119 protein-coding genes, 20 tRNA genes, 4 rRNA genes, 3 pseudogenes and 2 other annotated features (2 of these 148 only partly in view) are annotated in these 115000 nt (G+C 39.6%); of the genes and pseudogenes, 136 read left to right on the top strand and 10 right to left on the bottom strand.

The annotated features are described in order from the left end of the window. The 68 genes from ACXAE4_RS00935 to ACXAE4_RS00600 all read left to right on the top strand — a co-directional run. A protein-coding gene (locus tag ACXAE4_RS00935; RefSeq protein ID WP_013054897.1) for a protein arginine kinase crosses the window boundary here: on the top strand, positions 1 to 824 show its 3' portion. It extends 250 nt beyond the left edge of the window; only the last 824 of its 1074 coding nucleotides appear in the window; the start codon falls outside the window, past its left edge; the stop codon is at positions 822 to 824. 20 nt (positions 825 to 844) lie between these two features. Continuing rightward, a complete protein-coding gene (clpC, locus tag ACXAE4_RS00930; RefSeq protein WP_014462041.1) occupies positions 845 to 3286 on the top strand; it encodes an ATP-dependent protease ATP-binding subunit ClpC in 2442 nt (813 codons plus the stop codon). 123 nt (positions 3287 to 3409) lie between these two features. Then, on the top strand, positions 3410 to 4786 hold the full coding sequence (radA, locus tag ACXAE4_RS00925) for a DNA repair protein RadA (protein ID WP_475235264.1): 1377 nt from the start codon (positions 3410 to 3412) through the stop codon (positions 4784 to 4786). A gap of 3 nt (positions 4787 to 4789) precedes the next feature. Then, positions 4790 to 5869, top strand: a complete 1080-nt coding sequence (disA, locus tag ACXAE4_RS00920; RefSeq protein ID WP_013054900.1) for a DNA integrity scanning diadenylate cyclase DisA — start codon at positions 4790 to 4792, stop codon at positions 5867 to 5869. Positions 5870 to 6016: 147 nt separating this feature from the next. Then, entirely contained in the window at positions 6017 to 7114 is a 1098-nt protein-coding gene (locus ACXAE4_RS00915; protein WP_014462040.1) for a PIN/TRAM domain-containing protein, read from the top strand. Positions 7115 to 7139: 25 nt separating this feature from the next. Continuing rightward, positions 7140 to 7841, top strand: a complete 702-nt coding sequence (ispD, locus tag ACXAE4_RS00910; protein ID WP_098113321.1) for a 2-C-methyl-D-erythritol 4-phosphate cytidylyltransferase — start codon at positions 7140 to 7142, stop codon at positions 7839 to 7841. Then, positions 7838 to 8317 carry a 2-C-methyl-D-erythritol 2,4-cyclodiphosphate synthase gene (gene ispF / locus ACXAE4_RS00905; protein ID WP_013054903.1) on the top strand — a complete coding sequence of 160 codons (480 nt, stop codon included), beginning with the start codon at positions 7838 to 7840 and terminating at the stop codon, positions 8315 to 8317. Before ispD ends, ispF begins: the two co-directional genes overlap by 4 nt. A 105-nt stretch (positions 8318 to 8422) precedes the next feature. Next, positions 8423 to 9880, top strand: coding sequence for a glutamate--tRNA ligase (gene gltX, locus ACXAE4_RS00900; protein ID WP_028412658.1), 1458 nt, complete (start codon positions 8423 to 8425; stop codon positions 9878 to 9880). Positions 9881 to 9919: 39 nt separating this feature from the next. Continuing rightward, positions 9920 to 10143 (top strand) — a binding site (T-box leader). Between the two features lie 72 nt (positions 10144 to 10215). Continuing rightward, on the top strand, positions 10216 to 10872 hold the full coding sequence (gene cysE / locus ACXAE4_RS00895; protein WP_025753192.1) for a serine O-acetyltransferase: 657 nt from the start codon (positions 10216 to 10218) through the stop codon (positions 10870 to 10872). Next, entirely contained in the window at positions 10862 to 12259 is a 1398-nt protein-coding gene (gene cysS, locus ACXAE4_RS00890; RefSeq protein ID WP_033580789.1) for a cysteine--tRNA ligase, read from the top strand. Before cysE ends, cysS begins: the two co-directional genes overlap by 11 nt. A 7-nt stretch (positions 12260 to 12266) precedes the next feature. Beyond that, positions 12267 to 12692, top strand: coding sequence for a Mini-ribonuclease 3 (locus ACXAE4_RS00885; RefSeq protein WP_013054907.1), 426 nt, complete (start codon positions 12267 to 12269; stop codon positions 12690 to 12692). Continuing rightward, positions 12682 to 13425: a 23S rRNA (guanosine(2251)-2'-O)-methyltransferase RlmB gene (gene rlmB / locus ACXAE4_RS00880; protein WP_014462034.1), complete on the top strand. Its 744-nt coding sequence runs from the start codon at positions 12682 to 12684 to the stop codon at positions 13423 to 13425. The genes ACXAE4_RS00885 and rlmB overlap by 11 nt, the downstream gene beginning before the upstream one ends. Positions 13426 to 13427: 2 nt before the next feature. Then, the gene (locus tag ACXAE4_RS00875) at positions 13428 to 13937 is read left to right on the top strand and encodes an NYN domain-containing protein (protein ID WP_013081364.1); all 510 of its coding nucleotides are present in this window, start codon (positions 13428 to 13430) and stop codon (positions 13935 to 13937) included. A 68-nt stretch (positions 13938 to 14005) separates the two neighbouring features. Further along, a complete protein-coding gene (sigH, locus tag ACXAE4_RS00870) occupies positions 14006 to 14656 on the top strand; it encodes an RNA polymerase sporulation sigma factor SigH (protein ID WP_028412660.1) in 651 nt (216 codons plus the stop codon). A gap of 81 nt (positions 14657 to 14737) precedes the next feature. Then, the gene (gene rpmG, locus ACXAE4_RS00865; RefSeq protein ID WP_013081365.1) at positions 14738 to 14887 is read left to right on the top strand and encodes a 50S ribosomal protein L33; all 150 of its coding nucleotides are present in this window, start codon (positions 14738 to 14740) and stop codon (positions 14885 to 14887) included. A 53-nt stretch (positions 14888 to 14940) separates the two neighbouring features. Continuing rightward, the gene (gene secE, locus ACXAE4_RS00860) at positions 14941 to 15120 is read left to right on the top strand and encodes a preprotein translocase subunit SecE (RefSeq protein ID WP_013054912.1); all 180 of its coding nucleotides are present in this window, start codon (positions 14941 to 14943) and stop codon (positions 15118 to 15120) included. A 195-nt stretch (positions 15121 to 15315) separates the two neighbouring features. Then, the gene (gene nusG / locus ACXAE4_RS00855; protein WP_014462032.1) at positions 15316 to 15849 is read left to right on the top strand and encodes a transcription termination/antitermination protein NusG; all 534 of its coding nucleotides are present in this window, start codon (positions 15316 to 15318) and stop codon (positions 15847 to 15849) included. Between the two features lie 165 nt (positions 15850 to 16014). Continuing rightward, on the top strand, positions 16015 to 16440 hold the full coding sequence (gene rplK, locus ACXAE4_RS00850) for a 50S ribosomal protein L11 (RefSeq protein WP_013054914.1): 426 nt from the start codon (positions 16015 to 16017) through the stop codon (positions 16438 to 16440). A gap of 110 nt (positions 16441 to 16550) precedes the next feature. Beyond that, positions 16551 to 17246 carry a 50S ribosomal protein L1 gene (gene rplA, locus ACXAE4_RS00845; RefSeq protein ID WP_475235253.1) on the top strand — a complete coding sequence of 232 codons (696 nt, stop codon included), beginning with the start codon at positions 16551 to 16553 and terminating at the stop codon, positions 17244 to 17246. Between the two features lie 65 nt (positions 17247 to 17311). Beyond that, positions 17312 to 17455, top strand: a sequence feature (ribosomal protein L10 leader region). Between the two features lie 40 nt (positions 17456 to 17495). Beyond that, positions 17496 to 17996, top strand: coding sequence for a 50S ribosomal protein L10 (gene rplJ, locus ACXAE4_RS00840; protein ID WP_475235250.1), 501 nt, complete (start codon positions 17496 to 17498; stop codon positions 17994 to 17996). Positions 17997 to 18040: 44 nt separating this feature from the next. Continuing rightward, positions 18041 to 18403: a 50S ribosomal protein L7/L12 gene (gene rplL, locus ACXAE4_RS00835; RefSeq protein ID WP_013054917.1), complete on the top strand. Its 363-nt coding sequence runs from the start codon at positions 18041 to 18043 to the stop codon at positions 18401 to 18403. Between the two features lie 112 nt (positions 18404 to 18515). Beyond that, entirely contained in the window at positions 18516 to 19118 is a 603-nt protein-coding gene (locus ACXAE4_RS00830; protein WP_034263652.1) for a class I SAM-dependent methyltransferase, read from the top strand. Positions 19119 to 19363: 245 nt separating this feature from the next. Beyond that, positions 19364 to 22927 carry a DNA-directed RNA polymerase subunit beta gene (rpoB, locus tag ACXAE4_RS00825; RefSeq protein ID WP_028412662.1) on the top strand — a complete coding sequence of 1188 codons (3564 nt, stop codon included), beginning with the start codon at positions 19364 to 19366 and terminating at the stop codon, positions 22925 to 22927. Between the two features lie 62 nt (positions 22928 to 22989). Further along, the gene (rpoC, locus tag ACXAE4_RS00820) at positions 22990 to 26583 is read left to right on the top strand and encodes a DNA-directed RNA polymerase subunit beta' (protein ID WP_013081369.1); all 3594 of its coding nucleotides are present in this window, start codon (positions 22990 to 22992) and stop codon (positions 26581 to 26583) included. A gap of 131 nt (positions 26584 to 26714) precedes the next feature. Further along, complete coding sequence (locus ACXAE4_RS00815) at positions 26715 to 26963, top strand: 50S ribosomal protein L7ae-like protein (RefSeq protein ID WP_013054921.1); 249 nt, start codon at positions 26715 to 26717, stop codon at positions 26961 to 26963. 99 nt (positions 26964 to 27062) lie between these two features. Next, complete coding sequence (gene rpsL / locus ACXAE4_RS00810) at positions 27063 to 27485, top strand: 30S ribosomal protein S12 (protein WP_013054922.1); 423 nt, start codon at positions 27063 to 27065, stop codon at positions 27483 to 27485. A gap of 50 nt (positions 27486 to 27535) precedes the next feature. Next, on the top strand, positions 27536 to 28006 hold the full coding sequence (gene rpsG / locus ACXAE4_RS00805) for a 30S ribosomal protein S7 (protein ID WP_013054923.1): 471 nt from the start codon (positions 27536 to 27538) through the stop codon (positions 28004 to 28006). Positions 28007 to 28063: 57 nt separating this feature from the next. Continuing rightward, on the top strand, positions 28064 to 30142 hold the full coding sequence (gene fusA, locus ACXAE4_RS00800) for an elongation factor G (RefSeq protein ID WP_028412663.1): 2079 nt from the start codon (positions 28064 to 28066) through the stop codon (positions 30140 to 30142). A 116-nt stretch (positions 30143 to 30258) separates the two neighbouring features. Further along, positions 30259 to 31449 carry an elongation factor Tu gene (gene tuf / locus ACXAE4_RS00795; RefSeq protein ID WP_013081371.1) on the top strand — a complete coding sequence of 397 codons (1191 nt, stop codon included), beginning with the start codon at positions 30259 to 30261 and terminating at the stop codon, positions 31447 to 31449. 315 nt (positions 31450 to 31764) lie between these two features. Beyond that, positions 31765 to 32073: a 30S ribosomal protein S10 gene (gene rpsJ, locus ACXAE4_RS00790; RefSeq protein ID WP_013054926.1), complete on the top strand. Its 309-nt coding sequence runs from the start codon at positions 31765 to 31767 to the stop codon at positions 32071 to 32073. Positions 32074 to 32114: 41 nt separating this feature from the next. Further along, entirely contained in the window at positions 32115 to 32744 is a 630-nt protein-coding gene (gene rplC / locus ACXAE4_RS00785) for a 50S ribosomal protein L3 (RefSeq protein ID WP_013054927.1), read from the top strand. Positions 32745 to 32772: 28 nt separating this feature from the next. Beyond that, positions 32773 to 33396 carry a 50S ribosomal protein L4 gene (gene rplD / locus ACXAE4_RS00780; protein ID WP_013081372.1) on the top strand — a complete coding sequence of 208 codons (624 nt, stop codon included), beginning with the start codon at positions 32773 to 32775 and terminating at the stop codon, positions 33394 to 33396. Next, the gene (gene rplW / locus ACXAE4_RS00775) at positions 33396 to 33683 is read left to right on the top strand and encodes a 50S ribosomal protein L23 (RefSeq protein WP_028412664.1); all 288 of its coding nucleotides are present in this window, start codon (positions 33396 to 33398) and stop codon (positions 33681 to 33683) included. The genes rplD and rplW overlap by 1 nt, the downstream gene beginning before the upstream one ends. A gap of 27 nt (positions 33684 to 33710) precedes the next feature. Continuing rightward, positions 33711 to 34541: a 50S ribosomal protein L2 gene (gene rplB / locus ACXAE4_RS00770; protein ID WP_013081374.1), complete on the top strand. Its 831-nt coding sequence runs from the start codon at positions 33711 to 33713 to the stop codon at positions 34539 to 34541. A gap of 57 nt (positions 34542 to 34598) precedes the next feature. Further along, positions 34599 to 34877, top strand: coding sequence for a 30S ribosomal protein S19 (gene rpsS / locus ACXAE4_RS00765; protein ID WP_013054931.1), 279 nt, complete (start codon positions 34599 to 34601; stop codon positions 34875 to 34877). 19 nt (positions 34878 to 34896) lie between these two features. Beyond that, the gene (gene rplV, locus ACXAE4_RS00760; RefSeq protein WP_013054932.1) at positions 34897 to 35238 is read left to right on the top strand and encodes a 50S ribosomal protein L22; all 342 of its coding nucleotides are present in this window, start codon (positions 34897 to 34899) and stop codon (positions 35236 to 35238) included. A 3-nt stretch (positions 35239 to 35241) separates the two neighbouring features. Further along, on the top strand, positions 35242 to 35898 hold the full coding sequence (gene rpsC / locus ACXAE4_RS00755) for a 30S ribosomal protein S3 (RefSeq protein ID WP_013054933.1): 657 nt from the start codon (positions 35242 to 35244) through the stop codon (positions 35896 to 35898). A gap of 2 nt (positions 35899 to 35900) precedes the next feature. Next, entirely contained in the window at positions 35901 to 36335 is a 435-nt protein-coding gene (rplP, locus tag ACXAE4_RS00750) for a 50S ribosomal protein L16 (protein WP_013054934.1), read from the top strand. Continuing rightward, a complete protein-coding gene (gene rpmC / locus ACXAE4_RS00745; protein ID WP_013054935.1) occupies positions 36325 to 36525 on the top strand; it encodes a 50S ribosomal protein L29 in 201 nt (66 codons plus the stop codon). Before rplP ends, rpmC begins: the two co-directional genes overlap by 11 nt. Positions 36526 to 36550: 25 nt before the next feature. Then, on the top strand, positions 36551 to 36814 hold the full coding sequence (rpsQ, locus tag ACXAE4_RS00740; protein ID WP_013054936.1) for a 30S ribosomal protein S17: 264 nt from the start codon (positions 36551 to 36553) through the stop codon (positions 36812 to 36814). A 51-nt stretch (positions 36815 to 36865) separates the two neighbouring features. Continuing rightward, positions 36866 to 37234 carry a 50S ribosomal protein L14 gene (gene rplN, locus ACXAE4_RS00735; protein WP_013054937.1) on the top strand — a complete coding sequence of 123 codons (369 nt, stop codon included), beginning with the start codon at positions 36866 to 36868 and terminating at the stop codon, positions 37232 to 37234. A gap of 49 nt (positions 37235 to 37283) precedes the next feature. Continuing rightward, positions 37284 to 37595 (top strand): 50S ribosomal protein L24, encoded by a 312-nt coding sequence (gene rplX, locus ACXAE4_RS00730; RefSeq protein WP_013054938.1) that lies wholly within the window; start codon positions 37284 to 37286, stop codon positions 37593 to 37595. A 31-nt stretch (positions 37596 to 37626) separates the two neighbouring features. Next, positions 37627 to 38166 carry a 50S ribosomal protein L5 gene (rplE, locus tag ACXAE4_RS00725; RefSeq protein WP_013054939.1) on the top strand — a complete coding sequence of 180 codons (540 nt, stop codon included), beginning with the start codon at positions 37627 to 37629 and terminating at the stop codon, positions 38164 to 38166. A 33-nt stretch (positions 38167 to 38199) separates the two neighbouring features. Next, complete coding sequence (locus ACXAE4_RS00720; protein WP_013054940.1) at positions 38200 to 38385, top strand: type Z 30S ribosomal protein S14; 186 nt, start codon at positions 38200 to 38202, stop codon at positions 38383 to 38385. Positions 38386 to 38415: 30 nt separating this feature from the next. Next, the gene (gene rpsH / locus ACXAE4_RS00715; RefSeq protein WP_013054941.1) at positions 38416 to 38814 is read left to right on the top strand and encodes a 30S ribosomal protein S8; all 399 of its coding nucleotides are present in this window, start codon (positions 38416 to 38418) and stop codon (positions 38812 to 38814) included. A gap of 30 nt (positions 38815 to 38844) precedes the next feature. Beyond that, positions 38845 to 39384, top strand: coding sequence for a 50S ribosomal protein L6 (rplF, locus tag ACXAE4_RS00710; RefSeq protein WP_013054942.1), 540 nt, complete (start codon positions 38845 to 38847; stop codon positions 39382 to 39384). Positions 39385 to 39416: 32 nt separating this feature from the next. Further along, positions 39417 to 39779: a 50S ribosomal protein L18 gene (gene rplR / locus ACXAE4_RS00705; RefSeq protein WP_013054943.1), complete on the top strand. Its 363-nt coding sequence runs from the start codon at positions 39417 to 39419 to the stop codon at positions 39777 to 39779. Positions 39780 to 39799: 20 nt separating this feature from the next. Further along, positions 39800 to 40300, top strand: coding sequence for a 30S ribosomal protein S5 (gene rpsE, locus ACXAE4_RS00700; protein ID WP_013054944.1), 501 nt, complete (start codon positions 39800 to 39802; stop codon positions 40298 to 40300). Between the two features lie 14 nt (positions 40301 to 40314). Further along, entirely contained in the window at positions 40315 to 40497 is a 183-nt protein-coding gene (rpmD, locus tag ACXAE4_RS00695; protein ID WP_013054945.1) for a 50S ribosomal protein L30, read from the top strand. Positions 40498 to 40530: 33 nt separating this feature from the next. Further along, the gene (gene rplO / locus ACXAE4_RS00690) at positions 40531 to 40971 is read left to right on the top strand and encodes a 50S ribosomal protein L15 (protein ID WP_013054946.1); all 441 of its coding nucleotides are present in this window, start codon (positions 40531 to 40533) and stop codon (positions 40969 to 40971) included. Next, positions 40971 to 42263 (top strand): preprotein translocase subunit SecY, encoded by a 1293-nt coding sequence (gene secY / locus ACXAE4_RS00685; protein ID WP_013054947.1) that lies wholly within the window; start codon positions 40971 to 40973, stop codon positions 42261 to 42263. Before rplO ends, secY begins: the two co-directional genes overlap by 1 nt. 66 nt (positions 42264 to 42329) lie before the next feature. Then, positions 42330 to 42983 carry an adenylate kinase gene (locus ACXAE4_RS00680; protein ID WP_013054948.1) on the top strand — a complete coding sequence of 218 codons (654 nt, stop codon included), beginning with the start codon at positions 42330 to 42332 and terminating at the stop codon, positions 42981 to 42983. Beyond that, positions 42980 to 43726 (top strand): type I methionyl aminopeptidase, encoded by a 747-nt coding sequence (gene map / locus ACXAE4_RS00675; protein WP_028412665.1) that lies wholly within the window; start codon positions 42980 to 42982, stop codon positions 43724 to 43726. The genes ACXAE4_RS00680 and map overlap by 4 nt, the downstream gene beginning before the upstream one ends. Before the next feature lie 235 nt (positions 43727 to 43961). Further along, positions 43962 to 44180 carry a translation initiation factor IF-1 gene (gene infA, locus ACXAE4_RS00670; RefSeq protein WP_010285101.1) on the top strand — a complete coding sequence of 73 codons (219 nt, stop codon included), beginning with the start codon at positions 43962 to 43964 and terminating at the stop codon, positions 44178 to 44180. A gap of 37 nt (positions 44181 to 44217) precedes the next feature. Continuing rightward, a complete protein-coding gene (gene rpmJ, locus ACXAE4_RS00665) occupies positions 44218 to 44331 on the top strand; it encodes a 50S ribosomal protein L36 (protein ID WP_003156543.1) in 114 nt (37 codons plus the stop codon). Positions 44332 to 44355: 24 nt separating this feature from the next. Further along, on the top strand, positions 44356 to 44721 hold the full coding sequence (gene rpsM / locus ACXAE4_RS00660; RefSeq protein WP_475235231.1) for a 30S ribosomal protein S13: 366 nt from the start codon (positions 44356 to 44358) through the stop codon (positions 44719 to 44721). Between the two features lie 23 nt (positions 44722 to 44744). After that, positions 44745 to 45134, top strand: coding sequence for a 30S ribosomal protein S11 (rpsK, locus tag ACXAE4_RS00655; RefSeq protein ID WP_028412666.1), 390 nt, complete (start codon positions 44745 to 44747; stop codon positions 45132 to 45134). 180 nt (positions 45135 to 45314) lie between these two features. After that, complete coding sequence (locus ACXAE4_RS00650) at positions 45315 to 46259, top strand: DNA-directed RNA polymerase subunit alpha (protein ID WP_013054952.1); 945 nt, start codon at positions 45315 to 45317, stop codon at positions 46257 to 46259. 44 nt (positions 46260 to 46303) lie between these two features. After that, entirely contained in the window at positions 46304 to 46666 is a 363-nt protein-coding gene (rplQ, locus tag ACXAE4_RS00645; RefSeq protein ID WP_013054953.1) for a 50S ribosomal protein L17, read from the top strand. A gap of 138 nt (positions 46667 to 46804) precedes the next feature. Then, positions 46805 to 47644, top strand: coding sequence for an energy-coupling factor ABC transporter ATP-binding protein (locus tag ACXAE4_RS00640; protein ID WP_013054954.1), 840 nt, complete (start codon positions 46805 to 46807; stop codon positions 47642 to 47644). Then, a complete protein-coding gene (locus tag ACXAE4_RS00635) occupies positions 47620 to 48489 on the top strand; it encodes an energy-coupling factor ABC transporter ATP-binding protein (protein WP_154990936.1) in 870 nt (289 codons plus the stop codon). The genes ACXAE4_RS00640 and ACXAE4_RS00635 overlap by 25 nt, the downstream gene beginning before the upstream one ends. Then, the gene (locus tag ACXAE4_RS00630) at positions 48486 to 49283 is read left to right on the top strand and encodes an energy-coupling factor transporter transmembrane component T family protein (RefSeq protein ID WP_028412724.1); all 798 of its coding nucleotides are present in this window, start codon (positions 48486 to 48488) and stop codon (positions 49281 to 49283) included. The genes ACXAE4_RS00635 and ACXAE4_RS00630 overlap by 4 nt, the downstream gene beginning before the upstream one ends. 18 nt (positions 49284 to 49301) lie before the next feature. Then, positions 49302 to 50042 carry a tRNA pseudouridine(38-40) synthase TruA gene (gene truA, locus ACXAE4_RS00625; RefSeq protein WP_013054957.1) on the top strand — a complete coding sequence of 247 codons (741 nt, stop codon included), beginning with the start codon at positions 49302 to 49304 and terminating at the stop codon, positions 50040 to 50042. A 156-nt stretch (positions 50043 to 50198) separates the two neighbouring features. Then, entirely contained in the window at positions 50199 to 50636 is a 438-nt protein-coding gene (gene rplM / locus ACXAE4_RS00620; RefSeq protein WP_013054958.1) for a 50S ribosomal protein L13, read from the top strand. Positions 50637 to 50658: 22 nt separating this feature from the next. Next, a complete protein-coding gene (rpsI, locus tag ACXAE4_RS00615) occupies positions 50659 to 51051 on the top strand; it encodes a 30S ribosomal protein S9 (RefSeq protein WP_013054959.1) in 393 nt (130 codons plus the stop codon). A 111-nt stretch (positions 51052 to 51162) separates the two neighbouring features. Further along, positions 51163 to 51585: a DUF2521 family protein gene (locus ACXAE4_RS00610; RefSeq protein ID WP_028412723.1), complete on the top strand. Its 423-nt coding sequence runs from the start codon at positions 51163 to 51165 to the stop codon at positions 51583 to 51585. A 70-nt stretch (positions 51586 to 51655) separates the two neighbouring features. After that, the gene (gene cwlD, locus ACXAE4_RS00605) at positions 51656 to 52363 is read left to right on the top strand and encodes an N-acetylmuramoyl-L-alanine amidase CwlD (RefSeq protein WP_014462005.1); all 708 of its coding nucleotides are present in this window, start codon (positions 51656 to 51658) and stop codon (positions 52361 to 52363) included. Positions 52364 to 52453: 90 nt separating this feature from the next. After that, on the top strand, positions 52454 to 53527 hold the full coding sequence (locus tag ACXAE4_RS00600; RefSeq protein ID WP_014462004.1) for an Mrp/NBP35 family ATP-binding protein: 1074 nt from the start codon (positions 52454 to 52456) through the stop codon (positions 53525 to 53527). A gap of 38 nt (positions 53528 to 53565) precedes the next feature. Here ACXAE4_RS00600 and ACXAE4_RS00595 read toward each other — a convergent pair whose 3' ends face one another. Both ACXAE4_RS00595 and gerD read right to left on the bottom strand, forming a co-directional pair. After that, on the bottom strand, positions 53566 to 54474 hold the full coding sequence (locus ACXAE4_RS00595; RefSeq protein WP_154990935.1) for a LysR family transcriptional regulator: 909 nt from the start codon (positions 54472 to 54474) through the stop codon (positions 53566 to 53568). 187 nt (positions 54475 to 54661) lie between these two features. Beyond that, a complete protein-coding gene (gene gerD, locus ACXAE4_RS00590; RefSeq protein ID WP_028412722.1) occupies positions 54662 to 55291 on the bottom strand; it encodes a spore germination lipoprotein GerD in 630 nt (209 codons plus the stop codon). Positions 55292 to 55436: 145 nt separating this feature from the next. Here gerD and ACXAE4_RS00585 point away from each other — a divergent pair, with 145 nt between their 5' ends. Continuing rightward, a complete protein-coding gene (locus ACXAE4_RS00585) occupies positions 55437 to 56057 on the top strand; it encodes a KinB-signaling pathway activation protein (protein ID WP_028412721.1) in 621 nt (206 codons plus the stop codon). Between the two features lie 44 nt (positions 56058 to 56101). Here ACXAE4_RS00585 and pdaB read toward each other — a convergent pair whose 3' ends face one another. Beyond that, entirely contained in the window at positions 56102 to 56866 is a 765-nt protein-coding gene (gene pdaB, locus ACXAE4_RS00580; RefSeq protein ID WP_028412720.1) for a polysaccharide deacetylase family sporulation protein PdaB, read from the bottom strand. Between the two features lie 590 nt (positions 56867 to 57456). Here pdaB and ACXAE4_RS00575 point away from each other — a divergent pair. From ACXAE4_RS00575 to rocF, 13 genes are all read left to right on the top strand, one after another. Continuing rightward, positions 57457 to 59008 (top strand): 16S ribosomal RNA (locus ACXAE4_RS00575). Positions 59009 to 59233: 225 nt separating this feature from the next. Next, positions 59234 to 62169, top strand: a 23S ribosomal RNA gene (locus ACXAE4_RS00570). Between the two features lie 109 nt (positions 62170 to 62278). After that, positions 62279 to 62394 (top strand): 5S ribosomal RNA (rrf, locus tag ACXAE4_RS00565). Together the 16S, 23S and 5S rRNA genes with 9 tRNA genes alongside form the textbook arrangement of a ribosomal RNA operon. A 9-nt stretch (positions 62395 to 62403) precedes the next feature. After that, a tRNA-Asn gene (locus ACXAE4_RS00560) sits at positions 62404 to 62478 on the top strand. 3 nt (positions 62479 to 62481) lie between these two features. After that, positions 62482 to 62556, top strand: a tRNA-Glu gene (locus ACXAE4_RS00555). A 23-nt stretch (positions 62557 to 62579) separates the two neighbouring features. Further along, positions 62580 to 62655 (top strand) — tRNA-Val (locus tag ACXAE4_RS00550). 4 nt (positions 62656 to 62659) lie between these two features. Continuing rightward, a tRNA-Thr gene (locus ACXAE4_RS00545) sits at positions 62660 to 62735 on the top strand. Between the two features lie 8 nt (positions 62736 to 62743). Then, a tRNA-Tyr gene (locus ACXAE4_RS00540) sits at positions 62744 to 62827 on the top strand. Between the two features lie 7 nt (positions 62828 to 62834). Further along, positions 62835 to 62909, top strand: a tRNA-Gln gene (locus ACXAE4_RS00535). Positions 62910 to 62913: 4 nt separating this feature from the next. Further along, positions 62914 to 62986: transfer RNA gene (locus tag ACXAE4_RS00530), tRNA-Lys, on the top strand. Positions 62987 to 62995: 9 nt separating this feature from the next. Continuing rightward, a tRNA-Gly gene (locus ACXAE4_RS00525) sits at positions 62996 to 63070 on the top strand. A 23-nt stretch (positions 63071 to 63093) separates the two neighbouring features. Beyond that, positions 63094 to 63169, top strand: a tRNA-Ala gene (locus ACXAE4_RS00520). Between the two features lie 163 nt (positions 63170 to 63332). Beyond that, on the top strand, positions 63333 to 64232 hold the full coding sequence (gene rocF / locus ACXAE4_RS00515) for an arginase (RefSeq protein WP_028411907.1): 900 nt from the start codon (positions 63333 to 63335) through the stop codon (positions 64230 to 64232). 82 nt (positions 64233 to 64314) lie between these two features. Here the strand turns inward: rocF and ACXAE4_RS00510 are convergent, their stop codons facing one another. Continuing rightward, entirely contained in the window at positions 64315 to 64485 is a 171-nt protein-coding gene (locus ACXAE4_RS00510) for an aspartyl-phosphate phosphatase Spo0E family protein (RefSeq protein WP_223260213.1), read from the bottom strand. A gap of 155 nt (positions 64486 to 64640) precedes the next feature. Between ACXAE4_RS00510 and sigW the strand changes: the two genes are divergently transcribed. From sigW to ACXAE4_RS00450, 12 genes are all read left to right on the top strand, one after another. Then, positions 64641 to 65204 (top strand): RNA polymerase sigma factor SigW, encoded by a 564-nt coding sequence (gene sigW, locus ACXAE4_RS00505; protein ID WP_013054969.1) that lies wholly within the window; start codon positions 64641 to 64643, stop codon positions 65202 to 65204. Between the two features lie 14 nt (positions 65205 to 65218). Next, on the top strand, positions 65219 to 65824 hold the full coding sequence (locus ACXAE4_RS00500; RefSeq protein WP_013081391.1) for an anti-sigma factor family protein: 606 nt from the start codon (positions 65219 to 65221) through the stop codon (positions 65822 to 65824). A gap of 191 nt (positions 65825 to 66015) precedes the next feature. Beyond that, on the top strand, positions 66016 to 66837 hold the full coding sequence (gene cdaA / locus ACXAE4_RS00495; protein ID WP_013054971.1) for a diadenylate cyclase CdaA: 822 nt from the start codon (positions 66016 to 66018) through the stop codon (positions 66835 to 66837). After that, a complete protein-coding gene (locus tag ACXAE4_RS00490; RefSeq protein ID WP_154990938.1) occupies positions 66830 to 68386 on the top strand; it encodes a CdaR family protein in 1557 nt (518 codons plus the stop codon). The genes cdaA and ACXAE4_RS00490 overlap by 8 nt, the downstream gene beginning before the upstream one ends. 28 nt (positions 68387 to 68414) lie before the next feature. Continuing rightward, positions 68415 to 69761 (top strand): phosphoglucosamine mutase, encoded by a 1347-nt coding sequence (glmM, locus tag ACXAE4_RS00485; protein WP_028411905.1) that lies wholly within the window; start codon positions 68415 to 68417, stop codon positions 69759 to 69761. A gap of 430 nt (positions 69762 to 70191) precedes the next feature. After that, positions 70192 to 71994 (top strand): glutamine--fructose-6-phosphate transaminase (isomerizing), encoded by a 1803-nt coding sequence (gene glmS / locus ACXAE4_RS00480; protein ID WP_014461996.1) that lies wholly within the window; start codon positions 70192 to 70194, stop codon positions 71992 to 71994. A gap of 860 nt (positions 71995 to 72854) precedes the next feature. Beyond that, on the top strand, positions 72855 to 73571 hold the full coding sequence (locus ACXAE4_RS00475) for a YebC/PmpR family DNA-binding transcriptional regulator (protein WP_013054976.1): 717 nt from the start codon (positions 72855 to 72857) through the stop codon (positions 73569 to 73571). A 158-nt stretch (positions 73572 to 73729) separates the two neighbouring features. Beyond that, positions 73730 to 75271: an SH3 domain-containing protein gene (locus ACXAE4_RS00470; RefSeq protein WP_289578642.1), complete on the top strand. Its 1542-nt coding sequence runs from the start codon at positions 73730 to 73732 to the stop codon at positions 75269 to 75271. Between the two features lie 160 nt (positions 75272 to 75431). Then, positions 75432 to 77324 (top strand): PTS mannitol transporter subunit IICBA, encoded by a 1893-nt coding sequence (locus tag ACXAE4_RS00465; RefSeq protein ID WP_028411903.1) that lies wholly within the window; start codon positions 75432 to 75434, stop codon positions 77322 to 77324. A 60-nt stretch (positions 77325 to 77384) separates the two neighbouring features. Next, entirely contained in the window at positions 77385 to 79475 is a 2091-nt protein-coding gene (locus ACXAE4_RS00460; RefSeq protein WP_033580794.1) for a BglG family transcription antiterminator, read from the top strand. A 5-nt stretch (positions 79476 to 79480) separates the two neighbouring features. Next, entirely contained in the window at positions 79481 to 80623 is a 1143-nt protein-coding gene (locus tag ACXAE4_RS00455; protein ID WP_289578643.1) for a mannitol-1-phosphate 5-dehydrogenase, read from the top strand. An 89-nt stretch (positions 80624 to 80712) separates the two neighbouring features. Next, entirely contained in the window at positions 80713 to 81222 is a 510-nt protein-coding gene (locus tag ACXAE4_RS00450) for a VOC family protein (protein WP_475235218.1), read from the top strand. 11 nt (positions 81223 to 81233) lie between these two features. Here ACXAE4_RS00450 and ACXAE4_RS00445 read toward each other — a convergent pair whose 3' ends face one another. Then, positions 81234 to 81770 (bottom strand): L,D-transpeptidase, encoded by a 537-nt coding sequence (locus ACXAE4_RS00445; RefSeq protein WP_098113861.1) that lies wholly within the window; start codon positions 81768 to 81770, stop codon positions 81234 to 81236. Positions 81771 to 82051: 281 nt separating this feature from the next. Between ACXAE4_RS00445 and mscL the strand changes: the two genes are divergently transcribed. From mscL to ACXAE4_RS00395, 10 genes and pseudogenes are all read left to right on the top strand, one after another. Continuing rightward, positions 82052 to 82447, top strand: a complete 396-nt coding sequence (gene mscL / locus ACXAE4_RS00440) for a large conductance mechanosensitive channel protein MscL (RefSeq protein ID WP_028411898.1) — start codon at positions 82052 to 82054, stop codon at positions 82445 to 82447. Between the two features lie 195 nt (positions 82448 to 82642). Continuing rightward, complete coding sequence (locus tag ACXAE4_RS00435; RefSeq protein ID WP_098113860.1) at positions 82643 to 84712, top strand: LTA synthase family protein; 2070 nt, start codon at positions 82643 to 82645, stop codon at positions 84710 to 84712. Positions 84713 to 84907: 195 nt separating this feature from the next. After that, positions 84908 to 85450, top strand: a complete 543-nt coding sequence (locus tag ACXAE4_RS00430; RefSeq protein WP_028411896.1) for a helix-turn-helix domain-containing protein — start codon at positions 84908 to 84910, stop codon at positions 85448 to 85450. Positions 85451 to 85470: 20 nt separating this feature from the next. Then, positions 85471 to 86580 carry an ABC transporter ATP-binding protein gene (locus tag ACXAE4_RS00425; RefSeq protein ID WP_028411895.1) on the top strand — a complete coding sequence of 370 codons (1110 nt, stop codon included), beginning with the start codon at positions 85471 to 85473 and terminating at the stop codon, positions 86578 to 86580. Then, the gene (locus tag ACXAE4_RS00420) at positions 86570 to 87370 is read left to right on the top strand and encodes an ABC transporter permease (RefSeq protein WP_028411894.1); all 801 of its coding nucleotides are present in this window, start codon (positions 86570 to 86572) and stop codon (positions 87368 to 87370) included. Before ACXAE4_RS00425 ends, ACXAE4_RS00420 begins: the two co-directional genes overlap by 11 nt. A gap of 1 nt (position 87371) precedes the next feature. Further along, positions 87372 to 88178, top strand: a complete 807-nt coding sequence (locus tag ACXAE4_RS00415) for an ABC transporter permease (protein ID WP_028411893.1) — start codon at positions 87372 to 87374, stop codon at positions 88176 to 88178. Continuing rightward, positions 88175 to 89248 (top strand): ABC transporter substrate-binding protein, encoded by a 1074-nt coding sequence (locus ACXAE4_RS00410; RefSeq protein WP_028411892.1) that lies wholly within the window; start codon positions 88175 to 88177, stop codon positions 89246 to 89248. Before ACXAE4_RS00415 ends, ACXAE4_RS00410 begins: the two co-directional genes overlap by 4 nt. Positions 89249 to 89466: 218 nt before the next feature. Next, the gene (locus ACXAE4_RS00405) at positions 89467 to 90579 is read left to right on the top strand and encodes an acyltransferase (protein ID WP_028411891.1); all 1113 of its coding nucleotides are present in this window, start codon (positions 89467 to 89469) and stop codon (positions 90577 to 90579) included. A 145-nt stretch (positions 90580 to 90724) separates the two neighbouring features. After that, positions 90725 to 91401 (top strand): annotated as a pseudogene (locus tag ACXAE4_RS00400) (response regulator transcription factor). Next, positions 91394 to 92629, top strand: a complete 1236-nt coding sequence (locus tag ACXAE4_RS00395) for a sensor histidine kinase (RefSeq protein ID WP_289578645.1) — start codon at positions 91394 to 91396, stop codon at positions 92627 to 92629. The pseudogene ACXAE4_RS00400 and the gene ACXAE4_RS00395 overlap by 8 nt, the downstream one beginning before the upstream one ends. A gap of 16 nt (positions 92630 to 92645) precedes the next feature. Here ACXAE4_RS00395 and ACXAE4_RS00390 read toward each other — a convergent pair whose 3' ends face one another. The 3 genes from ACXAE4_RS00390 to ACXAE4_RS00380 are packed head-to-tail and all read right to left on the bottom strand — an operon-like array spanning position 92646 to position 94973. Continuing rightward, complete coding sequence (locus tag ACXAE4_RS00390; protein ID WP_289578646.1) at positions 92646 to 93536, bottom strand: RnfABCDGE type electron transport complex subunit D; 891 nt, start codon at positions 93534 to 93536, stop codon at positions 92646 to 92648. Then, positions 93517 to 94446 (bottom strand): FAD:protein FMN transferase, encoded by a 930-nt coding sequence (locus tag ACXAE4_RS00385; RefSeq protein WP_228123024.1) that lies wholly within the window; start codon positions 94444 to 94446, stop codon positions 93517 to 93519. Before ACXAE4_RS00385 ends, ACXAE4_RS00390 begins: the two co-directional genes overlap by 20 nt. A 14-nt stretch (positions 94447 to 94460) precedes the next feature. Further along, positions 94461 to 94973, bottom strand: coding sequence for an FMN-binding protein (locus ACXAE4_RS00380; protein ID WP_033580799.1), 513 nt, complete (start codon positions 94971 to 94973; stop codon positions 94461 to 94463). Between the two features lie 293 nt (positions 94974 to 95266). On the opposite strand from ACXAE4_RS00380, the pseudogene ACXAE4_RS00375 reads away from it, so the two are divergent. The 4 genes and pseudogenes from ACXAE4_RS00375 (at position 95267) to uvsE (ending at position 100605) form a co-directional block, all read left to right on the top strand. After that, positions 95267 to 96350, top strand: a pseudogene (locus tag ACXAE4_RS00375) (D-alanine--D-alanine ligase). Between the two features lie 97 nt (positions 96351 to 96447). Further along, positions 96448 to 97830 (top strand): UDP-N-acetylmuramoyl-tripeptide--D-alanyl-D-alanine ligase, encoded by a 1383-nt coding sequence (locus ACXAE4_RS00370; protein ID WP_033580800.1) that lies wholly within the window; start codon positions 96448 to 96450, stop codon positions 97828 to 97830. A gap of 196 nt (positions 97831 to 98026) precedes the next feature. Then, positions 98027 to 99538: a degradosome RNA helicase CshA gene (gene cshA, locus ACXAE4_RS00365; protein ID WP_028411884.1), complete on the top strand. Its 1512-nt coding sequence runs from the start codon at positions 98027 to 98029 to the stop codon at positions 99536 to 99538. A 95-nt stretch (positions 99539 to 99633) separates the two neighbouring features. Continuing rightward, complete coding sequence (gene uvsE, locus ACXAE4_RS00360; RefSeq protein ID WP_033580801.1) at positions 99634 to 100605, top strand: UV DNA damage repair endonuclease UvsE; 972 nt, start codon at positions 99634 to 99636, stop codon at positions 100603 to 100605. Between the two features lie 8 nt (positions 100606 to 100613). Here the strand turns inward: uvsE and ACXAE4_RS00355 are convergent, their stop codons facing one another. Next, a complete protein-coding gene (locus ACXAE4_RS00355) occupies positions 100614 to 101216 on the bottom strand; it encodes a rhomboid family intramembrane serine protease (protein ID WP_028411882.1) in 603 nt (200 codons plus the stop codon). A gap of 64 nt (positions 101217 to 101280) precedes the next feature. On the opposite strand from ACXAE4_RS00355, the gene acpS reads away from it, so the two are divergent. The 15 genes and pseudogenes from acpS to ACXAE4_RS00280 all read left to right on the top strand — a co-directional run bounded on the left by acpS (position 101281) and on the right by ACXAE4_RS00280 (position 112183). Then, entirely contained in the window at positions 101281 to 101646 is a 366-nt protein-coding gene (acpS, locus tag ACXAE4_RS00350; protein ID WP_289578955.1) for a holo-ACP synthase, read from the top strand. 58 nt (positions 101647 to 101704) lie between these two features. Next, positions 101705 to 102763: a LolA family protein gene (locus ACXAE4_RS00345; RefSeq protein WP_033580802.1), complete on the top strand. Its 1059-nt coding sequence runs from the start codon at positions 101705 to 101707 to the stop codon at positions 102761 to 102763. Positions 102764 to 102876: 113 nt separating this feature from the next. Further along, positions 102877 to 104067 (top strand): alanine racemase, encoded by a 1191-nt coding sequence (alr, locus tag ACXAE4_RS00340; protein ID WP_289578648.1) that lies wholly within the window; start codon positions 102877 to 102879, stop codon positions 104065 to 104067. A gap of 200 nt (positions 104068 to 104267) precedes the next feature. Continuing rightward, positions 104268 to 104549, top strand: coding sequence for a CopG family ribbon-helix-helix protein (locus ACXAE4_RS00335; protein ID WP_013055003.1), 282 nt, complete (start codon positions 104268 to 104270; stop codon positions 104547 to 104549). 4 nt (positions 104550 to 104553) lie between these two features. Then, complete coding sequence (gene ndoA, locus ACXAE4_RS00330; protein WP_013055004.1) at positions 104554 to 104904, top strand: type II toxin-antitoxin system endoribonuclease NdoA; 351 nt, start codon at positions 104554 to 104556, stop codon at positions 104902 to 104904. A gap of 157 nt (positions 104905 to 105061) precedes the next feature. Next, complete coding sequence (locus tag ACXAE4_RS00325; RefSeq protein ID WP_013055005.1) at positions 105062 to 105898, top strand: RsbT co-antagonist protein RsbRA; 837 nt, start codon at positions 105062 to 105064, stop codon at positions 105896 to 105898. A 2-nt stretch (positions 105899 to 105900) separates the two neighbouring features. Further along, entirely contained in the window at positions 105901 to 106257 is a 357-nt protein-coding gene (locus ACXAE4_RS00320; RefSeq protein ID WP_013055006.1) for an STAS domain-containing protein, read from the top strand. A 3-nt stretch (positions 106258 to 106260) separates the two neighbouring features. Then, complete coding sequence (locus ACXAE4_RS00315) at positions 106261 to 106662, top strand: anti-sigma regulatory factor (RefSeq protein ID WP_013055007.1); 402 nt, start codon at positions 106261 to 106263, stop codon at positions 106660 to 106662. A 13-nt stretch (positions 106663 to 106675) separates the two neighbouring features. Next, positions 106676 to 107686, top strand: coding sequence for a PP2C family protein-serine/threonine phosphatase (locus ACXAE4_RS00310; protein ID WP_013055008.1), 1011 nt, complete (start codon positions 106676 to 106678; stop codon positions 107684 to 107686). 59 nt (positions 107687 to 107745) lie between these two features. Beyond that, positions 107746 to 108078 carry an anti-sigma factor antagonist gene (locus ACXAE4_RS00305; protein WP_013055009.1) on the top strand — a complete coding sequence of 111 codons (333 nt, stop codon included), beginning with the start codon at positions 107746 to 107748 and terminating at the stop codon, positions 108076 to 108078. After that, the gene (gene rsbW / locus ACXAE4_RS00300; protein WP_025753516.1) at positions 108075 to 108560 is read left to right on the top strand and encodes an anti-sigma B factor RsbW; all 486 of its coding nucleotides are present in this window, start codon (positions 108075 to 108077) and stop codon (positions 108558 to 108560) included. The genes ACXAE4_RS00305 and rsbW overlap by 4 nt, the downstream gene beginning before the upstream one ends. Next, positions 108526 to 109320, top strand: coding sequence for an RNA polymerase sigma factor SigB (sigB, locus tag ACXAE4_RS00295; protein WP_013055011.1), 795 nt, complete (start codon positions 108526 to 108528; stop codon positions 109318 to 109320). Before rsbW ends, sigB begins: the two co-directional genes overlap by 35 nt. After that, entirely contained in the window at positions 109320 to 109925 is a 606-nt protein-coding gene (locus tag ACXAE4_RS00290; protein WP_033580804.1) for a PP2C family serine/threonine-protein phosphatase, read from the top strand. The genes sigB and ACXAE4_RS00290 overlap by 1 nt, the downstream gene beginning before the upstream one ends. Positions 109926 to 110009: 84 nt before the next feature. Next, positions 110010 to 110869, top strand: a pseudogene (locus ACXAE4_RS00285) (Tex-like N-terminal domain-containing protein); the annotation flags it as partial. A gap of 108 nt (positions 110870 to 110977) precedes the next feature. Continuing rightward, positions 110978 to 112183 (top strand): helix-hairpin-helix domain-containing protein, encoded by a 1206-nt coding sequence (locus ACXAE4_RS00280; RefSeq protein WP_475237304.1) that lies wholly within the window; start codon positions 110978 to 110980, stop codon positions 112181 to 112183. Positions 112184 to 112240: 57 nt separating this feature from the next. Here the strand turns inward: ACXAE4_RS00280 and cmpA are convergent, their stop codons facing one another. Then, positions 112241 to 112357, bottom strand: a complete 117-nt coding sequence (gene cmpA / locus ACXAE4_RS00275) for a cortex morphogenetic protein CmpA (RefSeq protein ID WP_013055014.1) — start codon at positions 112355 to 112357, stop codon at positions 112241 to 112243. A gap of 109 nt (positions 112358 to 112466) precedes the next feature. On the opposite strand from cmpA, the gene ACXAE4_RS00270 reads away from it, so the two are divergent. The 13 genes from ACXAE4_RS00270 to ACXAE4_RS00210 form a co-directional block, all read left to right on the top strand. Continuing rightward, positions 112467 to 112916, top strand: coding sequence for a SprT family protein (locus tag ACXAE4_RS00270; RefSeq protein ID WP_028411875.1), 450 nt, complete (start codon positions 112467 to 112469; stop codon positions 112914 to 112916). A 134-nt stretch (positions 112917 to 113050) separates the two neighbouring features. After that, a tRNA-Asn gene (locus tag ACXAE4_RS00265) sits at positions 113051 to 113125 on the top strand. A gap of 3 nt (positions 113126 to 113128) precedes the next feature. Then, positions 113129 to 113219, top strand: a tRNA-Ser gene (locus ACXAE4_RS00260). A 9-nt stretch (positions 113220 to 113228) separates the two neighbouring features. After that, positions 113229 to 113303, top strand: a tRNA-Glu gene (locus ACXAE4_RS00255). 24 nt (positions 113304 to 113327) lie between these two features. After that, positions 113328 to 113403: transfer RNA gene (locus ACXAE4_RS00250), tRNA-Val, on the top strand. 28 nt (positions 113404 to 113431) lie between these two features. Continuing rightward, positions 113432 to 113507, top strand: a tRNA-Asp gene (locus ACXAE4_RS00245). Positions 113508 to 113518: 11 nt separating this feature from the next. Further along, positions 113519 to 113593 (top strand) — tRNA-Gln (locus ACXAE4_RS00240). A gap of 4 nt (positions 113594 to 113597) precedes the next feature. Beyond that, positions 113598 to 113670, top strand: a tRNA-Lys gene (locus ACXAE4_RS00235). A 12-nt stretch (positions 113671 to 113682) separates the two neighbouring features. Further along, a tRNA-Leu gene (locus tag ACXAE4_RS00230) sits at positions 113683 to 113765 on the top strand. 22 nt (positions 113766 to 113787) lie between these two features. After that, positions 113788 to 113873: transfer RNA gene (locus tag ACXAE4_RS00225), tRNA-Leu, on the top strand. A 90-nt stretch (positions 113874 to 113963) separates the two neighbouring features. After that, positions 113964 to 114040 (top strand) — tRNA-Arg (locus tag ACXAE4_RS00220). 4 nt (positions 114041 to 114044) lie between these two features. Further along, positions 114045 to 114118, top strand: a tRNA-Gly gene (locus ACXAE4_RS00215). An 82-nt stretch (positions 114119 to 114200) separates the two neighbouring features. After that, positions 114201 to 115000 (top strand): 16S ribosomal RNA (locus tag ACXAE4_RS00210) (it continues 752 nt past the right edge of the window).

Raw genomic sequence — 115000 nt, 5'->3', positions numbered from 1 at the left:
AAAAGCAAGTGTTGGTTGAAAAACATCTTATCAGTCCTAACTTGGCTGAAGGAGACAACAACGGAGCTTGTTTTTTATCAGAAAAAGAAGATTTGAGTATTATGGTTAATGAAGAAGATCATTTACGCATACAATGTTTATTTCCAGGCCTTCAATTATCTGAAGCTTTAAGCACAGCGAATAAAGTAGATAATTGGATTGAGAAATACGTAGATTATGCGTTTGATGAAAATAGAGGGTATTTAACCAGCTGTCCCACAAATGTGGGTACTGGGCTACGTGCATCTGTGATGATGCATCTGCCGGCTTTAGTGATGACCCGTCAAATTCATCGTATTATTCCCGCTATTAACCAGCTTGGCTTAGTGGTGAGAGGAATTTATGGAGAAGGTAGCGAAGCTTTAGGGAATATCTTTCAAATTTCTAATCAGATAACCTTAGGGAAATCTGAAGAAGATATTGTGGCAGATTTAAATAGTGTCGTACAGCAGTTAATTACACAAGAGCACTCTGCAAGAGACGCACTGTTTAAAACATCTCATGTAGAGTTAGAAGATCGAGTGTATCGTTCATATGGAGTATTGGCCAATAGCCGTATTATTGAGTCCAAAGAAGCTTCACAATGTTTATCAGATGTTCGATTAGGAATCGATTTAGGGTATATAAAAGGACTGAGTCAAAATATATTGAATGAACTTATCATTATGACGCAGCCAGGCTTTTTACAAAAGTATTCGGGAGGGCCCCTAAAGCCTCAGGAACGTGACATTAAAAGAGCCACCTTAATTCGAGAACGTCTCACTATAAATAAAAACACAAATTAAACGTGGAGGGTGACGATTATATGATGTTTGGTAGATTTACAGAGCGCGCACAAAAAGTATTAGCTTTAGCACAGGAAGAAGCACTACGCCTAGGTCACAACAACATTGGAACGGAGCACATTTTATTAGGTATCGTTCGTGAAGGTGAAGGAATTGCAGCAAAAGCTCTTTCTGCTCTAGGCCTAAGCACTGAAAAAATTCAAAAAGAAGTGGAAGCATTAATTGGCAGAGGCCAAGAATTAACGCAGACCATTCATTATACACCTCGAGCGAAAAAAGTCATTGAACTTTCAATGGATGAAGCCCGAAAGCTTGGTCATTCTTACGTAGGAACAGAACATATCTTACTAGGCTTAATTCGTGAAGGTGAAGGCGTTGCAGCACGCGTTTTAAATAATCTAGGTGTCAGCCTAAATAAAGCTCGTCAGCAAGTACTTCATTTATTAGGTAGCAATGAAGCTGCTTCAAGCCATCAAGGCGGAGGTTCTTCAAATGCCAATACACCTACGCTAGACAGCTTAGCACGCGATTTAACAGTTGTAGCGCGCGAAGGAAGCTTAGACCCTGTTATCGGACGTGGGAAAGAAATTCAGCGTGTTATTGAAGTGTTAAGCAGACGTACAAAAAACAATCCTGTATTAATTGGGGAGCCAGGTGTCGGTAAAACGGCAATCGCTGAAGGTTTGGCTCAGCAAATCGTCAACAATGAAGTTCCAGAAATTTTACGTGACAAACGCGTTATGACTTTGGATATGGGAACGGTCGTGGCTGGTACAAAATATCGCGGAGAATTTGAAGATCGCCTGAAGAAAGTAATGGATGAAATTCGTCAAGCAGGTAATATCATTCTCTTTATCGATGAGTTACACACATTAATTGGCGCTGGTGGTGCAGAAGGTGCTATCGATGCTTCTAATATTTTAAAACCGTCTCTTGCTCGTGGAGAACTTCAGTGTATCGGTGCTACGACTTTAGATGAATACAGAAAATATATTGAAAAAGATGCAGCGTTAGAGCGTCGCTTCCAGCCAATTCAAGTGGATGAACCAACGTTGGAAGAGTCTATTCAAATCTTAAAAGGGCTTCGTGACCGTTATGAAGCGCATCACCGAGTATCTATTTCTGATGAGGCAATCGAGCAAGCGGTGAAACTATCAGATCGCTACATTTCAGATCGTTTCTTACCGGATAAAGCAATCGATTTAATTGATGAAGCTGGTTCAAAAGTGCGTTTACGTTCATTTACAACGCCGCCAAATTTAAAGGAATTAGAGCAAAAATTAGAATCAGTACGCAATGAAAAAGATGCGTCTGTTCAAAGTCAAGAATTTGAAAAAGCAGCATCTTTACGCGATACAGAACAACGCCTACGCGAAGAATTAGAAGACACAAAGAAAATTTGGAAAGAGCAGCAAGGTAAAGAAAACTCAGCTGTAACCGTAGAAGATATTGCGATGGTGGTATCTAGCTGGACGGGTGTACCGGTCTCTAAACTGGCACAGGAAGAGACAGAAAGACTGCTAAACATGGAAGAGATTCTTCATTCTCGTGTAATTGGGCAAGAAGAAGCGGTAAAAGCAGTTGCAAAAGCTGTGCGCCGTGCTAGAGCAGGCTTGAAAGATCCAAAACGCCCAATTGGTTCATTCATTTTCTTAGGACCAACAGGGGTTGGTAAAACAGAGCTTGCACGCGCATTAGCGGAGTCAATCTTTGGCGACGAAGACGCAATGATTCGTATCGATATGTCTGAGTACATGGAGAAACATTCTACTTCACGCTTAGTAGGTTCACCTCCAGGATATGTTGGATACGAAGAAGGCGGCCAGTTAACGGAAAAAGTAAGAAGAAAACCTTACTCAGTTGTTCTTTTAGACGAAATTGAAAAAGCACATCCGGATGTATTTAACATTTTATTACAAGTGTTAGAAGATGGACGCTTAACAGATTCAAAAGGCCGTACAGTTGATTTCCGTAATACGATTTTAATTATGACATCAAACGTAGGTGCGGACACATTAAAACGAAGCAAGCACTTAGGGTTCACAGTAGAAGCAGAAGGCCAAGACTACAAAGATATGAAAGGAAAAGTAATGGCGGAAATGAAGCGCGCATTCCGTCCGGAGTTCCTAAACCGTATCGATGAAATTATCGTCTTCCATTCATTGGAGAAACCTCACTTAGCTGAAATCGTTAAATTAATGGCGGATCAGTTAACAAAACGCTTAAAAGAGCAAGAAATTGATCTCGAATTAACAAAAGAAGCAATTGATAAGATTGCAGAGGAAGGTTTTGACCCAGAATACGGCGCTCGTCCACTTCGTAGAGCAATTCAAAAACATATTGAAGACCGTTTATCTGAAGAGCTGCTAAAAGGGGTTGTTCAAAAAGGTCAGAAAGTGACGCTAGATGTAGACAAAGGAGAATTTGTTGTTAAATCCTCCGCTCCAAGCAGCATCAGCTAAATTTACTCAAACCAAGACGAGGCATACGAAAAAACACGTATGCCTCCCTTTTTATTTTAGCTTAGGAAATAGTGTACAATAGAGATAGAAATCGATTGAATGAACGGAGAGATTGATAACATAATGGCGAAACGAAAAACAAAATTTGCATGTCAGCATTGCGGATATGAATCCGCAAAATGGATGGGGAAATGTCCTGGATGCGGAAGCTGGAATTCGATGGTGGAAGAAATGGAAGAAACGAAATCATCACGCCGAGGAGCTTTTTCCGGAGCTACTGCTTCTAAAGTTCAAAAACCTCAGTCAATTACAGCGATTGAATCTACAACAGAACCACGGATTTTTACACCTTCTGCAGAGTTAAACCGTGTATTAGGAGGCGGTATTGTCAGAGGGTCACTCGTTTTAATAGGGGGAGATGCGGGTATCGGAAAGTCTACTTTACTTTTGCAAACCTCCGCGCAGTTAGCAATGAAACAAAATAAAGTACTATATATTTCGGGAGAGGAATCAACCAAACAAACGAAGTTAAGAGCGGACAGGCTAGGTGTAAAAGCTGAAGAGCTTTATGTTCACGCAGAAACAAACTTAGAATTAATACTAGAGGCCATCTCAAGCATGCAGCCTGATTTTGTGGTGATTGATTCAATTCAAACCATTTACCATGCTGATGTGACATCAGCGCCAGGAAGCGTCTCACAGGTGCGAGAGTGTACGGCTGAACTAATGCGTGTTGCTAAAACGAATGGCATTGCCATCTTTATTGTGGGTCATGTAACGAAAGAAGGGGCCATTGCGGGTCCAAGACTTCTTGAACATATGGTAGATACGGTTCTTTATTTTGAAGGAGAGCGCCATCATACGTATCGTATATTAAGAGCGGTTAAGAACCGATTTGGATCTACAAATGAAATGGGCATTTTTGAAATGAAAGAAAGTGGGCTAGAAGAAGTATTGAATCCATCTGAAATCTTTCTAGAAGAACGGTCTCAGGGAGCAGCAGGTTCGGTTGTTGTCGCTTCAATGGAAGGGACAAGACCCGTATTAGTAGAGCTGCAGGCGCTAATCAGTCCAACGAGCTTTGGAAACCCTAGAAGAATGGCGACAGGAGTAGATCATAATCGCGTTTCGCTTATCATGGCTGTCTTAGAAAAGCGTGTAGGAATGCTGCTGCAGAATCAAGATGCTTATTTAAAAGTAGCAGGTGGAGTGAAATTAGATGAACCAGCAATCGATTTAGCTGTAGCCGTTAGCATTGCTTCAAGCTTCAGAGATGCTGCTTCTAGCGCTACAGATGTTATTGTAGGAGAGGTAGGATTAACAGGCGAAGTACGCCGAGTGTCTAGAATTGAACAGCGCGTTCAAGAAGCGGTAAAATTAGGGTTCCAACGAATTATTATTCCGGAGAAAAATTTAGGAGGATGGAAAGTCCCAGATGGTATTGATGTGATTGGGGTATCAACAGTAGCGGAGGCTCTGCAATATACATTAGGAGGATAAGCAGTGGAAGGAGAAAAAACAACAGTTAGTCAAAAACAAATATCAGAAATTCTGCAGTTTGTAGCACCAGGAACCCCTATTCGTGACGGTATCGATAACGTCTTGCGGGCAAAGACGGGCGGCTTAATTGTTATGGGCTACAATGAACAAGTCAAAAAGATGGTAGATGGAGGATTTTCGATTAATTGTGCATTTACACCTGCGCATTTATACGAGTTAGCCAAAATGGATGGAGCGCTTATTTTAAACGACAGCGGAAGCAAGATATTGTTTGCTAATGCTCAGCTCATGCCAGATCCCTCTACCCCTTCTTCACAGACAGGAATGCGTCACCGTACAGCGGAGCGCGTAGCTAAGCAGTCAGGTGTATTGGTGATAGCCATTTCACAAAGACGGAATGTGATTACGCTTTACAAAGGGTCTCTGCAGTATGTATTGAAAGACATTAGCGTTATTTTAGCAAAAGCGAATCAAGCGCTTGGAACCCTTGAAAAGTACAAGGCGGTATTAGATGAATCGATTACAAGTCTCAGTGCATTAGAGTTTGAAGAGCAAGTAACTCACACAGATGTGCTGCAGTCGCTTCATCGTACAGAAATGGTTTTGCGTATTAAAAATGAAATTTTGAGCTATATTAGCGAGTTAGGAACAGAAGGAAGGCTAATTCGTCTCCAAATGAATGAACTGCTTTCTCACTTAGAGGAAGAAGCAACTTTATTAATCAAAGATTATATGTATGACCTCAGCTTTGACCCTTACCGAGTGATTGAACGCATGCAGCAGCCGTCAAATAATGTTCTTCTCGATGACCAAACGCTCCTTCGCTTAATGGGATATCCTATGTATACAAGCTTTGAAGACAGCGTTATTCCTAGAGGGTATCGAATGCTTCATAAAATTCCAAGACTTCCATCGATTATTATTGAAAATCTCATTGATGAATTAGGGGATTTAAAAACGATAGCAGATGCGTCGGTAGAAGAATTGGATGAGGTAGAAGGCATCGGTGAAATTCGAGCACGGAAAATTAGAGAAGGCCTAAAAAGACTAAAAGAGCAGCATCTTACAAACCGTCAGCTATAGGATATTAATTGACATTAAATGTTTGATTCATTAAGATATTGTGAAAATACAAAAAAAGTGACAGTTTGTTTACAAATTCTGTTTTTTGGTTAAATAACAGGTTTCAATCATTGTAAACTGTTTATAATGATAAAGGGAGGTGAAGGCGTGTTAAAACGTTTTGTACAGTTATTTTTTATTATTACAGGTGGTACATTGGGCGTCTTTTTTATACCTGAACTTATTCAATTATTAAATCTGCAAGATGTAGCATTTCTAGAAAAACCTTACGTCGATGCAATACTGGGAGCTATTTTGTTTTTCCTTGTCACGTTTTGGATTGTTGATTATATAGTTGAATTAATTCGCCGAGTGGAAGAGGCGTTGCTGAAGGCGCCTGTAACGGATGTACTTTTTGGTAGCTTAGGATTGATTTTAGGGCTTATTGTAGCCTACTTGGTCGGAGCTTTTTTAGGCAGAATTCAACTTCAAGTAGTAAGTACCATTTTACCAATCTTTCTAAGTATTCTTTTAGGTTACTTAGGGTTTCAAGTCGGGTTTAAAAAACGTGATGAGCTTGTGAACGTGTTTTCCATGCCATCTCGAATTGGGAAGAAAAAAGGGCAAGAAGAAGAAGCAGATAATGAAGAATCACTAAAGTCTCTTAAAATTTTAGATACAAGCGTTATTATTGACGGTCGTATCGCAGATATTTGTCAAACAGGATTTTTAGACGGAACGATTGTTATTCCGCGCTTTGTGCTTGAGGAACTTCAGCATATTGCTGATTCGTCGGATGTTCTAAAACGAAACAGAGGTAGACGAGGTCTAGATATTCTAAACCGTATTCAAAAGGAACTGGCAATGAAGGTAGAAATTTATGAAGGCGATTTCGAAGACATTCAAGAAGTGGACAGTAAGCTGGTCAAATTGGCAAAGCTGACTTCTGGGTTGGTCGTTACAAACGACTTTAATTTAAATAAAGTATGTGAACTTCAAAATGTCGGCGTCTTAAATATTAATGACTTAGCAAATGCCGTTAAGCCAATTGTGCTTCCGGGAGAAGAAATGAATGTGTTGGTTATAAAAGATGGTAAAGAGCATAATCAAGGTATTGCCTATCTTGATGACGGTACAATGATCGTGGTAGAAGAAGGAAGAAATTACATTGGAAAGCAAATTGATGTACTGGTGACGAGCGTACTCCAAACCTCAGCAGGCCGTATGATTTTTGCGAAACCCAAGTTATTAGAAAAAGCACTGTGACGTAACAGGTAAAGGGAGTATACCTATGAAGTATGAAATTATCGTTTTAGCTGCAGGGCAGGGGAAGCGAATGAAAGCGGGGCGGAACAAACAATTTTTAACTATTCAAAACGTTCCGCTTATCATTCATACGCTGCAAAAATTCGAACAAGATCCTTGGTGCAGTGGAATTGTACTAGTTGTAAACGAAAAAGAAGTGGCGATTTTTGAAGAGTTATTAGCTGAATATCCAATTCAAAAGGTTCAATCATTGACAGTTGGAGGCGATGAACGTCAACATAGCGTTTATAACGGCCTTAAAAGTCTAAAGCAGGCTCAGATGGTATTAATTCATGATGGCGCTCGACCATTTGTTCAACAAAACACAATCCATGAGTTAGTAGAAAAAGCTGCTAGTGATAAGGCTGCTGTACTGGCTGTTCCAGTAAAAGACACAATTAAGCGTGTGGAACAGGGGACTGTCATTGAAACAGTTGAGCGCTCTAGCTTGTGGGCTATTCAAACGCCGCAGGCTTTTCTTTTTGATGTAGTAATGGATGCACACGAAAAAGCAAAAACAAATGAATACTTAGGCACCGATGATGCAAGCTTAGTAGAAAAAGCAGGACAAAAAGTATCGATTGTAGAGGGAAATTACGATAATATAAAACTAACAACACCAGAAGATTTGTTATATGCAGAAGCTATATTAACAAAGCTAAACAGGACTGAAGGAGTGGAAAAATGAACATTCGAGTAGGACAAGGTTTCGACGTACATGAATTTGCAGAAGGAAGACCTTTAATCATCGGCGGTTTAGAAATTCCGTATGAAAAAGGATTATTAGGCCACTCAGATGCAGATGTGCTATTACATACAATCGCAGATGCCTTATTAGGAGCGGCGGCTAAAGGAGATATCGGAAAGCATTTTCCGGATACAGACCCTGAATTTAAAGATGCTGATTCAGCAAAGCTTCTTCAACACGTATGGAAACTACTAAAAGATGAAGGTTATGAATTAAGCAATGTAGATTGCACGATTATCGCGCAAAAACCTAAAATGGCTCCTTACATTGAACCAATGAGAGAGCGTATTGCGCAGCTGTTAGAAGCAAGCATTTCTCAAATTAACGTCAAGGCAACAACAACAGAAAAGTTAGGTTTTACGGGACGTGAAGAAGGAATCGCTGCCCAAGCAGCCGTTTTAGTTTATCAAAAATAAAAACAGTTGACTTTGACAGATACCTATTTGGTGATAAAATTAGAACATGTCTAAAACATATAAATACATACTATAAGTAATATTAAATTGGAGGTCATCTTAGTTATGTCAAGCGAAGTAAGAGTTCGTTATGCCCCGAGTCCAACTGGACATCTTCATATAGGGAATGCAAGAACAGCACTATTTAATTATTTATTTGCACGAAATCAAAACGGTAAATTTATTATCCGTATTGAAGATACAGATCAAAAGCGTAATATCGAAGGCGGCGAAGAAAGTCAGCTGCGCTATTTAAAATGGTTAGGTATTGAATGGGATGAAAGTATCGACGTAGGCGGGGAGTACGGTCCTTACCGCCAGTCTGAACGTACGGAAATCTATCAAAAATATACGGAAGAACTTCTTGAAAAAGGATTAGCTTATCACTGTTACTGTACGTCAGAAGAGCTTGAAAAAGAGCGTGAAGAACAGCAGGCGAACAGTCAAATGCCGCGCTATTCAGGTAAGTGCCGTAACTTAACAGCTGAACAGCGTGCTGAACTAGAAGCAGAAGGCCGTGAGCCGAGCATTCGCTTCCGTGTTCCTAGTAACACAGAAATTAAGTGGAATGATATTGTCAAAGATGAAGTATCGTTTGAGTCTGAAGGCATTGGTGATTTCGTTATTGTGAAAAAAGACGGTACACCAACATATAACTACGCTGTAGCCATTGATGATTATCTAATGAAGATGACACATGTTCTACGCGGAGATGACCATATTTCCAATACACCGAAGCAAATTCTTGTGTATGAAGCTTTAGGCTGGACGCCTCCTGTATTTGGTCATATGACGTTAATCGTAAATGAAAATCGTCGCAAGCTAAGTAAACGTGATGAGTCAATCATTCAGTTTATCGAGCAATATAAAGAATTAGGCTACTTGCCAGAAGCACTATTTAATTTTATTACAATGCTTGGCTGGTCACCTGTGGGAGAAGAAGAAATTTTCTCTAAAGAACAGTTTATTGAAATTTTTGACCCAGCTCGTTTATCAAAATCTCCAGCACTATTTGATACAAGCAAATTACGTTGGATGAACAACCAATACATGAAACAATTGGATTTAGACGAGGTAGTAGCTTTATCAGTTCCTCACTTAGTGAAAGCTGGAAAAGTTGAAGAAACGCGCGATGCAGAAACAGAACAATGGGTACGTGACTTAGTCGCTCTATACCAAGAACAAATGAGCTTTGGCGCTGAGATTGTTGAACTTACTGAAATGTTCTTTAAGAAAGAAATTGATTACAGTGAAGAAGCAAAAGCAGTACTTGCTGAAGAACAAGTACCGGAAGTGTTAAAAGCATTTGCTGAAGAGATTTCTTCCTTAGAAGAATTCAGCGCTGATGAAATTAAGGCAGCAACAAAGGCTGTACAAAAAGCAACAGGTCAAAAAGGTAAAAAACTATTTATGCCAATTCGTGTAGCAACAACAGGCGAAACACACGGTCCCGAGCTTCCAAAAGCTATTTCTCTTTTAGGGAAAGAAACAGTTTTAGCTCGTCTAGAAAGCATTTATAGTTAACAAATTTCTATTTTGCCCATATGATAAAATAATCAAATATGGATATCGTTGAGAAGGAAGAGTAGGCAAGTTCATTGCATATCAGAGAGGGTTATCACCGGCTGAAAGTAACCTATGACAAAACTTGTTGAAGTGCGCCTTTGAGTCTTTTGTTGAATGCTACTAAGTAAGTAGGCAAAAGCGGTTACTTTCACGTTATGAGAGAAGAGTTGGGATTGTTTGTTGATCCAAACAGAGTGGAACCGCGTATATACGTCTCTGTGTCATTTGACATAGGGGCGTTTTTTTATACAATCAATGAGTAGATAAAGGAATAGCGGAATTGGGGTGAGATGATGCTAAAGTTGTTAAAGGAAGACATTGAGGCCATATTTGAACAAGATCCTGCAGCAAGAAGTTATATTGAAGTGATATTAACCTATTCAGGGTTGCATGCTATTTGGGCACATAGATTCGCTCACGGGCTTTTTAAAAGAAAGTGGTTTTTTCTGGCACGTGTAATCTCACAAATTAGCCGATTCTTCACAGGGATTGAAATTCATCCGGGTGCGAAAATTGGCCGCCGCTTTTTTATTGACCACGGAATGGGAATTGTTATTGGGGAAACGTGCGAAATTGGAGATAATGTAACAGTATATCAAGGAGTAACACTCGGAGGAACAGGGAAAGAAAAAGGAAAGCGTCACCCGACGATTGAAGACAATGTCTTAATTGCAACAGGTGCTAAAGTGCTAGGGTCGATTACGATTCATGCGCACTCCAAAATTGGAGCAGGTTCAGTTGTGTTAAATGACGTCCCAGAAAACTCAACGGTTGTCGGTATCCCTGGCCGAGTCGTCATTCAAAATGGCGTCCGGATTCCAAAAGATTTGAATCATCAAGATTTGCCAGATCCAGATGCAGAGCGTTTCAAACAGCTAGAGAAAGAAATTTTACACCTGCAAAATCAATTAAAGGAATTAAAAGAAGGGAAGATTCACCATGGCAATTAAGCTATATAACACGTTAACACGTCAAAAAGAGACGTTTGTACCGCTAGAAGAAAACAAAGTCAAAATGTACGTGTGCGGACCGACGGTGTATAACTATATTCATATTGGAAATGCGCGTCCTGCGATCGTATTTGATACGGTGCGCCGCTATTTAGAATTTAGAGGCTATGACGTGGAGTATGTCTCAAACTTCACAGATGTGGATGATAAATTAATTAAGGCAGCAAAAGAGTTAGGAGAAGATGTTCCAACGATCGCAAACCGCTTTATCGATGCCTACTTTGAAGATACTTCAGCTCTTGGATGCAAGCATGCCGATGTGCATCCACGCGTAACTGAAAATATGGATATCATTATTGAGTTCATTGACGAACTGGTGAAAAAAGGTTATGCATATGAGTCAGAGGGCGACGTATACTATCGTACACGTAAGTTTGAAGGATACGGAAAATTATCACATCAGTCTATTGATGAATTGCAATCCGGTGCTCGTATCGAAGTTGGAGAAAAGAAAGAAGATCCATTAGACTTTACTCTTTGGAAAGCAACCAAAGATGGAGAGATTGCATGGGATAGTCCTTGGGGTCAAGGAAGACCAGGCTGGCATATTGAATGCTCGGCGATGGCACGCAAGTATTTAGGTGATACAATTGATATCCACGCGGGAGGTCAGGATTTAGCTTTCCCTCATCACGAAAATGAAATTGCTCAATCAGAAGCGCTCACTGGGAAATCGTTTGCGAAATACTGGCTTCATAACGGATATATCAATATTGATAATGAAAAGATGTCTAAATCACTAGGGAATTTCGTGTTAGTTCATGACATTATTAAAAAGCATGATCCTTCTCTACTTCGATTCTTTATTTTATCTGTTCACTATCGTCACCCAATTAACTATAACGAGGAAATTTTAGAGAATACGCGCAAAGGGTTTGAACGTCTGCAAACAGCTTACGGCAACTTAACTCACCGTCTAGAGGCAGCAACAAATCTTCAAGAAGATGCTTCAGAATGGTTCGAAAAGCTAAAAGAGCTCCGCGAAACCTTTGTTGAAGAGATGGATGATGATTTTAATACGGCAAATGCCATTTCTGTTCTGTTCGAGCTAGCAAAGCAAGCTAACTTGTATTTATTAGAACAAACAACGTCTACAGATGTAATTGAAGCCTTTATTAAAGAGTTTAAAGAACTAGGTGCTGCAATAGGCATTGCATTTGGAGAAGCTGAACTTTTAGACGAAGAAATTGATCAATTGATCCAAGATCGTATTCAAGCTCGTAAAGATCGTAATTTCCAATTAGCAGATCAAATTCGAGATGAATTGAAGGCTAAAAATATTATTTTAGAAGATACGGCGCAAGGAACAAGATGGAAAAGAGGATAATAGTGTTATGAGCAGCAGTAAATTAGATGTAAAACAGCTAAATAGCTTAGCTCTTGCTTATATGGGTGATGCGGTGTTTGATTTACATGTTCGCCGCCACCTGCTGGTGTTAGGGACAGTGCGCCCTAACCAGCTTCATAATAAAGCTAAAAAATACGTATCAGCAAAAGCACAAGCACAAATCGTATATTATTTTAAAAATGAAAACTTTTTTACTGAAGAAGAAGAAGGTGTACTGCGCCGAGGACGCAATGCAAAGTCTGGTACAGTCCCTAAAAACACAGATGTGCAAACGTATCGCTACAGTACAGCATTTGAAGCGGTCGTAGGCTATTTGTATCTTTTAGGTGAAGAAGAAAGAATGATGGAACTTATTACTAAAGCTATCTCTTTCGTCGATGAAGGAGAGGGAGGAATGAATCATGGAACATGAATTTATCATTGGACGTAATCCGGTCCTAGAAGCCCTAAAGTCTGGGCGTGACATTAACAAACTATGGATTGCCGAAGGATCGCAAGGCGGTTCTATGGGGCAAATCACGCAGTTAGCAAAACGTAATGGTGTATTGGTGCAGTTTGTACCGAAAAAGAAAATTGAGCAAATGGTAGACGGTATTCATCAAGGAGTAGCTGCACAAGTTGCTGCTTATCAGTATGCAGAGTTAGATGATTTATTTAACTTAGCGGAAAAACGTAATGAAAGTCCGTTTTTCCTTCTATTAGATGAGCTCGAAGATCCCCATAATTTAGGTTCTATTATGCGAACAGCCGATGCCGTTGGCGCACACGGTATCATTATTCCAAAGCGCCGTTCAGTTGGATTAACGGCCACTGTAGCAAAGGCGTCTACAGGAGCGATTGAACATATTCCTGTAGCAAGGGTAACAAACCTATCAAGGACGATTGATGAATTAAAAGATCGAGGCGTATGGATTGTTGGAACGGATGCGAAAGAAAGTGACGATTACCGCAACTTAGATGGAGGTATGCCGCTTACGTTAGTGATTGGAAGTGAAGGAAAAGGCATGAGTCGTTTGATTCGTGAAAAATGCGACTTTCTTGTACAGCTTCCAATGGTTGGGCATGTTACATCGTTAAATGCATCTGTAGCAGCTAGTCTTCTCATGTATGAGGTTTACCGAAAACGCCATCCTCTAGGTGAATAAAAATGGATATTCTACTGGTGGATGGTTATAACATGATAGGTGCGTGGCCCGACCTAAGAAAGCTTAGAGATAATGATTTAGCGGGTGCTCGAGACCTGTTAATTGAAAAGATGGCAGAGTATCAAGCATATATGGGGTATCGTGTCATTATTGTCTTCGATGCTCATATGGTCGAAGGAATTGAAAAGAAGGCAAAAAATCATAAGGTTGACGTTGTATTTACACGAGAAAATGAAACAGCGGATGAGTACATTGAAAAGCTAGCTCAAGAGCTAAACAATGTAAAGACACAGATTCATGTTGCTACATCTGATTTTACGGAGCAGTGGGCAATCTTTGGACAAGGTGCGCTTAGAATTTCTGCTCGAGAATTGTACAACGAAATTGAGCAAATTGAGAAACATATTAATCTTGATGTGAAGTCTATTCAAAATCAAAAGCCAGCGGCACGCATTCAACTTTCCAATCAAGTAGCCGAAATTTTCGAAAAATGGCGCCGGGGACAGCGGTGAGGTTATTGACGGTACGGAATTAGCTACTGTATAATATTTCTATCTACTGTGCGGTCGGGGGGATCGATATGGGCGATACTTATGGGAGAAAACTGCATGCTCATTTCGAACAACAAGAGGATGAAACAGTTGTCGATCTTGTGCATAAAGGCGATATTGACGCATTAGAGTATTTGATTCATAAATACAAAAACTTTGTGCGAGCAAAGGCGCGGTCGTATTTTTTAATTGGGGCAGACCGTGAAGATATTGTACAAGAAGGTATGATAGGGTTATACAAGGCAATTAGAGATTTTAGAGAAGATAAGCTAACTTCGTTTAAAGCTTTTGCTGAACTTTGCATTACCAGGCAAATTATTACCGCTATTAAAACCGCAACAAGGCAAAAACATATTCCATTAAACTCTTATGTATCATTGGACAAGCCAATATATGATGAAGAGTCCGACCGAACCTTAATGGATGTTATTTCGGGGACAAAAGTAGCAAATCCAGAAGAGTTGCTCATTAATCGAGAGAAGTTTGATGATATTGAATTAAAGATGGCTGAACTGTTAAGTGATCTTGAGCGAAAAGTTCTCGTTCTTTATTTAGATGGTCAATCTTATCAAGAGATTTCAGAAGAGTTAAACCGCCACGTCAAATCCATCGATAATGCACTTCAGCGTGTGAAGAGGAAATTAGAGCGCTACCTCGAGATTCGTGAAATCACAATGTAGCCTTCTATCCTCATATTGACATGCTAAGAAAGTCTGTGATACTTTTTTATAGACATTATCACTCTATAGGTGGTTGACATTATGCGTAAAAAAGTTGTACTTGCGTGTGTGCAATGTGCTAGTCGTAACTATACGACTATGAAAAACACACAGCAAAACGAAGAGCGTTTAGAAATGAAGAAGTTTTGCAAAACGTGTAACGCACATACGATTCATCGTGAAACAAAGTAGATCAATAATCTGCACAGACTAATACCCCTTTTAATTTATTGGAGGTTACAAACATGAACCGTGTAGGAAATTTCTTGCGTGATGTTGGGCGTGAGATGAAGAAGGTAAGTTGGCCTAAAAAAAATGAGCTAACTCGTTATACAATTACTGTTATTTCTACAGTTGTATTTATGACACTCTTTTTTGTAGTAGTTGATTACGGAATTTCGTCACTTATTCGTTTAATCCCTTGAATAAATTGACTTAAATCATGGTATAATAAAGCTAAATTATGTTTTTTTCAGAAAAGCCCGGAGACGGGTTTTTTAATTTGCTTTAAGAATGATTGTGCTAGGAGTCAACTATTTTCCTAGTGCGTTGTCTGTGCAATAGATTAGGACATCTTATTTTATAGTGAGCTGGGAGGGAAGGACGTATAGTCCTCAGAAATGGAGAAAAATTGGTATGTAGTCCATACTTATTCTGGATATGAAAATAAAGTAAAAACAAATTTAGAAAAGCGCGTAGAAACAATGGGTATGCAAGATAAAATTTTCCGCGTTGTTGTTCCTGAAGAAGAAGAAAGAGAAATTAAGAACAACAAAGAAAAGATTACAAAGAAAAAAGTATTCCCAGGGTACGTGTTAGTTGAAATCATCATGACAGATGATTCATGGTATGTAGTTCGTAATACACCTGGAGTTACGGGCTTTGTAGGTTCAGCAGGTTCTGGATCAAAGCCAACTGCTCTTCTACCAGAAGAAGTAGAAATGATCTTAAAACAAATGGGCATGGACGAGCAGCATGCTGACTTTGACTTTGAACTAAAAGAAACAGTATTGGTTCAAGAAGGTCCGTTTGCAAACTTCGAAGGTACCATTGAAGAAATCGATACAGATAAACGTAAAGTTAAGGTTCATGTCGATATGTTCGGAAGACAAACGCCAGTAGAGCTAGACTTTACACAAATTGAAAAAATATAATCTGTAAGACCTTGCAATTCATGAAGTTTAATGTTAATATTTCATAAGTCAGTATGTCTCAAAACTAGAGACTAAAACAACTATTTCTTTATTTTATATATAAAGAACATTGAGTGGGAGGGCATCGCCCTATTACCACATCACGGACTTAAGGAGGTGTGTCTCGTGGCTAAAAAAGTAATTAAACTTGTTAAGTTACAAATTCCTGCAGGTAAAGCAAATCCAGCGCCACCAGTTGGTCCTGCATTAGGTCAAGCCGGTGTTAACATCATGGGTTTCTGTAAGGAGTTTAACGCTCGCACAGCTGATCAAGCTGGTCTTATCATTCCTGTTGAAATCACGGTATTTGAAGACCGTTCATTTACATTTATTACGAAAACTCCACCTGCTGCTGTACTACTTAAGAAAGCGGCTGGTATTGAGTCTGGTTCTGGTGAACCAAACCGTAATAAAGTTGCAACAGTCAAGCGTGACAAAGTGCGTGAGATTGCTGAAACTAAAATGCCTGACTTAAACGCTGCTAGCGTTGAATCTGCAATGCGCATGGTAGAAGGTACAGCGCGCAGTATGGGAATCGTAGTTGAAGACTAATTCCATTTGATTGGGTGTTAGAAGGTTGCGAGAAATGGAAGTTTTCCTATGCTCGCAACCTTTATTAGTGGGAGGTTATTCCGTTAAAACCACATAAGGAGGAAACAAAAATGGCTAAAAAAGGTAAAAAGTACGTTGAAGCTGCTAAGCTTGTAGATGGTACACAAACTTATTCAGTACAAGAAGCGATTGAATTAGTAAAGAAAACAAACACAACTAAATTTGATGCAACTGTAGAAGTAGCATTCCGTTTAGGAGTTGACCCTAAGAAAGCTGACCAACAAATTCGTGGTGCAGTAGTACTACCAAACGGTACAGGTAAAACTCAACGTGTATTAGTATTCGCTAAAGGCGAAAAAGCTAAAGAAGCTGAAGCTGCAGGCGCTGACTACGTTGGCGATGCTGACTACATCAACAAAATCCAACAAGGTTGGTTCGAGTTCGATGTAATCGTAGCTACTCCAGACATGATGGGTGAAGTTGGTAAACTTGGTCGTGTATTAGGACCTAAAGGTTTAATGCCAAACCCTAAAACTGGTACAGTAACATTTGATGTTCAAAAAGCAGTTAACGAAATCAAAGCTGGTAAAGTAGAATACCGTGTTGATAAAGCTGGTAACATCCACGTACCAATCGGTAAAGTATCTTTCGAAGAGAGCAAGTTAGTTGAAAACTTCACTACAATCTTCGAAACTATGGTAAAAGCTAAGCCGGCAGCAGCAAAAGGCACATACATGAAGAACGTAGCTGTTACTTCAACAATGGGCCCTGGTATCAAAGTTGATACTGCTTCATTCTCTGCTTAATAAATTTGGAAATAAATCAGTGTTGACTTTTTGAAAGTCCCTGATTATAATAGATAATGTTGTTAAAAAGAATAACATTTGTACCGTAGACAGTAGGTGCTGCAAAGCTTAATTTCCTACCGAGGTGTGTGAGATAAATTAGTGAAACGTTATGGTTCGCTTACTACACCTTCATGTCTTTATTGTCATGGAGGTTTTTTATTGCACCTTGTCTGAGTGTACGGAAGGAAATCTACAGGAGGTGTAAAGATGAGCAACGTAATTGAACAAAAGAAACAAGTCGTAGACGAAATTGCTGAAAAACTTCAAGCGAGTAACTCAATAGTTGTCGTTGACTACCGTGGTTTGAATGTTGCTGAAGTTACTGAACTTCGTAAGCAATTACGTGAAGCAGGCATTGAGTTCAAAGTTTACAAAAACACTTTAACTCGCCGTGCTGTAGAAAAACTTGAACTAACAAATATTAATGATGCGTTAGTAGGTCCAAATGCAATCGCATTTGGTGGAGAAGATGTTGTTGCTCCAGCTAAAATTTTAAACAACTTCGCTAAAGAACACGAAGCGTTAGAAATCAAAGCTGGTGTAATTGAAGGTAATGTTGCATCTGTTGAAGAAATTAAAGCACTTGCAGAACTACCATCTCGCGAAGGCTTACTTTCTATGTTGCTTAGCGTGCTTCAAGCTCCAATTCGCAACCTTGCTCTTGCTACAAAAGCTGTGGCAGATCAAAAAGAAGAACAAGGTGCATAATCTAGTCTGTTATATATAACACAATCACAAGGAGGAAATTAACAATGACTCAAGAACAAATCATTGAAGCAGTTAAAAATATGACTGTTTTAGAACTTAACGATTTAGTAAAAGCAATCGAAGAAGAATTTGGCGTAACTGCTGCTGCTCCTGTAGCTGTAGCTGGCGGTGCTGCTGGTGAAGCTGCTGCTGAGAAAACTGAATTTGACCTAGTACTTGAAAGTGCTGGCGGACAAAAAATCAAAGTTATCAAAGTAGTACGTGAAATCACTGGTCTTGGCTTAAAAGAAGCTAAAGAAATCGTTGATAACGCTCCAAAAGCCCTTAAAGAAGGTATTTCTAAAGAAGAAGCTGAAGAAGCAAAAGCTAAACTTGAAGAAGTTGGCGCTTCTGTAGAAGTTAAGTAATTATTGCTTAACAACTGATATAAAAAAGCTCGCTTGTACAAGCGAGCTTTTTTGCTTCTGTCATCCTTTTCATTTATAGTAAAGAAGAACATATTGATTAGGAGGTTCTATTTTGACAGAACATTATTTTTCTAATACACCATCGTCTGCAAGTAATGAAGAGCGCTTTTCATTTGAATTGAGAGGAACCTCTTTTTCATTTACGAGTGACAGCGGTGTTTTTTCAAAAAAAGAGATCGATTTTGGATCGCGCCTGTTAATTGAAACGTTTCAAATGCCTGAGAGTCCCGGCCCGCTTCTGGATGTTGGGTGCGGATATGGCCCGATTGGGTTGGCTCTTGCAAAAGAGGATAGCCAAAGAAACGTTCATATGGTCGATGTTAATGAACGTGCATTAGCACTAGCTCAAAAAAATGCTGAAGTTAATTCAGTATCAAATGTTTCAATCTATCAAAGCTCTTGCTATGAAAATGTGAAGGAAACGAATTTTGCAGCTATTCTTAGTAATCCGCCGATCCGTGCGGGTAAAAAAGTTGTTCATGAAATTCTAGAAAAGTCATTAGATCACCTTGCTGACCAAGGAGAACTTTGGATTGTGATTCAGAAAAAGCAAGGAGCGCCATCTGCTCTTGCGAAATTAGAATCTCTATTTAATGAAGTAGAAGTAGTAGAAAAGAAAAAAGGGTATTATATCATATGTGCTAAAAAATGTTGACTAATATTTTTTAGTATGTTAGCATTATAAAATGCCAATATATAAATATTCCATATAAGCTCGGGTTATACATAAAATAAAAGGTATAATTTTGAATTATATGGGAAAAACTAATAAAATCAATAGTACGTTTTTATGAAATTGTGGTTTTCTATTTAAAGAGACCATTTTTCTTTTGTTCAATAATAAACATATGGTTTATTATATATTTTGAATAATAACGCTTGATTTGAGGGGTGAATCAGTTGACAGGTCAACTAGTTCAGTATGGACGCCACCGCCAACGCAGAAGTTATGCTCGTATTAGTGAAGTTTTAGAGTTACCGAACTTAATCGAGATTCAAACGGCTTCATACCAATGGTTTTTAGATGAAGGTTTACGAGAAATGTTCCAAGATATTTCTCCAATTGATGATTTTACAGGTAACTTATCACTAGAATTTATTGATTACAGCTTAGGTGAGCCAAAGTATTCAGTAGGAGAGTCTAAAGAACGTGATGTAACTTATGCAGCACCTCTTCGTGTTAAGGTGCGGTTAATTAATAAAGAAACAGGTGAAGTAAAAGACCAAGATGTGTTCATGGGAGATTTCCCATTGATGACCGAAACAGGTACCTTTGTAATTAATGGTGCTGAGCGTGTTATCGTATCACAGTTGGTTCGTTCACCAAGTGTTTACTATAGTGGAAAGCTTGATAAAAACGGTAAAAAAGGATATACAGCAACTGTTATCCCTAACCGTGGTGCATGGCTAGAATATGAAACTGATGCAAAAGATGTAGTATACGTGCGTATTGATCGTACTCGTAAACTGCCAGTAACAGTGCTGTTACGCGCGCTAGGTTTCGGTTCTGACCAAGAGATTATCGATTTAATCGGTGATAATGAATACATCCGTAATACGCTTGAAAAAGATAATACGGAAACAACGGAAAAAGCGCTATTAGAAATCTATGAGCGTTTACGTCCGGGTGAACCACCGACAGTTGAGAATGCGAAGTCTCTATTAGTATCTCGCTTCTTTGATCCAAAACGATATGACTTAGCGAACGTAGGTCGCTATAAAATTAATAAAAAGCTTCATATCAAACATCGCTTATTTAATCAAAAGCTAGCTGAAACATTAGTTGATCCTGAAACAGGTGAAATTATTGCAGAAAAAGGCGCAATGATTGATCGCCGTCTGCTAGATCGCTTGATTCCGATGCTTGAAGGTGGAGTAAACTTTAAAACTTATAGTCCGGTTGGTGGAGTAGTAGAAGACGATGTTACATTACAATCTATTAAGATTTATGCGCCAAATGATCCAGAAGGTGAAAAAGTCATCACTGTATCAGGCAACGCTTATGTAACAGAAGAAGTTAAAAATATCACACCTGCTGATATCCTAGCATCAATCAGTTACTTCTTTAACTTGCTTCATCAAGTAGGAGACACAGATGATATCGACCACTTAGGTAACCGTCGTCTGCGTTCTGTAGGTGAATTGTTACAAAACCAATTCCGTATCGGTTTATCTCGTATGGAACGTGTTGTTCGTGAAAGAATGTCAATTCAAGACACGAATACAATCACACCTCAACAATTAATTAATATTCGTCCAGTTATTGCGGCGATTAAAGAGTTCTTTGGAAGTTCTCAATTATCACAGTTCATGGATCAAACGAATCCATTAGGCGAATTGACGCACAAACGTCGTCTTTCAGCTCTAGGACCTGGTGGTTTAACGCGTGAACGCGCTGGTTTCGAAGTGCGTGACGTTCACTACTCCCACTATGGCCGTATGTGTCCGATTGAAACTCCAGAGGGTCCGAATATCGGGTTAATCAACTCACTTTCTTCATATGCAAAAGTAAACAAATTCGGTTTCATCGAAACACCTTACCGTCGTATCGATCCTGAAACAGGTAAAGTGACAGAGCGAATTGACTACTTAACAGCTGATGAAGAAGATAACTATGTTGTAGCCCAAGCGAACGCTCGTCTAGGTGATGATGGTTCATTCTTAGATGAAAATGTCGTTGCACGTTTCCGTGGAGAAAACACGGTTATCCGTCGCGATCGTTTAGACTATATGGATGTATCACCAAAACAAGTTGTATCTGCCGCTACAGCATGTATCCCATTCTTAGAGAACGATGACTCTAACCGTGCATTAATGGGTGCGAACATGCAACGTCAAGCAGTACCTTTATTAAATCCTGAAGCACCAATCGTAGGTACAGGTATGGAATATGTATCTGGTAAAGACTCTGGTGCAGCCGTGATTTGTAAATACCCTGGCGTTGTAGAGCGCGTAGAAGCAAAACAAATTTTTGTTCGCCGCTATGAAGAAGTAGACGGACAAAAAGTTAAAGGTAACTTAGATCAATACAAATTATTAAAATTCGTTCGTTCTAACCAAGGTACTTGTTACAACCAGCGTCCAATTGTTTCAGTTGGCGACGAAGTAGTAAAAGGTGAGATCTTAGCCGACGGTCCTTCAATGGAAAAAGGTGAGCTTGCTTTAGGACGAAACGTAATGGTTGGTTTCATGACATGGGATGGTTACAACTATGAGGATGCCATCATCATGAGTGAACGCCTTGTGAAAGACGATGTATATACGTCTGTTCATATTGAAGAATATGAATCTGAGTCTCGTGATACGAAACTTGGACCTGAAGAAATTACGCGTGACATTCCAAACGTAGGTGAAGATGCGCTTCGCAACTTAGATGAGCGTGGAATCATCCGCATTGGTGCAGAAGTAAAAGATGGAGATCTTTTAGTTGGTAAAGTAACGCCAAAAGGTGTAACAGAACTAACAGCTGAAGAACGTCTTCTACACGCTATTTTCGGTGAAAAAGCTCGTGAAGTTCGTGATACTTCTCTTCGTGTACCGCACGGCGGCGGTGGAATTATCCTTGATGTTAAAGTCTTCAACCGTGAAGATGGCGACGAATTACCACCAGGTGTAAACCAATTAGTCCGTGTATACATTGTTCAGAAGCGTAAAATTTCTGAAGGTGACAAAATGGCCGGTCGTCACGGTAACAAAGGTGTAATTTCACGTATTTTACCGGAAGAAGATATGCCTTACCTACCAGACGGTACGCCAATTGACATCATGTTAAACCCATTAGGGGTACCATCTCGTATGAACATCGGTCAGGTGCTAGAGCTTCATTTAGGTATGGCTGCTCGTAAGCTTGGCATTCACGTTGCGTCTCCAGTATTTGATGGTGCGCGTGAGGAAGATGTTTGGGCAACAATCGAAGAAGCTGGCATGTCTCGTGATGCTAAAACAGTTCTATATGATGGTCGAACAGGTGAACCATTCGATAACCGTGTATCAGTAGGAATCATGTACATGATCAAACTTGCTCACATGGTAGACGATAAACTTCACGCTCGTTCTACTGGACCATACTCACTTGTTACACAACAACCACTTGGTGGTAAAGCGCAGTTCGGTGGACAGCGTTTTGGTGAGATGGAAGTATGGGCACTTGAAGCATACGGTGCTGCTTATACATTACAAGAGATCTTAACAGTGAAATCAGACGACGTAGTAGGTCGTGTGAAAACATACGAAGCAATTGTTAAAGGTGAAAACATTCCAGAACCTGGCATACCTGAATCGTTCAAAGTATTAATCAAAGAACTACAAAGTTTAGGTATGGATGTGAAGATGCTTTCTGCTGACGAGCAAGAAATTGATATCATGGACTCAGAAGAGGACCATGAGCAACCAACAGAATCAATTATTGCAGATAACGAAGAAAGCCTTTCTGAAGGACAAAAAGATCCTGTCACAAAAGAGTAAGGAATTACTTTCATATAAACGTTAAGGGAAAAAACCTGTAGATTAAAAGGGAGGTAGGCTCCTTGCTAGATGTAAATAACTTTGAGTATATGAAAATCGGTCTAGCTTCGCCAGATAAAATTCGTTCTTGGTCGTACGGTGAGGTAAAAAAACCTGAAACGATCAACTATCGTACGTTAAAACCTGAAAAAGACGGCTTATTCTGTGAGCGTATTTTTGGTCCACAAAAGGACTGGGAATGTCACTGCGGAAAATATAAGCGCGTTCGTTATAAAGGTGTTGTATGTGATCGTTGTGGCGTAGAAGTTACGCGCGCAAAAGTTCGTCGTGAACGCATGGGTCACATCGAACTAGCTGCACCTGTTTCACATATTTGGTACTTCAAAGGTATTCCTAGCCGCATGGGACTTGTCTTAGACATGTCCCCTCGTGCGCTAGAGGAAATCATTTATTTTGCTTCTTATGTAGTAACAGATGCTGGTGATACACCACTTGAAAAGAAACAGCTTTTATCAGAGAAAGAATACCGTGCGTATCGTGAGAAGTACGGACAAACTTTCCATGCAGCAATGGGTGCTGAAGCTGTTAAAAAATTATTGCATGACATCGATCTTGATAAAGAAGTAGATGCTTTGAAAGAAGAATTGAAAACTGCTCAAGGTCAACGTCGTACACGTGCTATTAAACGTTTAGAGGTACTAGAGGCTTTCCGTCATTCTGGTAACGAACCTTCTTGGATGATTTTAGACGTTCTACCGGTTATTCCGCCAGAACTTCGTCCAATGGTTCAATTAGATGGTGGACGCTTTGCTACGTCTGATCTAAATGATTTATATCGCCGTGTAATTAACCGTAACAACCGCTTAAAGCGTTTATTAGACCTTGGAGCTCCTAGCATTATCGTTCAAAACGAAAAGCGTATGCTTCAAGAAGCTGTAGATGCATTAATCGATAATGGTCGTCGTGGCCGTCCGGTAACAGGACCAGGTAACCGTCCATTAAAATCTCTTTCTCACATGTTAAAAGGTAAGCAAGGTCGCTTCCGTCAAAACTTATTAGGTAAACGTGTTGACTACTCTGGCCGTTCGGTAATCGTTGTAGGTCCGAACTTAAAGATGTATCAATGTGGTCTTCCAAAAGAAATGGCGTTAGAGCTTTTCAAACCTTTCGTAATGAAAGAGCTTGTTGAACGCGGTTTAGCTCATAACATCAAGAGTGCAAAACGTAAAATTGAACGTGTGCAACCTGAAGTATGGGACGTATTAGAATCGGTTATTAAAGAGCATCCAGTTCTTTTAAACCGTGCACCAACGCTACACAGACTAGGTATTCAAGCATTTGAACCTACGCTTGTAGAAGGTCGCGCTATTCGTCTTCATCCGCTTGTATGTACAGCATATAACGCTGACTTTGACGGTGACCAAATGGCGGTTCACGTTCCATTATCTGCGGAAGCACAAGCAGAAGCACGTATCTTAATGCTTGCTGCTCAAAATATCTTGAACCCTAAAGATGGTAAACCAGTTGTTACACCTTCACAGGATATGGTATTAGGTAACTACTACTTAACGCTTGAGCGTGAAGAGGCAGTTGGAGAAGGCATGGTGTTCAAGGATACAAATGAAGCACTATTAGCGTACCAAAACGGTTATGTGCATCTTCATACACGTGTAGGTGTGTATGCAGGTTCTTTAAACAACGAAACGTTTACAGAAGCACAAAATCAACAGTTGCTTGTTACAACGGTTGGTAAATTAGTTTTCAACGAAATTTTACCAAAATCGTTCCCATACATTAACGAACCAACAAGAGAAAACTTAGAAGTGAAAACTCCTGAGAAGTACTTTGTTGAAAAAGGTGCAGATGTGAAGGAATTCATCAAGAATCAACCGGCTATCGCACCGTTTAAGAAAAAAATCTTAGGTAATATTATCGCTGAAGTATTTAAACGTTTCAAAATTACTGAGACTTCTAAAATGCTTGACCGTATGAAAGACCTAGGTTTCAAATATTCTACTAAAGCTGGTATTACAGTTGGTGTAGCTGATATCGTGGTTTTAGGAGAAAAAGAAGTTATCTTAACAGAAGCGCAAGCTAAAGTAGATAACGTACTAAAACAATTCCGTCGCGGTTTAATTACTGAAGATGAGCGTTATGAGCGTGTTATCTCTGTATGGAGTAGCGCGAAAGACGTTATCCAAGGTAAATTAATGGCGTCATTAGACAAACGCAACCCAATCTTCATGATGAGTGACTCTGGTGCCCGTGGTAACGCATCTAACTTCACTCAGCTTGCAGGTATGCGTGGACTAATGGCCAACCCGTCCGGTCGTATCATTGAGTTACCAATCAAATCTAGTTTCCGTGAAGGTTTAACAGTATTAGAGTACTTTATCTCTACCCATGGTGCACGTAAAGGTCTTGCCGATACGGCTCTTAAAACAGCTGACTCAGGTTACCTTACTCGTCGTCTGGTTGACGTAGCACAAGACGTTATCGTACGTGATGACGACTGTGGTACAGACCGCGGTATTCTGGCTGTTGCAATCAAAGAAGGAACAGAAGAAATTGAGAAACTTGATGAGCGTCTAATTGGACGTTATGCAAGAAAAACACTACTTCACCCAGGAACAAACGAAGTGTTAGTGAAAGAAAACGAACTAATTACAGAAGACCTAGCTGAAACAATTGTGGATGCTGGTGTTGAAGAAGTATGGATTCGTTCTGCATTCACATGTAACACTCGCCACGGTGTATGTAAAAAATGTTACGGTCGTAACCTTGCAACTGGTTCAGAAGTTGAAGTGGGCGAGGCAGTTGGTATCATCGCTGCTCAATCTATCGGTGAGCCAGGTACACAGTTAACGATGCGTACATTCCATACAGGTGGGGTTGCTGGAGACGATATCACTCAAGGTTTACCGCGTATCCAAGAGATTTTCGAAGCGCGTAACCCTAAAGGTCAAGCCGTTATTTCTGAAATTGAAGGTACAATTGCCGGCATTTCTGAAGGACGCGATCGTCAGCACGAAATTACTGTTCAAGGAGAGATTGAAACTCGTTCTTACACAGCTCCGTACAGTGCACGCCTGAAAGTTATTGAAGGACAGCGCATTGCACGTGGTCAAGAATTAACGGAAGGTTCAATTGATCCTAAAGAATTACTAAAAGTAAAAGACATCACGGCTGTACAAGAGTACTTGCTTCGTGAGGTGCAAAAAGTATACCGTATGCAAGGGGTAGAAATTGGAGATAAACACGTAGAGGTAATGGTTCGCCAAATGCTTCGTAAAGTGCGTGTAATGGATTCAGGAGATACAGATGTATTACCAGGTTCATTACTTGATATTCACCAATTCACTGATGCAAATGAAAAAGTATTACTTGAAGGCAATCGTCCAGCGACAGGCCGTCCTGTATTACTTGGTATTACAAAAGCATCTCTTGAAACTGATTCCTTCTTATCTGCTGCGTCATTCCAAGAAACAACGCGTGTTCTTACGGATGCTGCAATCAAAGGAAAACGTGATGAGTTGCTTGGACTTAAAGAGAATGTTATCATTGGTAAGCTAGTTCCGGCTGGTACAGGTATGACGAGATATCGTAATGCTGAACCGATCAAAAACCAAGCTGAAGAAACGGTAACAATCGACTAATTATAAAATCATTACTCTAGAATGGATGTTTTTTTAAAAAACTACGAAACGTTAGTTGACATCCATTCTAGGGAATGATACTATATCAAAGGTGCTCCTATAAACTACCTGTTACTTTGGAGGATATGATAATGTCTTATGAAAAAGTATTACAGGCTGATCATATTATTGTAGGAACAAAGCAGACGGTGAAAGCATTAAAAAAAGGTACAGTAAAGGAAGTCATCATTGCTGAAGACGCTGATTTTTATGTCACATCCATTGTGGCAAAAACGGCACAGCAAGAAAACGTTCCGTATACGTATGTCCCTTCTATGCGAAAGCTTGGTCAAGCTTGTAGGATAGAAGTTAACGCTGCAACTGTTGCAATTATTAGTTAACACGTTTTTGAACTTTTAGTTTCAAAGACTTTGTTTTTTGCTAAAAAATGAACCACCTGGATGTGTGGTCTTACAAAAGGCGAAAGGAGGAAAAATTAAATGCCTACTATTAACCAATTAATCCGTAATGGTCGTGTGAGTAAAGGTAAAAAATCTGACTCACCTGCTTTAAACAGAGGTTACAACAGCTTCAAGAAAGCTCAAACTAACCAATCTTCTCCACAAAAACGTGGTGTATGTACACGTGTGGGTACTATGACACCGAAGAAACCGAACTCGGCTCTTCGTAAATATGCTCGTGTACGTTTAACAAACGGTATCGAGGTAACAGCTTATATCCCAGGTATTGGTCACAACTTACAAGAACACAGCGTGGTACTTATCCGCGGTGGACGTGTAAAAGATTTACCAGGGGTACGTTACCATATCGTACGTGGTGCACTTGATACTGCTGGTGTGGATGGCCGTATGCAAGGTCGTTCTAAATATGGTACTAAGCGACCAAAAGCAGCTAAAAAATAATAGCTTAACAATTAATAGATAAACTTTTAAAAGTGAAAGGAGGAAGTAGAATGCCACGTAAGGGACCTGTTGCAAAAAGAGACGTATTACCAGATCCGATTTACAATTCTAAGCTTGTATCTCGCTTAATCAACAAAATGATGCTTGATGGAAAGCGCGGTAAGTCACAAGCTATTCTTTATAGAGCATTCGATTTAGTACAAGAGCGCAGTGGTAAAGAAGCTATGGAAGTATTCGACCAAGCTCTTAAAAACATCATGCCTGTACTAGAAGTTAGAGCACGCCGTGTAGGGGGTTCTAACTACCAAGTTCCTGTAGAAGTACGTCCAGAGCGTCGTACTACTTTAGGTCTTCGTTGGTTAGTAAACTATGCTCGTCTTCGTGGAGAAAAAACGATGGAAGAGCGTTTAGCTAACGAAATCCTTGACGCAGCTAACAACACTGGTGCTGCAGTTAAGAAACGTGAAGATACTCACAAAATGGCAGAAGCTAATAAAGCATTTGCTCATTACCGTTGGTAATCTTTTAACGAAACTTTTAAAAAAACAAATTATAATATGGAAGGAGAAATACCTAAGATGGCAAGAGAGTTCTCCTTAGAAAACACTCGTAATATTGGGATCATGGCTCACATTGATGCTGGTAAAACAACAACAACTGAGCGTGTTCTTTATTATACTGGCCGTATCCATAAAATTGGTGAAACTCATGAAGGAGCTTCACAAATGGACTGGATGGAGCAAGAGCAAGAACGTGGTATCACTATCACGTCTGCTGCGACAACTGCTTCTTGGAAAGGTCACCGCGTTAACATCATCGATACTCCTGGACACGTAGACTTCACTGTTGAAGTTGAGCGTTCATTACGTGTACTTGATGGCGCTGTGGCAGTTCTTGATGCTCAATCTGGTGTTGAGCCTCAAACAGAAACAGTATGGCGTCAAGCGACTACGTACGGTGTTCCCCGTGTCGTATTCGTTAACAAAATGGACAAAATTGGTGCTGACTTCTTGTACTCTGTAAAAACGATCCACGATCGTTTAGGTGCAAATGCTCACCCAATTCAGTTGCCAATCGGTGCTGAAGATGACTTCGAAGCAATCATTGACCTTGTGGAAATGAAAGCATACTTCTACGAAGATGACTTAGGTACTCGTTCAGAATCTCGTGAAATTCCTGAGGAATACAAAGAGCAAGCTGAAGAATACCGTGCAAGCCTAGTAGAAGCTGTTGCAGAACTTGACGAAGAATTAATGATGAAGTACTTAGACGAAGGCGAGCTTACAGTTGAAGAACTAAAAGCTGGTATCCGTAAAGGTACTTGTGACGTTGAATTCTACCCAGTTATCTGTGGTTCAGCATTCAAAAACAAAGGTGTACAATTAATGCTAGATGCGGTAATTGATTACCTACCATCTCCAGTTGATGTACCAGCAATCCAAGGTATCGTACCTGACACAGAAGAAGAAGTTACGCGTGAGTCTAGCGACAACGCTCCTTTCTCAGCATTAGCGTTCAAAGTTATGACGGACCCTTATGTTGGTAAATTAACGTTCTTCCGTGTGTACTCTGGTGTACTAAGCTCTGGTTCATACATCAAAAACTCTACAAAAGGTAAGCGTGAGCGTGTAGGTCGTATCCTACAAATGCATGCTAACTCTCGTGAAGAGATTTCTGAAGTATACGCTGGAGATATCGCGGCAGCTGTAGGATTAAAAGATACTTCTACTGGTGATACTCTATGTGACGAAAAGAGTCTTGTAATTCTTGAGTCTATGGAATTCCCAGAGCCAGTTATCTCTTTATCTGTTGAGCCAAAATCAAAAGCTGACCAAGATAAAATGACGACAGCTCTTCAAAAGTTACAAGAAGAAGATCCAACTTTCCGTGCGGAAACTAATACAGAGACTGGTCAAATCATCATCTCTGGTATGGGTGAGCTTCACCTTGATATCATCGTTGACCGTATGCGTCGCGAATTCAAAGTAGAAGCAAACGTTGGTGCTCCTCAAGTAGCTTACCGTGAAACTTTCCGCGCTGGTGCGAAAGTTGAAGGTAAATTTGCTCGTCAATCTGGTGGTCGTGGACAATTCGGTCACGTTTGGATTGAGTTCGAACCTAACGAAGAAGGAAAAGGCTTTGAATTTGAGAACAAAATCGTTGGTGGTGTAGTTCCACGTGAATACATCCCTGCAGTTCAAGCTGGTCTTGAAGATGCATTACAAAACGGTGTTCTTGCTGGTTATCCATTAATCGATATCAAAGCTGCTTTAGTTGATGGATCTTACCATGACGTTGACTCAAGTGAGATGGCGTTTAAAATTGCCGCTTCTATGGCTCTTAAAAACGCAGTATCAAAATGTAACCCAGCTATCCTTGAACCAATGATGAAGGTTGAAGTTGTTATCCCTGACGAATACTTAGGAGATATCATGGGTGACGTTACGTCTCGTCGTGGACGTGTAGAAGGTATGGAAGCACGCGGTAACGCTCAAGTTGTACGTGCATTCGTTCCACTTTCTGAAATGTTTGGTTATGCAACTGCATTACGTTCAAACACTCAAGGTCGCGGAACATATTCTATGCACTTCGATCACTACGAAGAAGTTCCTAAATCAATTTCAGAAGAAATTATTAAAAAAAATAAAGGTGAATAATTGATTTTCACTCTTTATTGAAGTATAACTACTTATGTACGCTGTGAAAGTGGAGCTCATTCCCTTTCACGGCCTCATAAAACATAAACTACATGAATTTTAAGGAGGATTTTCGAATGGCTAAGGAAAAATTCGACCGTTCAAAAACACATGCCAATATCGGTACAATTGGTCACGTTGACCATGGTAAAACAACTTTAACAGCTGCTATCACTACTGTTCTTGCTAAGAAAAGTGGTAAAGGTGCAGCAATGGCTTACGACATGATCGACGCTGCTCCAGAAGAGCGCGAGCGTGGAATCACAATCTCAACTGCACACGTTGAGTATGAAACTGACACTCGTCACTATGCACACGTTGACTGCCCAGGACATGCTGACTATGTTAAAAACATGATCACTGGTGCTGCTCAAATGGATGGCGGTATCTTAGTAGTATCTGCTGCTGATGGTCCAATGCCACAAACTCGTGAGCACATCCTTCTTTCTCGTCAAGTAGGTGTACCTTACCTAGTTGTATTCTTAAACAAATGTGACATGGTAGACGACGAAGAGCTACTTGAATTAGTAGAAATGGAAGTACGTGACCTTCTTTCTGAATACGACTTCCCTGGTGACGATGTACCAGTAATCAAAGGTTCTGCTCTTAAAGCTCTTGAAGGCGAAGCTGATTGGGAAGCTAAAATCATCGAGCTTATGGACGCTGTTGATGAGTACATCCCAACTCCAGAACGTGACACTGAAAAACCATTCATGATGCCAGTTGAGGACGTATTCTCAATCACTGGTCGTGGTACAGTTGCTACAGGTCGTGTAGAGCGTGGACAAGTTAAAGTTGGTGACGTTATCGACATCATCGGTTTAACTGAAGAGCCAAAATCTACTACTGTAACAGGTGTAGAAATGTTCCGTAAGCTTCTTGACTATGCTGAAGCTGGCGACAACATCGGTGCTTTACTTCGTGGTGTAGCACGTGAAGAAATCCAACGTGGACAAGTATTAGCTAAACCAGGCTCAATCACTCCACACACTAAATTTACTGCTGAAGTATACGTTCTTTCTAAAGACGAAGGTGGACGTCACACTCCATTCTTCACAAACTACCGTCCACAGTTCTACTTCCGTACAACTGATGTAACTGGTATTTGTAACTTACCTGAAGGCGTAGAAATGGTAATGCCTGGCGACAACATCGAAATGACTGTTGAACTTATCGCTCCAATCGCGATTGAAGAAGGTACTAAATTCTCAATCCGTGAAGGTGGACGTACAGTAGGCGCTGGCGTTGTAGCTAAAATCAGCGAGTAATTTCTCGTTTCAGTAAAGGGAGTAGGGTAACCTACTCCTTTTTTATTTGGTGATAAAAGGTAAAGATAGTTTTTACTATTACACTTGCAAAATGATCTCCTTTTATATATAATGAAAAAAGTGTGCGACACATAAAAAAGTTTTTTAACTTTATTGTTGCAATATGAACCCATTTTTAGTATAATAAAAATGTTGGTCTTTGACTGCGATGATGCGGAAGGTTGCCGACACACCCGGCCGCTTTGCCATGGCGAGTGTGGGGAAATTTCCGCGGAGAATGTCTATTGTAAAATAGGCGAAAAAGGAGGGAAAATAATGGCAAAAGAAAAAATTCGCATTCGTTTAAAAGCATATGATCACAGAATTCTTGATCAATCTGCTGAGAAAATCGTAGAAACTGCAAAACGTTCTGGTGCGGCTGTATCTGGTCCGATTCCATTACCGACTGAAAAATCAATTTATACAATTCTACGTGCAGTACACAAATATAAAGATTCTCGTGAGCAGTTCGAAATGCGCACGCATAAACGCTTAATTGATATCGTGAATCCAACACCACAAACTGTTGATTCATTAATGCGTTTAGACTTACCATCTGGTGTAGATATCGAAATTAAACTTTAATTTAAAATAAAGAATGAAAAGATACTTAGGAGGTGTGACTAATGGCCAAAGGAATCTTAGGAAGAAAGATCGGTATGACTCAAGTATTTGCTGAAAATGGTGACTTGATCCCAGTAACAGTAATTGAAGCTTCTGCTAACGTAGTTCTTCAAGTTAAAAACGCTGAGACAGACGGTTACGAAGCAATCCAATTAGGTTTCGAAGATATCCGTGAAAAACTATCTAACAAACCTGCAAAAGGACATGCTACTAAAGCTAATACTGCTCCTAAGCGCTTCATCCGTGAGTTACGCGGTGTGGACGCTTCAGCATATGAGGTTGGTCAAGAAGTCAAGGTTGATATTTTCGCAGAAGGCGATGTAATTGATGTAACAGGAATCTCAAAAGGTAAAGGTTTCCAAGGTGCTATTAAACGCCACGGACAATCTCGCGGACCTATGTCTCATGGTTCTCGCTACCACCGTCGCCCAGGTTCAATGGGTCCTGTAGCTCCAAACCGCGTATTTAAAGGTAAATTATTACCAGGACGCATGGGTGGAGAGCGCATCACTGTGCAAAACTTATCAATCGTTAAAGTTGACGCAGAACGCAATCTTTTATTAGTAAAAGGTAACGTGCCAGGAGCTAGAAAATCTCTAGTTACTGTTAAATCTGCAGTTAAATCTAAATAATAATTCTTCGAGAAAGGAGGAATAACCAATGCCAAAAGTAGCATTGTTTAACCAAAACGGTGAAAACGTTGGAGAGATCGAACTTCAAGATGCCGTTTTCGGTATCGAACCAAACAACAAAGTACTTTTCGACGCGATCGTAATGCAACGCGCATCTCAACGTCAAGGTACTTCTAAAGTTAAAAATCGTTCTGAAGTAAGAGGCGGTGGCCGTAAGCCATGGCGTCAAAAAGGTACTGGTCGTGCTCGTCAAGGATCTATCCGTTCTCCACAATGGCGTGGTGGTGGCGTAGTATTTGGTCCAGTTCCAAGAAGCTATAGCTACAAATTACCTAAAAAAGTTCGTCGTTTAGCAATTAAGTCTGCATTATCAACTAAAGCTCAAGATAACAGCATCGTTGTTCTTGAAGCTCTTTCTTTTGACGCTCCAAAAACAAAAGAAATGGTAGCAGTTCTTAAAAACCTAACAGTAGAACGCAAAGCATTAGTAGTAACTGCTGATCTTAACGAAAATGTTGCACTTTCAGCACGTAATATTCCTGGTGTAACAGTTGTTGCAGCTAATGGTTTAAGCGTATTAGACGTTATGAACCATGATAAGCTTGTAATCACTAAAGACGCAGTTGAAAAAGTAGAGGAGGTGCTTGCATAATGAAAGATCCTCGTGATATTATTAAGCGCCCCGTAATTACAGAACGTTCAACAGACTTAATGGCTGAGAAAAAATATACGTTTGATGTTGATGTAAAAGCTAATAAAACTGAGGTTAAAGATGCTATCGAAAAAATCTTTGACGTAAAAGTTGAAAAAGTAAACATCATGAACTACAAAGGTAAATTCAAGCGTGTAGGTCGCTACAGTGGTCTTACTAACCGTCGTCGTAAAGCGGTAGTAACACTAACTCAAGAGAGCAACGAAATCGAATTCTTCGAAGCTTAAGATTACTAGAGAAGGAGGGAAATTGAGATGGCGATTAAAAAGTATAAACCAACCTCAAATGGTCGTCGTGGTATGTCAGTTTCTGATTTCGCTGAAATTACTACTGACAAACCAGAAAAATCGTTACTTGCACCTGTCAAGAGAAAAGGTGGTCGTAACAACCAAGGTAAATTGACTGTTCGTCACCAAGGTGGTGGGCACAAGCGTCAATACCGTATCATCGATTTTAAACGCGATAAAGATGGAATACCTGGACGCGTTGCTACAATCGAATATGATCCAAACCGTTCAGCTAACATCGCATTAATTCATTATGCTGATGGTGAAAAACGTTACATCCTTGCTCCTAAAAACCTAAAAGTAGGTTTAGAAGTTATGTCAGGTCCTGAAGCTGACATTAAAGTAGGTAACGCGCTTCCTTTAGCTAACATCCCTGTTGGTACAGTAGTACACAACATCGAATTGAAACCTGGTAAAGGTGGACAATTAGTTCGTTCTGCAGGTACATCTGCTCAAGTACTTGGTAAAGAAGGTAAATACGTATTAGTACGTTTAACTTCTGGTGAAGTACGCATGATCCTTGCAACTTGTCGTGCAACTGTAGGTCAAGTTGGTAACGAACAACACGAGTTAATCAACATCGGTAAAGCCGGTCGTTCTCGTTGGTTAGGTATTCGTCCAACTGTACGTGGTTCTGTAATGAACCCTAACGATCACCCACACGGTGGTGGTGAAGGACGTTCTCCAATCGGACGTAAGTCTCCAATGAGTCCATGGGGTAAACCAACACTTGGTTACAAAACTCGTAAGAAGAAAAACAAATCCGATAAATTTATCGTTCGTCGTCGTAAAAAATAACGGGATTGAGCTACGGTTCAAACGAACCGTAGGACAATCACGAAGGGAGGTTCATTTATGGGTCGCAGCTTAAAGAAAGGACCTTTTGTAGATGACCATTTAATCAACAAAATTGAGAAGTTAAACGAAACTGACAGCAAGCAAGTAGTAAAAACTTGGTCTCGTCGTTCAACTATCTTCCCTCAGTTCATTGGTCATACAATTGCTGTATATGACGGTCGTAAACATGTACCAGTTTATGTTACTGAAGACATGGTAGGTCACAAACTTGGTGAATTCGCACCATCTCGTACTTACAAAGGTCACGCAAGTGATGATAAGAAAACAAGACGCTAATATGAGAGGAGGCTTTTAAATGCAAGCTAAAGCTGTCGCGAGAACAGTACGTATTGCTCCTCGTAAAGTTCGTTTAGTTGTAGATTTAATTCGAGGTAAGCAAGTGGGTGAAGCGCTAGCAGTGCTACTTCACACGCCAAAGGCTGCTTCTCCAGTCGTTGAGAAAGTATTAAAATCTGCTATTGCCAATGCAGAACACAATTATGAAATGGACGCTAACAATTTAGTTATTACTGACGCTTTTGTTAACGAAGGTCCAACTTTAAAACGTTTCCGTCCACGCGCTATGGGACGTGCAAGCCAAATTAACAAGCGCACAAGCCACATCACAATCGTGGTATCAGAAAAGAAGGAGGGATAATTCATGGGTCAAAAGGTAAATCCGGTCGGTCTTCGCGTCGGTGTCATCCGTGATTGGGAATCAAGATGGTTCGCTGGCAAAGACTACGCTGACTTATTACATGAAGACTTAAAAGTACGTGAATATATCGCTAAACGTTTAAACGATGCAGCTGTTTCTAAAGTTGAAATCGAACGCGCTGCTAACCGCTTAAACGTAACGATCCACACTGCAAAACCTGGTATGGTAATTGGTAAAGGTGGTACTGAAGTAGAATCACTTCGTAAAGCTCTTAACCAATTAACAGGCAAGCGTGTACACATTAACATCCTTGAAATTAAACGAGCAGATTTAGATGCTAAACTAGTAGCTGAAAACATCGCTCGCCAACTTGAGAACCGTGTATCATTCCGTCGTGCTCAAAAGCAAGCTATCCAACGTAGTATGCGTGCTGGCGCACAAGGTATCAAAACAATGGTATCTGGTCGTTTAGGCGGAGCTGATATTGCTCGTTCTGAATATTACAGTGAAGGTACAGTTCCACTTCATACACTTCGCGCTGATATTGACTATGCTCACGCTGAAGCAGATACTACTTATGGTAAACTTGGTGTGAAAGTATGGATCTATCGTGGAGAGGTTCTTCCTACTAAAAAGAAAACTGAGGAAGGAGGAAAATAATTATGTTATTACCAAAACGCGTTAAATATCGTCGCGAACATCGCGGAAAAATGCGTGGACGCGCTAAAGGTGGTACGGAAGTACATTTCGGTGAATTCGGTTTACAAGCTACTGAAGCTTCTTGGATTACAAACCGTCAAATCGAAGCTGCTCGTATCGCAATGACTCGTTACATGAAACGTGGCGGTAAAGTATGGATTAAAATTTTCCCTTCTAAACCTTATACTGCTAAGCCTCTAGAAGTCCGAATGGGTTCTGGTAAAGGTGCTCCTGAAGGTTGGGTAGCAGTTGTTAAACCTGGAAAAGTAATGTTTGAAATTTCAGGTGTATCTGAAGAGGTTGCACGTGAAGCTTTACGTTTAGCTGCACACAAGCTACCTGTAAAATGTAAGTTTGTAAAACGTGAAGAAATTGGTGGTGATTCTAATGAAAGCTAATGAAATTCGTGACCTTACCACTGCTGAAATTGAACAAAAAGTTAAGGCTTTAAAAGAAGAGTTGTTTAACCTTCGTTTCCAATTAGCGACTGGACAATTAGAGAATACTACTCGTATTCGCGAAGTGCGCAAATCGATCGCTCGTATGAAAACTGTAGTTCGTGAAAGAGAGATTGCTGCTAATAAATAATTAAGTCTGAGAGGAGGCTTTCAGAATGAGTGAACGCAACCAACGTAAAGTTTACACTGGCCGCGTAGTTTCTGACAAAATGGATAAGACTGTTACTGTTCTTGTTGAAACTTACAAAAAGCATTCGCTTTATGGCAAGCGTGTAAAATACTCAAAGAAATTCAAAGCTCACGATGAAAACAATACAGCTCAACTAGGCGATATCGTGAAGATCATGGAAACTCGTCCGTTATCAGCTACTAAACGTTTCCGTCTAGTAGAAGTTGTAGAAAAAGCTGTTATCATCTAATAGTTAAGATAGATCGGATAAGAATGATTCATCCGAAGGGAGGTTTCGTACATGATTCAACAAGAATCTCGTTTAAAAGTTGCAGACAACTCTGGTGCACGTGAGGTACTTACTATTAAAGTACTTGGTGGTTCAGGTCGTAAGACAGCAAACATTGGTGATGTTATCGTTTGTACGGTGAAACAAGCAACACCAGGAGGCGTTGTTAAAAAAGGTGACGTTGTTAAAGCTGTTGTTGTACGTACAAAAAGTGGTGTTCGCCGTACTGACGGTTCTTACATCCGTTTCGACGAAAATGCTTGCGTAATCATCCGTGACGACAAAGGACCACGTGGTACTCGTATCTTCGGACCAGTTGCTCGTGAATTACGTGATAACAACTTCATGAAGATCGTATCATTGGCTCCAGAAGTTATCTAATTGATATATAGAACAAATACAAAATGCCTTTTAAGGAGGTGCGAATAGGATGCATGTTAAAAAGGGCGACAAAGTAGTGGTTATCTCTGGTAAAGACAAAGGTAAGCAAGGTGAAGTACTTGCAGCTTTCCCAAAGAAAGACCGTGTACTTGTTGAAGGCGTGAACGTTGTGAAAAAACACTCTAAACCTTCTCAAGTAAATCCACAAGGTGGAATCGTTAGCCAAGAGGCACCTATCCACGTATCAAACGTAATGCCGTTGGATCCTAAATCTGGTGAGCCAACTCGTGTTGGGTACCAAGTTATCGATGGCAAAAAGGTACGTGTAGCAAAAAAATCTGGTGAAACTTTAGATAAATAATTAATGAAATGTGAAGGGAGGTTTAGTTCACATGAACCGTCTTAAAGAGAAATTTACAAAAGAGATTACTCCTGCTCTAGTTAGCAAGTTTAATTATGAATCTGTAATGCAAGTGCCAAAAATCGACAAGATCGTAATCAACATGGGTATCGGTGATGCTGTTTCTAACTCAAAAGCTTTAGATAACGCTGTTGAAGAACTAGCTGAAATCACTGGTCAAAAACCTGTTGTAACTCGTGCGAAAAAATCTATCGCTGGTTTCCGTCTTCGTGAAGGTATGCCAATCGGTGCGAAAGTTACTTTACGCGGCGAGCGTATGTACGAATTCTTCGATAAATTAGTATCAGTATCACTTCCACGTGTGCGCGATTTCCGTGGTGTATCTAAAAAAGCATTTGATGGTCGTGGAAACTACACGTTAGGTGTTAAAGAACAATTGATCTTCCCAGAGATCGATTATGATAAAGTAACTAAAGTTCGTGGTATGGATATCGTTATTGTTACAACAGCAAACACTGATGAAGAAGCTCGTGAGCTTTTAACTCAGTTCGGTATGCCATTCCAGAAGTAATAACTGCCAACGTTAAGCAGAGGAGGCGAAAATGTGGCTAAAAAATCAATGATTGCGAAGCAAAAACGCCAGCAAAAATTCCAAGTACAAGAGTATACACGTTGCGAACGTTGTGGACGTCCACACTCAGTACTACGTAAATTCAAGCTTTGCCGTATTTGTTTCCGTGAGCTTGCTTATAAAGGTCAAATTCCTGGTGTTAAAAAAGCTAGTTGGTAAAACCCAAGTTTGGGAAGGAGGTAAATTAATATGGTAATGACTGATCCTATTGCAGATTTACTAACTCGTATCCGCAATGCGAACATGGTTCGTCATGAGAAAATTGAAGTTCCTGCTTCTAACATTAAGAAGCAAATTGCAGAAATCCTTAAGCGTGAGGGTTTCGTACGTGATGTAGAATACATCGAAGACAACAAACAAGGTATTATCCGTATCTTCTTAAAATACGGTTCAAATAACGAACGTGTAATTACAGGCTTAAAACGTATCAGTAAACCTGGTCTACGTGTTTATGCAAAAACTAATGAAGTACCACGTGTACTTAACGGTTTAGGTATCGCAATCGTTTCTACTTCTCAAGGTGTTTTAACTGACAAAGAAGCTCGTCAAAAGCAAACTGGTGGAGAAGTATTAGCGTACGTTTGGTAATAAGTTTTAAATGTGAATGGAGGTGTAACTATGTCACGTGTTGGTAAAAAGCCTTTAGAACTTCCAGCAGGTGTTACAGTTACGAACGAGAGCAACACTGTAACTGTAAAAGGACCAAAGGGTGAATTAACTCGTACATTCCACCCTGAAATCGAAATTAAAGTTGAAGACAACGTATTAGTTGTTAATCGTCCTAGTGACAATAAAGAGCACCGCGCTCTTCATGGAACTACTCGTAGCCTTTTAGGTAACATGGTTGAAGGTGTTACTAAAGGATTCGAACGTGGTTTAGAATTAGTCGGTGTAGGTTACCGTGCACAAAAATCTGGTAGCAAATTAGTATTGAGCGTTGGATACTCTCACCCAGTTGAGATTACTCCTGAAACAGGAATCGAAATCGAAGTTCCTTCTCAAACTAAGATCGTTATTAAAGGTATTGATAAAGAACGCGTAGGTGCATTAGCTGCAAATATTCGTGACGTTCGTCCACCAGAGCCTTACAAAGGTAAAGGTATTCGTTACGAAGGCGAATATGTACGTCGTAAAGAAGGTAAAACTGCTAAGAAGTAATGCCGGTTAGGTAAAAGAAAGGAGTGCCCGAAATGATCACGAAGCTTGATAAAAACAAAGTTCGTAAAAAAAGACATGCTCGTGTTCGTGCGAAGTTATCTGGAACTGCAACTCGTCCGCGTTTAAACGTGTTCCGTTCTAATCAACATATTTACGCACAAGTTATCGACGATTTAAATTCAGTAACAATCGCAAGTGCTTCAACGTTAGATAAAGACCTGACTTTAGAAAGCACTGGTAACACTGAAGCTGCTATCAAAGTTGGCGAATTAGTCGCTAAACGCGCAGTAGAAAAAGGTGTAAACGAAGTAGTATTCGACCGTGGCGGTTATTTATATCATGGCCGTGTTAAAGCATTAGCTGACGCTGCTCGTGAAGCTGGATTACAATTCTAATTGTAAAAGGAGGGAAAATCATGCGTCGTATTGATCCAAATAAATTAGAGCTTGAAGAACGTGTTGTTACCGTTAACCGCGTAGCTAAAGTTGTGAAAGGTGGACGTCGTTTCCGCTTCGCTGCATTAGTTGTAGTTGGTGACAAAAACGGTCACGTTGGATTCGGTACTGGTAAAGCACAAGAGGTACCAGATGCAATCCGTAAAGCAATTGAAGATGCGAAGAAAAACTTAATTACTGTACCTATGGTTGGTACAACTATTCCACACGAAATCCTTGGACAATTTGGTGCAGGTCAAATTTTCTTAAAACCTGCTTCTGAAGGTACAGGAGTTATCGCTGGTGGCCCAGTTCGTGCGGTACTAGAATTGGGTGGAGTAAGTGATATTCTATCTAAATCTTTAGGTTCAAACACTCCAATCAACATGGTACGTGCAACTCTTAACGGTTTAGCTAACCTAAAACGTGCTGAAGATGTTGCAAAACTACGTGGCAAGACTGTAGAAGAACTGTTAGGATAAGGGAGGGATATGGAATGGCAAACAAACTAGCAATTACCCTTACTCGTAGCGTAATTGGTCGTCCAGAAGATCAACGTGTAACTGTTCGTACACTTGGCCTACGTAAGTTAAATCAAACTGTCGTTCAAGACGATAATCCTGCAATTCGCGGAATGATTAACAAAGTAGCTCACCTTGTTACAGTAAAAGAGCAATAAGTATAAATTGTCACTCTAAGGAGGTGCTCCGGAATGAAACTTCATGAATTGAAACCAGCTGAAGGTTCACGTAAAGTACGTAACCGTGTAGGTCGTGGTACTGGTTCAGGTAACGGAAAGACTTCAGGTAAAGGTCACAAAGGGCAAAACGCTCGCTCTGGCGGTGGCGTAAGACCTGGCTTCGAAGGTGGTCAAACTCCTTTATTCCGTCGTCTTCCAAAACGTGGGTTCACTAATATCAATCGCAAAGAATACGCGATCGTTAATTTAGAAGCTCTTAACCGTTTTGAAGATGGAACTGAAGTAACACCAGAATTATTAATCGAAACTGGTTTAGTAAGCAAAGCAAAAGCTGGCGTTAAAGTACTAGGAAACGGTACATTAAACTCTAAGCTAACTGTTAAAGCTGCTAAATTCTCTTCAACTGCTAAAGAAGCTATCGAAGCTGCTGGCGGTACAGTTGAGGTGATCTAATGTTTCAAACAATCTCCAATTTAATGCGCGTGCGTGAAATAAGACAAAAAATCTTTTTCACTTTGTTAATGTTAATTGTCTTCCGAATTGGTACATTTATTCCTGTACCAAGTGTTAATACGGATGTACTAAAATTGCAAGATGGGTTAAATGTATTCGGAGTTCTGAATACATTTGGCGGCGGCGCGTTAAAAAACTTTTCCATTCTTGCTATGGGCATTATGCCTTATATTACAGCATCCATCATCGTCCAATTATTGCAGATGGATGTTGTACCTAAGTTTACAGAATGGTCAAAGCAGGGAGATGTTGGGCGCCGTAAATTAGCTCAAGTAACTCGTTATGGAACAATTGTGCTTGGATTTATCCAGGCTTTAGGTATGTCTATAGGATTCAACAATATTTCGGGCGGACAATTGATCGCTAATCCAGGAATTTCTACGTATCTTCTAATTGCTACAGTGTTAACGGCAGGTACTGCCTTCTTAATGTGGTTAGGAGAACAGATTACTGCAAAAGGCGTAGGTAATGGTATTTCTATCATTATCTTTGCTGGGATTGCAGCTGGTATTCCGACAACATTAAATCAAATTTATGCACAGCAATTTGAAGACGTTGGGGATCAATTATTCATTCGTATCGTAACGGTAGTTTTAATTGCGATTGCAGTTTTAGCTATTATTGTTGGGGTTATTTACTTCCAACAAGCGCTACGAAAAATTCCTATTCAATATGCAAAGGGTTCAGCTGGTCGTAATCCTGTTGGAGGTCAATCCACTCATTTACCGTTAAAAGTAAATGCTGCTGGGGTTATTCCTGTTATCTTTGCAGTTTCATTTATTATCACACCACCAACAATTGCATCATTTTTCGGTCCAAATGATGTAACGACGTGGATTCAGAATACATTTGACTATACTAAGCCAATTGGTATGATAGTGTATGTAGCGTTAATCATTGCTTTTTGTTACTTCTATACATTTGTTCAAGTTAACCCTGAACAAGTAGCAGAGAACTTGAAAAAGCAAGGTGGCTACATCCCAGGCATTCGTCCTGGTAAAAGCACACAAGCTTATTTAACGAAAGTGTTATATCGTCTGACATTAATCGGTTCGATATTCCTTGCGTTAATTGCTGTGTTGCCGGTTCTGTTCATCAAAATTGCAAACCTACCCTCATCTGCTCAAATCGGCGGTACTAGTTTGTTAATTGTTGTCGGTGTAGCTCTTGAGACAATGAAACAACTTGAGAGTCAATTAGTGAAACGCCATTATAAGGGATTTATTAAGTAAAGCTGTTTAGTGGGAGGCAGGCTGCTTTCCCATTAAACGGATAAGATACTGAGGGGGAAGCAAGAAATGAATTTAGTGTTAATGGGCCTTCCTGGTGCTGGGAAAGGTACTCAAGCAGAAAAAATCGTTGAGCATTACGATATCCCTCATATCTCAACAGGAGATATGTTCCGAGCTGCAATTAAAGAAGGAACGCAACTAGGTTTAAAAGCTAAATCATTTATGGACCAAGGTAACCTTGTTCCTGATGAAGTAACAATTGGAATTGTGCGCGAGCGTTTAAACAAACAAGATTGTGAAAACGGCTTTTTACTTGATGGCTTCCCGAGAACAGTAGCCCAAGCAGAAGCTCTTGAAACAATTACAAAAGAACTAAACAAGCAAATTGATTATGTGATTAATATTGATGTAGATCAAAGCATTTTAATGGAGCGTCTTACTGGACGCCGCATTTGTAAAGATTGCGGAGCTACTTACCACTTAGTATTCAATCCTCCTGCGAAAGAAGGAGTTTGTGACAAATGTGGCGGAGAGCTTTATCAACGTGCAGATGACAATGCTGAGACGGTTTCAACTAGACTTTCAGTTAATGTTAAACAATCTCAACCTCTACTTGATTTTTATCAAGAAAAAGGTTATCTACGCAATATTAATGGTAATCAAGATATTAACATTGTGTTTGAGGATGTTCGTCAATTACTTGCTGGGGTTAAGCAATGATCATTTGCAAGACACCAGAGGAAATTGAGGTCATGCGTGAAGCTGGACGAATCGTGGCTTTAACTCATCAAGAGTTGAAAAAACATATCGTTCCAGGTATTACGACTATAGAATTGGATGCAATTGCTGAAAATTTTATTCGTCAACATGATGCAATTCCGTCTTTTAAAGGGTATAATGGTTTTCGCGGCAGTGTATGTGCTTCTGTGAATGAAGAATTAGTTCATGGTATTCCGGGAGAACGCAAGCTTAATGAAGGGGATATCATCAGTTTAGACATCGGAGCTAAATTCGGTGGCTATCATGGTGACTCAGCTTGGACATATGGAGTAGGAAAGATTTCATTAGAAAATCAAGAGCTGCTTGATGTGACTGAGCAATCTCTCTACAAAGGATTAGCAGAAGCGAAGCCGGGTGAGCGTTTGTCGAATATTTCACATGCTATTCAACAGTACGCAGAATCACGTAACTTTTCGATTGTAAGAGAATATGTTGGCCATGGTGTCGGCAAAGACTTACATGAAGATCCGCAAGTACCTCATTATGGTCCACCGAATAAAGGACCGCGTCTACGTCCAGGCATGGTATTGGCAGTTGAGCCAATGGTGAATGCTGGTATGCGATATGTAAAGACATTACCTGATAACTGGACAGTTGTGACAGTGGATGGTAAAATGTGTGCGCACTTCGAACATACTATTGCAATTACTGAGACGGGATATGAAATTCTGACAGCATTGTAATGTTAAAGGATGTTATCTCTATCCATTCCTCGCTAGATGCACTGGACAGTAAACAGTAATTATCTAAATTCACGATGATCGTTTTTCGTCTGAATTGCTGTTAAAATGGTAAAGATGTATATTAGCGTCAATCATCTTGAATTTAATGATTACGATCTCCGGATGTTCAGAACAGGTTCTTTTTAAGTCGTTTAATGATAGCTTGTTACTGTTTCAAAGAAAGGAGAGCACTTTAATGGCAAAAGACGATGTAATTGAAGTTGAAGGTACAGTTGCTGAGACTTTACCTAACGCTATGTTCAAGGTAGAATTAGAAAATGGTCATACAGTACTTGCTCACGTATCAGGAAAAATTCGCATGCATTTCATTCGAATCTTACCTGGTGATAAAGTAACTGTAGAATTGTCACCATACGATTTAACTCGCGGTAGAATTACGTACCGTTTCAAATAAAACCTATGCACTCCGTACTATCAAGGAGGTATGAAACATGAAAGTCAGACCATCAGTTAAACCAATCTGCGAAAAATGTAAAGTTATCCGTAGAAAAGGTAAAGTAATGGTAATTTGTGAAAACCCTAAGCATAAACAAAAACAAGGTTAATCAATAAGGAGGTGCACTATTCATATGGCACGTATTGCTGGTGTTGATATTCCTCGTGACAAGCGTGTAGTAATTTCATTAACATACATTTTCGGTATTGGTCGTCCAACTGCTGAAAAAGTTCTAGCTGAAGCTGGAGTTTCTGAAGATACTCGCGTTCGTGACTTAACAGAAGAAGAATTAGGTAAAATTCGTGATATTTTAGATAGCTATAAAGTAGAAGGCGATATTCGTCGTGAAGTTTCTTTAAACATCAAACGTTTAATTGAGATTGGTTCATACCGTGGTATCCGCCACCGTCGTAGTTTACCAGTTCGTGGTCAAAACAGTAAAAACAATGCTCGTACACGTAAAGGCCCACGCCGTACTGTAGCGAACAAGAAGAAATAATTAGTAAGGGAGGTCATTAACAGATGGCACGTAAAACTAATACACGTAAACGTCGCGTGAAAAAGAATATTGAAGCTGGTGTAGCTCATATTCGCTCAACGTTTAACAACACTATTGTAACAATTACAGATGTTCACGGTAATGCGATTGCTTGGTCTAGTGCAGGCGCACTTGGCTTCAGAGGTTCTCGTAAATCCACTCCATTTGCTGCGCAAATGGCTGCTGAAGCTGCTGCAAAAGTTTCTATGGATAACGGAATGAAAACTCTTGAAGTTACAGTTAAAGGCCCTGGTGCTGGTCGTGAAGCAGCTATCCGTGCTCTTCAAGCTGCAGGTTTAGAAGTAACAGCTATTAGAGATGTTACTCCTGTACCTCACAACGGATGCCGCCCACCAAAACGTCGTCGTGTATAATTAATATGTATAGATTCTATTTCGTTGTCTATAATGATGATGGTGTAGAATTTATTCATGCAACGAAATGTTTTCCATTTGTTGTGCACATTCGGGAACTGTCTAATAGGGAATTTCGGTTAGGCATTTGAGAAATCAGCCGTCTAGCCGAGGTTTCGACGTTTTGAAGGAGGGTTTATATTGATAGAGATTGAAAAGCCAAAAATCGAAACGGTAGAAATCAGCGATGATAGAAAGTACGGTAAATTCGTCGTCGAACCACTTGAGCGTGGATATGGTACTACTTTGGGTAACTCCTTACGTCGTATCCTATTATCCTCACTCCCTGGTGCAGCTGTAACATCTATTCAAATTGAAGGTGTATTACATGAATTTTCAACAGTTCCTGGAGTTGTTGAAGATGTAACAAACATCATTTTAAACGTTAAAAAGTTAGCGTTAAAGATTTACTCTGATGAAGAGAAAACACTTGAGATCGATGTTAAAGGTCCTGGTACAGTAACGGCTGCTGACATTCAAGCAGACAGTGATATCGAAGTTCTAAATCCGGATCTTCATATTGCAACACTTGAGTCAGATGCTCATTTCCGTATGAGACTTACTGCTCGCACAGGTCGAGGTTATAATCCTGCCGATGCTAACAAGCGTGAAGACCAACCAATTGGTGTACTTCCAATTGACTCAATCTATACGCCTGTTACTCGCGTATCGTATTATGTAGAAAATACTCGTGTTGGTCAAATGACAAATTACGATAAGTTAACGTTGGATGTTTGGACTGACGGTAGCATCGAGCCAGAAAAAGCTGTTGCTTTAGGTGCAAAGATTCTAACGGAACACTTAAATATCTTCGTTAACTTAACAGATGAAGCTCAAAAAGCAGAGATCATGGTAGAAAAAGAAGAAGACCAGAAAGAAAAAGTTCTAGAGATGACGATCGAGGAACTGGATTTATCTGTTCGTTCTTACAACTGCTTAAAACGAGCAGGCATCAATACTGTACAAGAGCTTGCTAATAAAACAGAAGAAGATATGATGAAAGTTCGTAACTTAGGCCGTAAATCTTTAGAAGAAGTTAAAGCTAAACTTGAAGAATTAGGTTTGGGTCTACGTAAGGACGACTGATTATATCTACCTGTTTAACTACTTAACAAAGGAGGGGACCTCACATGTCTTACCGTAAATTAGGTCGTACAAGCGCACAACGCAAGGCGCTTCTTCGTGATTTAACAACTGATTTAATCATCAGTGAACGCATTGAGACAACTGAAGCTCGTGCAAAAGAATTACGTTCAACTGTTGAAAAAATGATTACTTTAGGTAAACGTGGAGATCTACACGCTCGTCGTCAAGCTGCATCTTACATCCGTAATGAAGTAGCTAACGAGGAAGCTGGTCAAAGCGCTTTACAAAAACTATTCAGCGATATCGCTACTCGCTACGAAGATCGCCAAGGCGGTTACACTCGTATCTTAAAAGTTGGACCTCGCCGTGGTGACGGTGCTCCAATGGTTATCATTGAATTAGTTTAATATTTTTAATACAGATAGAAAAGGGCGAGACAGTGTGTAACTAGTCGTTGCCCTTTTTTTATACCTTAAACCGGGTAAATAGCGTAAAAAACCAATGTAGGCAATGCTGCAATAGAAAAAGCTGAGAGGAAGATAGCGTTGAAAGAAATGTCTTTAGAGGTAAAAGATTTATGCTTTCGATACGATCCTGAAGCAGACCTAACATTAGATCACCTTTCTCTCTCTGCTTATAAAGGTGAATGGTTAGCGATAGCTGGACATAATGGATCTGGTAAATCGACGCTGGCACGAATTCTAAACGGCCTTTTGCTACCTGAAAAAGGAACGGTTCGAGTGGGCGATACTCTTTTATCTGAAGAAACAATATGGGATGTGCGCAAGCAGATTGGAATGGTGTTTCAAAACCCAGATAATCAATTTGTTGGCTCAACCGTTCAAGATGATATTGCGTTTGGGCTTGAAAACAACGGGATTCCATTTGAGATTATGGAAAAACGTATACCTGAAGCAATCGAAATGGTCAATATGAGTGCTTTTCTGGATCAAGAGCCTCATCAGCTATCAGGTGGACAAAAACAGCGTGTGGCCATTGCGGGTATAATTGCCGTACAGCCATCTGTCATCATTCTAGATGAAGCAACATCTATGTTAGATCCTATTGGACGAACTGAAGTACTTGAAACTGTTAGAAAATTAAAAGAAGAAAAACAACTGACGGTTATTTCAATTACCCACGATTTAGATGAAGTAGCAATGGCTGACAGAGTCGTTGTGATGAACAAAGGGAAGATTTATGCAACAGGTACTCCACGCGAAGTATTTGCATTAGGTTCCAAGTTAACGGATATTGGACTAGACTTGCCGTTTTCCGTTAAACTAAGCCATCGTTTTGCTTCCGTAGGAATTCCTTTATCAAAAATTCATTTAACAGATGAGGACTTGGTGGACGAACTATGGACATTATATTCAAAGAAGTAGAGCATCGTTATCAAGTTAATACACCATTTGAACGAATTGCTCTACATGACTTAAATTTAAGCATTCAATCAGGTACATTTTTGGCTGTTATTGGCCATACTGGTTCTGGGAAATCAACAATCATACAGCATCTGAATGCTTTATTGAAGCCAACTGCTGGTGAAATTCAAATCGGTGAGCGCACCATTAAAGCCAATCGAAAAGAAAAGAATTTAAAAGCTATTCGTCAGCAAGTAGGCGTGGTGTTTCAATTTCCAGAACATCAGCTTTTTGAAGAAACGGTGGAAAAAGATATAGCTTTTGGACCAATGAATTATGGCGTTTTGGAAGAAGAAGCAAAGCAAAAAGCACGAGAGCTTATCAAGTTAGTGGGGTTGCCAGAAGACATTCTCACCAGATCTCCTTTTGATTTGAGTGGTGGACAAATGCGTCGTGTAGCGATAGCAGGTATTCTAGCGATGAATCCTAATGTGCTAATTTTAGATGAGCCAACTGCTGGATTGGACCCTAGAGGCCGTCAAGAAATTATGAATATGATTTATCGTCTTCATAAAGAAAAAGGCTTGACGACGATTCTCGTGACTCACAGCATGGAAGATGCAGCTATGTACGCTGATGAGCTAATTGTAATGAATAAAGGAACGATTGCGATGAAAGGGTCACCTAGAGAAGTTTTCGTTCAGCATACGCAGCTAAAAGAATATGGATTGGATGTTCCAGAATCGCTTCGCTTTATGCTGAAGCTGCAAGAGAAATTTCAGCTTGAAGCATCGGATACGGTTATTACCTTTTCTGAAGTGGTAGAGAAAGTGCAGCACCTTATGCAGCAAGGTGAACGAATATGATGAACTCAATCATTATTGGTAAGTATGTCCCGGGTCATTCTGTTGTCCATCGAATGGATCCTCGGGCCAAGCTGCTTCTCGTATTTGCGTATGTATTAATTGTGTTTTTAGCAAATAACCCTATCGGCTATGCTTTTTTAGGTGTGTATACCCTTGTGATAGTGGCCATGAGTAAAGTGCCCGTTTCCTTTATTTTAAGAGGGTTAAAGCCCGTTCTATTTATTATTATCATCACGTTTCTTTTGCACATTTTTATGACGAAGGAAGGTCCTCTTTTGTTTGAATGGGGATGGTTTTCTGTCTATAAAGGCGGCCTTATTCAAGGTGTTTTAATTTCCTTGCGCTTCTTGTTCTTAATTTTAATTACGACGATGCTAACGTTAACGACTACGCCCATTGAAGTAACAGATGGAATGGAAAGCTTGTTGAATCCATTTAAAAAGCTCAAGCTTCCTGTTCATGAATTAGCTTTAATGATGTCCATTTCTCTTCGCTTTATTCCTACATTGATGGAAGAGACAGATAAAATTATTAAAGCGCAGACAGCACGAGGAGTGGACTTTAGCAGCGGTCCCGTTACGGATCGGTTGAAAGCTGTCGTTCCTTTGCTTGTTCCTTTATTTATAGGTTCATTTAAGCGTGCTGAAGAGCTAGCTATTGCCATGGAGGCAAGAGGATATAAAGGCGGAGAAGGGCGTACAAAGTATCGTCAATTAAAATGGGGAAGCATAGATACAATTATGCTTTTACTTCTGCTGGCAGTAGCAGTTGTTTTAGTGCTGATTAGAACGTAAAGATTGTTTGGTGAAAAGATGAAACGTTTAAAATGTATAGTTGCATACGACGGCACACACTTTTCAGGTTATCAAGTTCAGCCCAATAAGCGAACAGTTCAACTGGAGATTGAAGCCGTTTTAGAGAAAATGCATAACAAAAAAGTTCCGATTTACGCCTCTGGACGAACGGACACAAATGTTCATGCACAGGGGCAAGTCATTCATTTTGACACAAACCTAAATATTCCATGTGATAAGTGGAAAAAAGCATTGAATTCAATGCTACCAGATGATATTGTAATGAAGAATGTATGTGAAGTTGATGCACATTTTCACGCCCGGTATGACGTTACTTCAAAAGAGTATCGCTATCATATTTTGCGCGGCGAAGATCGAAATCCTTTCACTCGTTCTTATGCATACCATTACCCTTATCCATTAGACTACTCAAAAATGAAAAAAGCCATCACATATTTACTCGGTACACACGACTTTACAAGCTTTTGTTCAGCGAGGACAGAAGTGGAAGATAAGATTCGTACGATTTACAAGATTGATATGTATGAAGAGAATAGTCAGCTTGTGTTTAGATTCGTTGGAAGTGGCTTTCTGTATAATATGGTTCGTATTCTTGTTGGAACGCTTTTAGAAGTAGGACAAGGCCGTATTGAACCAGATGCTATAAAAGATATTCTAGAAAGCAAATCACGTCCTCGTGCAGGGAAAACTGCGCCTTCGCAAGGACTATATTTATGGCGCGTTTTCTATGACAACTAAACCTGGTGTAACATTTTCTTGACATTAGTAGCTTAAAGATATAATATATCATATGGTATGTATTTTAACCCCACGGTTAGCCCCGGAAATTAATCGTGTTGAAATAGAAGGTTGAAATAATTTTATAATTGATGATGAAAATTAGGAGGGAAACTCATGCGTACAACTTTCATGGCGAAAGCAAACGAAGTAGAGCGTAAATGGTATGTTGTCGATGCTGAAGGTAAAACTTTAGGTCGTTTAGCAAGTGAAGTAGCATCAATCTTACGCGGTAAACATAAACCAACTTTTACACCACATGTTGATACTGGTGATCACGTGATCCTTATCAATGCGTCAAAAATCGAATTAACAGGTAAAAAATTAACTGATAAAATTTATTACCGTCACAGCATGCACCCAGGTGGTTTGAAACAACGTACAGCATTAGAAATGCGTACTAACTACTCTGAGAAAATGCTTGAATTAGGAATCAAAGGCATGCTTCCAAAAGGTAGCCTAGGCCGTCAAATGTTCAAAAAATTACATGTGTATGCTGGTGAAACACATCCACATGAAGCACAAAAACCAGAAGTTTACGAACTTCGCGGATAATTAATAAGAGGAGGTTATTATCTTGGCACAGGTACAATATTACGGAACTGGTCGTCGTAAAAGCTCTGTTGCTCGTGTACGTTTAGTACCAGGTAACGGTCGCGTAACAATCAACGGTCGTGAAATCGAAGAATACATTCCATTTGCTGCACTACGTGAAGTAGTAAAACAACCACTTGCTTTAACTGAAACTGTAGGTAACTATGACGTATTTGTAAACGTTAATGGTGGAGGTTATGCAGGTCAAGCTGGCGCTATTCGTCACGGAATCTCTCGTGCTTTATTAGAAGCAGACCCTGAATACCGTGGAACATTAAAACGTGCTGGTCTATTAACTCGTGACGCTCGTGCGAAAGAACGTAAAAAATACGGTCTTAAAGGCGCTCGTCGTGCACCACAATTCTCAAAACGTTAATTTTATATTACGTTTCAAGCCTTGGTCTTTGGACCAAGGCTTTTTTTATTTGTTGTTTGCGTATGAGACGAAGGCTTGTGCAGACAATATGTAAAAAAGGGAGGCGTTATCGTGAACGAGGTTACATATTTAAAAGAAAAACGTTATGAAAAAGAAATGAAATATGAACGCAAAGTCCTAAGGGAACTATCGTTTGATTTGCTTCAAGAGAGGCTGCGCCGTTATTTTCATCCAATGTTTCAGTGGAATATGCTAGGAGACGAACATGTGGAGGAGTACTGTCTTGACATTGCTATCGAATCATTTTTATTAGGTGCCCGGGTGAGTAAACGTGGTAAAGGCTACGAAGATGTTCAGAAGCACAGTAAGCAAGAAGAGTCTCTTTTAATTGATACATTGTACGGAGCCGTCAGCATGTCTGTAACAGATCTTTATCAAGATGGTCTGTATTATTTGTGTCAAGGATATGTGCAAGACTGGTGGAAAGAAGGTTATCGAACCGCAGAAAAAAGACGCCGTTTACGTTTGCATTAAAAAGTACTCATAATTCCCGTTCTTGTCCCATATAGAAATAAATAGGTGAGGCAAGAAGGGAAGGGATAAAATGTCTAAAGTAAAAATAATGAGCACAATTATAGCGCTTCTTGTTCTTTTTGTCATTGTACAATATCAAATAGATCATAGAACATCATCCGGTTCGCTTTCACTTCCTCTTAGCGGGAAAGTTATTGTACTAGATCCTGGACATGGCGGTGTTGATGGAGGAGCGGTAGGAGAGGATGAGGTGCTTGAAAAAGAAATAACTCTTAAAATTTCGTTAATGCTTCGAGACTATCTGCAAGAGCAAGGGGCACTTGTTATTATGACGAGAGAAAAAGACGAAGACCTAGCGGCCAAAGATACAAGAGGATACAGTCGCAGAAAAGTAGAAGACTTAAAAAATCGCTTAACGATGATTAATAAATCCAACGCTGATTTGTACTTAAGTATTCACTTGAATGCTATTCCATCCTCTGCGTGGAGAGGGGCTCAAACTTTCTATTACGGATCCCTAAAAGAAAACGAGCAAGTGGCCAAACTCATTCAACAAGAGCTAAGAAATAATCTGGACAATACGACCCGTGAAGCAAAAGCTATTCAAACTCTTTACCTTCTTAAGCATTCTAAGCCACCCGGTGCTTTGGTTGAAGTAGGATTCTTGTCAAATCCTACAGAACGTAAAATGCTTCAATCGAAACGCTATCAAAAAAAGTTAGCTGAATCCATTTATGAAGGAGTCAGCCGGTATTTTACTGGAGAAAAGCCTAAATAAAAAGCATAGCACCCTTCTATTCAGAAAAATCTAATATGTATGATATACTTGATAGTATAAATAAATAGATTTTAACATGGTGGTGGGAGTATGCTAACGGAAAAGCAAGTAAAAGAAGTAGTAGGGGAAATTACAGATCCATTTTTAAATAAAAAACTATCAGAAACAGATGCGATTAAAGAAATAACAATCAAAGCTGAAAAACAGCATATAAGCCTGAAGATTGCTGTTGCAAAAACAGGTACGAGTGAACAGTTGAGCCTGCAAGGCACAATTGTAGAAGAATTAAAAAAAGCAGGTGTACAGTCGGTTGGACTGCGATTTGTTGAGTTTACGCCTGAGGAACTTCAGCAGTACCGAGCTGAGCAGCCGAATACTGGCAACTTACTAACTAGTCCGAATGCACCTGAATTTATTGCTATTGCCAGCGGTAAAGGAGGCGTTGGTAAATCAACAGTCTCTGTTAACTTAGCCGTTTCTCTAGCTCGTTTAGGAAAAAAAGTTGGTTTAATTGATGCTGACATTTATGGATTCAGCGTCCCAGACATGATGGGAATCACACAACGTCCTGTAGTAGAAGGTGAAAAGATTATTCCAGTTGATCGTTTCGGAGTAAAAGTTATTTCCATGGGCTTCTTTGTAGAAGATAATTCACCTGTTATCTGGCGAGGACCTATGCTCGGAAAAATGTTGACGAGCTTCTTTACAGAAGTTGAATGGGGAGAATTAGATTATCTTTTACTAGACTTACCCCCAGGAACAGGTGATGTCGCATTAGACGTTCACTCCATGCTTCCTGCTTGTAAAGAAGTGATTATTACAACACCACATCCTACAGCGGCATTTGTTGCAGCTAGAGCGGGTGCTATGGCTTTGAAAACCGATCATGAGGTCATTGGAGTTGTAGAAAATATGGCTTACTTTGAAAGCCAGCTAACAGGGGAAAAAGAGTATGTATTTGGTAAAGGCGGGGGTCCAAAACTGGCTGAGGAACTTCAGACAGAGCTGTTAGGACAGCTTCCGTTAAGTCAGCCTGATTGGAATGAAGAAGATTTTGCACCTTCCATTTACGACGAATCGCATCGTTTAGGTCAAATATATGGAGAGATTGCAAGCAAGATTGCATTTATTTGCGAAAATGAAAAAGCAGCAACAGGAAAATAATAAAAAGCACGCGCTGTTCGAGCGCGTGCTTTTTATTATTATACAGAGAGTTCAATCTGCGTCTTTTTTAAATCAAATGCGATGTTTTGTTTTAAGAGAGCTAAAAATGTTTTTCCAGCTGTACTTACGGTGTGAGACTGGTGCTTTAAAATGCCGATTGCAGGCCCCTCATGTAAGTCATGAATCGTTTTAACCACCACTTGATCCGGCGGAAGAGTTGCGCTTATTTGTGGAACAACGGCTATTCCTAAGTTTTCTTTTACAAAATGCTGAAGTGTGCTAATAGTGCCTAACTGGACTTTAGCAGGCAGCTGTCCTGTTCGTTCAAAGATTAGCTGCTCAATTTTCTTTTGAACGGAAGATTGCCCAGCTGTAATCAGCGTTTCGTGTATTAAATCTTTTGCAAAGATTGTTTTTCTTTTTGTTAGCGCATGATTGAATGGTAGTAGCAGCACAAGTTTTTCCGTTAGCAATGCCTCAAACTCTATATCTCTGAACGATTCTGATACAGTGCCAATCGCGAAATCAATTTCTTGATTGCGTATATGTTGATGAAGGTGCTTTTCGTCTGCAACGAGTAAGCTAATTTCTGTGTTGGGATATCTTTTTTTAAATAATGAGAGAATGGAAGGCAGTCGACTGCTTGCTGTAGGCTCTGCAGCACCTATACGGATCGTGCCAGCTTCGCCTGTTGAATAATCCTTTAAGGTATTATTTAGATATTCATATTCCTTTAGTAAAATATTTGCCCGTTCGTAAAAGATTTTACCTGCTTCAGTAAGTTTAATGCTTTTTCCTCGTTCTAAAAGCTTAAATCCTAGTTCGGATTCTAACTTTTGAATGTGCAGTGTAATGGTAGGCTGAGAGTACTTTAAATATTCAGCGGCTAATTGAAAGCTTCCTAAACGAACAATGGTTTGAAACGTTTTAATAACGCGAAATTCCATCGAATTCCCTCCTTTTGCTATAAAACGATTGTGTTAATTTCTAATATTTTACCATAAAGCTAAGAATTAAAGTTTACAATTCCAATAAAAATACTAAGTATTAAAAAATATAAAGAAGTCATTTAGGTTTTTTAATAAAAATAAATGACATAATTAAATACGCATCTCATGTGAGATGCGTATTTAATCACTGCTGTTGCTGTTCTCCCCCTGAGTCAGATCCAGCGGAAGAAGAACCACTATCGTCGCTGCTTTGTTTTTGTCCACCTTGTGTTTCTTCAGCGGCTTTCAAAAGAATGTCTTGAATTTTAGATTGATAAAGAGGGCTATCAAACGTTTCGGTCATAATCTTTTGTAAATAAGTGCGATATTCTTTACTCTTTAAAACAGTCAGTACTTCTTTTTCCATAGCCGGATCCTTTAAAACATCTTGAAGCATTCCTTGATATTCAGGATCTTTCATTAGTTGTTTGATGACCGTCTTATTTTCTTTTTCCAAACTTTTAGCAAAGCTTTCAGCAAACTTCGGATCATCCATGGCTTTTTTCCAAAATTCCACGCCCTTATCTGATACTAAGGTTTGAGAAATTGTATCTTTTATCGCGTTTTGATCCATTAAAATATCTTGTCTAACAGAAGGGTCTTTCATAATTGCCTCGACTGCTTTTTTTCCTTCATCTGTTTTTAAAATATCAACAACCATTTTCTTTGTTTGATCATAATCCATACCATTGTTCTCTTCATCTTGCGGTGCACAGGCTGTAGCTAAAAGCATACACATTCCTATATAAATGAGGAGCATGAGTCGCTTTTTCATAGTAATGAGCTCCTTTCCTAATATGCTTACGCTTAATATGAGATAATCAAGGTTTTTTATTCATAAAAGAGCTCTAGATTTTTCAAAACGTGATTGGTACAATTTATGAAAAGGTACAATTTTGTAACTTATGGGGGAGATGGAAGTGAATAGTCGAAATTGGGTTCGTCTATTTCTAACCACGTTAGCTGTTGGGGGTATAAGTACAGCTGTTGTTGGGTTTGCGGTGCGCTGGGGGGAATACGGTCACTTATTTCAACAAGGAAAGATAGGAGAAATTGTTGCTGTTTTAACATGGCTCGTAGGCGTAGGGTTTATTTTTAGTTTAATTAGCCAAATGGGGTTCTTTGCATATTTAACTATTCACCGATTTGGGTTGGGAATTTTTAAATCTGCATCTCTTTGGAAATCGGTTCAAATTGTATTTGTTTTATTTGTATTATTTGACGTTGCTTATTTTCGATATAAGTTCTTTCAACAAGCGGGAGAAGGCATAGGTAAGTATATTTTGTTAAGCGTTTTCTTGTTAGCGGTGGGGTTGTTAGTGGCGTATGCAAAGAAAAAGCAGACGAATAAAGAGGCTTTTGTACCAGCGCTGTTTTTTATGATTGTTGTAACGACAATTGAATGGTTCCCAGCGCTGCGAACGAATGAAGAAAGCTGGCTTTACCTTATGTTGTTTCCACTTCTAATTTGTAATATGTATCAACTTCTTATTTTGCCGAAACTTCTTACGCACGCAAGAATAGCAAAAGCAGACAAATAGTATATTTGTCTGCTTTTGCTTTCCATATACAGTGGGAATAAATCTTAGCGGATATCTTTTACTTGGGTTTTTGAATTTGAAATTAATGTTGAAATACTTACGTTTGAGACTTTTTTATTTTGTAATGAATTCTTGATATATGGAATAGCCTTTGCTGTTTGTTGAGCGGAGTCAGACGCGTGCAGCAATATAATATCTCCCCCGTCTAAAGGCTTTGTAACATTCGAGACAATTTTTTCAACCCCTGGATTTGTCCAGTCTTTAGAATCAATGCTCCAGTGAACAGTAGTATATCCTATATCTGCTGTTAATTTTAAGATGTCTTTATTAAATTGCCCGTTAGGAGGACGAAGAAGGTGAACATCTTTAAGGCCTAGAGAATCAAAGACTTTCTTTGATTTTGCAAGATCCTGTCTAATCTCATTAGGTTTTAGGCTTGTATAAGAAGTATAGTCATAGCCCATTGTGCCAATTTCGTGACCTTCTTTCTTAATGCGCTCTACAATATCTGGGTGACGTTCAGCCCATGAAGCAGATAAAAAGAAAGTAGCATGTTCAATATGCTGTCTTTTTAGTTCATTCAGAATGGGAATAGCTCTTTCATCTCCCCAGCTGATGTTAAAGGTCAGAGCAACTTCCGGATTTTTATCATCCGCCTTATAAACAGCTCTTGGACCGTTATCCGTTGAAAACACGGGAAAGTGAAACGTCTGCTGAGCATAGAGAAAAAAACTTGTAAAAAACGCAGCAACTACGATAAGCATGGTCTGTTTGATTCTTTTGGCTCGAATAGTATAAAACATATTCATTTTGTCACCTCATTTAATAAGTAGTACTTGTCTAATTTGTATGCGTTTTGTCTACAATTAATAACAGGTAAGGAAAAGAACAACTGATTTTATTTTGATGTGTGAGAATCAATGTCGCAAAAAGCAGGTGAATCAATGAAAATTTGTTTATTTAATCAGGTGGAGTGTTTAGAGTTAGAAGCACTACTTAGAGAAGAAATAAAGAGATCAAACGTTGCTTTTCAACAAAGTTTGAATCATGTAGTTCTTGAACGAAACATTCAAGAAAAGTATCAAATCCTTTCAAAGATCTTGCTAAGATTCGGCGAAAGCAGGGAAGTAAATAAGATTTTTTGATAAAACAAAAAAAACTTTTCAAAAAGTGTTGACTTTTATATAGCACAGATGTTAAATTATTAAATGTCGCTGATGAGTGATTGGAAAACAATCGCAATTCATCAGAAATAAAATATTGAAAAGTTGTTGACAAATGAAAGACAACTTGTTAATATAAGAAAGTCGCTCAAGAGCGGCGGTTGAACTTTGAAAACTGAACAAAGCGACAAACGTCAACGTTAATTTTTATTTTTTAAATGAGAAAGTCAAACATTTCTTCGGAGAGTTTGATCCTGGCTCAGGATGAACGCTGGCGGCGTGCCTAATACATGCAAGTCGAGCGAACTGATTAGAAGCTTGCTTCTATGACGTTAGCGGCGGACGGGTGAGTAACACGTGGGCAACCTGCCTGTAAGACTGGGATAACTTCGGGAAACCGAAGCTAATACCGGATAGGATCTTCTCCTTCATGGGAGATGATTGAAAGATGGTTTCGGCTATCACTTACAGATGGGCCCGCGGTGCATTAGCTAGTTGGTGAGGTAACGGCTCACCAAGGCAACGATGCATAGCCGACCTGAGAGGGTGATCGGCCACACTGGGACTGAGACACGGCCCAGACTCCTACGGGAGGCAGCAGTAGGGAATCTTCCGCAATGGACGAAAGTCTGACGGAGCAACGCCGCGTGAGTGATGAAGGCTTTCGGGTCGTAAAACTCTGTTGTTAGGGAAGAACAAGTACGAGAGTAACTGCTCGTACCTTGACGGTACCTAACCAGAAAGCCACGGCTAACTACGTGCCAGCAGCCGCGGTAATACGTAGGTGGCAAGCGTTATCCGGAATTATTGGGCGTAAAGCGCGCGCAGGCGGTTTCTTAAGTCTGATGTGAAAGCCCACGGCTCAACCGTGGAGGGTCATTGGAAACTGGGGAACTTGAGTGCAGAAGAGAAAAGCGGAATTCCACGTGTAGCGGTGAAATGCGTAGAGATGTGGAGGAACACCAGTGGCGAAGGCGGCTTTTTGGTCTGTAACTGACGCTGAGGCGCGAAAGCGTGGGGAGCAAACAGGATTAGATACCCTGGTAGTCCACGCCGTAAACGATGAGTGCTAAGTGTTAGAGGGTTTCCGCCCTTTAGTGCTGCAGCTAACGCATTAAGCACTCCGCCTGGGGAGTACGGTCGCAAGACTGAAACTCAAAGGAATTGACGGGGGCCCGCACAAGCGGTGGAGCATGTGGTTTAATTCGAAGCAACGCGAAGAACCTTACCAGGTCTTGACATCCTCTGACAACTCTAGAGATAGAGCGTTCCCCTTCGGGGGACAGAGTGACAGGTGGTGCATGGTTGTCGTCAGCTCGTGTCGTGAGATGTTGGGTTAAGTCCCGCAACGAGCGCAACCCTTGATCTTAGTTGCCAGCATTTAGTTGGGCACTCTAAGGTGACTGCCGGTGACAAACCGGAGGAAGGTGGGGATGACGTCAAATCATCATGCCCCTTATGACCTGGGCTACACACGTGCTACAATGGATGGTACAAAGGGCTGCAAGACCGCGAGGTCAAGCCAATCCCATAAAACCATTCTCAGTTCGGATTGTAGGCTGCAACTCGCCTACATGAAGCTGGAATCGCTAGTAATCGCGGATCAGCATGCCGCGGTGAATACGTTCCCGGGCCTTGTACACACCGCCCGTCACACCACGAGAGTTTGTAACACCCGAAGTCGGTGGAGTAACCGTAAGGAGCTAGCCGCCTAAGGTGGGACAGATGATTGGGGTGAAGTCGTAACAAGGTAGCCGTATCGGAAGGTGCGGCTGGATCACCTCCTTTCTAAGGATTTTTACATGACGTACGTTTTGACACTTTGTTCAGTTTTGAGAGTTCAATCTCTCAATTATAGAAAGCACACTACTTTCTTCTTATTAGATAAGAAGAATTTTGGTTGCGATTGTTCTTTGAAAACTAGATAACAGTAATTGCTGAGGAAAAGTGAAACTTTTCTTTAATCAAACCAATAAATAACACAACTTTATGTTGTACCATTTATTCGCTAATGGTTAAGTTAGAAAGGGCGCACGGTGAATGCCTTGGCACTAGGAGCCGATGAAGGACGGGACTAACACCGATATGCTTCGGGGAGCTGTAAGTGAGCTTTGATCCGGAGATTTCCGAATGGGGAAACCCACTGTTCGTAATGGAACAGTATCTTTATCTGAATACATAGGATATTGAAGGCAGACCCGGGGAACTGAAACATCTAAGTACCCGGAGGAAGAGAAAGCAAATGCGATTTCCTGAGTAGCGGCGAGCGAAACGGAATTAGCCCAAACCAAGAGGCTTGCCTCTTGGGGTTGTAGGACACTCTATACGGAGTTACAAAGGAACGAAGTAAATGAAGCGACCTGGAAAGGTCCGTCGAAGAAGGTAACAACCCTGTAGTTGAAACTTCGTTCCCTCTTGAGTGGATCCTGAGTACGGCGGAACACGTGAAATTCCGTCGGAAGCTGGGAGGACCATCTCCCAAGGCTAAATACTACCTAGTGACCGATAGTGAACCAGTACCGTGAGGGAAAGGTGAAAAGCACCCCGGAAGGGGAGTGAAAGAGATCCTGAAACCGTGTGCCTACAAGTAGTCAGAGCCCGTTAACGGGTGATGGCGTGCCTTTTGTAGAATGAACCGGCGAGTTACGATCCCATGCAAGGTTAAGCTGATAAGGCGGAGCCGTAGCGAAAGCGAGTCTGAATAGGGCGTTTAGTATGTGGTTGTAGACCCGAAACCAGGTGATCTACCCATGTCCAGGGTGAAGTTCAGGTAACACTGAATGGAGGCCCGAACCCACGCACGTTGAAAAGTGCGGGGATGAGGTGTGGGTAGCGGAGAAATTCCAATCGAACCTGGAGATAGCTGGTTCTCTCCGAAATAGCTTTAGGGCTAGCCTCATGTTGTAAGAGTCTTGGAGGTAGAGCACTGATTGGACTAGGGGCCCCCAACGGGTTACCGAATTCAGTCAAACTCCGAATGCCAAAGACTTATCCATGGGAGTCAGACTGCGAGTGATAAGATCCGTAGTCAAAAGGGAAACAGCCCAGACCACCAGCTAAGGTCCCCAAGTATACGTTAAGTGGAAAAGGATGTGGAGTTGCTTAGACAACCAGGATGTTGGCTTAGAAGCAGCCACCATTTAAAGAGTGCGTAATAGCTCACTGGTCGAGTGACTCTGCGCCGAAAATGTACCGGGGCTAAACGTATCACCGAAGCTGTGGATTGACATCTTTGATGTCAGTGGTAGGAGAGCGTTCTAAGTGCTGTGAAGTCAGACCGTAAGGACTGGTGGAGCGCTTAGAAGTGAGAATGCCGGTATGAGTAGCGAAAGACAAGTGAGAATCTTGTCCACCGAATGCCTAAGGTTTCCTGAGGAAGGCTCGTCCGCTCAGGGTTAGTCGGGACCTAAGCCGAGGCTGAAAAGCGTAGGCGATGGCCAACAGGTTGATATTCCTGTACCACCTCCCCGCCGTTTGAGTAATGGGGGGACGCAGTAGGATAGGGTAAGCGCGCTGCTGGATATGCGCGTTCAAGCAGTTAGGCTGATGAGTAGGCAAATCCGCTCATCATAAAGGCTGAGCTGTGATGACGAGGGAATTATAGTACCGAAGTTCCTGATTCCACACTGCCAAGAAAAGCCTCTAGCGAGGCGGGAGGTGCCCGTACCGCAAACCGACACAGGTAGGCGAGGAGAGAATCCTAAGGTGATCGAGAGAACTCTCGTTAAGGAACTCGGCAAAATGACCCCGTAACTTCGGGAGAAGGGGTGCTCTGGTAGGGTGTATAGCCCGAGAGAGCCGCAGTGAATAGGCCCAGGCGACTGTTTAGCAAAAACACAGGTCTCTGCGAAGCCGCAAGGCGAAGTATAGGGGCTGACGCCTGCCCGGTGCTGGAAGGTTAAGAGGAGGGGTTATCCTTTGGGAGAAGCTCTGAATCGAAGCCCCAGTAAACGGCGGCCGTAACTATAACGGTCCTAAGGTAGCGAAATTCCTTGTCGGGTAAGTTCCGACCCGCACGAAAGGCGTAACGATCTGGGCACTGTCTCAACGAGAGACTCGGTGAAATTATAGTACCTGTGAAGATGCAGGTTACCCGCGACAGGACGGAAAGACCCCGTGGAGCTTTACTGTAGCCTGATATTGAATTTTGGTACAGCTTGTACAGGATAGGTAGGAGCCTGAGAAGCCGGAGCGCTAGCTTCGGTGGAGGCGTCGGTGGGATACTACCCTGGCTGTATTGAAATTCTAACCCGCGGCCCTGATCGGGCCGGGAGACAGTGTCAGGTGGGCAGTTTGACTGGGGCGGTCGCCTCCTAAAATGTAACGGAGGCGCCCAAAGGTTCCCTCAGAATGGTTGGAAATCATTCGTAGAGTGTAAAGGCACAAGGGAGCTTGACTGCGAGACCTACAAGTCGAGCAGGGACGAAAGTCGGGCTTAGTGATCCGGTGGTTCCGCATGGAAGGGCCATCGCTCAACGGATAAAAGCTACCCCGGGGATAACAGGCTTATCTCCCCCAAGAGTCCACATCGACGGGGAGGTTTGGCACCTCGATGTCGGCTCATCGCATCCTGGGGCTGTAGTCGGTCCCAAGGGTTGGGCTGTTCGCCCATTAAAGCGGTACGCGAGCTGGGTTCAGAACGTCGTGAGACAGTTCGGTCCCTATCCGTCGTGGGCGTAGGAAATTTGAGAGGAGCTGTCCTTAGTACGAGAGGACCGGGATGGACACACCGCTGGTGTACCAGTTGTCTTGCCAAAGGCATCGCTGGGTAGCTATGTGTGGACGGGATAAGTGCTGAAAGCATCTAAGCATGAAGCCCCCCTCAAGATGAGATTTCCCATAGCGCAAGCTAGTAAGATCCCTGAAAGATGATCAGGTTGATAGGTCAGAGGTGGAAGCGTGGCGACATGTGTAGCTGACTGATACTAATCGATCGAGGACTTAACCAAACTTTAAAAGCGTAAGCTTTACTCAGCAACCTGTTATCTAGTTTTGAAAGAACAAAACTTTTTCAAAAAAGTCTTGCTTTCTTTATCAAATCATGTATAATATAATTTGTCTGGTGGCGATAGCGAAGAGGTCACACCCGTTCCCATACCGAACACGGAAGTTAAGCTCTTTAGCGCCGATGGTAGTTGGGACTTTGTCCCTGTGAGAGTAGGACGTTGCCAGGCTATTATTATTCCACAGTAGCTCAGTGGTAGAGCTATCGGCTGTTAACCGATCGGTCGTAGGTTCGAGTCCTACCTGTGGAGCCAACTGGCCCGTTGGTCAAGCGGTTAAGACACCGCCCTTTCACGGCGGTAACACGGGTTCGAATCCCGTACGGGTCACCATTTATTTTTATCTACATAATAGTGGAGGATTAGCTCAGCTGGGAGAGCACCTGCCTTACAAGCAGGGGGTCGGCGGTTCGATCCCGTCATCCTCCACCACCGTGCCGGTGTAGCTCAACTGGTAGAGCAACTGACTTGTAATCAGTAGGTTGGGGGTTCAAGTCCTCTTGCCGGCACCATTTATATCGGAGGGGTAGCGAAGTGGCTAAACGCGGCGGACTGTAAATCCGCTCCTTCGGGTTCGGCAGTTCGAATCTGCCCCCCTCCACCATTTTTATTGGGCTATCGCCAAGCGGTAAGGCAACGGATTTTGATTCCGTCATGCGTTGGTTCGAATCCAGCTAGCCCAGCCATAGAGAGCCATTAGCTCAGTTGGTAGAGCATCTGACTTTTAATCAGAGGGTCGAAGGTTCGAGTCCTTCATGGCTCATTTTAATAAGCGGAAGTAGTTCAGTGGTAGAACACCACCTTGCCAAGGTGGGGGTCGCGAGTTCGAACCTCGTCTTCCGCTCCATTTCTATATAAAAAAAACATATTGGGGCCTTAGCTCAGCTGGGAGAGCGCCTGCCTTGCACGCAGGAGGTCAGCGGTTCGATCCCGCTAGGCTCCACCATACATATAAACGTACAACCTTTAAGCAATTTGCTTAAAGGTTTTTTTGTGTAGTTTCTACAAATTAGAATTGTATATATATTCAAAAAAGTGTCGAGTTGAGCCATCGCTCATTTAGCCGTTACAATAAGAGAGTAGCAACATTTGTGATGGGGGGACATATTATGAATAAGCTTTCAATTATTGGAGTACCAATGGATTTAGGTCAAACTCGCCGAGGGGTCGATATGGGGCCAAGTGCGATACGATATGCAGGTGTTATGGAACGCATCGAGAATATTGGATATAGTGTAGAAGATAAAGGGAATATTGAAATTGCCTTAGCTGAACGAGTACATAGTGATGAAAATACAAACTTAAAGAATTTAAAAGCTGTAGCGGATGCTAGCGAAAGACTTGCTCAGACCGTAAGTGATGTTATTACAAATAAAAGGTTTCCTTTAGTGCTAGGGGGAGATCACAGCATCGCTATCGGAACACTAGCAGGAGTAAGTCGTCATTATAAAAATTTGGGTGTAATTTGGTATGATGCACATGGAGATTTAAATACAGCAGATACGTCTCCTTCCGGAAATATTCACGGTATGCCATTGGCGGCAAGTATAGGTATAGGAGACGAAGCATTGACTCGAATTGGTGGCTATGCCCCTAAAGTCAAGCCCGAGAATATTGTGATTATCGGAGCCCGTTCTTTAGATGAAGGAGAAAAAGAGCTAATAAAGGAAAAAGGAATTAAAGTGTATACGATGCATGAGATAGATCGAATGGGTATGACAAAAGTAATGGAAGAAACAATTTTATATTTGCGTGATAAAACAGATGGCGTTCATCTATCACTCGATTTAGATGGACTGGATCCACATGATGCACCTGGAGTAGGAACGCCAGTTATCGGTGGAATAAGCTACAGAGAAAGTCATTTAGCTATGGAGATGTTGGCAGAATCTCAGCTAATCACTTCTGCCGAGTTTGTGGAAGTGAATCCTATTTTAGATGAGCGGAATAAAACAGCTACCGTAGCTGTTGCATTAATGGGCTCACTTTTAGGAGAAAAATTAGTATAAAACATTATTGCCTACCAAAAGGTACATGAAACAAATGTGAAGATAAAAAAAAGAAGCTCTTAGTTCAGATTCTAGAGCTTCTTTATATAGAGAAAAACTTTTCATATTCATTTAATAGACCATCTAGCTCTGAGCTTACTCTCACCACTGTTAGTGATGATAAAGGATTTTCTGCTGCAAGAGTGACCATGTTATTTCTACATTCTTCAATTTGATTCAAAAGGTTTTCTTTTGTATGAGTCAAGCTTTCCACTCCTCTTCTTTTCATCTATACTAATTACATAACCTACGTACGATCTTTTTAAACGTATTTGACAAATTTTTGTTAAAATAATCAAGCATAAGTGAAACTTTATGATAAAGTACACGTATATATACTATCCCGCAATGGGCGGAGGTAACCGTTACATGGATTTATTATTAAAAAGAAAAATAAAAAAAGTAAAAAAAGGTGACCAGGATGCGTTTGCTGACATAGTAGAATATCACAAGGATAAACTTTTTCATCTATGTTATCGAATGCTAGGAAACCGGGAAGAAGCGCAAGACGCTGCACAAGAAGCGTTTATTCGAGCCTATGTAAATATTCATAGCTATGACACGAGTAAAAAGTTTTCCACCTGGCTATATCGAATTGCTACAAATCTTTGTATTGATCGAATTCGTAAAAAAAAGCCAGACTATTATTTAGATGCAGAAGTAGCCGGGACCGACGGGTTAAATATGTACTCTCAAATAGCTGCCGATCAGGCCTTACCAGAGGAAGAGCTAGAGCAAGTAGAATTGCAAGAATTCATTCAGTCGGAAATATTAAAGCTACCTGAGAAATATCGAACTGTCATTGTCCTAAAATATATAGATGAGCTGTCGTTAAAAGAAATCAGCGATATTTTAGACCTGCCTCTTGGTACGGTAAAGACTAGAATTCACAGAGGACGTGAAGCTTTAAGAAATCGACTTCGCCACTTGTAAGGAGTGAACTAAGAATGAAATGTCCAAAAATGTATGTAAACCTCATTCATGAGCATTTAGATGGAGATATTACAAAAGAAAATGAACTGTTATTAAAAGAGCATTTGCACCAATGCAAAGGTTGTCAGCAGCATATGCATCAGTTAAAAAGAACGATTGCATTTGTGCAAAGCACTTCTCATATAGAATTACCTATGAACTTTACAGCAGGTGTTATGGCCGGGTTACCACGTGAGAAGAATCGAATTCGAATGAATAGATGGTTTACAAACCATCCGATTCTTAGTGCAGCTGCTGTATTTGTGCTGTTAATGTCCGGCACGGTGTTTTCAGCTTGGGAAACGGATGAAGACTTTTCCGTTTCAAAGCAGCCGAACCTGGTCATTCACGATAAAACAGTCGTTGTACCAAAAGGTGAGACCGTAAAAGGTGATATTACTGTGAGAAATGGCGATATTAAAATTGAAGGAAAAGTAGATGGAAACGTTACTGTTATACATGGTGATAAGTATCTAGCTTCTGCAGGAGAAGTGACAGGCAATATTGAAGAGTTAGACAAGATTTTTGACTGGGTATGGTATAACGTCAAAACTCATGCCAAGCAAGCTGTTGACTTTTAATAGTTAAACATAAAACCGTCCGCTTATCTTGTTAGAGAGGAACAGTGGACGGTTTTATTTATATAAAAAGAAGGCTACATTATATAGGAACAAGGATTTAAAAATAAGATGTAATTTACAGTGTAATTTTGTTTTATGGTATAATAAAACGGTTATGTTATCTTTATTACATATATAGAGGAAGTGAGAAGATGCCTATTGGAGACCTGCCAATCCTCTCATATTTAGGAAAAATTGTTGATGTTCTCCTGGTATGGTTCGTCATATATAAATTAATTATGGTCATAAGAGGTACAAAAGCAGTACAGCTTTTAAAAGGAATCACGGTAATTTTAGTTGTCCGCTTTATAAGTAACTTCCTTGGACTAAATACGTTGCAATGGTTAATGGACCAAGCGTTAACGTATGGATTTTTAGCTATTATTATTATCTTCCAGCCAGAGCTGCGCCGAGCGCTTGAACAGCTTGGGAGAGGACGTTTGTTTTCACGCAGTAATTTGCCTGAAGAAGATGAACGTACCGTTACGATTGAGGCGATTATAAAAGCAACGCATTATATGGCTAAAAGACGCATAGGTGCATTGATCTCAATTGAAAGAGAGACGGGTATGGGTGATTATATTGAAACAGGTATACCGCTCAACTCTAATATTTCTTCTGAATTATTAATCAACTTATTTATACCGAATACACCACTTCATGATGGAGCGGTTATTTTACAGCGGGATCAAGTAGCCGCTGCAGCATGTTACTTACCTTTATCTGAAAGTCCTTTTATTTCAAAAGAATTAGGTACTCGCCATCGTGCTGCTGTAGGAATAAGTGAAGTAACAGATAGTGTGACTGTCATTGTATCTGAAGAAACTGGAGGCATTTCCGTTACCAAAAACGGTGAATTGTATCGTGAATTGACCATTGATACATTAAGAGAAATGCTAGAAAAAGAATTAGTCACAACTTCTAAAGCAACTTCTTCCACTCGTTGGCAATGGAGGTTGAAGAAGAATGGATAAATTGATGAATCGATCGTGGGTTATGAAAATTATCGCGTTGCTGTTAGCCTTCATGTTATATTTATCTGTTAATTTAGATGATGGTGCCAGTTCATCAAATAAAATTCTGAACCGAAGCAGTTCTGCCAACACTGGAGTAGAAACATTAACAGATGTTCCGGTTCAAGTATCCTACAATGCGAAGAACAGAATTGTAAGAGGTGTTCCGGATACGGTCATTATGACACTGGAAGGTCCTAAAAATATTTTGGCTCAAACAAAGCTACAAAAAGATTATCAAGCTTATATTGACCTTGATAATTTAAGCTTAGGGCAGCATAGAGTTAAGGTTCAGTATCGAAATATCTCTGATAATTTAAACGTAGTGGTTAAGCCTGATATTGTAAATGTAACAATTGAAGAACGCGATTCAAAACAGTTTTCAGTAGAGGCAAGCTATGATAAAAATAAGGTCAAAAATGGGTATGAAGCAGGGGAAGCAACCGTTAGCCCAAGAGCCGTCACGGTAACGGGCGCATCAAGTCAATTAGACCAAGTTGCTTATGTAAAAGCTATTATTGATTTAGATAATGCTTCAAAAACAGTGACGAAACAAGCAACTGTTGTCGCATTAGACAAGAATTTAAATAAATTGAATGTAACAGTTCAACCAGAAACGGTCAATGTAACAATCCCGGTGAAAAATATTAGTAAAAAAGTGCCGATCGATGTGATTCAAGAAGGCACGCCAGGCGACGGTGTCAACATTACGAAGCTAGAGCCTAAAACAGATACCGTGAAAATTATCGGTCCATCTGATTCTTTAGAGAAAATCGATAAAATTGATAATATTCCAGTGGATGTTACCGGTATTACGAAATCTAAAGATATTAAGGTGAATGTCCCTGTTCCAGACGGAATAGATAGTGTAAGTCCTAAACAAATTACCGTTCATGTGGAAGTAGACAAACAAGGTGATGAGAAAGACGCAGAAGAAACGGACGCAAGTGCAGCTGAGACTAAGTCATTTAAGAATTTGCCGGTTTCTTTAACTGGTCAATCCTCAAAGTACACGTATGAACTGCTTTCTCCTACTTCAGTAGATGCGGATGTAAAAGGACCAAAATCTGATTTAGATAAGTTAACGAAAAGCGGCATTAGCTTGTCAGCGAATGTAGGGAATTTATCTGCTGGGGAGCACACGGTTCCTATTATAATAAATAGTCCTGACTCTGTTACATCAACACTATCGACTAAACAGGCAAAAGTTCGTGTAACAGCGAAAAAACAATCAGGGACAAATGATGAGCAAACGGATAAAGAAACAAGTGGAAGCACGAGCGATAAAGAAACAAAGCCAGACACGGGAACTGGATCAGGATCAGGAACAAATCCTGGGACGGGAAATTCAGGTGATTCAACTGATAAACCAAGCGAAGAGACTGATACACCTGAAGACAATACAGATACACCAACAGATAATACAGAAACTGGTGACGATAGTAGTAATCAAAGTGATGAAAATTCTACACCCGTAGATGGACAGACAGATAATACATCAGGAAACTAAATGTTTTGACATGAAGGAGAGAAAATTAATGGGTAAGTATTTTGGAACAGACGGAGTACGAGGAGTTGCCAATAGTGAATTAACTCCTGAGCTTGCTTTTAAAATTGGACGCTTAGGTGGTTACGTTCTAACAAAAGATGCAGAGCGACCAAAGGTATTAATCGGACGCGATACACGCGTTTCTGGTCACATGTTAGAAGGAGCGCTTGTTGCAGGCTTGCTTTCAATTGGTGCAGAAGTTATGCGATTAGGCGTTATTTCAACTCCAGGGGTAGCGTATTTAACAAAAGCACTTGGCGCACAAGCAGGAGTCATGATCTCTGCTTCACATAACCCAGTTCAAGATAACGGAATTAAATTCTTTGGTCCAGATGGATTTAAACTGTCAGATGCACAAGAGAATGAAATTGAAGCGTTAATGGATAGTGAAACAGATCAATTACCAAGACCTGTTGGGGGAGATTTAGGTCAGGTAAATGACTACTTCGAAGGTGGACAAAAATATCTTCAATACTTAAAACAAACGGTTGATGAAGACTTCTCAGGTATTCATGTTGCATTAGACTGTGCGCACGGAGCAACGTCATCGTTAGCAGCACATTTATTTGCAGATTTAGATGCGGATATCTCTACAATGGGGGCATCACCAAACGGATTAAACATCAATGACGGTGTAGGATCTACACATCCGGAAGCATTAAGTGCCTTCTTAAAAGAAAAAGGAGCGGATGTTGGGTTAGCATTTGATGGAGACGGAGATCGTTTAATCGCAATCGATGAAAAAGGCGAGATTGTAGACGGTGATCAAATCATGTTCATTTGTGCAAAGTACTTATATGAACAAGGACGTTTAAAGAAAAATACGCTTGTTTCTACCGTTATGAGTAACTTAGGCTTCTATAAAGCACTAGAAGCTAGCGGAATTGAAAGTGCACAAACGGGTGTAGGCGACCGTTATGTAGTAGAAGAAATGAAAGCTAATCAATATAACCTAGGTGGAGAACAGTCAGGTCATATTATTTTCTTAGATTACAACACAACAGGTGACGGTATGCTTTCAGCTATTCAGCTTGTAAACATTATGCAAGCAACGAAAAAGCCTTTATCAGAATTAGCAGCTGAAATGAAGAAGTATCCTCAGCTTCTTGTAAATGTAAAAGTAACGGATAAGCATCATGTTACAGATAACGAGAAGGTAAAAGTGGTTATTGAAGAAGTGGAAAAAGAAATGAACGGTAATGGCCGAGTACTTGTACGCCCTTCAGGAACAGAGCCGTTAGTACGTGTTATGGTTGAAGCACAAACACAAGAAGAATGTGAAACTTATGTAACGCGTATCGTAGAAGTGGTAAAAGAAGAAATGGGCTTAGAGTAATTCATTAATTATATGCATAAGCGGTGACGTTTCAAGCTGCTTATGCATATTTTTATATTGTTGAGAAAAATTCTTGGAAATTATCTGATGCTAAAGGCTGTTTTTACAGATAGTAAAGAAGATAATTGACGTTTTCTCACTTCTTATTGTAATATTAAATCTGTTCGTCTCTTAATTTATGTAAAGGAGTGAACAATCTATTTTAAAAGTGAATACAAAGCGCCTGAACTAAGTAAAGGGACGGAAACGACTTAGTTGACGAGGAGGAGGTTTATCGAAGTATCGGCGGATGCCTCCCGGTTGTTGATTATCACGGCCGAAAACTTGATGTGAAAAACAATGAGGTGACTTATTGGACAAAAGCATTGAGATGATAATCATTGATGATGAAAAGAGACTCTCTTTTCATACATGAAGGAGGATTTTATCTATGTGCGGAATTGTAGGATATATTGGAACAGAAGATTCGAAAGAAATTTTATTACGTGGTCTTGAAAAGTTAGAATATCGTGGTTATGACTCAGCAGGTATTGCAGTTGTTAACAATGAAGGCGTACACGTATTCAAAGAAAAAGGCCGTATTGCAGAATTGCGTCAGGCAGTAGATAACAGTGTTGTAGCACCAGCAGGTATCGGTCATACGCGTTGGGCAACTCATGGTGTACCAAGCCAAGAAAATGCTCACCCGCATCAAAGTACATCTGGACGCTTCACGCTTGTGCATAATGGTGTAATTGAAAACTACGCTATTTTAAAACGTGAATATTTACAAGATGTAACGTTCAAAAGCGAAACGGATACAGAAGTAATCGTTCAGTTAATTGAAAAAATCGCAGCAGAAGGCTTAGATGTAGAAGAAGCGTTCCGCAAGACAGTAAGTTTGCTTCACGGTTCTTATGCACTAGCTCTTGTTGATAACGAAGATAAAAATACAATCTACGTAGCTAAAAACAAAAGCCCGCTTCTTGTAGGTGTTGGCGAAGGATTTAACGTTGTAGCAAGCGATGCTATGGCAATGCTTCAAGTAACAGATCAGTACGTAGAATTAATGGATAAAGAAACAGTAATTGTTACAAAAGAAGGCGTAACAATTAAAACGCTTGATGGTGAAGTGGTAGAAAGAGCACCTTACACAGCAGAGCTTGATGCAAGTGATATTGAAAAAGGTACGTACCCTCACTATATGTTAAAAGAAATTGATGAGCAGCCTTTAGTTGTTCGTAAAATCATTCAAGAGTATCAAAATGAAAACAATGAACTGCACATTGATGCAGACATTTTAGGAGCAATGGATGAAGCAGACCGCATCTATATCGTAGCATGTGGAACAAGCTATCATGCAGGCCTAGTAGGTAAACAATTCATTGAAACGTGGGCGAAGGTTCCGGTAGAAGTGCACGTAGCAAGTGAATTCTCTTACAACATGCCGCTTTTATCTGAAAAGCCACTGTTTATCTTTATTTCTCAAAGTGGAGAAACAGCTGACAGCCGTGCAGTATTAGTTCAAATTAAAGAACTAGGTTACAAAGCGTTAACAATCACAAACGTTCCGGGATCAACATTATCTCGTGAATCTGATTATACGTTATTACTTCATGCAGGTCCGGAAATTGCTGTAGCATCAACAAAGGCTTATACAGCTCAATTAGCAGTCCTATCAATTCTAGCGGCTGTAACAGCAAAAACACGCGGCATTGAATTAGAATTTGATTTAGTTCAAGAGTTAGCAATCGTAGCAAACACAATGGAAGTACTTTGCGACGACAAAGAAGAAATGGAAAGCATTGCTCTTCAATTCTTAGCAACAACTCGCAACGCATTCTTTATTGGACGTTCTGTTGATTATTATGTAGGTTTAGAAGGCGCGTTAAAACTAAAAGAAATCTCTTACATTCAAGCAGAAGGATTTGCTGGAGGAGAGCTTAAGCACGGAACAATCGCTTTAATTGAAAACAACACGCCAATTATTGCATTAGCAACACAAGAACATGTAAACTTAAGCATCCGTGGTAACGTAAAAGAAGTAGTAGCACGTGGAGCTAATCCTTGTATCATTTCAATGAAAGGATTAGAAACAGAAGAAGATCGCTACGTGATTCCGAAAGTTCACGAAACACTTTCACCACTAGCAGCGGTTATTCCTTTACAATTAATCTCTTACTACGCTGCATTGCACCGCGATTGCGATGTAGATAAACCACGTAACTTAGCAAAATCAGTTACTGTAGAATAATAAGGTTCTAGACACCCTTCTATTATAGAAGGGTGTTTTTGTATATAATTCTCATTGAGCTAAAAAATATATTTGCTTGCTTCATTTATTTTATATAATAGAGTAGGTAAATGAACGAAACTCATTTATAAAAAAGGAAGTGAAAAGTATTAGTGGAGTAGCTCAAAGTATAAAGTACGTGTTGCGAGGCATCTTTTTTGTCTTGTATTTTCCCTTTTATTTTGTATTTCAAATTTTGTGTAAGATATGGATATATTTTATCGCTAAGCCCCTCATATGGATAGGAACAAGAATTATTCAACCTGTCATTGATTTCATTTGGAGATACATTATACGTTTTTTATTCGTTTATCCTATTTCTTGGCTATGGAGTGTCCTCATCTATCCTTTTATTCTCTTCGTTTGGAAACGATGTTTTTTGCCTATAACTAGATTTATATGGAAGTATGTTTTATACCCTGTTTTATACATGGTTTGTTACCCTTGTTATCTTCTATGGAAATATGTTGTGCTGCCATTTTACAATGAAATTGTTATTCCCGTGGTTTCATTTTGTCAGCGTATATTCTTCTGTTTTTGGAAAGGAGTTAAGTGGACATAATTCATATGATCTACTATCCCCTACGGTGGATTTGGGTGAGATGTATATACAAACCGCTGAAAAAGGTATATACAAAAATCATTCAGCCTGTTATCAAATGGTTTTCTCATTTATTTAGTTAACGAAATATACCAAAAGATTGCTTGTCTTTTTTAGGTATTAAACTCGAAAGATAAGAGGGAATTGATGTATAATAAAAACGGATATATCATTGCCTATTTATTTTATTAGATTCAATTTTGAAAGAGAGTGAAACAATATGGGCCGTAAGTGGAACAATATTAAAGAAAAGAAAGCGTCAAAAGATGCTAATACAAGTCGTATATATGCCAAGTTTGGCCGTGAGATTTATGTGGCTGCAAAACAAGGTGAGCCAGATCCAGAATCAAACCAAGCGTTAAAAGTTGTATTAGAACGCGCGAAAACATACAATGTGCCAAAAGCAATTATTGACCGTGCCATTGAAAAAGCAAAGGGCGGTTCAGAAGAAAATTACGATAATCTTCGTTACGAAGGTTTTGGACCAAATGGCTCAATGGTTATCGTAGATGCTCTTACGAATAACGTAAACAGAACAGCTTCAGACGTGCGTGCTGCCTTTGGTAAAAACGGCGGTAATATGGGAGTAAGCGGATCAGTAGCGTATATGTTTGATCCAACAGCTGTTATTGGTGTAGAAGGTAAAGATGAAGAAGAGACGCTAGAACTGTTAATGGAAGCAGATGTAGACGTGCGTGACATTTTAGAAGAAGAAGATTCTGTAATTGTTTATGCTGATCCGGATCAATTCCATGCGGTACAAAAAGCGTTCAACGATGCTGGTATTACGGAATTTACAGTAGCTGAGCAAACGATGCTTGCTCAAAATGATGTAACTCTTCCTGAAGATGCACAAGCTCAGTTTGAAAAAATGATTGATGCATTAGAGGACTTAGAAGATGTGCAGCAAGTATATCACAACGTTGATTTAGGATAATAGTGAAAGAGGCAGACCTATCAAAGAGGTCTGTCTTTTTTTATAGGCCGTGTGAAAAGCATCTATTGACCCTTTCCCTTCGTTTGGAATATGGTAAGATAATGAATTAAGAATAGAAAATAGTAGAATTTTATAAGGAATAAATGGAGGGAAAGCAGTTGAAAAAATTAATGGTGGGGATGGCGTTAACAGCTACGCTTGCAACGGCTGTAACGCCTGGCTTTGGCTCAATTGGGGGAAATCAAGAAAAGGCATATGCAGCAACAGTTACATATAAAGTAACAGCAAGCAAGCTAAATGTGAGAAGCGGAGCGGGAACGAATTACGGGATTATCGGCAGCGTAGTAAAAGATCAAACACTATCTGTGGTGAGCAAAAGCGGAAGCTGGTACAAAATTAACTATAACGGCCGCACAGGCTATGTAAGCAGCGATTATGTACAGTCATCAGGAACAGCAACGCCACCAGCAGAAAGCACAACGTATACAGTAACGGCAAGCACGCTGAATGTAAGAAGCGGAGCGGGCACCAATTATGCATTTATAGGAAGTGTGACAAAAGGCCAGAAGCTGTCTGTGATGAGCAAAAGCGGAAGCTGGTACAAAATTAACTACAACGGCCGCACGGGGTACGTAAGCAGCGATTATGTACAAGCATCGGGAACAACAACGGCCCCAACAACGCCACCAGCAGAAAGCACAACGTACACAGTAACGGCGAGCACGCTGAACGTAAGAAGCGGAACAGGCACCAACTATGCATCTATAGGAAGTGTGACAAAAGGCCAGAAGCTGTCTGTGGTGAGCAAAAGCGGAAGCTGGTACAAAATTAACTATAACGGCCGCACAGGCTATGTAAGCAGCGATTATGTACAGTCATCAGGAACAGCAACGCCACCAGCAGAAAGCACAACGCATACAGTAACGGCAAGCACGCTGAATGTAAGAAGCGGAGCGGGCACCAACTATGCATCTATAGGAAGTGTGACAAAAGGCCAGAAGCTGTCTGTGGTGAGCAAAAGCGGAAGCTGGTACAAAATTAACTATAACGGCCGCACAGGCTATGTAAGCAGTGAATATGTACAGGCTTCAGCTACAGCGTCTCCAAAGCTCGTAGTCGATTCTTTTAAAACGTTAGGCAACGCTCAGCAAGTCATCTTGGTTACAGCAGATAACTACGATACGAAGTCTGCTAAAATTCAAACATTTGAAAAAGTTGATGGAAAATGGAAGCAAGTTTTAACTGCGAACGGTGTACTTGGACAAAAAGGATTCGCTTTAGCGAAAAAAGAAGGAGATATGGAGTCTCCGACAGGGAAATATACAATTGGCACAGCATTCGGACGCTATGCAAATCCTGGAACTAAGCTTCCATATCGAAAGATTACATCAAATGATGTGTGGGTAGACGATTCAAAAAGCTCTCTGTATAATACGTGGCAGCAAAAGCCAGCGAATGGCCGCTGGACGAGCGCTGAGAACATGGATATCCCGGCTTATGATTATGGGTTTGTCATTAATTATAATGAATCTAGAACCCCAGGAAAGGGAAGTGCAATCTTCTTTCATGTAGGAACAAATTATACAGCAGGATGTACGGCCACTTCTAAAGAACAAGTTGTCTCTATTTTAAAATGGTTAAATCCAGAGAAAAATCCAGTTATTATTCAATCTCCTGTAAGTGAATTAGATAAATATTAAGTTAGAAAGCAGCTGAACTCGTGTAATTCAGCTGCTTTTTTATGTAATTAAAAGCTTTGTCCGTCTGTGGTACGACAAAGTTAGTTTTCCTATTCATTGAATGAAAGCGTTTAATCTCTTACGATTAAAGTATCATCACGTAGAGAAAGGAAGAGAGCAAATGGCTCAATCTAATATAAAAGTAGCTGTACAAAAATTTGGGAACTTTCTAAGTTCAATGGTTATGCCAAATATCGGAGCATTTATTGCATGGGGACTTATTACTGCTTTATTTATTCCAACAGGCTTTTTTCCAAATGAAAGCCTTGCCAAACTAGTGGATCCAATGGTCAAGTATTTGCTTCCGCTGCTAATCGGCTACACAGGAGGAAAGCTTGTACACGATCAGCGCGGAGGCGTTGTAGGTGCTATCGCGACCATGGGCGTCATTGTTGGATCTGATATTCCGATGTTTCTAGGCGCTATGATTATGGGGCCGCTGGGCGGTTATATCATCAAGAAGTTTGACCAGTTTATTGAAGGTAAAGTCAAAACAGGATTTGAGATGTTAATTAATAATTTCTCAGCAGGTATTCTTGGAGGAATTCTAGCGATTCTAGCCTTTTTAGGAGTTAGCCCAGCTGTGGACGGATTTACAGGTGCACTTGTAGTGGGTGTAGATTGGATGGTTGCACATGGCCTTCTTCCTCTTACAAGTATTTTAATTGAACCAGCTAAAATTTTATTCTTAAACAATGCCATTAATCACGGCATTTTATCTCCGATTGGAGCAGAACAAATTCGAACAAACGGACAGTCCATTCTATTGTTATTAGAAACAAATCCTGGTCCGGGATTAGGAATTCTGTTAGCGTATTGCTTCTTTGGAAAAGGAACAGCAAAACAGTCAGCACCGGGAGCGGCCATCATTCATTTTATTGGCGGAATTCACGAAATTTACTTCCCTTACGTTTTAATGCGTCCTCTTCTAATCATTGCGGCTATTTTAGGAGGAATGAGCGGAGTATTTACATTTGTTCTTTTAGGAGGAGGCTTACAAGCCGTTGCTTCACCAGGAAGTATTTTGGCTATTTTAGCTGCTACACCAGGTAATGCAGGCAGCTATGTTGCAAATATCTCAGGTGTTCTTGTTGCAGCCGTCGTATCGTTTATTGTAGGTTCGTTAATTTTAAAAACGGGCAAGCAAACAGAAGATTTGGACGAAGCAGCTCGCAAAATGCAAGAGATGAAGGGCAAGAAGAGCTCTGTAGCAGGAAGCTTTACAAAACAGCAAGGCGACGTACCAGCAAGCGTTCAAAAAATTGTTTTTGCCTGTGACGCAGGTATGGGATCGAGTGCAATGGGCGCCTCTCTTCTTCGCAAGAAAGTTAAACAAGCAGATTTAAATATTTCGGTAACAAATACAGCTATCAGTAATATTCCAAGTGATGCTCAAATCGTTATTACACAGGAAGAGCTAACGCCAAGAGCTCAAAACAAAGTTCCAGATGCGTATCATATCTCGGTGGATAACTTTCTATCTAGCCCGGAATATGACAAACTAATTGATCAACTAAAAAATGATCATACTACTTCTAAGGCGGAAGAAGAAAAGAACGTATCTGCAGAAAACTATACAGATAGTAATGATGGTTTATTAAAAGAAGAAAACGTTTTCTTGAATCAGCACTTTTCTTCTAAGGAAGAAGCAATTCGATTTGCAGGAAGTGTGTTAGTAAAAGGCGGATATGTAGAAGAAAACTATGTTGAAGCGATGATTGAGCGAGACAATATGACTTCTACTTATATGGGAAATGACGTAGCGATTCCGCACGGTACCGAAGAAGCGAAAAAGAACGTTTTAAGATCAGGTTTTACAGTAATTCAAGTTCCAGAAGGCGTTGATTTTGATGGTGAGAAAGTTCGTTTGATTTTCGGAATTGCCGGAAAAGACGGCACCCATTTAGAAATTTTATCTGGTATCGCGATTACATGTTCTGATATGAACAATATTGAAAAGATGGTTCATGCCAAATCAGCTAAAGAATTAATGGCTATTATTCAAAGTAACTAACGGGATAGAAAGGCATGAGGATGCCTTTTTATCCTTTGTTTATAAATAAGAAAAGAGTTGATGTTCTTGTTTATTACTTCAAGAGAAAAATCAATCATTGAGTTAATTATTAAAACGGCAGGAAAGCATACAGCACTTACACTTGCTACTTTTTTGAATGTAAGTGTAAGAACCGTTCACCGAGATTTGAAGGCAATTGAATCAATACTTGAAAAATTTGATTTAAAGCTGATTCGTACACAAGATGAAGGACTAATGATTGAAGGTAAAAATGAACAAATTTTTCGTCTTATCCAAGAGCTGATGAAGATTAAAACGACGGATCAGTCTCCACAGGAAAGAAAATTAATTCTTTTAATTCTTCTTCTAGAAGAAGGAGATTCATTTAAATTACAAACGCTGGCTAAAGACTTAGAAGTAAGTATTACTACACTAACTGCTTATCTAGATGAATTAACAGAGTGGTTAACCACATTTGACGTTTTCCTTCATCGAAAGAGAGGGGTCGGAGTAGAGGTTCAAGCTACTGAAGCCAATAAACGGAACGCATTAGCCAATTATTTTCTTGTCCACTTTAATGAAGAGTTAATTGAATGTTTGTTTCTAGTAGAAAATCACCAGCATACGGATGAAACGATTTTGCATTATTTTTATCCGAATTATTTAGCAGAAGTAGACCGAATTGTACATCAAGCGATTAATCAGCATCATTCTAAGCTGGCTGACAGCGATTATATAGGGCTCATTGTTCATATTTGCATTATGATACAGCGAACGAAAAAGCAAATGTATCTAGAAGACGACGGCGGCCAAACGGAAGAGCTGGCGAGTGAACTGTTCTTAATGAAGGATATTTGCCGCGAAATTGAACGGGTATTTTCTCTTTCTTTCACGGAAAAAGATATTCATTTCTTAGCAGTACGGCTGCGTGCAGCTAAGTTCCAAACTACTAGAGACGTATATTACGACAGCGTAGTGGTTGGGCAGATTATTAAGAATATGATTTCTCATGTTTCTGTTCAGCTTAACACCGACTTGACCGGTGATTTTTCCCTTTACCAAGGGCTGCTTGCTCATATGGAACCGGCAATTTTTCGTCTTAAGCAAAAAATGGAGCTTTTTAATCCATTAACGGAAGAGATTAAGAAAAAGTATCCTGTTTTATTTATGGCTGTGAGAAACAGTATCGATCAAGAGCTGCCGGATTTAGTTTTTCCAGATGATGAAGTGGCATATCTTGTTTTGCATTTCGGTTCAACGCTAGTGCTAAAAGAAGAAGTCATGGAAATTCAGGCACTGATTGTCTGTCCAACTGGAATCGGCACTTCGAAAATGTTAGCTAGCCGTATTCGTAAAGAGATTCCGGAGATTAATTCAGTTGTCATTAAGTCGGTAAAAGAAATCAAAGAAGCGGCGCTTGAAGGGTATGACGTAGTGATTTCAACAGTAAGACTTCCTTTTTTAAATGTCGATTACATTTTAGTCAATCCACTCTTAACCGAAGAGGATATTCAGTCCGTTCAGAATTTTTTACAGAAAAACATTCAAAAGTTAACCAAAGATAAGGGCTATCGTTCGTTCCAATATAAAAATAAGACCGTCTCTACACAAAAACCGTCTTTTGAGGAAACGATGAAGCAAATTAAAGATGTGCATGGAAGTATCGAATCAATTCTTCAAAACCTTAGAATGTATCGATTTTCGGATGCAGTGAGTCATGATCAAGTGATTTCGCACGTAGTAAAAGCAGCTGAAAAAGAACGTTTAATAACCAATGCCAGCTGCGTTATTGATCAGCTTAAGGAACGAGAAAACAAAGGCGGTTTAGGTATTCCGCAAACGAGTATGGCACTGTTCCATTGCCGTGAACATCACGTGAAAGAGCTGATTTTTCAAGTTTCACATTTAGAGCAGCCTTGCACAGTTAAAGGTATGGACGGAACAAACATGCAGGCGCGTAACCTTCTATTAATGCTAGCACCTGAGGAGTTAAGTGAAGTACAGCAAGAAATCTTAAGTTTAATTAGTACAAGTTTAATTGAAGATCATGAAGCAATGATGGTTTTTTCGTCTTCGAACGAAGAGATAATTCGCAAAAGGCTAGAGGATACGTTTCATGAGTACCTTCGAAATAATTTGATAAAGGAATGATTTTTGTGAAACAAGCAGTTCATTTTGGAGCAGGTAATATTGGGCGAGGATTTATTGGGGCATTATTTTCTCAAAGCAACTATCACGTTACATTCGTAGATATTGCTGAAAAGATTATTAATCAGTTAAACACAGATGAAGGGTATAACGTAATAACAGCCGCAGAGCACCCAGAGACATTAGCTGTTCAAAACGTATCTGGTTTAAATAATCTGACGCAAGAACAAGCAGTCATTAAAGCGATTAAAGAAGCAACGTACATTACGACAGCCATCGGACCGAACGTTCTGCCTCGCATTGCTCCTTTAATTGCTAAAGGTTTGGCTGAGCGTGTGAAAACAAGCGACGAAAAGGTATATATTATTGCATGTGAAAATCAAATCTCTGCGACAGATTTATTAAAAGGCTATATTTTTGATGCGCTGGATGAAGAGACAAAAGCTCATATGGTAAATAAGGTCTTTTTCTTCAATTCAGCTGTAGATCGTATCGTACCTCTTCGACACAACCAAGGTTCGCTTGATGTTTTAGTAGAATCCTATTATGAATGGGTAGTAGAGGCACCTGAAAATATTCCTTTTGTAGAAGGAATGACGATTGTGCCTGACCTTGCTCCTTTTATTGAAAGAAAGCTATTTACAGTAAATACAGGACATGCGGTGATTGCATATTTTGGTTATTTAAAAGGAAAAGAAACGATTGATCAAACGTTAAGAGATTCAGATATTTACCAACAAGTACAGCAAACGCTACGAGAAACAGGAGACTATCTAATTAAAAGATATGACTTAGATAGAGAGGAACACGAAGCCTACATCGTAAAAATTATTGAGCGCTTTAAGAATCCTCATTTAAATGATTCAGTTAAACGGGTAGGAAGAGCGCCAATTCGCAAGCTTGGACCTCAGGATCGTTTGATTCGTCCAGCGCTAGAAGCAAAAAAAGCGGGCCTTTCTTATACCCACTTAGCGAAAGCCATCGCTGCTGCGCTTCTATTTGACCCGCAAGAAGATAAAGAGGCTATGAAGCTTCAAGCGAATATTCATGAGTATGGTATTGAGTATGTGTTAAAAGAGGTCAGTGGGTTAGAGGCAAGTAATAATTTAACAAAAGAAATCATTGCTCAATATAATGCTTTAAAATCGTAAATGACTCTAATACGTGTAAACAGTCCATTTTAAATGGGCTGTTTTTCTTTTTGTAGAAAGGGAATGTTTGTGTATAGGAGGATGATAAAATGGTAGCTATTACTCACGTTGGATTAGCTGTACCTGATGTAGAAGAAGCCGTCCAGTGGTATGGGAAAGTTTTAGGTTTTAAGCTGATTGCCGGTCCTTATACGTTTAATGCGGAGGAAGAAAAAGCTGAAAATATGACTCAAGATTTACTAGGGTCTCATATTAAAAAAATGAAAAATGCTCACATGACAGCTGATAACCAGGTAGGCATTGAACTGTTTGAATTTAATAAGCCGCAAATGCCTCTTGTATTAAAAGACAGCGATGAGCAGTATCAAAGTTATTTTCACATGTGTTTAATAGCCGATGACGTGGAAAAATTAGCGGATAAAATCGAACAATCAGGCGGTAAAAAGCGTAGCCAAGTATGGAATACAAGACCTGGAAAACCTTATTACTTAATTTATTGCGAGATCCGTTTGGGAATATTATTGAGCTATATTCACATAGTACGGAGCTCATGTATGGGAATAAAGAAGAATAAAAGCTTATCCACATTTTTTGGATAAGCTTTTATTTTTCACAGCTGTCCGTAGCCATATACCTTTGCCAGCTCTTCGAAGGTTTTTGATGAATACGTAATAGTTACAGATGTTCCTACTGCTACTTTATCGAATAGTTCTTCCACATCCGCATTGTGCATCCGTACGCAGCCGTGGCTTACATATTTGCCAATGCTAGCTTCTGAGTTATTCCCATGAATACCGTATGTGTCGCCGGTTGTTCCGTTTGCATTAAGCCCTAGCCAGCGAGAGCCAAGAGGATTATTGGGAGCGCCTCCTGCAATGTGCCCTGTATAGTAAGGGCGATTTTTAATTTTGTTAACAATCTTGAAAAAGCCTACCGGCGTATCGCTCCATGTTTTTCCCGTAGCTACTGAATACGTCTTTTCTAATTTTCCGTTATGAAAATAAGCAAGCTGATTTGTTTTTTTATTAATAATAATTAAATCTTCACTTGCTGTGTTTTCACTTGCCTCCGCCGTGCTTGCTGTATATGAAATACTGATAATAGCTGCGAGACACACAGTCGCTGCTCGCAGTAGAATTTTTCTCACGTTCTAGCCATCTCCTCTATTGCTCGTTTACATATTTGATGAATTACATGCTATTAGTGTATAAAAGAAAAATGGACTGAACATGAACCTTACCTGAATGAAAACTGAAAGTTCGTTTTTATTTACACGCGAATATAAAGTAAAAATATGGGCAGAAATACAACTAAAGGTCTGGTACATATCTCATGAAAAAGAGAAAAATGAAAATGCACCTTGTTTGTTTAATTTAGGATGTATTATCATGAAAGTTTGAAATGAAGGGCAGGAGGTGGAACAAACAGATGCTTAAAGAATTTAAAGAATTTGCTTTGCGAGGAAACGTATTAGACTTAGCAGTCGGTGTTATTATTGGAGCGGCATTTGGAAAAATTGTCACGTCTCTTGTAAATGATATTATTATGCCGCTGATTGGTTTGTTGTTAGCAGGGATAGACTTTAAAGATTTATCCTTCACGGTTGGAGATGCTACGGTATTATATGGATCTTTTATTCAAACGATTGTTGATTTCTTAATTGTTGCATTCTCGATTTTCTTATTTATTCGTTTCTTTAATCGCTTTAAGAGAAAAGAAGAAGAGAAAGTAGAGGAAGAAGTGGCTGTTCTGTCAAAAGAAGAAGAGATTTTAACAGAAATTCGTGATTTGCTAAAAGCAGAAGCAGTGAAAGAACGTTCATAGCAGCAATTTTTACATACGTATAAAACGGCTAAGAGGCCCGTCTTTTCATAAGAAAAGCGGGCTTTTTTCGTGTGAAATTTCTCGGGAAATGTTAGTGGTATGATCATGGGAAAATTAGGCGTGAAAGCGAGAGAGATAGGAATGTTAAAATCATATTAAAAGTGTTAAGATATTGTAAATAGGAGGCTTAAGGTTATGTTTAAACATTTGTATCGTTCTTTGCCAATGCTGGTGGCGTATGGGCTGCTTAGCGTTTTTTTATACAGTGTTGTTATGCTTAATATATCAAATGACACAAAGATATTGTTTGACTGGGCCCAAATCCATACAGCTGGGTTCGTCGTATTAATAGGGGGATGCTCACTTGTTTTATGGGCGCTCACTTTCTATTTGCTAATTCGATTTAATCAGATAGAGAGAATACAAGGTTCGCAGTGGTACGCCATTTTTACGGCAATTGTGTTTTCAATTGCGGTAGCAGCCGTTTCTGCTATGGTTTTTGTTATCTATCATATTGATATACATAATCCAGGCAAAACAATAGAGTGGATGCAAGCATACCCTGAACGCTATCTTTTTACGGTCTTTTTACTCTCGCTGTTAACACTAGCGATCATTATGCTAGTAGGGGAAGCTTATTTAGGGGCTGGGATTACCTTTGTTCTGTATTTTATTTTAGCTCTTGTAAACTATTATAAAAAAATCTTTCGAAATGAACCATTGTTCCCGAACGATTTTATTCAGGCGAGTCAGTTAAAAGAAGTTATTCCAATGATTAAAGATTCCATTTCAATTCCTATTGTCATAGGAGTTATTGGATCTATTGTCGTACTGATTGCTCTTTGGTTTTTCTTGCCGAAAATTAAAATTCGATGGTTTCTTCGAATTATTATGATTCTGCCGCTTATCTTTTTAATGAAATCATTTTTATTCTTTGAACACTCGTTTGCTCAAAAATATTATGATCAATATGCTGCGCTGATGCCTTGGAATCAGCAAAATAATTATTACTATAATGGACCGGTTATTGGCATGATTTCAAATGTTAAAACAGATGTGCTGCAAGAGCCGGATGACTACTCACAGGAAGTAATGGCCAAAGTGGCAAAACGCATTCAGTCAAAGGAAGAGAAAACACAAGAAAGCAGGACTGAAGTCAAGCCAAACGTTGTGTTTGTAATGAATGAAACGTTTTGGGACCCAACAAAGCTTAACGTGACGTTCTCTGAAGATCCAATGAAAAATACAAGGGAGCTTCAAAAGAAATATCCTTCTGGGTGGTCTTTAAGTCCTTCATTTGGCGGGGAGACAGCTAATGTAGAGTTTGAAGCATTGACGAGCTACTCTTTGTCTTTCTTTAACCCTGGAGGTCTTCCTTATCAGCATGTATTGAGTAAAAAAGAATATCCGTCTTTTGTTTCTTATTTAGAAAAACAAGGCTATGCTACAACAGCTATGCATCCAAACAGCGGCATGCTTTATATGAGACAAAATGTGTATCCAAATTTGGGATTTGATCAAGTGAAGTTTATTGATCAAATGAAGCATACGCAAAAAGATAACAAAGAATTTGTTTCTGATGAAGCTGTAGTTGATGAAGTACTCGATACGCTTCGTCAGTCGAAAAAGCCTGCATTTGTGCATGCTGTAACGATTGCAAATCATCTTCCTTATTCTGCGGATAAGTATAATGGTCAGGAAACCATTAAAGTAACCGGTAAAGGGTTATCACCAGAAATGCAAAAGGAAATTGAAATTTATGCTGAAGGAATCAAACGTTCAGATGCTGCTTTAAAACGATTGAACGATGAAATTCAAAAGTTGGATGAGCCGACCATTGTAGTATTTTGGGGAGATCATTTGCCAGCACTTGGACAAAACCTTCAAGCTTACAAAGAAACGGGTTTTGGAAACGAGAAAACGCAGCAAACATCTCAAAAATTTTATGAGACGCCGCTCTTATTTTTATCTAATTACGATACAAAAATAGATAAAAATCTTGGTACGATGAGTCCTATTTATATTGCTCCGACACTTGTTCAATCTCTTGGTTACAAAAGTAATCTATTCTACGATCAGCTGAATCAAATGAAAACAGAAGTGCCGGCTTTTCGTTCAAATATGTATATAAACTCAAAAGGAAAGCTAGTGGATGAGCCGGCAGCGCTCTCTAATAAAGCTGCAAAAGACCTTCAAGATTACCATGAAGTTGAGTTTGATACATTATCGGGGAAACAGTACGAAACGCATAAGTTGTATAAATAAAAATAAAAACTCCTTTTAAATAAAAGGAGTTTTTATTTTTTAAGTGTTTAAGGTTGTACTAAAAAATAATTCATGTATAATATTTTAAGGTTAAAAGTAAACTTTAAGTTAAGTAAAACAAAACTTGAGTTTGGAACAGCATGAACAATTATTCATGCTGTTTGCTAATTTTAAATACAGTTGAGGATCGAGAGTATGGAAATAGGAAAGAAAATTAAGAATTTAAGATTAAAAAAAGGCTTAACACAAGAAGAGCTAGGAGAACGTACTGATTTAAGCAAAGGCTATATTTCGCAGCTAGAGCGCGATTTAAGTTCGCCGTCTTTAGAAACATTTTTTAGTATTTTGGAAGTGCTGGGGTGCGAACCGAAAGAATTCTTCGAAATTGATACGCATGTTCAAAAGGTTGTATATAAAGAGGAAGACTACACGAGTTATTGCGAAGATGAAAAAGGTTACCATATTCAGTGGCTTGTACATGAATCAAATGAAAAAGAAATGGAGCCAATTCGTCTTATTCTTCATGAAAAAGGTGCATTTAAGAGATTTGAACCTTCTCTTTCAGAAACGTTTGGCTACATTTTGCGCGGGTGTGTGAAGGTGAAGCTTGGAGGCAGAATATATGAAGCCAAACAAGGAGAAACCATCTATTTTCAAGCTTCTGAAGAACATCAGATTTTAAATGCTCATGACGGAATAACAGAGTTAATTATCGTGGCGACAGAGTCTTATTTATAGAACAAAAGAGGTGAAGTGAAATGACATCTACGAATACAATTATTCAATTTGAAAATGTGACCAAGCAATATGATAATGATTCAGTTGTATTGGATCATGTAAGCTTTGAAATTGAAAAAGGGAAGTTTTATACCCTTTTAGGTCCATCGGGATGTGGAAAGACAACGATTTTACGATTAATTGCAGGCTTTACGGAGGCCTCGAGCGGAACGATTTATTTTAATGGAAAAAGAATTAATGATGTCCCGGCTAACAAACGTCAGGTTAATACGGTTTTTCAAGACTACGCGCTTTTCCCGCATTTGAATGTATTTGAAAATGTAGCATTTGGTCTTCGAATCAAGAAGATGAAAAATGCTGATATTGGGATAAAAGTTAAAGAAGCCCTTCGCTTTGTTAACCTAGAAGGATATGAAAAGAGAGAAATAAAGGAAATGTCGGGCGGTCAAAGACAGCGCGTAGCCATTGCACGAGCAATTGTAAATCAGCCCGAAGTCATTCTGCTGGACGAGCCGCTTTCAGCTCTTGATCTAAAATTGCGTACGGAAATGCAATACGAGTTAAGAGAATTACAGCGCCGTCTAGGTATTACGTTCATTTTTGTTACGCACGATCAAGAAGAAGCGCTTGCGATGTCCGATGAAATCTTTGTTTTGAATAAAGGAAGAATTCAGCAGAGCGGGGAACCTACAGATATTTATGATGAGCCAATTAATCGTTTTGTTGCCGATTTTATTGGTGAATCAAATATTGTACCAGGTAAAATGATTGCTGACTTTTTAGTGGAGTTTGGCGGCCAGCAATTTGAATGTGTCGATCAAGGGTTAAACCGAAATGAGCAGGTTGAAATTGTGATTCGCCCTGAAGATTTAGCCATTACAAGCTCCGATCAAGGAAAGCTGCAGGTTCGTGTAGATTCACAGCTGTTTAGAGGAGTCCATTATGAAATTTTAGGCTATGACCATGCAGGGAATGAGTGGCTCGTCCACTCTACAAAAAAGGCAACGGTTGGCGAAGAAATTGGTTTATATTTTGAACCTGAAGCTATTCACGTTATGCGATTTAATGAAACGGAAGAAGAATTCGATAAGCGACTCGAAGGTTATGAAGAGGATTACCATGCAAACTAAATCAAGAAATATTTATTTAGTCCCGTATGTGTTATGGATTTTGCTTTTTGTAGTTGCTCCCATTGTATTAGTTGTCTATTATTCTTTTTTCAGCATTGATAATGAGCTGACGCTTGAAAACTATAAGAAATTTTTTACCCCTGTTTATTTACAGATGACGCTGAGCTCATTTTGGTATGCCTTTTTAATTACGTTATTTTCCTTGGTTTTTTCTTATCCAACAGCTTATTTACTAACGAAGCTTAAGCATAAGCAGCTTTGGCTTCTACTGATTATTTTACCGACGTGGATTAACCTATTATTAAAAGCTTATGCTTTTTTAGGCATATTCGGCACGTACGGTACGGTTAATAAATTTACTGAATTTCTGGGATTTGGTACTCATCAAATTTTATTTACTGACTTTAGTTTTGTATTTGTATCAGTGTATATTTTTATCCCCTTTATGATTTTGCCGATCTTTAACTCTTTAGAAGAACTTAATCCCTCGCTTATCTACGCTTCGCGAGACTTGGGGGCATCTTCATGGGTGACATTTAAGCGCGTGGTATTTCCGCTAACGCTAGAAGGGGTTAAATCAGGTTGTCAGGCTGTTTTTATTCCAGCACTGTCACTCTTTATGATTACGCGTTTAATTGCTGGAAACCGCGTCATTACACTGGGAACGGCGATTGAACAACATTTTTTAGTGACGCAGGATTGGGGCATGGGAGCCACAATTGCTGTCTTTTTAATTATTGCGATGGCCGTTATGATGCTCATAACAGGCACTGGAAAGAGAGGTGTGTAAAATGAAGAGAAAGTGGAAGTTCAGCCACCTTTATTTATTTTTTGTCTTTTTCATTTTATACGCGCCCATTTTTTATTTAATGTATTACTCTTTTAACAGCGGAGGAAACATGCGAGAGTTTGAAGGGTTTACGTTAGATTGGTACAAAGAAGTGTTTCAAGACACACGTTTGCTCATTATTGTCTTGAATACCTTAATTATTGCTCTATTGTCTTCGGTTATTTCAACGATTATTGGCGTGATCGGAGCGCTTGCTATCGTATACGTGAAGCGTAGACGTGTTCAAAATACACTGTTAACATTTAATAATGTGTTAATTGTGAGTCCAGATGTTATTATTGGCGCATCTTTTTTAATTCTATTTACCATTATTGGTGTAAAGCTCGGGTTTATATCGGTATTATTAGCGCATATTGCATTCAGTGTACCGATTGTGGTCATCATGGTTCTGCCTAAGCTGCAGGAAATGAGTCCGACACTGCTCGATGCAGCCCGTGATTTGGGAGCAAGTCGCTTTGAAGTACTTTCGAAAGTGGTATTGCCATTTATTCGTCCGGGTATCTTTGCAGGCTTTTTTATGGCTTTAACTTACTCTTTGGATGACTTTGCGGTTACGTTCTTTGTGACCGGGAATGGTTTTTCCACGCTTTCAGTAGAAATTTACTCGTTAGCAAGAAGAGGGGTCTCGCTGAAAATCAATGCTCTTTCTACTCTTATTTTCATGTTTACCGTGCTGATTGTAATTGGTTATTACTTTATCAGTCAGCGATATAGCAATAAAGCGAAAGGGGTGGCGACTGGAAAATGAAGCAATTAGCAAAGCCGTTTATCTTCATCGTCATCCTTTCTTTCGTTCTTATGTATGTGGTTCATCATTTGAACAATGCCGAAGGATACTCTGGAGGAGATACGCTGACCGTCTATAATTGGGGAGATTATATTGATCCTGATTTAGTGAATCAGTTTGAAAAAGAAACCGGAATTAAAGTCATTTATCAGACCTTTGATTCGAATGAAGCAATGATGACAAAAATTGAACAAGGCGGTACGACATTTGATATTGCTGTTCCTTCTGAATACGCGATTAGCAAGATGCGTGAAGAAAATTTACTATTGCCAATTGATCATTCGAAGCTGCCTAATTTAAAATACATTAATCCGCGTTTTTTAGACCTATCTTTTGATCCTGGCAATAAGTACTCTATTCCTTATTTTTGGGGAACTGTGGGTATTGTTTATAACTCTGATATGATTCATGGTAAGAAGATAAAGAGTTGGAATGATTTATGGGATCCTAAGCTAAAAAATCAAATTTTACTTGCAGATGGTGCTAGAGAAGTGATGGGAATGGGGCTAAACAGCTTAAATTATTCATTAAATGATACGAATAAAGCTCATCTTCAAGAAGCAAAAAGAAAGCTTGATACATTAACACCAAACGTAAAAGCCATTGTAGGAGACGAGATTAAGATGCTCCTAGCAAATGAAGAAGCGGCAGTTGGCGTTGTTTGGTCAGGTGATGCTTCTGAAATTATGAGTGAAAACGATAAGCTGAATTACGTTGTTCCAGAAGAAGGTTCGAATTTATGGTTCGATAACATGGTTATTCCAAAAACGGCTAAAAACGTAGAAGGTGCACATAAATTCATGAATTTTATGCTAGATCCTAAACACGCTGCTCAAAATGCAGAATATGTAGGGTATTCTACGCCTAATAAAAAAGCGTTAGATTATTTGCCGAAAGAAGTAGCGAAAGATGAACGTTTTTATCCGGATGAAGAACTAACCAATAAGCTTGAAGTATATAATAACTTAGGCAAACGAATGCTTGCTTATTACAATGAATTATTTTTAGAATTCAAAATGCACCGTAAATAAAAGGTACTTAGTTAGGCCTTTATACTCAAGTTCTTTATTGTTTTTGTAAATTCAGTTGCGTGATAGCAAGAGGAAAGATAAAATACAAACGAGTAAAGCTAATAACATTTATTTTATGTTATTAGCTTTTTTATTTGTAAAACGGGAAAGATAAGAAAAAATTGAATGTTCTATTATTCATCTAGAATGTATATTTCACATTATATAGGAGAGAAAAAGTGAAGCAAAAACAAAAGCAGCATATTCAATCCATTTATTTTTTACGATTATTCGCTATGATGATGGTTGTGCTCGTACATGTAACAGCAGCGTATGCAACGGTACTGCCATTTGCAAGTGAAGCTTATCAGAAATATCATTTCCTTAACCGAATTGTTCGAATTGAAGCAGGAATCTTTATTGTGATCACAGGTTTAGTTTTCTTTTATAGTTACATTAACAAGCCGTTAACAAAGACTTTATGGAAAACGTATTATGCTCGAAGAGTGACATATATTTTAGTTCCCTATGTTATTTGGGCACTTATTTATGAATTTTATTCGTACTATGTGGGAGCAACAGAATTAAATGCAGCTGATATTGTGAAACGTATTTTACGCGGAGAGTCCTACTATCAGCTTCATTTTATCTTTTTAATTGTACAAGTGTATCTCGTGCTGCCGGTTTTTGTATGGCTAGCACAAAAAGTAACCATTTTTAAAAAATACATGTGGCTGTTTGGTATTATCATTCAGCTTGGTTATTTAATGCTTAACAATACGTATCATATCACTTCATTTAATTTATTTTTAAATACGATGGCTACGTTTTTACTCGGCGGTTGGATTGGTATTTATTATCGCGAACAAGTGGATAAAAAGTACAGTCGTTCAAATATTGTATTATTTCTGGTGACGCTCGGATCGGGAATAGCTATTTCACTGTTAAATTATCACTTATACACAATGAAGACAATTCACATTTCAGGCTTTACGTATGAGGCTGTTAATACGCTTTATTTGGTCGTGGGAAGTTATTTCTTCTTCCGAATTGCAGAGATATTAGCTGAAAAGCTTTCTGTGAAGTCCGTGACGGTCGTTAAAAATATTGCCATGTACTCGTTTGGATTTTACTTGATTCATCCAATGGTTTTAAACTTTGTGGCAAAAGCAGTACCAATACAAGGCAACTATATGTTTCACGTGGAAATCTTGGCACGTTATATTTTGACATTAGCGGGCTGTTACCTCATTATTTGGGGATGTCATCGTCTTTTACCGTTTGCTAGCTTTTTGTTTGGTAAACTGCCAAAAGAAGCGGTGTTCATTTACCGACGTCCTGATCATAAATAGCGTTTAGTTAAAAGTTATGCCTGCTTGCAGGCATAACTTTTTTTATAAAGTATAAGAGATGATAACGCGCTAGTTTTAAAATATTTTTAAAAGTGACATGCTAAGATAATGATTATTTAGGTAATCACAAAAGGGGGAATTTGATATGCGTGTACTTGTGGTAGAAGATGATGCTTCATTATTACACGGTATCGTAGAAGGCTTAAAAGAAGAAGGATATGAAGTTGATTGTGCGTCTGATGGAGATGAAGGTTTGTTTTTAGCAGAGCAGAATATTTATGATGCCTTAATTTTAGATATTATGCTGCCGGGTATGACAGGGCTTGACATACTAAAAAAACTAAGAAAACAAAAGGTGTTGACCAAAGTTATTTTTCTTACTGCAAAAGATAGTGTAGAGATCGAGTGAAAGGACTCGACTATGGAGCCGATGATTATTTGGTTAAGCCTTTTGCCATGGCTGAACTTTTTGCGAGGTTAAGGGTAATGCTTAGGGACTTGCAGGCAGAAGAAGGTATGATTTCATATGGTCCCATTTCTATACGAGAAGCCAATCATGAAGTAGTGATTAATGGAAGTGTCCTCATGTTAACGATTAAAGAATTTCAGCTTTTGGAATATTTTATTCGAAATAAAGAACAAATCCTTATTCGAGATCAAATTTTTAATCGGGTATGGGGTTTTACATCCGATGTAGGAGTGGGCGTAGTTGATGTTTATGTTCACCATTTAAGAAAGAAGCTTCAGCCTTTTAATTGTGACAATTATGTACGTACAGTCAGAGGCGTAGGCTTTATGTTAAAAGGGGAAGAGCATGTTTAAAAAGACGAGAATCAGGCTTGTGTTATTTAACACAATGGTGCTGATGGTTATCTTGAGCATTTTTAGTGTGGTTTTATATTTTTACATGCAGCATCTTATTTTTTTAAACCCGGACAATCGGCTAAGTGAGATGAGCGAGCAGGTTAAAAAAAGAAATTTACATGAAATTCAGGAAAACAATGAGAGAGAAACAGAACGTCGCGTTGCGTTTTTACTTTGGAGCAGTGATAAAAAATTAATCAAAATTACACCTAAAAAAGGGTTATATACAAACGATATTGACGACTTTAAGCCTGCGCTCTCAGGAGGGAAAATCAAAACGTCGCAAGAGGTAAACGGTCATGCTTATCGAGTGATGAATGTGAAAAATGAAGGATATATAAAAGATCAAGACGTTTCAACAATTCAACTTGTCTTAAACGTAGATCCAGAAACTCAAACCTTAGAGCACCTTGCTTTTCTTCTTGTCATTTCAGCTTTTATTGGACTGCTTCTTTCCCTTGTAGCTGGCTTGTTTTTAGCCAATCGAGCGCTTGTACCTATTCAAAAATCTTGGAACAAACAAGTCGAATTTATTGCAGATGCTTCCCATGAGTTAAGGACGCCTCTTTCCGTGATGCAAACGCATCTCGAGCTATTGTTTAGACGACCAAATCATACGATTGAGCAAGAAAGCGAAAACATTTATCAAAGCTTAAACGAAGTAAAGCGGATGACGAAGCTGGTGGGCAACTTACTAACACTCGCTAGATCTGATTCAAGTGCACAGCTGCTAAACAAAACGGTCTTTAATATGGGTGAGCTAGTTGATAAAGTAGCTAATCAGTTTGAGCCTATATTTGAACTAAAGGAGCTGCATTTCACAAGGGAAATTGAATCGTTAATGTTGGGGGGAGATCAAGAACGACTTCATCAGCTATGTATGATTTTATTAGACAACGCTTTTAAGTACACCCCACCTGGAGAAAGCATTCATATTAGTCTAAAGAAACATCATCACTCTATGATGCTAATTGTCAAAGACACAGGCATTGGAATTGAAGCGAAAGATCTTCCGTATGTGTTTGATCGCTTTTATCGAAGTGATAAGAGTCGGGCGCGTGCCGAAGGAGGATCAGGTTTAGGGCTCGCGATTGCCAAATGGATTGTACAAGCTCATGACGGAGAAATTAAGGTTTTTAGTCAAAAAAACGTGGGTACGGAATTTTATGTGAAAATTCCGCTATGAAAAAAGCTGCCTGTCATTAGGCAGCTTTTTTTGTCACTTTTTTGTTTGCAGTCTTCCATGCTTTCCATGCATTAGCAAGTAACAGGCCGATTAATAAATAGGCAAGGCCGCCAAAAACTAAGTAATCTACGGCGCTAATCGCCCCTGCAAGCATCCCAAATTTTATTTGGTCTTTATACTTCGCAGGAGAAGTTGGCGGATCCGTCACCATAAAGAAGGCTAAAAATAAAGTGGAATTAACAAAAGGAGCTCGTAAAGCATCCGCTACATCACCTACTCCTATTAATGACATAATCGTAAAAATAGCAAAATACACGCCTAAAAACGCAAATACTTGAGGGAATTTATTTACTTTGCTCGTCACAAGGTACCCTGTCACAAACACGAATACAATGAGCCAGACGGGTAGTAAAGATAAGCTTCCCCACCAGCTTTGGCCGCTTGAAAAGACAATAAGTGAAAAGAGAAGACCAAAAGCAGCAGGGTTAAAAATAGGCTTCTTTTTTACTTTTACTAAGTGCTTCGATAAAATAGCAACAGCTACAGTGCAAAATGTGACCCAAGCAGGTGTAGAGGTGCTGAGCACTAAGGCAATAATTAATCCAGTAATAATTCCGCCGTCAGGAAGCTGAATTTTCTTTTTATAAGCAAAAGAAAATCCTAAATCTAAGGCGGCCGCCGAGCATACGGCGAGTAGTAGGTGTCCTAATCCTTGAAAGGCAGAAGAGTTGAATTCACCTAATAAGGTTAAAAGCAGCAGCATAGCCATCACGTATCTTTTAGGTGTTTTAACTAGCTGCCCCCACCGACTTATTTCTTTTGGTTTGTTTTCATCTACAATAATATAACCTTTGGGTGTACTAATATATTTAACACCGCTTCTTCGTTCAGAACGTGTGGTCATCATTCATTAATTCCTCCATATCTGATGTGAAAAAAGGAGTGAAACTAGAATCGAAGAGTACGCCGCGTACGTCGGCATCATTCAATAAATTTACTCCTTTTTCCGCTCCTAAAATAAAAGCTGATGTAGATAATGCATCGGCCAGCATGGCAGAAGGAGCAATAGCTGTACAACTCATTAGACTGCTTCTAGTAGATGGAGATAAGGGATTAACCAAATGATGCATGAATGGTTGCGTCTTATTTTTTCTAGCATAATTTCCTGATGTGCAGACAGCCGTATCTGTTACACGCAAGGTCAGTAATGACTGCGTTTGAATCTGAGGGTGCTGAATCCCGACTTTCCACAAATCTCCGTGTTGATTGAGTCCTTTAACTAGGATGTCTCCTCCGGCATTAATCATAAAATGCTGATAAGGAAGGGAGTGGGCAGCCAAATCAATAGCTAATCCTTTGGCGACCGCTCCAAGATCTATAATCATCGGTTTTTGTAAGAGAACCGTTTTTTTATGTGTATTCAATACGATGTCTTTATAACTTCCAGAATCGACTGCTTCGTTCACTTGTACGAGCTTTCCATCTAAATAATGTTCGTTAAAACCACGTTTTTCTAATTGTTTTCCTACCGTTGGGTCAAAGATTCCATGCGTTTCATCTGCTACTAAGATAGCGAAATGAAGGGCTTCAAATAATAGGGGGCTAACAGCAACAGGTTCTTTGATATGTCTAATTAGCTTCATAACTTCGCTTTTGGCATCAAATCGACTGCATGTCGTTTCGACGGTCTTAAAAATAGTAAATGCCTTTGAGATATGGTGAAGGACATTTGCTTCCTCCGATTGGGGAGCAATTACTTGAATGGACACGGTTGTTCCCATACATAAGACAGAGCGGCTATACGTTTTTATGGACATCATTCGTTTCTCCTTTATGCATTCATTGCTTGCTGAAGGGCGTCATCCACGGCATTTTGAAAATCTTCTGTGCTAAGCGTTGCTCCGCTCACGACGTCGACATCTGAGCTTTGTCTTTGTACGACTTGAGACGGAAGATCCTCAATGTAACTCTCAGAATAGTGAGTATCCGCTTCTGTAATTTCAACTGTATCAATTCGGTCGTTTTTAATGGTCACAGATACGTAAACAGTTCCGATACGGTTGCTTCCTTGACCAGAATACGTTCCATCTTTGTATTTTGTTTTAGGAGCAGAACTTTCGGTACTCGCTGATGAAGGGTGCTTATTAGAAGAAGCGATATCTTCTCCCCAGTTATCATTAACAATTGTTTGATTGTCTGTCTGATCTCTCGTTTTTTTCTGATGATGAGCCGGTGTGACTTGAACAGCTTGCGCGTCAGATAGAGTGTTTATATAACCCGTTGCATAAATACTTCCAATGGCTACGCTGCATGCAGCAATCATCGTTTTTCCCATTTTGCTCATATTTGTTGAACCTCCCGATTTATACCAGAACTATAGTTTCGATTATTGATGGTGATCTTTAGCATAAATAAACTTTATAAATAAACTTTTAAAAAAGATTTAAAATCAAAAAAGTTTTTTCGAAAATAAATGATTCAAGTGAAAAGGTCATTTTAAATAATGAAAGGAGAAGCTGGAATTTCTTTCACAAGCCTAGCTATTTTGACATACGTAATAATAGTTAATATTTCTGTTTACTATCTAAACGTGCATGATAAAATAGAAAAGATGAATATGTGTTAGGAGGAACATCAGTGAAAATTAAGCTTGGCCTTTTATACGGAGGAAAATCCGCTGAACATAAAGTATCTTTACAAACAGCTCTAGCAGTTTCAAAAGCAATTAATCACGATAAATATGAAGTGCATCCAATTTACATTACGGAAACAGGAAAATGGATTCGCGGCACACAGCTGACTGGTCCGCTTGAAACAGTTGCTCAATTAGAAATTCAAGATAACGGAACAGCTATTTCACCAGTTTCATTGAATACAGAAATGTTTGCATTAACAGATTCAAAAACAGATGATCAACTAGATGTTATTTTCCCACTTCTTCATGGTCCAAATGGAGAAGATGGTACGGTACAAGGATTATTAGAATTATTGAATATTCCTTATGTTGGAAACGGCGTATTAGCTTCAGCAGCTGGTATGGATAAAGTTGTAATGAAGCAGCTGTTTGCACAGGCAGGTCTGCCTCAAGTGGAGTACGTATCATTTATCCGCCGCGAGTGGGAAGCAGATCGAACGGCTGCTTATGAAAAAGTAGAAACACTTGGATACCCTTGCTTTGTTAAACCAGCAAACTTAGGTTCAAGTGTTGGGATTAGCAAATGTGATAACCGCGAAGAGTTAGAAGCGGCATTTGTTGAAGCCTTCTTATTCGATCGAAAAATCATTGTAGAAGCAGCAGCAGTTGGTCGTGAAGTTGAAATTGGTGTGTTAGGGAATGATGAAGCAGCTTGTTCAGTAGTTGGAGAAATCTTACCTAAAAAAGCGTTTTACGATTACAAAGCAAAATATGAAGACGGCGATACAGGTCTTATTATTCCAGCTGAAATTACAGAAGAACAGCATCAAGAAATGTCAGCACTAGCAATCAAAGCATTTAAAGCAATTGATGGATATCGGTCTTGTACGTGCAGATTTCTTCTTAACATCAGAAGGTAAATTCATTATTAATGAAGTGAATACGATGCCTGGTTTTACACCTTTCAGTATGTTCCCGTTATTGTGGAAACACGCAGGTGTTGAATATCCAGATTTAATTGAAAAACTTGTATCACTAGCAATTGAACGTCATACCGAAAAGCAGCAAATTAAACACACAATGTAACTCACACAACACTATTCATCATGAATAGTGTTTCTGTGTTTAGTTTCAATTAAATAGTATCCATAGTTTACTTTATATCGAGAGGAGCAAACCAACAATGATTAAACGTACGCTTAAACAGCTAGCTGCAATGATTCCAGGAAGTGTATTTCATAGCGGGAACGAAGCAACTGTAATTGAGGGAGTCTCAATTGATACGAGAACTATTCAGCAAGGCAATTTATATATCCCAATTAAAGGGGAACGTTTTAACGGGCATGTATTTGTCGATAAAGCAATTGAAAACGGAGCGGTCGCTACTCTGTGGAACAAAGATGAAGAAAACCCACCGACAGACATTAGCGTTATTTTAGTCGATGATACGCTAGAAGCTCTTCAGCAATTAGCGAAATCCTATCGTCACGAGTTAGATATTAAAGTAGTGGGCATTACAGGAAGTAACGGAAAAACAACGGCAAAAGACATGGTGAAAGCTGTGCTTGATACAACTTACCGTGTTCTGAAAACAGATGGAAACTTTAATAATCATATTGGCATGCCGCTTACTATTTTGCGTTTAGATGAAACTCATGATATTGCCGTTTTAGAAATGGGCATGAGCAGCCGAGGAGAGATTGAGTTTCTTTCTAATTTAGCGGAGCCTGATGTGGCCATTATTACAAATATCGGAGAATCGCACCTTCAAGACTTAGGAAGTCGTGATGGAATTGCGGAGGCAAAATTAGAAATTACAAGCGGCTTAGCACCAACAGGTCAGCTTGTCTATAATGGTGATGAGCCACTTTTAACGTCGCGCGTAGTTAATCCAGCATTTGAAACGGTGACATTTGGCAGCTCAGAACAAAACGATTTGTATCCAAGTGCTATTTCAGCTGAAGAGTTAGGAACAACATTCACTGTTTCACGTGAAACAACATATTCATTCTTTATCCCGGTATTAGGTAAACATAATGTTCACAATGCGCTTTCTGCTATTGCGGTAGGTCATTATTTTGGACTAGACAACGAAACAATCGCTAAGGGATTAAAAGAATTAAAGCTAACAAATATGCGTATGGAGCTTGTAAAACGAACAGATGGCCTGACCTTCATTAACGACGCATATAACGCAAGTCCAACGTCCGTTAAAGCGGCTATCACGTTGATGCATGATTTAGAAGGCTATAAGCAAAAAATTCTTGTTCTCGGGGATATGCTTGAATTAGGCGATCAGGAAAAAGAGTTCCACAAAGAAGTGGGAGAGTTTATTCAAGCAGAAAAAATTGATTATGTTCTAACATACGGTCCTTTATCTGTTGAAATTGAGCAAGGAGCAAAAAATAATTTTGCAGAAGATAAGGTAATACACTTTGAGGAGAAAGATGAGCTTGTTGAAAAATTAACAGCGATTACAACAAGAGAAGATGTGGTTTTAGTGAAAGCATCTCGAGGGATGAAGCTTGAGGAAGTTATCTCAAAAATGATGCATAAATTACCGTGATATTAAAAAGAGTATAAGTAAGCTCTATTGCAAACGGAAAGCCATAGTGTTATGATGTAGTCTGAGTGTCTTGAGGCGCTTATACTCTAAACGTTGAATTTATTGAAGTAGTCGTTTAGAGCATTTTCCGTTTCCTCGGAGAATGCTTTTTTTTGTAAAATATAGATAGTCTAAATATAAAAGGAGTTTGAAAAACTTGGCATTATTTCAAGATTTAGGATTAAGTCAACAGCTTAACAAAGCTGTGAGTAAAATGGGTTTTGAAGAAGCAACACCAATTCAATCAGAAACTATCCCATTAGCACTAGAAGGTCACGATTTGATCGGACAAGCACAAACAGGAACAGGGAAAACAGCGGCATTTGGTATTCCTCTTATTGAAAAAGTTGATGTAAACGTAGATGCAATTCAAGGGTTAATTATTGCTCCTACTCGTGAACTTGCTGTACAGGTATCTGAAGAACTTTACAAAATTGGTCAAACAAAGCGCGTACGCGTGCTATCAATTTATGGTGGTCAAGATATCAGTCGTCAAATTCGTGCATTGAAAAAGCACCCTCATATCATCGTAGGGACACCAGGACGTATGCTAGATCATATTAATCGTCGTACACTTCGTCTACAAGACGTTCATACAGTTATTTTAGATGAAGCAGATGAAATGTTAAACATGGGATTCATCGAAGACATTGAAAAAATCTTATCAAACGTACCTGAGAACCACCAAACACTTTTATTCTCAGCAACAATGCCTACTCCAATCCGTCGCATTGCTGAAAAATTCATGAACGAACCAAAAGTGGTAAAAGTAAAAGCAAAAGAAGTAACGATGCCAAACATTACGCAGTATTATTTAGAAGTACAAGAAAAGCGTAAATTTGATATCCTTACTCGTCTTTTAGATATGCAATCACCTGAATTAGCTATCATTTTTGGTCGTACAAAGCGCCGTGTTGATGAGTTATCAGAAGCATTAAATATGCGTGGTTATTCTGCACAAGGTATCCATGGTGACTTGACACAATCGAAACGTCTATCTGTACTACGTCAATTTAAAGAAGGTTCTATTGATGTATTAGTTGCGACAGACGTAGCTGCACGCGGACTTGATATTTCTGGTGTTACTCATGTATACAACTTTGATATCCCTCAAGATCCGGAGAGCTATGTACACCGTATCGGACGTACAGGACGTGCTGGTAAAATGGGTGCTGCTATGACATTTGTAACGCCAAGAGAAACTGGACAGTTACACAATATTGAGCGTACAACAAAACGTAAAATGGAGCGTATGACTGCTCCAACGCTTGATGAAGCAATGGAAGGTCAACAGCGTATTGCGGCTGACAAATTAACGGAATCTGTGACACAAGGCAACTTATCTTACTACAAACAGTTGGCAGAAGAGTTACTTGAAGAGCACGATTCAGTTTCATTAGTGGCAGCGGCAATCAAATTATTTACAAAAGAACCAAATGAATCACCAATTCAATTAACTGCTGAACCACCGGTAATTGCAAAAGGTGATAAAAACAAACGTGGAAATGGCGGAGGTCGTTCACGTTCTAACTCTAAAAACTACTCACAGCAAAATCGTCGTGGAAACTCAAAGCGTTTTGGTGACAAGCGTCGCGGTGGAAGCAACGGCAGTGATAATAGAAATCGCAATAGCAGCAGTAATCGTAAAGATTCTCGCAGCAAAGCGTAAAATAAAAACGAGCCTTAACAGGCTCGTTTTTTTTATGTGTTAATTGCTATTTTATTGGTGCACACTATGAGTAAAATAAAATGGGGTGTTCACTAATGTCGACCATTGTTCGGTTAGGTTATGTGGCGATGAGCGTTCATTTGGAAAATAGTTCTCCTTCTCAAACAATGACTTTTGCACAATTTCAGCGTGTGAAAGACCATGAAGCGGCCATTCGCAAGCTCGAACGTATTGCAATATCCAACTTAGAAAACTGCTTACGGTTATTAAAACATAATGCGTGGAGTGAAATTGAGTTTTTTCGATTCAGTTCTAAATTAATTCCATTAGCTAACCATGAGGCACTAAAAGAGTGGAACTACATAGCTCCTTTAAAAGATGCTCTTCAGCGTATTTCTGTATTTTTGAAGGAACATCCAATGCGAGTAGATTTTCACCCGGATCATTTTGTTGTTTTAAACTCAACGGATAAAGAGGTTTTTAAGCATTCTATCCAAACTCTTCGCATGCATCAAAAGTTGCTGAAAGGAATGGATATTCCGCTTCAAAATCGCTGTGTTTTACATGTTGGAGGAGCTTATAATGATAAAGAAAAAGCACTGGAGCAGTTTATTCATAATTGGGGGCTTGTACCTCAATCCCTTCAGCAAATGATTATGTTGGAAAACGACGATACAACCTTTCATATAAAAGACGTCTTGTATTTATGTGAAAAACTAAATGTCCCAATCATTTTTGATCTTCATCATCATCAGGCGAACAACGATGAAACTTCATGGCAAGAGCATTGGGACCGTATCATTAGAACATGGGAACATGAAACACTCCCTCTAAAAATGCATATATCTAGTCCTAAAAGTGATAAAGAATTTAGAGCCCATGCAGATTATATCGATGTTAATGGGTTTTACAGCTTTTTAAAAGAAGTAAATGGAACGATACCGCAAATTGATTGCATGATTGAAGCTAAGAAAAAAGATGAAGCGCTCTTTCAGTTAGTAAGAGATTTGAAGACTTATGAAGATGTGGAATTTATTAACTCATCCACTTTTTATATTAAATCCTAAAGCAGGCCTTATATCTGTGGCTTGTTTTTCTGTTTGAACGTAAGAAAAGCGAGAAGAAATCCAGCAATACCTCCAGCGAAATGAGCTGTATTGTTGGTTCCTGGCGTTAGCAGACCTGAAAGTAATCCAATAATTAAAAAGACGACAATGATTTGCTGGTTGCTTTTAGAAAGCATATGCTTTTGTTTTATGACAAGATAGAGGTAAAATCCGAGCAGTCCGAAAATGGCACCGGATGCACCCACATGGCTGTAAAAAGAAGATTGGATTAGAAATGTAACGATATTTCCAAGCAATCCACACGTAAGGTAGAATAGAAGAAACTTATAAGAAGAAAGAATACGCTCAGCGCCTGGTCCTAACAAGAACAAGGAAAATGAGTTAAAAAGAAGATGTGAAAAGCTTAGATGTAAAAAGATAGGTGTGAAAAGCCGCCAGTAGTCTCCTTGGGAAATTAAACTATTCACACCAATAAGCTGATGTATAAAAGATTCTGCAAGGTGTGAGGGAAGAGCGGCAAGTAACCATAGCGCAATGTGGATGCAGATAAGTGTGAAGGTAACAGGATAAAAACGTTTAAATTCAGCTGCATTTTCTGTGCGTACGAACATATTTGTCACTCCTTTTTATAAAGGCATTTTTATATACTATTCTGTAAGAGAGGATTAAATGAAAATGATTATAGGAACTGGAATTGATATTACAGAGTTAGAGCGGATTGAAAAAATGGTGCAGCGTCAAAGCGCTCTTATTACTCGGATTTTAACAAAAAATGAAAGAGAACGCTATGAAAAGCTATCAAGCCGACGTAAGGTCGAATTTTTAGCAGGAAGATTTGCTGTGAAGGAAGCATATTCGAAAGCTCTTGGAACAGGAATAGGGAAAGATTTTAGCTTCCAAGATATCGAAATCGTGAATGATGAAAGAGGGAAACCCCACATTGTTACAAAACAACCACTGGAAGCGTCTGTACACGTATCTATTTCCCACAGTGCGCACTATGCGATTGCTCAAGTAATTATTGAACGCTTGTCAAGCTAGTCTGCATATTCACTATTTCTTGTTCATATATTCATAGTGTGGATAGGGGAGACAAGATATGTTCTTGCTTCTCCGTTTAGCTGTGAATATACGAAACAAAGGAGTTGGGGAAATGCATAAAAAATGGATTGGCTTATTTGTTTGCGCCTTTTTTCTCTTAGCCTTATCAGCATGCGGTGAAAAAAGTCAGCAGGATGTAACAGATGCATTGGATGCCAAGGTACAAGAAATGGCGGGGTATAAATCAGATGCTAAGATGACATTGAATACAGGGAAAGATGCTCAAGTATACGATGTAGAGATTTGGCATAGTAAGCCTATGTACTATCGAGTGAATTTGAAAAATACAAAGAAAGATCAAAGCCAAATGATTTTGCGTAATGATGAAGGGGTTTTTGTTTTAACGCCTGCCTTAAATAAAAGCTTTCGTTTTCAAAGTGACTGGCCGCAAAATAGCAGTCAAGCTTATTTGTATGAATCCCTTGTCCAAGATATTGTGAAGGATGAAAAGGCAAGTTTTAAATCAACGGATAAACATTATATTTTTGAAACAAAAACGAACTATCAAAATAGCACAATGCTTCCTAAACAAGAAATTACGCTGAACAAAAGTGACTTAGCGCCTGTGTCGGTTAAAATTATGGATACGGATAATAAAGTGTTAATAAAAGTTGATTTCTCTAAGGTGAAATTCGATTCTAAGTTTGATAAAGGGGCTTTTGATACAAAAAGAAACATGACAAGTGCAAAGATTGACATTCCGACATTAGCTCAGCACAAATCATTTAGCGTTCTTTATCCTAAGGACGTTCCAAAAGGTACAAAGCTGTCCAAGGAAAAGAAAATTGAGACGGAAAATGGTGAGAGAGTCGTTTTAATGTACAAAGGAGAAAAGCCGTTTACGCTTGTACAAGAAAAAGCGCAAGTAGCTAAAACAGCAACATCTACAGTTACTGCCGGAGAGCCATTTGATTTAGGTTTTACTGTGGGAGCTTTAACGGATAAAAGTCTATCTTGGACATATAATGGAGTAGACTTTATGCTGGCTTCTGATCAGCTGACACCAGATGAATTGAGTACAGTTGCTAGATCTGTGCAAAGTCAGATGGGAAAATAAGAGAAGCTTACAAGCCTGCATATATGTAGGCTTGTTCTTGCTTAATTTGAATAAAGATCGAGATGAAGTTTGGCTATAGATGTATTATACTAACAGAGGAAAGTACGTTTAGAATGGTTCTGAAAAAAGGAAGTGTCGTAGTAATGGATGCATTTTATAGAGAAACATGGGCAGAAATTGATGTAGAAGCCATTTTTCAAAATGTGAATCATGTAAGAGAACTGATACCGGGGCATAAAACGTTAATGGCCGTAGTAAAAGCGAATGCGTACGGGCATGGAGATAAAGAAGTAGCAGAGATTGCGCTTCAAGCTGGCGCTGATATGCTAGCTGTAGCTTTTTTGGATGAAGCTATTGCTCTTCGAAAAAAAGGAATAAAGGAATCCATTTTAGTATTAGGAGCCGTGCCTCCCTTACACATTCAAACTGCATTGGAGTGGGATGTAACGGTCACTGCTTATAGCAAAGCTTGGATTGAAGAAGCGGCGTCCATTCTAGGTGCAAACAGTCAGTTGCATATGCATTTAAAAATAGATACAGGCATGGGTCGCTTAGGAATTAGAACAAAAGAAGAATTACACGAAACGATGAATATCATCACTTCTCATTCAGGATTCGCGCTGGATGGAGTGTTTACACACTTTGCAACAGCAGACGAGCTAAATTCGTCTTATTTTGAAGAACAATACACATTCTTTGAAGAAATGGTTCGAATTGTGAAAGAACATAATTTTACACCTCCGATGATTCACTGTGCAAATAGCGCAGCTTTGCTTCGTCGTCCGAGCGATATCTTTAATGGCGTACGCTTAGGTATCTCTATGTATGGCCTGAGTCCTTCAGAGGAATTAAAAGAAGTCTTGCCAATTCCGTTAAAACAAGCTTTTTCGCTGCACAGCCGTATTGTGCATGTTAAAAAAGTCAAAAAAGGGAGTCATATCAGTTACGGAGCTACTTATGAAGCTAAAGAAGATGAATGGATTGCTACTATTCCAGTAGGATACGCAGACGGCTGGATTCGTAAACTAAGTAATTTTGAAGTGTTAGTAGATGGAGTTAAAGTGCCAATTGTTGGTAGGATATGCATGGATCAATTGATGATTAAATTGCCTAAAATGTATAAAATGGGTACAAAAGTAACATTTATTGGAAAACAACAAGGTGCTGAAATTACAATTGATGAAGTAGCAAAGCATCTTGAAACAATTAATTATGAAATCCCTTGCATGATTGCAGCAAGGGTTCCGAGGGTTTATATAAGAGATTCTCAGCACATTCATGTTAATAATTATATCTTGCGCTGAATATACATCTTCCTGAGTCAACATAAAAAGCCTGCGAACAAAAGACAATAAAATAATAACTTCCATGCATAAAAGAGGGTATCAATTGACGATAATAGTGTAGAAATTGACAGAATTAACTTTCCATTAAAGCTAATCAATGTTATGATAAGGAAAGATGAGACTATTGGTGTGTGTATTGATGTTGGAGGTGTATGTTTGTGTCTGAAGCGAGCGCAACTACAGAAATCCTAGTAAGATTACCGAAAAATTTAGTATCGGAGCTCGATCTTATGGTTAAACAAGAAAATGGCAACCGAAGTGATTTTATTCACCAAGCAACAAAATTGTACCTTCGTGAGCGAAAAAAACGCCATATTCGCGAATCAATGAGACGTGGATATATGGAGATGGCAAAGATAAACTTAAATATTGCTTCCGAGGCTTTTCTAGCAGAGTATGAAGCTGATCATACTGTGGATCGTTTAGTAAGCGGGGGGTAATGACTTGGTAGTCAAACGTGGCGACGTTTATTTTGCTGACCTATCTCCTGTTGTTGGCTCAGAACAAGGAGGCGTTCGCCCTGTACTTGTCATTCAAAATGATATAGGCAATCGTTTTAGCCCAACTGTTATTGTAGCTGCGATCACTGCTCAAATTCAAAAGGCAAAGTTACCTACGCATGTTGAAATTGATGCAAAGCGCTATGGATTTGAGCGAGATTCAGTTATTTTACTAGAACAAATTCGTACTATTGATAAACAGAGGCTAACAGACAAGATTACCCATTTAGATGATGAAATGATGGACAGAGTGGATGAAGCCTTGCAAATCAGTGTAGGACTTATCGACTTTTAGAATTATACTTCCATTTATGCTAAGTTGCTCCTTTATGAGCAACTTTTTTAATTTGACTAGGAATAATCAGTAAACGTATATTGTAATAAGAAACGTTTTAAAAATGATAATATATATATAGATATAAATGAGTGTATTGACTCACAAGGAGGACCTCATGAATCAAGATTTATTCAATTATATACAAAATCATAAATCAGAAATTTTTGATCGATGGCTAGTGTTAATGAATGATGTGGAAACAGAGCGGATTAAAAACATTGTATCCGAGCAAGTGTACGTAAATGTAAGCTCTGATTTTGTAAATTTACTTTTGGCAAAAGCATTCCGTGATCAGGAAAATTTTGCAGAGGAACTAGAGGAAGTAGTAGGACGAGTTGTGAGTTTAGGATGGCCTCTTGCTTATTTGACACAGGGTGTACGTAACTTGGGTCATGTAGTGGTTGAAGGGTATGTAAACAGTGAACATGTAAAGGCTGATCAAACTCATTCTGAATTATTCTATCGGTTTGACAAGTGGTTAAGCCCTATTTATAACAAAATAGTAGAACAATACTCCAACTCGTGGGAAAATACAGTTATGTTGCAAAAAGTTGCACTTCAAGAATTGTCTGCTCCATTAATACCGGTATTTGATAAAATTACGGTAATGCCGCTTGTGGGAACAATTGACACCGATCGTGCAAAGAAAATTATGGAAAACTTACTGCAAGGTGTCGTAAAGCACCGATCAGAGGTCGTATTAATAGATATTACCGGAGTACCAGTAGTGGATACGATGGTTGCCCATCATATCATTCAAGCTGCTGAAGCCGTACGTTTGGTTGGAGCCAAGTGTTTGTTAGTAGGAATTCGTCCGGAAATTGCTCAGACTATTGTGAACTTAGGTATTAACTTAAATGAAATTATTACGAAAAACTCATTAAAAAAAGGTGTAGAGTTTGCGTTAGAAATGACTGAGCGGAAAATAGTTGATATAGAATCGGAGGAATAAACGTGAGAATACCCATTTTGAAATTGTACGACTACTTATTGGTATCCATTCAATGGGAGCTGGATGATCAAACGGCTATTCAATTCCAAGAAGATTTGCTAAGTAAAATTCATCAAACTGGAGCAAAAGGAGTGGTAATCGATTTAACTTCAATTGATATGATCGATTCATTCATCGCAAAAGTGTTAGGTGACGTGGTTAGCATGTCTAATTTGATGGGGGCCAGAGTAGTATTAACAGGTATCCAGCCTGCAGTAGCTATTACACTTGTTGAGTTAGGGATTGGCCTAAACGATGTTCTTACTGCACTCGATTTAGAAAAAGGTCTTGAGAAACTCCAATCGGAATTGGGGGATTAGTATATGGAATTCCAATCCAGCGTAAAAATCGTAACAGAATGGGACATCGTAGCGGCACGCCAATTAGGTAGAAATGTGTCGAAAGAGCTAGGGTTTGGAACAGTTGACCAAGCTCGTATTACAACCGCCATTTCTGAATTAGCTCGTAATATTTACCTATATGCGGGTAAGGGTCAAATCTATATTGAGAAATTAAATCGTGGAGGAAAAAACGGTCTTCTTGTCGTAGCAACAGATGAAGGGCCAGGTATCCCCGACGTTCGCAAAGTAATGGAAGATGGATACTCAACATCGGGTGGACTAGGAGCTGGGCTTCCTGGGGTAAAACGATTGATGGATGAGTTTGACATCGAAACAAATGTCGGAGAAGGTACTGAGATTAAAGCAGTTAAGTGGCTCCGGTAGGAGGAAATAGATAATGTCTTTTGATAAAGAGATGAGAGATTTATACAAAGATATTTTGGGGAACTATATCCAAACACAAAATGAACAAATTTTGTATCAAGGACAAAAACTAAGTAGAAAATCTTTAGAGAATGAAATATCGCCAGAAGATATTGTGAGCATTCATAAAGAAGTGATTGAAGAAATTTATTCTGATATTCCAGAAAAAGTGCTGCATTCTCTGGACTTTTTACTTGAGGTAATGATTAGCTACGGTCTTGCTCTTCGTGAGCATCAAACATTAAAAAATAAGCAGCGGGAACTTCGTTCTGAAATCGAAGTTGCCGCTAACGTCCAGCAGACGCTGTTAGGGACAAAGGTTCCGGCTAGTTCAACTTTAGAAATTGGCGCGATTAGCGTACCTGCTAAACAGATGAACGGAGATTATTTTCACTTTGTAGAAGAAGAGCACGGTGGGTTAAGTATTGCCATTGCCGATGTGATCGGAAAAGGAATTCCAGCTGCAATGTGTATGTCTATGATCAAGTATGCAATGGACAGCTTACCGGACTCAAGAAAAAATCCAAGTTACGTATTGGAGAACTTGAATAATATTGTAGAGAGAAACGTAGATCCAAGTATGTTTATTACGATGTTCTACGGAAGTTATAATCCCGAGACAAACTTATTTGATTATGCATCTGCAGGGCATGAGCCAGGCTTTTATTATGATGCCAAAGCTGATTCATTTGAAGATTTGGAAGCAAAAGGACTCGTGCTAGGAGTCGATCGCCATGTGAAATATCTTCAGTACGAGCAGCAACTTTCAAAAGGCGATATGATTGTTCTGTTAACAGATGGTGTAACAGAATGCAGAACTGAAGAAGGATTTATCGAAAGATTGGACATCATAAAATTAATTCGAAAATACATGCATTTGTCTCCTCAAGAAATTGTAGAATCTGTATATAAAGAGCTGGAAAAATTACAGCATTTTCAATTGAGAGATGACTTTACATTGATTATTTTGAAGAGTTTAGTTTAAGTATTCTAAATAAGGGTACAGAAAAGATAGCACAAAATTAGAGGGGGTCTACTAATACGATGAATTTAAAAATAGATATACAAAAGGACGGTCAAGCATATCGTATTAAGCTGGCTGGAGAGATTGACGCATATACAGCACCTAAGCTAAAAGAAAAGTTCATGGAAATTACTGAACATACTGAACCGGAAATTATAGTCGATTTAACCGATGTATCATACATGGATAGTACAGGACTAGGTGTATTTATTGCATTGTTAAAAGCCAATAAGAAAAATAACGGCTCTTTGAAATTTGTTGGTGTATCAGAGCGCATCAAGCGCTTATTTGATATTACGGGCCTCACAGACATTTTAAACGTGAATTCACAAGTAGAAGGTGGCGTAAAATGAAACAGCCTTATGACTTTGTTGAGATGAAGATTCCTGCTAAGCCAGACTATGTAGCGATTATTCGACTGACGCTGTCTGGTGTAGCGAACCGGATGGGTTTTTCTTATGATGAAATTGAAGATATGAAAATTGCTGTGAGTGAGGCATGTACAAATGCCGTACAGCATGCTTACAAGAGTGAAGAAAATGGTGAAGTGAGAGTAGGTTTTGGTTTATTTGATGACCGTTTAGAAATCATGGTGGTCGATAAAGGCGAAAGCTTTAATTTTGAAGAGCTTAAGGAACATATAGGACCTTATGAAACATCAAAAGAAGTTGAATTTCTTCCTGAAGGTGGACTTGGTTTATATTTAATTGAAACACTAATGGACGAAGTGAAAATGGTCAATTCAAAAGGTGTAACGCTAATGATGACTAAGTATGTGCAAAGAGAGCAGGTGGAGAGTGATGAAAACACAGTCTCAACCTATGAAATTAACTAAAGAACAGGTTCAGGAACGAATTGAGCGCTTTCAAAAAACGCAGGATGAAGAAGCACAAAGTGATCTAGTAGTACATTACAAGAACCTTGTTGAATCTATTGCACGTCGTTATTCAAAAGGCAGAAGCTTACATGAAGATATTGTGCAGGTAGGGATGCTAGGACTGTTAGGAGCTATTAGAAGGTATGATGCTTCATTTGGAAGAAGTTTTGAATCGTTTGCTGTTCCTACAATCATTGGAGAGATTAAGCGATTTTTACGCGATAAAACGTGGAGTGTTCACGTACCGCGCCGCATCAAAGAATTAGGTCCTAAAATTAAAGCAGCTGTCGAAGAGCTAACAACCCGTTTACAGCGATCTCCTCAAGTAAAAGAAATTGCTGATCATATCGGAGTGACAGAGGAAGAAATTTTAGAAACGATGGAGATGGGGCAAAGTTATCAAGCGTTGTCTGTTGATCATTCTATTGAAGCAGACTCTGATGGAAGTACTGTTACAATCCTTGATTTAGTAGGTGAACAAGAGTCGGGTTATGAGAAAACTGATCAGCGCTTAGTGTTAGAAAAGATTCTTCATGTATTAAGCGATAGAGAAAAAGAAGTAATTCGCTATACATTTATTGAAAATCTGAGTCAAAAAGATGCCGGTGAGAAATTAGGGATTTCTCAAATGCATGTATCTCGACTGCAAAGAAGAGCTCTTGATAAGCTAAGGACTGCAGCTCGCTCAGATTCTAACGATTCGGAGTATATGTCGTGATGACAGTAGACCCGAATACAAAGTCGATTCAAACTCATATATATCAAGAGCCAAAGCAAGGGAACGTGTGTTGTGGAGATAGTTACTATGTCAAAGAAACGGATGATTATTTTCTATGTGCAGTGGCAGATGGATTAGGAAGCGGTGAACAAGCCAGAGCCGCTTCTGTAGCTGTTACGGATGTAGCGAAAGCTCATCATCATCTAGATGTAGATGAGATCATTTCTAAGTGCAACAAGGCTACTCGACATACAAGAGGCGCAGCAGTAGCTATTTTGAAAATTGATAAAAAACATAACGAATTTCATTACACAAATGTAGGTAATATCCGCTTTTATCTGTATTCTCCGGAGGGGAAATTAACGTACCCTCTGCCAATTCAAGGTTTTTTATCAGGGAAAATTCAAAAGTTCCGCACACAAACCTTCCCATATGACTCCGGTTCTAAATTTTTGATTCATACAGATGGCTTAGAATTAAAAGAGATTAAATCTGTTTTTGCTAACTCGATGAATGTCGATCAATTGTCGACACGCCTACAGGCAGCAATTCGATCTCATAATGACGATATTACGTATATCGCTGGTCATCTTCCAACTGCATAGCCTTTCTTTTTAGCTCACATGTGTTATTGCATGTGAGTTTTGTTACAATAGAGACAAAGTTTCATTTAGGTAGGAGGATAAGCTGTGTCTGTTGCAACGAAATTAGATAATCAAATTGTTCAACGTGTAAGTAAAGAGGTAGAGATTTCACACAAGCAAGTACAAAACGTAATTGCTTTAGTAGAAGATGGTAATACAGTTCCCTTTATTGCTCGATATAGAAAAGAACAAACTGGTGCTTTGGATGAAGTCCAAATCCGGAATATTTTAGATTCCTGGAACTACTTAATGAATTTAGAGGAGCGTAAAGAGGAAGTTCACCGATTAATTGAAGAGCAAGGGAAATTAACTGAGGAACTGGCTGCTCAAATTCATCAAGCGAAGAAATTGCAGCAAGTAGAAGATTTATACCGCCCTTTTAAGCAAAAACGACGTACAAAAGCAACTGTAGCAAAAGAAAAAGGTCTTGAACCATTAGCACAGTGGCTACTAAGTTTCCCGAATTCTGACGTAAACATTGAAGCGCAAACATACATAAATGAAGAAGCAGGAGTTCAATCTTCTGACGAAGCTATTCAGGGAGCCCTAGACATTGTAGCGGAACAAATTTCTGACGAAGCATCTTACCGTCAATGGATTCGTACGACCACTGTAAAAGATGGCATAATTGTTACTTCAGTCAAAATCCGGAAAAAGATGAAAAAAATATCTATGAAATGTACTATGAATATACAGAAGCGGTAAAGCGAATCGTTCCTCATCGTATTTTAGCTATGAATAGAGGAGAAAAAGACGGTATTTTAAAAGTGAGTATTGATGCGCCTACAGATCGTATTCTTTCATATTTACATAAAGAAGTAATCAAGAAAAGGGATTCTTCAGTTGAAGGTTATATCATCTCAGCTATAGAAGATGCTTATAAACGCTTAATAGAACCATCTATTGAACGCGAAATTCGTAAAGACCTATCAGAAAAAGCGGAAGAAAGAGCCATTCACATCTTTTCTGAAAACTTACGAAAACTTCTTCTCCAACCTCCATTGAAAGGGAAAGTGGTATTAGGAGTAGATCCAGCTTTTCGAACAGGCTGCAAATTAGCTGTAGTAGATGAAACAGGCAAGGTATTAAAAATTGATGTTATTTATCCACATCCTCCTGTGAGAAAAGCAGCTGAAGCACAAAATAAATTAAAGAAAATGTTCGCTGAATACCCTATTGAAGTAGTGGCAATTGGAAATGGAACGGCATCTCGCGAAACGGAGCAATTTGTAGCGGATGTTCTTAAAGAAATTGAAAACCCAGTTTATTATTTGATTGTGAATGAAGCGGGAGCAAGCGTATATTCGGCTTCTGATGTTGCTAGAGAAGAATTCCCTGATTTTCAAGTAGAAGAGCGAAGCGCTGTATCGATTGCCAGAAGGCTGCAAGATCCGTTGGCTGAGCTTGTGAAAATCGATCCTAAGTCGGTAGGAGTAGGGCAATATCAGCATGATGTGTCTCAAAAGCAATTAAATGATTCACTGACTTTTATTGTAGAGACAGTAGTAAACCAAGTAGGAGTGAATGCAAACACGGCTTCTGCTTCGCTTCTACAATACGTTGCTGGTCTAAATAAGACAGTTGCTCAAAACATTGTAAAATATCGGGATGAAAACGGAAAATTCTCTAACCGAAAACAGTTGAAGAAAATTCCGCGTCTAGGGGCTAAAACATATGAGCAGTGTATTGGGTTTTTACGTATTATAGAAGGTGAAGAACCTTTAGACAGAACGGGTATCCATCCTGAAACATATGGAGACGTTAAAAAGCTTTTAAAGAAAGCGGAAGTGAAAGAGACTGAACTTGGAACGGAGAAAGTAAAAGAAGCATTAAAACATATTTCTTTACCCGAAATATCAGAAGAACTAAGTATAGGGGAGCTTACTTTAAAAGACATTATAGAAGCGCTCGTAAGACCGGAAAGAGATCCTCGTGATGAACTGCCAAAACCTTTGCTCCGTCAGGATATTTTGAAGCTAGAGGATCTAGCAAAAGGTATTCAGCTTGAAGGAACGGTGCGAAACGTCGTAGACTTCGGAGCGTTCATCGATATAGGAGTTAAGCAAGACGGTCTAGTCCATATTTCTAAATTAACGAATCGGTACGTTAAGCATCCCCTCGATGTCGTTTCAGTAGGAGATTTGGTGAATGTGTGGGTAGAAGACGTAGATATGAAAAAAGGAAGAGTTGCACTGACGATGATTCCGCCCCATCAATAATAAAATTGCCTTTTCAGATTTTCTGAAAAGGCAATTTTATTTGTAAAAAGAAGTGATTTAAGAAGCGGAATTATTTTTTTGATAAAAAAACCAACATTGGTTGAGCAATTTTATTTGTGCACGGTCTTTTTCAGAATAAGCGCGCCTCATTTGTTTTTGTAGCCACATTGGCATAAGGACAATCACTCCTTTTCATTTATGATAAGGTGAATAGTGAGTATGTAATGAAGTGTATGCCCAAAGAGCTAGTCAGGTGATTTCATACAGTAGAGGAGTATATAAGATGAATGATAAGGATTTACAAATACTTGTAGAAGAAATTTCATTGAAGCTGTTTCACAAACCATTTCGTCATGAAGCCACTTTTAATTCTCGGTTACGTACGACAGGCGGAAGGTATTTGTTACGTACATCTAATATAGAAGTAAACTACAAATACTTTGAACAATATGGCACACAAGAAATAGTAGAAATTATTAAACATGAGCTCTGTCACTATCATTTGCATATTGAGGGGAAAGGGTATAAGCATGGAGATCAGGACTTTAAAAGGTTAATGAAAGAAGTAGACGCACCTCGATTTTGTCAGGCATTGAAAAAAGAAAGTGATGGAAAGAAAAAAGAGCACATATATGTATGTATGCAGTGTGATCAAAAATATGTTCGAAAAAGAAAAGTGAACACAGTTAAATATGTTTGTGGGAAGTGTAAAGGTAAATTAAAAAAAATGTAGAAGATGCTTGACTAAAATAGATTCATTATGGTAAATTAATAAAGCCGTCTCAAATAAACGGCAAAGAAATTACAAAAACTTATTGACATTACATATAATGTCGATTACAATGTAAGAAGTCTGATAAATATTATTCCACAGTAGCTCAGTGGTAGAGCTATCGGCTGTTAACCGATCGGTCGTAGGTTCGAGTCCTACCTGTGGAGCCATATGGAGAAGTACTCAAGTGGCTGAAGAGGCGCCCCTGCTAAGGGTGTAGGTCGTGTAAGCGGCGCGAGGGTTCAAATCCCTCCTTCTCCGCCATTTTATAATGGCCCGTTGGTCAAGCGGTTAAGACACCGCCCTTTCACGGCGGTAACACGGGTTCGAATCCCGTACGGGTCACCATTGATTTTTATTTACATATCCTGTGGAGGATTAGCTCAGCTGGGAGAGCACCTGCCTTACAAGCAGGGGGTCGGCGGTTCGATCCCGTCATCCTCCACCATTTGACTGTTTTATACATAATTTTGGATGGTCCCGTGGTGTAGCGGTTAACATGCCTGCCTGTCACGCAGGAGATCGCGGGTTCGATTCCCGTCGGGACCGCCATTTTAAATTATTGGGCTATCGCCAAGCGGTAAGGCAACGGATTTTGATTCCGTCATGCGTTGGTTCGAATCCAGCTAGCCCAGCCATAAAGAGCCATTAGCTCAGTTGGTAGAGCATCTGACTTTTAATCAGAGGGTCGAAGGTTCGAGTCCTTCATGGCTCATTTTCATTTCTTGCGGGTGTGGCGGAATTGGCAGACGCGCTAGACTTAGGATCTAGTGTCTTTACGACGTGGGGGTTCAAGTCCCTTCACCCGCATCTTATTCATTTTATGTATTTAGCGGTCGTGGCGGAATGGCAGACGCGCTAGGTTGAGGGCCTAGTGGGGGCGACCCCGTGGAGGTTCAAGTCCTCTCGGCCGCACCAAAAAAACTTTTTAAAAAAGTGTTGACATAAGAAAATAGAAATGATATTATAATAAAGTCGCCAAAACAACGGCGGTAAACATCATAAGAAGCGCCCGTAGCTCAATTGGATAGAGCGTTTGACTACGGATCAAAAGGTTAGGGGTTCGACTCCTCTCGGGCGCGCCATATTGCGGGTGTAGTTTAGTGGTAAAACCTCAGCCTTCCAAGCTGATGTCGTGAGTTCGATTCTCATCACCCGCTCCAAATATATTGAACTTTGAAAACTGAACAAAGCGACAAACGTCAACGTTAATTTTTATTTTTTAAAATGAGCAAGTCAAACATTTCTTCGGAGAGTTTGATCCTGGCTCAGGATGAACGCTGGCGGCGTGCCTAATACATGCAAGTCGAGCGAACTGATTAGAAGCTTGCTTCTATGACGTTAGCGGCGGACGGGTGAGTAACACGTGGGCAACCTGCCTGTAAGACTGGGATAACTTCGGGAAACCGAAGCTAATACCGGATAGGATCTTCTCCTTCATGGGAGATGATTGAAAGATGGTTTCGGCTATCACTTACAGATGGGCCCGCGGTGCATTAGCTAGTTGGTGAGGTAACGGCTCACCAAGGCAACGATGCATAGCCGACCTGAGAGGGTGATCGGCCACACTGGGACTGAGACACGGCCCAGACTCCTACGGGAGGCAGCAGTAGGGAATCTTCCGCAATGGACGAAAGTCTGACGGAGCAACGCCGCGTGAGTGATGAAGGCTTTCGGGTCGTAAAACTCTGTTGTTAGGGAAGAACAAGTACAAGAGTAACTGCTCGTACCTTGACGGTACCTAACCAGAAAGCCACGGCTAACTACGTGCCAGCAGCCGCGGTAATACGTAGGTGGCAAGCGTTATCCGGAATTATTGGGCGTAAAGCGCGCGCAGGCGGTTTCTTAAGTCTGATGTGAAAGCCCACGGCTCAACCGTGGAGGGTCATTGGAAACTGGGGAACTTGAGTGCAGAAGAGAAAAGCGGAATTCCACGTGTAGCGGTGAAATGCGTAGAGATGTGGAGGAACACCAGTGGCGAAGGCGGCTTTTTGGTCTGTAACTGACGCTGAGGCGCGAAAGCGTGGGGAGCAAACAGGATTAGA

The sequence above is a fragment of the Priestia sp. ABM2_011 genome (genome assembly GCF_056158845.1).
This window is presented reverse-complemented; position numbering and strand designations above follow the sequence as displayed.

Bases quoted from the DNA above. Each gene is read 5' to 3' on its own strand.
- ACXAE4_RS00680 (WP_013054948.1), top strand. From the start codon at position 42,330: ATGAATTTAGTGTTAATGGGCCTTCCTGGTGCTGGGAAAGGTACTCAA.
- ACXAE4_RS00355 (WP_028411882.1), bottom strand. From the start codon at position 101,216: ATGTTCGTACGCACAGAAAATGCAGCTGAATTTAAACGTTTTTATCCT.
- ACXAE4_RS00435 (WP_098113860.1), top strand. From the start codon at position 82,643: ATGTTTAAACATTTGTATCGTTCTTTGCCAATGCTGGTGGCGTATGGG.
- secY (WP_013054947.1), top strand. From the start codon at position 40,971: ATGTTTCAAACAATCTCCAATTTAATGCGCGTGCGTGAAATAAGACAA.
- rplA (WP_475235253.1), top strand. From the start codon at position 16,551: ATGGCTAAAAAAGGTAAAAAGTACGTTGAAGCTGCTAAGCTTGTAGAT.
- rsbW (WP_025753516.1), top strand. From the start codon at position 108,075: ATGAAACAGCCTTATGACTTTGTTGAGATGAAGATTCCTGCTAAGCCA.
- ispF (WP_013054903.1), top strand. From the start codon at position 7,838: ATGAACATTCGAGTAGGACAAGGTTTCGACGTACATGAATTTGCAGAA.
- ACXAE4_RS00370 (WP_033580800.1), top strand. From the start codon at position 96,448: ATGATTAAACGTACGCTTAAACAGCTAGCTGCAATGATTCCAGGAAGT.
- sigH (WP_028412660.1), top strand. From the start codon at position 14,006: ATGGGCGATACTTATGGGAGAAAACTGCATGCTCATTTCGAACAACAA.
- ACXAE4_RS00425 (WP_028411895.1), top strand. From the start codon at position 85,471: ATGACATCTACGAATACAATTATTCAATTTGAAAATGTGACCAAGCAA.
- ACXAE4_RS00305 (WP_013055009.1), top strand. From the start codon at position 107,746: ATGAATTTAAAAATAGATATACAAAAGGACGGTCAAGCATATCGTATT.
- cysE (WP_025753192.1), top strand. From the start codon at position 10,216: ATGCTAAAGTTGTTAAAGGAAGACATTGAGGCCATATTTGAACAAGAT.
- map (WP_028412665.1), top strand. From the start codon at position 42,980: ATGATCATTTGCAAGACACCAGAGGAAATTGAGGTCATGCGTGAAGCT.
- rplL (WP_013054917.1), top strand. From the start codon at position 18,041: ATGACTCAAGAACAAATCATTGAAGCAGTTAAAAATATGACTGTTTTA.
- rplB (WP_013081374.1), top strand. From the start codon at position 33,711: ATGGCGATTAAAAAGTATAAACCAACCTCAAATGGTCGTCGTGGTATG.
- acpS (WP_289578955.1), top strand. From the start codon at position 101,281: ATGATTATAGGAACTGGAATTGATATTACAGAGTTAGAGCGGATTGAA.
- rpmG (WP_013081365.1), top strand. From the start codon at position 14,738: ATGCGTAAAAAAGTTGTACTTGCGTGTGTGCAATGTGCTAGTCGTAAC.
- ACXAE4_RS00390 (WP_289578646.1), bottom strand. From the start codon at position 93,536: ATGATGACCACACGTTCTGAACGAAGAAGCGGTGTTAAATATATTAGT.
- rplO (WP_013054946.1), top strand. From the start codon at position 40,531: ATGAAACTTCATGAATTGAAACCAGCTGAAGGTTCACGTAAAGTACGT.
- ACXAE4_RS00500 (WP_013081391.1), top strand. From the start codon at position 65,219: ATGAAATGTCCAAAAATGTATGTAAACCTCATTCATGAGCATTTAGAT.
- truA (WP_013054957.1), top strand. From the start codon at position 49,302: ATGAAACGTTTAAAATGTATAGTTGCATACGACGGCACACACTTTTCA.
- rlmB (WP_014462034.1), top strand. From the start codon at position 12,682: ATGGAACATGAATTTATCATTGGACGTAATCCGGTCCTAGAAGCCCTA.
- rplR (WP_013054943.1), top strand. From the start codon at position 39,417: ATGATCACGAAGCTTGATAAAAACAAAGTTCGTAAAAAAAGACATGCT.
- rpsQ (WP_013054936.1), top strand. From the start codon at position 36,551: ATGAGTGAACGCAACCAACGTAAAGTTTACACTGGCCGCGTAGTTTCT.
- rpsE (WP_013054944.1), top strand. From the start codon at position 39,800: ATGCGTCGTATTGATCCAAATAAATTAGAGCTTGAAGAACGTGTTGTT.
- rpsJ (WP_013054926.1), top strand. From the start codon at position 31,765: ATGGCAAAAGAAAAAATTCGCATTCGTTTAAAAGCATATGATCACAGA.
- ACXAE4_RS00490 (WP_154990938.1), top strand. From the start codon at position 66,830: ATGGATAAATTGATGAATCGATCGTGGGTTATGAAAATTATCGCGTTG.
- rpsH (WP_013054941.1), top strand. From the start codon at position 38,416: ATGGTAATGACTGATCCTATTGCAGATTTACTAACTCGTATCCGCAAT.
- ACXAE4_RS00450 (WP_475235218.1), top strand. From the start codon at position 80,713: ATGGTAGCTATTACTCACGTTGGATTAGCTGTACCTGATGTAGAAGAA.
- rpsS (WP_013054931.1), top strand. From the start codon at position 34,599: ATGGGTCGCAGCTTAAAGAAAGGACCTTTTGTAGATGACCATTTAATC.
- clpC (WP_014462041.1), top strand. From the start codon at position 845: ATGATGTTTGGTAGATTTACAGAGCGCGCACAAAAAGTATTAGCTTTA.
- ACXAE4_RS00415 (WP_028411893.1), top strand. From the start codon at position 87,372: ATGAAGAGAAAGTGGAAGTTCAGCCACCTTTATTTATTTTTTGTCTTT.
- ACXAE4_RS00475 (WP_013054976.1), top strand. From the start codon at position 72,855: ATGGGCCGTAAGTGGAACAATATTAAAGAAAAGAAAGCGTCAAAAGAT.
- gltX (WP_028412658.1), top strand. From the start codon at position 8,423: ATGTCAAGCGAAGTAAGAGTTCGTTATGCCCCGAGTCCAACTGGACAT.
- ACXAE4_RS00815 (WP_013054921.1), top strand. From the start codon at position 26,715: ATGTCTTATGAAAAAGTATTACAGGCTGATCATATTATTGTAGGAACA.
- ACXAE4_RS00600 (WP_014462004.1), top strand. From the start codon at position 52,454: ATGCTAACGGAAAAGCAAGTAAAAGAAGTAGTAGGGGAAATTACAGAT.
- rplN (WP_013054937.1), top strand. From the start codon at position 36,866: ATGATTCAACAAGAATCTCGTTTAAAAGTTGCAGACAACTCTGGTGCA.
- rplC (WP_013054927.1), top strand. From the start codon at position 32,115: ATGGCCAAAGGAATCTTAGGAAGAAAGATCGGTATGACTCAAGTATTT.
- ACXAE4_RS00885 (WP_013054907.1), top strand. From the start codon at position 12,267: ATGAGCAGCAGTAAATTAGATGTAAAACAGCTAAATAGCTTAGCTCTT.
- rplF (WP_013054942.1), top strand. From the start codon at position 38,845: ATGTCACGTGTTGGTAAAAAGCCTTTAGAACTTCCAGCAGGTGTTACA.
- sigB (WP_013055011.1), top strand. From the start codon at position 108,526: ATGAAAACACAGTCTCAACCTATGAAATTAACTAAAGAACAGGTTCAG.
- cdaA (WP_013054971.1), top strand. From the start codon at position 66,016: ATGCCTATTGGAGACCTGCCAATCCTCTCATATTTAGGAAAAATTGTT.
- rplE (WP_013054939.1), top strand. From the start codon at position 37,627: ATGAACCGTCTTAAAGAGAAATTTACAAAAGAGATTACTCCTGCTCTA.
- rpsM (WP_475235231.1), top strand. From the start codon at position 44,356: ATGGCACGTATTGCTGGTGTTGATATTCCTCGTGACAAGCGTGTAGTA.
- rpmJ (WP_003156543.1), top strand. From the start codon at position 44,218: ATGAAAGTCAGACCATCAGTTAAACCAATCTGCGAAAAATGTAAAGTT.
- ACXAE4_RS00395 (WP_289578645.1), top strand. From the start codon at position 91,394: ATGTTTAAAAAGACGAGAATCAGGCTTGTGTTATTTAACACAATGGTG.
- rplD (WP_013081372.1), top strand. From the start codon at position 32,773: ATGCCAAAAGTAGCATTGTTTAACCAAAACGGTGAAAACGTTGGAGAG.
- ACXAE4_RS00380 (WP_033580799.1), bottom strand. From the start codon at position 94,973: ATGAGCAAAATGGGAAAAACGATGATTGCTGCATGCAGCGTAGCCATT.
- rocF (WP_028411907.1), top strand. From the start codon at position 63,333: ATGAATAAGCTTTCAATTATTGGAGTACCAATGGATTTAGGTCAAACT.
- ACXAE4_RS00630 (WP_028412724.1), top strand. From the start codon at position 48,486: ATGATGAACTCAATCATTATTGGTAAGTATGTCCCGGGTCATTCTGTT.
- ACXAE4_RS00420 (WP_028411894.1), top strand. From the start codon at position 86,570: ATGCAAACTAAATCAAGAAATATTTATTTAGTCCCGTATGTGTTATGG.
- secE (WP_013054912.1), top strand. From the start codon at position 14,941: ATGAACCGTGTAGGAAATTTCTTGCGTGATGTTGGGCGTGAGATGAAG.
- infA (WP_010285101.1), top strand. From the start codon at position 43,962: ATGGCAAAAGACGATGTAATTGAAGTTGAAGGTACAGTTGCTGAGACT.
- rpsL (WP_013054922.1), top strand. From the start codon at position 27,063: ATGCCTACTATTAACCAATTAATCCGTAATGGTCGTGTGAGTAAAGGT.
- ACXAE4_RS00315 (WP_013055007.1), top strand. From the start codon at position 106,261: ATGGAATTCCAATCCAGCGTAAAAATCGTAACAGAATGGGACATCGTA.
- ACXAE4_RS00595 (WP_154990935.1), bottom strand. From the start codon at position 54,474: ATGGAATTTCGCGTTATTAAAACGTTTCAAACCATTGTTCGTTTAGGA.
- rpsG (WP_013054923.1), top strand. From the start codon at position 27,536: ATGCCACGTAAGGGACCTGTTGCAAAAAGAGACGTATTACCAGATCCG.
- rplV (WP_013054932.1), top strand. From the start codon at position 34,897: ATGCAAGCTAAAGCTGTCGCGAGAACAGTACGTATTGCTCCTCGTAAA.
- rplM (WP_013054958.1), top strand. From the start codon at position 50,199: ATGCGTACAACTTTCATGGCGAAAGCAAACGAAGTAGAGCGTAAATGG.
- tuf (WP_013081371.1), top strand. From the start codon at position 30,259: ATGGCTAAGGAAAAATTCGACCGTTCAAAAACACATGCCAATATCGGT.
- cysS (WP_033580789.1), top strand. From the start codon at position 10,862: ATGGCAATTAAGCTATATAACACGTTAACACGTCAAAAAGAGACGTTT.
- ACXAE4_RS00385 (WP_228123024.1), bottom strand. From the start codon at position 94,446: ATGTCCATAAAAACGTATAGCCGCTCTGTCTTATGTATGGGAACAACC.
- ACXAE4_RS00430 (WP_028411896.1), top strand. From the start codon at position 84,908: ATGGAAATAGGAAAGAAAATTAAGAATTTAAGATTAAAAAAAGGCTTA.
- ACXAE4_RS00410 (WP_028411892.1), top strand. From the start codon at position 88,175: ATGAAGCAATTAGCAAAGCCGTTTATCTTCATCGTCATCCTTTCTTTC.
- uvsE (WP_033580801.1), top strand. From the start codon at position 99,634: ATGTCGACCATTGTTCGGTTAGGTTATGTGGCGATGAGCGTTCATTTG.
- rplQ (WP_013054953.1), top strand. From the start codon at position 46,304: ATGTCTTACCGTAAATTAGGTCGTACAAGCGCACAACGCAAGGCGCTT.
- cmpA (WP_013055014.1), bottom strand. From the start codon at position 112,357: ATGCCAATGTGGCTACAAAAACAAATGAGGCGCGCTTATTCTGAAAAA.
- rpsC (WP_013054933.1), top strand. From the start codon at position 35,242: ATGGGTCAAAAGGTAAATCCGGTCGGTCTTCGCGTCGGTGTCATCCGT.
- mscL (WP_028411898.1), top strand. From the start codon at position 82,052: ATGCTTAAAGAATTTAAAGAATTTGCTTTGCGAGGAAACGTATTAGAC.
- ispD (WP_098113321.1), top strand. From the start codon at position 7,140: ATGAAGTATGAAATTATCGTTTTAGCTGCAGGGCAGGGGAAGCGAATG.
- nusG (WP_014462032.1), top strand. From the start codon at position 15,316: ATGGAGAAAAATTGGTATGTAGTCCATACTTATTCTGGATATGAAAAT.
- ACXAE4_RS00310 (WP_013055008.1), top strand. From the start codon at position 106,676: ATGTCTTTTGATAAAGAGATGAGAGATTTATACAAAGATATTTTGGGG.
- rplJ (WP_475235250.1), top strand. From the start codon at position 17,496: ATGAGCAACGTAATTGAACAAAAGAAACAAGTCGTAGACGAAATTGCT.
- ACXAE4_RS00635 (WP_154990936.1), top strand. From the start codon at position 47,620: ATGGACATTATATTCAAAGAAGTAGAGCATCGTTATCAAGTTAATACA.
- radA (WP_475235264.1), top strand. From the start codon at position 3,410: ATGGCGAAACGAAAAACAAAATTTGCATGTCAGCATTGCGGATATGAA.
- rplX (WP_013054938.1), top strand. From the start codon at position 37,284: ATGCATGTTAAAAAGGGCGACAAAGTAGTGGTTATCTCTGGTAAAGAC.
- glmM (WP_028411905.1), top strand. From the start codon at position 68,415: ATGGGTAAGTATTTTGGAACAGACGGAGTACGAGGAGTTGCCAATAGT.
- ACXAE4_RS00325 (WP_013055005.1), top strand. From the start codon at position 105,062: ATGAATCAAGATTTATTCAATTATATACAAAATCATAAATCAGAAATT.
- cwlD (WP_014462005.1), top strand. From the start codon at position 51,656: ATGTCTAAAGTAAAAATAATGAGCACAATTATAGCGCTTCTTGTTCTT.
- ACXAE4_RS00465 (WP_028411903.1), top strand. From the start codon at position 75,432: ATGGCTCAATCTAATATAAAAGTAGCTGTACAAAAATTTGGGAACTTT.
- sigW (WP_013054969.1), top strand. From the start codon at position 64,641: ATGGATTTATTATTAAAAAGAAAAATAAAAAAAGTAAAAAAAGGTGAC.
- rpmD (WP_013054945.1), top strand. From the start codon at position 40,315: ATGGCAAACAAACTAGCAATTACCCTTACTCGTAGCGTAATTGGTCGT.
- rplP (WP_013054934.1), top strand. From the start codon at position 35,901: ATGTTATTACCAAAACGCGTTAAATATCGTCGCGAACATCGCGGAAAA.
- rplW (WP_028412664.1), top strand. From the start codon at position 33,396: ATGAAAGATCCTCGTGATATTATTAAGCGCCCCGTAATTACAGAACGT.
- glmS (WP_014461996.1), top strand. From the start codon at position 70,192: ATGTGCGGAATTGTAGGATATATTGGAACAGAAGATTCGAAAGAAATT.
- rpsK (WP_028412666.1), top strand. From the start codon at position 44,745: ATGGCACGTAAAACTAATACACGTAAACGTCGCGTGAAAAAGAATATT.
- gerD (WP_028412722.1), bottom strand. From the start codon at position 55,291: ATGAAAAAGCGACTCATGCTCCTCATTTATATAGGAATGTGTATGCTT.
- fusA (WP_028412663.1), top strand. From the start codon at position 28,064: ATGGCAAGAGAGTTCTCCTTAGAAAACACTCGTAATATTGGGATCATG.
- ACXAE4_RS00290 (WP_033580804.1), top strand. From the start codon at position 109,320: ATGACAGTAGACCCGAATACAAAGTCGATTCAAACTCATATATATCAA.
- rpmC (WP_013054935.1), top strand. From the start codon at position 36,325: ATGAAAGCTAATGAAATTCGTGACCTTACCACTGCTGAAATTGAACAA.
- ACXAE4_RS00270 (WP_028411875.1), top strand. From the start codon at position 112,467: ATGAATGATAAGGATTTACAAATACTTGTAGAAGAAATTTCATTGAAG.
- ACXAE4_RS00345 (WP_033580802.1), top strand. From the start codon at position 101,705: ATGTTCTTGCTTCTCCGTTTAGCTGTGAATATACGAAACAAAGGAGTT.
- alr (WP_289578648.1), top strand. From the start codon at position 102,877: ATGGTTCTGAAAAAAGGAAGTGTCGTAGTAATGGATGCATTTTATAGA.
- ACXAE4_RS00460 (WP_033580794.1), top strand. From the start codon at position 77,385: ATGTTCTTGTTTATTACTTCAAGAGAAAAATCAATCATTGAGTTAATT.
- pdaB (WP_028412720.1), bottom strand. From the start codon at position 56,866: ATGAATATGTTTTATACTATTCGAGCCAAAAGAATCAAACAGACCATG.
- ACXAE4_RS00875 (WP_013081364.1), top strand. From the start codon at position 13,428: ATGGATATTCTACTGGTGGATGGTTATAACATGATAGGTGCGTGGCCC.